Raw genomic sequence first — 115,343 nt, forward strand, 5'->3', positions numbered from 1 at the left:
GGTCACCAGCCGGTCACCGGTCCAGATGTGGTCCACGCGCGCCATGCCACGGCATTCGAGCGTTCGGTAGATGGCCACGGAGCGCTGCTGAACCAGGCGCGTCGCATCATCGGGCAGCGGCGCGGGGATGAGCTCCTGCGTGTCGGCGCTGTGGTACTTGGCCTCGTAGTCGAAGAACTCGCGCGCCGTGCGGATCTCGCAGACCGGCATGGGCAGGGGGCCCTGACCCAGGTCGATCACCCCGCAGGTGAGCTCGCGCCCGGCCACGGCGCCCTCCACCATCACCGTGGTGCATTCCGCGAACGCCCTGTCGAGGGCGGCAGGGAGCTCATGGGCCTGCTTCACCTTGCTGATGCCGAGGCTGCTCCCGCTGCGGTCGGGCTTCACGAAGCAAGGGTAGCCCAGCGCATCCACCCGGGCCTGCGCATCCGGATCGGCTTGGAAGAGGAGTACCGAGGGGGCGACATCGATGCCCGCCTGGCGCAGCAGGGCGGTGGTGCTGTGCTTGCTGAAGGTGAGTGCCATGGAGAGCACGCCGCCGGTCTGATAGGGTACCCCGAGCATGTCCAGGTAGCCCTGCAGCAGCCCGTCCTCGCCCGGTGTGCCATGGATGGCGATGAGCGCGCCTGAGAATGGCTCAAGGCCCGCTCCGCGGTCGATGGAGAAGGTGCCGCGATCGAAAGCCATTGGCTGCTCATCGGCCGTGGAGCAGGTCCACGCATCGCGCGTGATGGTGACATAGAGCGGTGCGTACAGGCTGCGGTCGATGGCCGCCATCATGCGCGCAGCGCTCTGCATGCTGATGACGGATTCACCGGAGTAGCCGCCACGTACGATGGCGATGAGCGGTAGGGGCATGGCACGCGATTCTGGGGGCGAAGTTGGCGTAGCCCCTGCAAGGGAGCGAGCGCCGCCCCGGCCATGAACGCACCATGGCCTGTGGATGGTGCGGGCCGCCCCCGGCTATCTTCGCCCGCCTCCCATGAAGCGCCTGCTCCCTATTCTGGCCCCAATCGCGGTGGCGGCGCTGCTGCTCGGTGCCGGCTGGGCCTGGCTCAGAGCATACACACGGCACAGCGATGGCATGCGGGTGCCCGACGTGGGCGGCGTCAGCTTCGAGGAGGCCCAGGCCATGCTCGCCAAGCGCGATCTGACGGCGGTGGTCATAGACTCGGTCTTCACCGACGACCGGCCGAAGGGCAGCGTGGTGGACCAGGACCCCGAGGCCGGCCGGGAGGTTAAGCCGGGCCGCAAGGTCTACCTCGTGCTCAACGCCAACCAGCCCAAGATGATCGACATGCCCAAGCTGGTTGACCTCAGCAAGCGGCAGGCGCTCTCGGTCGTCGAGATCCTCGGCCTGAAGGTGAAGGAGCTGCAGTACAAGCCCGACCCCTGTGTGGATTGCGTGATCGCCCAGCTCTACAAGGGCCAGCCCATCGCACCGGACGAGCGTATCCGTCGCGGCGAGGCCATCACCTTGGTGCTGGGTAGCGGCGAGAACGGGGAGCGTGTACCGGTGCCCGACCTCACCGGGCTATCCCTGGCCGACGTGCAACTCGTCCTCAACATGGCCTCGCTGAACCTGGGGGTGCTGGTTGAATGCGTGTCCTGCAATACGAAGGCCGATTCATCGTTTGCACGGGTGCGCCGCCAATCGCCCTCCTCAGGCTCCAATAACCGCATTGCCCTGGGCAGCACCATCGACCTCTGGCTTACCGCCGATACCGCCGGCTTGCGCCCCGCCACCGGCTGGAACGATCCCGCTCGGTATGCCCAACCCGACAGCATCGATGAACCCTGACCGTCTCCTGCTCGCCATTGCCCTGGCTGGCTTTACCGGGCACCTCCTCGCCCAAGGGGAGGTGCTGGTGCCCCTCGACGCAAGGCCCGTCCCCGAGGCCCTCGATTCCCAGCGCAAGTCGGACGGGCTCAACACGCATTTCATCTATCAGAATGCCCCGCAGACGGTGCTGCCGATCATCGATGACTTCTCCGTCAACCGGACCCGCCGGCGGTGGGCGCAGCCTGGTGATGTCGGCGTGTCGCTCACGGAGACCAGCTATCGGCTCGAGGTGGCCGGCGTGTCCACGCCGGACATGGTCTTCAGCGATGACACCACCTTCCTCTACACCACGGACACGGCGCTGGATACGACCGTTCGGAGCGCCCTGCCCTCGGTGTCGCTCACGGTCCGCGACGTAACGGCCTACCCCGTGACCGGGCAGACGGTGACCGCCTGGCCGGCCTACAGCGTCTTCGACACCGTTCAGTCGCCCTCGCCCGATACGCTCGACCTGCTCTCTCCGGAGTACATCCAGGACTCGCTGCTCGTCTATACCGTCACGGCCGATGCGGCCACCTACACCAATGCCGACGGCAGCGTGGTGCCCTTGGTGCTGTGGGAGGACGATGACGTCTACATCAACGGGAATTACCCCATCGAACCGCCCAGCATCGGCGTGGCCACCTTCGACGGCCTTTCGCGCACGGGCTATCCCTACAACTACCCGCAGTACTCCTCCTATGGCATCGCCGACCGGCTCACCTCCGTGCCGATCGACCTCGCCGGGTACGACCCTTCCGATTCGCTCTACCTCAGCTTCTTCTTTCAGCCCCAAGGCCTCAGCGGCGATGGCAACGTGCAGCCGCAGGACAGCCTGGTCCTGGAGTTCTACGCCCCCGATGAGCAGTTCTGGTACCGTGTATGGAGCACGCCGTACCGCCCGCTCCAGCTCTTTGAGCAGGTGCTGGTGCCCATCAAGCTCACCAAGTTCCTCAAGTCCGATTTCCAGTTCCGCTTCCTGAACTACGCCACGCTCAGCGGCTCCTTCGACCACTGGCACCTCGACTATGTGCGATTGGGCGCGCAGCGCACCTTCGACGATACGCGCCTGATCGACGTGGCCTACATGTATCCGGAGACGAGCCTCCTGGAGACCTACACCAGCGTCACCTTCAGCAAGTTCGCCCAAGCGCCCCAGTCCTATATGGCGCAATCCATCCAGGCCCAGCAGCGCAACCTCGACAGCCAGGACCGCTTCATCACCTACGGCATGCTGGCCCGCGAGGAGAACGCCGGGCCCTTGAGCGCTTTCACCAATGGGCTCAATCCGAGCAACAATGCCGGCCAGATCTTCAGCAGCAATCATCCTGTGGCCGGTGCGCCCAACAACTTCACCTACGACCCCGCGCTGAGCACCGATGCGGCCTTCTGGCGCGTGAAGCTCTGGACCAACGCCACGCCCGACATCAACCGCTACAACGACACGGTCACCTTCGTGCAGGAGATCAGCAACTACATGGCCTACGATGATGGCAGCGCGGAGATGGGCTATGGACTGAACGCCTCGGGCGCCCGCCTGGCCTACCGCTTCGACCTTGTGGGGGGCGATTCGCTGCGCGCCGTCCGCATGTACTTCAATCCGCAGGCCAATCCGCCGCCGCAGCAGAATCCGCTCAATGGCTCCTTCCTCATCACCGTGTGGAGCAGCCTCACGCCGCCCACCGTCCTGCACCAGAATTTCACCTTCAGCACGCCGGAGTACCGGCTCGACGGAATCGACAGGTTCGTGGAGTATCCGCTGGACAGCACCATCTGGGTGGAGAACACCTTCTACATCGGCTGGACGCAGACCAATGCGGTGCCCATGAACATCGGGTTCGACCGCAACCGCAACAACAGGAACAAGATCTTCTACAGCACCTCGGGGAGCTTCGCCAACACCTCCTTCGAAGGCTCGTTGATGATGCGTCCGGTCTTCGTCGCCGGCTATGACCCCTTCGCCGGCCTGGAGGAGCACAGCCCACGCGCGGTCACCATCTATCCGAACCCGGCCGGGGAGGCCTTCACCGTGGAATGCCCGTCTGCCGATGGCACGGCCGAGTTGCGCGTCTTTGACGCAATGGGCCGGTCGGTGCTCCAGGAGCCTTACCGCGCCGGGGGGGCGCTGAGTGCCACGGCGCTGACCCCGGGCATCTACATCGTGCGCGTCGAAGGCGGCGATGGCGCCCTCATCGCCCAGGAGCGGCTGCTGATCCAACGCTGATGGCCCAGGATACCGATGAGCTCCGCGAGGAGCAGGAGCTGTACGAGCATCACCGCATCGTCTGTGACCCGAAGCAGACGCTGATCCGTCTGGACCGATTCCTCTTCGACCGGCTGGCCAACACTTCGCGCAACCGCATACAGGTGGCCGCCAGGGCGGGCAACGTGCTGGTGAACGACAAGCCGGCCAAGCCGAGCCAGAAGGTGAAGCCGGGCGATGTCATCAGCATCGTGCTGCCTTACCCGCAGCGCGAGGTGGAGCTGCTGCCCGAGGACATCCCGCTGCGGATCCTGTTCGAGGATGAGCATGTGGTGGTGATCGACAAGCCCGCGGGCCTGGTGGTCCATCCCGGCCACGGCAACTGGACGGGCACGCTGGTGAACGCGTTGCTGTTCCACTTCGGCAAGCTCCCTGCCGTGCCCGGCGCAGAGATCCCCCGTCCCGGCCTGGTGCACCGCCTGGACAAGGATACCAGCGGCGTGATGGTGGTGGGCAAGACCGAAGAGGCGCTCACCCACCTGGCCCGCCAGTTCTTCGACCGGACGAGCGACCGGCGGTACAACGCCCTGGTGTGGGGCGATTTCGCCGAGGACGAGGGCGTCGTGGAGGGCCACATCGGGCGCAGTCTCAGGGACCGGACGGTGATGCAGGTCTTCCCGGACGGCGAGCAGGGCAAGCCGGCGGTGACCCGCTGGCGCGTGGTGGAGCGATTCCGATACGTGACGCTGGTGGAATGCAAGCTCGAGACCGGCCGCACCCACCAGATCCGCGTCCACATGCAGTGGACGGGCCATCCGCTCTTCAACGACGCCGCCTATGGAGGCGACCGCATCCTGAAGGGGACCACCTTCACCAAGTACCGGCAGTTCGTGGAGAACTGCTTCGAGCTGCTGCCGCGGCAGGCGCTCCATGCCCGCACGCTCGACTTCGATCATCCTGCCACGGGCCGCCGCATGCGCTTCGAGAGCCCCTTGCCGGCCGACATGGAAGCCGTGCTGGCCAAGTGGCGCACCTACACCGGGGTCAGGCCGCTCGATGATGACGATGAGGAGCCCTTGGACAAGGAGGCCGTGAACAACATGCGCTGAGGCGCCTGCTCAACCCCGGATCATCTTGCCGCTGGGGGTCCGGCTGATGCGGCGCAGCGCCTGCACGCGCCGGGGCCATTCGTGCGGATGCAGCACGGCCGTGAGCTTCTCCATCACCTCGGGCAGCACCTGCTCCCGCGGCAGCTCGGTCTCCAGGACCAGCATCACCGCCTGGCCCAGCACCGGGTCTGGCACGCGGGTGAAGTAGTGCGGATAGGGGATTGCCCCGGCGGTCCTTGCCTCGAGCTGCTCGGGGAAGATCTTCTTGCCGCCGCTGAGGATCACATTGTCGATACGGCCGAGCCAGCGGAACCGTGTGTCGTCGACCAGTTCCACGAGGTCGTTGGTCACGTGCTGCTTCGTGCCGAGGTGCGGCGTGTATGCCACCAGGCATCCGCGCGGGTCGCGGGCGAAGTGGCATGCGCCGATCGCGGTGAAATGGTCCTCGGGCGCTGGGCCATTGATGCGGCGGAGGGCCACATGCGTCACGGTCTCCGTGCTGCCGTAGCTCTGGAGGACATTCGTCCCGAGGGTGCTGAGGACCTCCATCAGCGCATCGCTCACCGGGCCGCCGCCGAGCAGTATCGTGTCGAACTGCCGCTCCACGCGGCCGCGGTCCTCCTGGATGGCGCGGTGCAGCTGCAGCGGCACCATGGCGGTGAAGCGGAAGCGTTCTTGCGCCTGCAGGTTGTCCAGCACGCTCCCGCGCGGGTTGATCAGGTGGATATCCAGCCCCAGGGCGAAGGCGCGCATGAGCATCATCTTGCCGGCGATGAACTGCGCGGGAAGGCAGTGCAGCACGCGGTCCCCTGGCATCAGTTGGAAGGCGGCGCCCGTCAGGCGCGCGCTCATCACGAGATCGCGCTTGGGGATGGTGAAGCGCTTGGGCGGACCGGTGGTGCCGCTGGTGATCGCCGGCAGATGGCCATGGGCGATCAGTTGGGACATGGTCATGCGCAGCTCGCGGATCCAATCCTCATCGCGTTTGCGGCCTCGATCCTCCAGCCGCTGGAGGAACGCGAACGCGGAAAGCGATTCACCATCAAGGGTGATGCGCTCGAAGGCCTTGGCGATGGACGGATAGGGCGATCGCTCGGCCATCAGTCGAGCAGCGAGAGGTCCCACTCCGCCTCGGGGCGGTAGCGCAGGTAGCCGCGCTCAGCCAGCAGGGGCGATGGGATGTTGTTCGCGTAGACCTTGCCGGTGCCGAGGCCCTGCGCCGCGGTCACGTTCAGCGTGGCGGTGAATTGCGCGATGGCATTGAGGCCGATGCTGCTCTCCAGTGCGGAGGTGATCCACCAGCCGATGCCGCGCGCCTCGGCGAGCCCGATCCACTCATGCGCGGCGTTCCAGCCGCCCACGAGGCTCGGCTTGATCACGATGTGCTGCGGCTTCACATGGTCGAGCAGGTCCGCCTTGGCGTCGTGGGTGTTCAGGCCGATGAGGTCCTCGTCCAAGGCGATGGGGATGGGCGTGCTCGCGCACAGCTCCTCCATCACCTCGAAGAGCCCTGGCGCCACGGGCTGCTCGATGCTGTGCACCTGCAATTCGGCGAGGCGCTTGAGCACTTCGGGCGCCTGGTGCGCGCTGAAGGCGCCATTCGCATCCACGCGCAAGGTGATGTCGTCCGCGCTGAACTCCTTGCGCACGGCGCGAAGCAGCTCCAGCTCATCATCGATTCCGATGGCGCCGATCTTCATCTTCACCGTGGTGTAGCCGCCTTCGATCTGCTCACGGATGCGCTGCTTCATGGTGGGCTTGTCGCCCATCCAGACCAGGCCATTGATGGGGATGCCCTGCTTGCCCAGCGTGAAGTCCGAGGGGAAGAGCGTCTTGGTGCCGCCGGCCTCGAGGTCGCGCAGGCATTGCTCCACGGCGAAGCGCACGCTGGGCACATCGGCCAGGTCGGTCATGGCGCGTGCGGCCCAGTTGTCGGTGCGCTCGCAGAGCTCCGTCAGCTTCAGCTTCACATCGGCGGGGAATTCCTTGCTGTGACCGGGGAAGAGCGCGACCTCGCCGATGCCCTTCAGTTGCGGCTGGTCCTCATTCCAGGCGATCATGTACCAGACAGTGCGCGCATGGATCGGGCCCTTCGATGTGCCGAGCTCGAAGCGTGGTTGCAGCGTGCGTTCGATCCAGCGCGCTTTGATCATGCCGCAAGGATAAGCCCGGCGCTGAAGGCGAGCGCCGTGAAGAAGGTGATGAGCGCGAGCTTCTTCAACTGCGGATCGAGCGAGGCGGGATCATGCGCGCGGAGCACCGTGCGCAAGTGTGTGCCTAGCGCGGGCAAAGTGATCAACCAGCCCCATTGCGGCATGCCCCGGAAGGCGACCGCGGTGAAGGCGATGAGGCACAGGAGGCCGCCCATGAGGAGGATGCCGTGGTAGCCCTTGGCCGCATCGAAGCCGAGCCGAACGGCCATGGTGATCTTGCCGCTTACCTTGTCGTTCCTGATGTCGCGCAGGTTGTTGACGTTGAGCACGCCGGTACTGAGCAGGCCGAAGCCGAATGCGGGCAACTGGATGATCGTGTCGATATACCCGGTGTGCAGGTAGTAGGTGCCGCAGACGCCGACGATACCGAAGAAGAGCAGCACGCTCAGGTCGCCGAGCCCCGCATAGCCGTACGGGTTCCTGCCGAAGGTGTACTTCACCGCCGCACCGATGGCGAGCAGCCCGAGCAGAAGGAACGCGAGCGTGACCGGCGAGAGCCCGAGCGCGGTGATGATGAGCGCGATGCCGCTGGCGAAAGCCAGCGCTCCGCAGATGATCATGGCGCGCCTCATTGCGGCCGGCGAGATGGCTCCGCTCTGCACCGCGCGCTGCGGCCCCACGCGCTCCTGGTTGTCGGTGCCGTGCTGGTGGTCACCGAGGTCGTTTGCCAGGTTGCTGAGGATCTGCAGCAGGATAGCGGTGATGAGCGCCAGCACCAGGACAGGTGCCTGGAACGCGCCATGGAACCACGCGAGCGCGCTTCCCGCGATGATGCTGCTCACGGCCAGAGGCAGTGTGCGGAGGCGGAAGGCGGCGAGCCAGTGCTTCAACATGCTTAAATCTTGTATTCCAAGCGACAGGACAACTTGATTCGGGGCGTGATCAGACTCTTGTCCGGCCGTGGTTCCTTCGACTCGATTACGCCGTCGAACTCATAGATGGCCCCGTTGGCGGAGCCGCGGTCCTTCGAGATGATCCGGAATGTTCCTGGCAATGCCCAGAATCTGAACCAGATCGGCCCGTCCGGAGCGCCATGCATGAACGAAATGGTGAACACGCCGTTCTCGGGGTCCCAGACCACATCCCCAGTGTCGCAGTTGCCCGCTTCAGGAAACGAAATCGACTCGCCATCGATGGTCAACGTGCCTCCCTCGAAGATGCCGGTGATATCCTGCAAGAATGCGGAGAAGGTCGTCTTGCCTGAAGCCGATGTGCACGTGAGCCTGGCCGTGCCGGAACCAGCGACGGCCGAATGGCTGATCGCTGCTCCGAACAACACGATGAGGATGACGGCGAATCTGTTCGGTGGAATCATGACCTCAGGGATTTGAAATACTCCCGCAGCGCCTTCGGGCTCAGCTCCGCATCCGTTCGCACCACGAGCGCGGCTGGTTTCGTGTGGTCGCCGTAGAGCCAATCCAAACCCTCACGCATCGTATCGCCATCCTTCGCCTCGCGCCACGGCAGGTCGAACGACTTCACCAGTGCCAGCGGATCGCGCCCATGCGGCGCCTCGAACCACTTGAGCAATGCAGGGTCCTTGTCCGGTCCTTCGATGTAGCGGAAGATGTTGCCGCCGCCGTTGTCGATGACGATGATGCGCAGGGCAGGGGAGAGGTGCTTGTTCCAGAAGGCGTTGCTGTCGTAGAGGAAGGCCGTGTCGCCGGTGATGAGCGTGGTGGGCCGCTGCGAGGCGAAGGCGCTGCCCACGGCGGTGCTAGTGCAGCCGTCGATGCCGCTGGTGCCGCGGTTGCTGAACCAGCGCAGCCCCATGCGGCGGTCGAAGAGCTGTGCATAGCGCGCGGGGGTGCTGTTGGCCAGGTGTACATCGCTGCCTTCCGGGATGCGCTGGAGGATGATCTCGCTCGCCTTCAGGTCGCACCACGGCGTTTCGTTCAGGATCGCGGCGTGCCGGTCCCGGGTGCGCGCATCCACCATGCGCCAGGCCTCGCCGTAGATGCTCTCGCTCGGCTTCACGCCGGCGGCGATCTGCGCGAAGAAGACCTCGGGGCTCACGGCGATGTCGTGCGTGAGGCTCTGGTAGGTGTCGTAGTGGCGCTGCCCGGCATCGATGTTCCAGTGCTGCGCGGGCTTCCACTTCCGCAACAGGCCCTTGATGCGCTTGCTCACCACGGCGCCGCCGAAGGTGATGAGCAGGTCGGGCTTCAGGTCGGCCTCATTCACCGTGTCCACGCCTTCGATCGCGCGGTCGATGCAGGTGATGAACGCCTCATCGTCGAGGTTGCTGGTGGCCTCCACCATCACGATGGCCTGCGGCAGCGCGGCGAGCTGCTTGAGCTGCTTCTTCAAGCCATCGCTCCAAACGCCTTGGCCGCCGAGCACCATCACCCTGCGGCTTGCGCTCAGGTTGGCGATGAGCCAGCGCGCATGCTCGGGAAGGATGAAGCGCTCCGTCAGCACCTGGGCGATTGCGCGTGATGGCTGGCCCGAGGCGTCGATGGAGCCATAGAGCGGCTCCGCGAAGGGCGCATTCACATGCACCGGTCCGGGTACCGGCAGCAAGGTGGCGTCGATGGCCTCGTTGATCAGCCGCCCGCCGTGCCAGCGCGAGAGGTCGTCGGTCATGAGGCGCGGGAGCTGGACGCTCTTCTTCATGTGCAGCGCGAGCACGCCTTGCTGGCGGATGGCCTGCCCTTCGCCCTGGTCCACCCATTCCTCCGGGCGGTCGGCGGTGATCACCAGCAGCGGGATGCGCTGGTAGAACGCTTCCGCGATGGCCGGGCCGTAGTTGAGCACCGCGCTGCCGCTGGTGCAGATGAGGGCCACAGGGGCATGCAGCTGCTGCGCCATGCCCATGGCGAAGAAGGCGGCGCTGCGCTCATCGATGACCTGAAGGCACTGCATGCCATCCAGCCGGTTGAAGGCGATCACCAGGGGGGCGCTGCGCGATCCGGGGCTGATCACCGCGTGGCGGACGCCTTTGGCCAGGCAGAGGCGTGCGAGTTCGGCGGCGGAGAGGTGGTCGGATGTGGGCATCGGCCCGGCAAAGCTATCCGCCCCTCTGCACCCGGGCGATGAGGTCGGTCCAGGTGCGGGCCTTCAGCTCAACTTCGTCGCACTCGCCGTCAGGGTCGGACGCAGCGGTGATGCCCGCGCCAACGTGGAGAAGGGCATCCGTCGGGCTCAGTTCCATGCACCGGATATTCACGAAGAGCCGCGCACCGCCGCCGTCCATAGGGCCCCAGTAGCCCGCATACAGGGAGCGCTTCCGGGGCTCCAGGGCCGCGATCAGGCGCTGGGCTTCCGTCCGGGGGATCCCTCCGACCGCAGGCGTGGGGTGGAGTTCGCCGGCGAGGGCGAGCACAGCTGCCGTGTTCAGGCAGCCTGTGATCCGCGTATGCAGATGGGCCAATGGGCCGGCGGTCCGTACTTCAGGTCCGTGGATGGAAAGCCCCGTCGCACCGGCATGCCGCAACCGGTGCATGATCTCCTCAGTGACCACAGCCTGCTCTTCGCGCTCCTTCGCACCCCAGGAGGCTGCGGAGCGGGGAGCTGACCCGATGGATAAGGTGCCGGCCAGGGAGTCCACTTCCAAGTGGCCTCCTTGAGCCACCAGCAGCCTTTCAGGCGTGGCGCCCAGCCAGGTCCCGAACCGCTCCGTGGCCACCAGTGCCACCAGGGCCCGGGGATGAGCTGCGCAGGCCGCCTCGAACAACCGGCCGGCCGTGGCGGGTCCCAGCGGCGCCCGCACCGTGCGCGCGAGCACCACCTTCCGCAGGGTGCCCGGCTGCAGGAGCGCCAGTGCTGCGGCCACCGCCCGCCGATAGCCGGACCTGTCCAACCCGTCCCGCAATCGGGCGTCGGTCCAGGCGGTGGCGCGGGCGGTGCCATCCGGGGCCGGATGCGCTTCACCGAGGGCCAGGAGCACGTCGGGCCGGATGGACAGTGCCTTTTCTCCTTCCGTCTCGAATGGAGCCAGCACGAAGCAAGGTTCACCCTCCTGGGCTAGGTCCAGCGCCGCTGAATGCTGCACATAGGCCTGCGCCGCTCCGCCCGGCTCCCGGAAGGCCGCGAAGGTGGCGCCGCTGCGGAGGAGTTCATCCAGGACATCAGCGCCGCTCACCGCTGCTCGATGATGAGGATGGTGAGTCGGCATACCGCGCAGAGCTCCATCGCTTGGTTCCGCACCCGGATGTCCCAGACGTGCGTGGTGCGCCCGGCATGCAGCAGTTCGCCGGTGGCCACCACCTCGCCGGAGCGGACGCCCTTGAGGTGGTTGACGTTAAGCTCGATGCCCACGGCCCCGCGGCCCTCCGGAACGACCAGCAGAGCCGACCCCACGCTCCCCAAGGTCTCTGCCAAGGCCGCTGTGGCGCCGCCGTGCAGCAGGCCCATGGGCTGTTGCGTCCGGCCATCCACGGGCATGGAGGCGCACAGCCGCCCCTCCTCATCGGTGTGGAATGTGATGCCTAGGTGGGAGACCAGCGTTCCGGGCGCAAGGTCCCCGGCATGTGCGGCATGTTCCGCGGTGAAGCGCATGCGTCAAAAGTAGAGCCGGATATTTGCCGCATGGCCGAAGAACGGATCCTGCTTGTGGAGGACGAGGCCTCCTTGCGGACTACCCTCAAGCTCAACCTGGAGCTGGAGGGCTATGGCGTAACCACCGCATCATCGGGCCCTGATGCCCTGGATCGGCTGCGCGGCGCCCATTTCGATTTGGTCATCATGGATGTGATGCTGCCAGGCATTGACGGGTTCACCGTGGTGGAGACGATCCGTTTGGAGGGGAATCAGGTGCCCGTCCTGTTCCTTACGGCCCGGAATGAAGCGGCGGACCGGGTCAGGGGCCTGCGGGCAGGTGATGACCACTTGGGCAAGCCTTTCGACCTTACGGAGCTGCTGCTGCGCGTGGGCAAGCTCATTGCGCGCTCCGCCAAGCAGCAGGACAGCCCGCCTCCCCAGCGCTTCGCGTTCACCGGCGGTTCCATCGATTTCGACCGGTTCGAGGCCATCGGGGTGGACGGAGTGCACCACCAACTCACCCAGCGCGAGACCCTGCTGCTGCGGCTGTTGGTCGATAAGGCAGGGGAGGTGGTATCGCGCGAAGAGATCCTGAAGAAGGTCTGGGGCTATAATGTGTTCCCGACCACACGGACGGTGGACAACTTCATCGTCGCATTCCGCAAGTACTTCGAGGCCGATCCGCGGCAGCCTAAGCACTTCCATTCCATACGGGGAGTGGGCTACAAGTTCACGCCCTGATATTTTTTTTCACGGTTGCGGCAACCCGTCCCAACCCCTGCCGTCTTCCTATCAACCAAGGTCCTTCTTCCTGGCCTTGGGCTGGTTCCAATCATTCCTTGCAGGTTTACCGCGCAGGGGCCCTTTTCAGGGCCCCTGTTCGGTTTTCATGGCTTTCCAAGAACATGGCCACAAGCTCACGGAAGGCCTTGCGTTTGGAGAGCCGCCCTGCTATCTTGCCGCGGCTTCGCGCCACCCTGAATCATCCCCACCAATCCCACCGGAACCCATGAAGGTCCTTCACTCCGCAGCCGTGCTTGCACTGGCTTGCTTCATCGCAGGGACGACCAGCGCCCAGAACGTTGATATCGGCCTGCATCGCAATGGCGATCGCTTGGAGGTGCATCTGCGCCCCACGGCTGACTTCGATGGTATCGTTTCCAGCCTGGTCTTCACCATCCGGTGGGACCGCTCCACGGGTGCCACGCTCGGCACGCTCCAGCAGGAGGGCGCTGCGGCGCAATACATGCCGGTCCGCCGCAGCGGAGGTGCCCATGAGCATGGAACGTTCAATTACCAGGTCTTCGCCGGATTCGGCATGACGCCGATGGCATCCCTCGAGGAGGATTGGAAGGCGGGTGAGGAGATTGTCGTGGCATCCATTCCTGTCAGCGGCAAGGGCGAATTCGAGCTCATCAACGATGCTTGGACGCGTGAGGTGGCGCACAACGCCAACTACTACATCTCCCTCGGGGGGCAGGATCGCACCGGTGCCATCTATAAGGGGCTTGCGACGGCCGAGGAGAGCGGCGGTGTCACCATCCAGCCGAATCCGAACAATGGCCGTTTCACCGTGTCAATCACCTCGGCCGCGCCGGCGGATGTGACCGTTGAGCTCCATAATGCGCTTGGCCAATCGGTATACAACGAGACCCTACGCGCTTTCGAGGGCCGCTACACCAAGGAGATGGACCTCACGAGCATGAGCAATGGCGCGTACTACCTGAAGGTGAAGCGCAACGGCGAGACCTCCACCCACAAGGTGGTCTACCGCTGAGCCCCGGCCTCATCGCCGATCAGGAGAGGGCCCCGAGGGCCCTCTCTTCATTTCAGCCCCGCAGGCAGCTTAGGCAATGCCGGCTATCCGGGTTGTGCACGAAGGGCCGATGCGGGTCGAGCAATTCCTGCACCAGCATTGTGATCAGGTCGCGCATGGCGGGCAATTGCTCGCGTCTGATATCCGGGTCGCGGCCAATGGTGAGCCAGATGCCGCCGGACTGCGATGGGGTGCGCAGCGGGATGATTCCGGCACGTACCGCGGGCAGGGCCGGGTCGGCTTCCAGCGCCATCGTCGCGTACATGAGCAGCTGAAGTGCGAATTGGCTGCGTGGATGCAGCGCTTCACGGCTAAGGTCCTTAATACGGAGCTGTTCCTCGCGCACGCCTCCCGTCTTGAGGTCCAATATGTGCAGCACACCATCCCGGAGCTCCAGTCGATCGCAGGTGCCTCGCATGCGCAGGCCGCCGGGCAGTGCTGCAGCCATCGGTTGCTCCACCGCAAGGGGGATGGTGACGGACCTCGCCACGCGGTGCGCCTCGGCGGCCAAATGCCTGGCCAGGGAATCGGCGGCCATGGACCGCTGCAAGAGGAAGCTCCCCGACTCGAGCATGGCACGGTCGAAGCGGCCGGAGAGCTCGCGAAATAGGAGCGCCTCCACCGAGCCGGCAGCCTCCCTCACCCGATCCGCATCCAGCGGGCTCCCGAGCCATTTGCGGTAGAGGGCCTCCAGGGCCTTGTGGACGGCGGTGCCGAGCGCATCGCTCCCAAGCTCGGTGCCGGGTGCTTCGAGCTCCTTCACGCCCAGGACGTAACGGGCATGGAAGTCCAAGGGGCACCGGAGCCAAACGCCCAGCGCCGATGGTGAAAGGCCTTTGGCAGTAAGGTCGTGCAGGCGCTCCAGGACCCACGGGGCCTTTTCCGCATGCGGCCTCGCTTTCGGCCGCGGGTGGCAGGTCGCAGCCAGTTCGGTCCGCTGCAGTATGGTTGCGCTGCGCGGTACAAGCTCGTGCGCCCAAAGGTCAAGGAATCGGGCTGGCGCGGAGCCGTCGCTGCCTGTAGCGTGCAGCAGAACAACCTCCTCGGCCTGGTGGAGCAGCCGGTGGATGTGATAACTACCTATGGCCTCGGCATCGGCCCTCAACGGAAGCCGGTAGTGCCGTCGCAGGTCGAAGGGGATCCAGCTCATCGGCTCATCCCTGCCGATGAGGGTTCCCTCCGTGGCGCCCACGATCAGCACCCGCTTGAAGTCGATGGCCCGCGTCTCAAGCAACCCCATGATCTGCAGCCCTTCCAAGGGCTCACCGAAAAGCGCCAGCTCCGCATGCCCCAGCAGGCGCTTGCGCACGGCCAGGAATTCGGGGATGCGCTCCGATGGTCCGTCGGCCTGCGCCAGGGCGATGGCCAGCTCGCGCTCGAGGCGGGCAACGACGAACAGCTGTTCCTGAGCCAGCGCATCGGTGGGCCGGGCCTGCCTGCCCCACCCGATGAGAGCCTGGACAGCTGCTGAAGGAGTGAGTGGTCCGGCGCAAAGTGCGACCGTCGCCGCCGAGGCCACGCCTGCCCGCTTCAATTCGGTGTTGATCCTATCGGGGCTCAGGCGAATCTGCTGCGTGGCGCGCAAGGCTGCCGTCAGAGCCAGCGTTGCCGGGCCTTGATGGAGCAGCGGATGCGTGACAAGATCGATGAGGCCCGCCGTGGGAATACGGCCGGATCCATCGAAGAGCCCCAGGTACTTCTCCACCAGCCCGTGGACCGGCAACGAGTCCAGCGGCACACCCATGGAGATGTTCACCGGTCCCATATCGGCGGGCATCGCCTCCAGCAGGGGGAGCAGCAATCCCTCGTCGGCGAGCACGATGACCGTGTCGGTACGGTCGGCTTGGGGCAAGCGGTGCACCCAGGCGGCCGCGTCGGCCACCATGGTCATTCGATCGGGGCTGGTGCGCAGGGAGATCCGCCGTTGCCGTTCGCTGATCAGATTGCCCAAGGCGAGGCTGCCGGTTCCAAAGGCCTCCATGGACCGGCGCAGGAAGCGGCCGGCCTCATGGTCGGGCGATTCCACATAATGGCGGTCCCCATCCCATGCCAGTTGCAGCACACCCAGCCGTTGCAGGTGCTTCAATACGGCAGTGGTGGCCGGGTCGAGTGCATTCAGGCCGGCAACCCAGACGGAGGCCCATGGCGAGGACCATGTGCCGCCTCCCGTGATCGATGCAGCCCGCCGCGCAATGGCGCCCGAAGTGCCCACACCGCGCTCGTGCATCCGTTCGGTGAACAACCTATGCAGCCGGCCCGTGCCCTCCCAGCTGGCCACGGTGCGCTGTTGCGAGGCGGTCAGGAATTCCGACCCCTTCAGGCTCCAGGTCTCGATCTCATGGTATGCCCGCAGGTCCTTGTACACCTGGTCGAGGTCCAGGAGATGCGCATCCACCTCGCTCAGGTCCCGCAAGGTGGTCGGTCCCCACTGTAGGAATTCATGCAAGGGCTCTGCCTGCGCGCCGGAGACGGCCCTGTGGCACTGATGGAGCATCAGCAGGAGCTCAGTGGAAGTGCCTTGCCGCCAGCCGGCGATCCGGGCCAGGAAGGCCCCGGGGTCCAGCACCTCGGGACTCCAGAGCGCGCGGCCATGGCGTCGGGCAAGGTACTTTCGCAGGTGCAGGCCCGCTCTTCGGCTCGGCAGCACCACCGCCACGCGATCGAGCGCCTGGCCATGCGTGCTCAGCAAGGCCTCGGCAAGGCGGTCAAGGAATGGTCCCATGGCAGCGCGGGAAGATAGCCGTACCGAACCGGAGGGGTCCGATGGGTTTCCCGTGTACCGCCAGCTGGCCGGCGGCGGGCATTACTACCGGATCGATTCCTCGCACGCGTTTCATGAGCTGCAGCGCATCGGCAGCCGGCTTGTGCATCATGCGGTGCATGCGGAGGCCTATCCGGAAAAGCTCCGCATCGCCGAGATGATCGCTTGCGCAGAGGGACGGTATGCACCCTTTGACGGCGCTGAATGGGAGGCGCTGTTTCGGACGATTCGGTAACTTCACCATCCCCAGCCGAGGCGCAGGCAACCCCAAGGCCAATTACCGGGTCGAATGAGCATGAAGCGGAATCTCGTCGCCTTGGCCCTGGCCTTGGCCATGGCGCAGGAGGTGCGTGCCACGCACATCATCGGCGGGGAGCTCTACTACGACGCGGTTGGAAACGGCCTCTACCAGGTTACGCTTAAGCTGTACCGAGACTGCTCGGGCATCGCGTTCGACCCCACGGCAGCCATCGGTGTCTTCGATGGGGCGGGTGGTGGGTTGCTTTCGGTGCAGACGCTGACCTTCCCGGGTGGCTCCTTTGTCCCGATCACCCTCGATTCCCCATGCTTGACGCTGCCGCCGGATGTCTGCGTGGAGACCACTTCGTACACGGGTCTGTTCAATCTTCCTGCCAGCCCCAACGGCTATATCCTGTCCTATCAGCGCTGCTGCCGCACCGCCATCATCGGCAACCTCGTCGACCCCGGTGACCTGGGCCTTACGGTGATGACGAGGATCCCGGCCCAGCCCATTGAGTCCAATAGCGCGCCGCGATTCAATGAGCTGCCCCCGGTTGCCCTGTGCCTCGATGCGCCGCTCAGCTTCGACCATAGCGCTGCCGATCCGGATGGCGATTCGTTGGTCTATTCGCTGTGTACGCCCTACAACGGTGGCACGGCGCTCGCCCCGCAGCCCAATCCGCCAGCCCCGCCGCCCTACGCCCCTTTGCCATGGGGCGTCGGCTATTCCGAGGGGTACCCGATCGACTCCGACCCGTCCATTGCCATCGACCCCGCAACTGGCCTCCTGACGCTCACGCCCACGCTGCAGGGCAACTACACCGTGGGCGTCATGGTCCAGGAGTACCGGAACGGCGCCCTCATCAATGAGACACGGCGCGACTTCCTCTTCAAGGTGGTGGCCTGCGACGCGGTCGTTACGGGCGGCATACAGCCCCAATCGGAGTTCTGCACCAGCCTGACGGTGCCCTTTGCCAGCGCCACTGCTGGCGCGCAGGCAGTGCATTGGGACTTCGGCGTGCCGGAGCAGACGAGCGATACGAGCAATGCATGGAACCCGGCCTGGACCTATGCCGAGCCCGGTACCTATACCGTGACCTTGATCGCCAACCCCGGGACGACCTGTGCCGATACCGCGCAGTCCACCTTCAATGTCTACCTCGCCCCTCAGCCCATGGTTCGGGTTCCGCCACCATTTTGCGGCAACCAGCCGGTGATGCTCGTTGCCGACGGGGCATTCGGACCGAATGCGGCGCTGAACTGGCAGTTGGGTGCCGGTAGTACGCCCCAGACCAGTTCCGATAGCATCGTTCAGGTGCAGTTCGCCGGTCCGGGGGTGCACGAGGTCTCTTTGCTCGTTGCTGAGAACGGCTGCACGGCATTCGTCACCGAAACGGTCATGAATTACGCACTCCCCGAAGCCTCCTTCGAGGCCGATCCGGACCCGCCTCAGCTCGTGGGCACGCCTGTGGTCTTCACGGATACCAGTGACCCGAATGGCGGTGTCATCGCCCAATGGGACTGGCTGCGCGATGGCTCGGTCTTCGCCCCGTCAGCGCCCACGGCGGTCTGGAGCGCAGGGTGGCCGGCGACCTACATCATCGAACTGGTCATCACCACGGAGGAGGGATGCTCGGACACGGCCTCCTTGGCCTATGCGGTGGAAGGAGGACCGGTGGTAGTGCCCAATGTGTTCAGCCCGAATGGGGATGGGGTGAATGAGGCCTTCGTCATCCCGAACATCGAATACTACCCGAATGAGCTGTCCGTGTATGGCCGATGGGGCAACAAGGTCTACGAGGCCCGCAATTACAGGAGCCAATGGACGGGTGAAGACGTCCCGGAGGGCACCTATTACTATGTCCTGGTGTTGGAGGATCGCCGCGAATACACCGGGCACGTCACCATACTGCGGTAGGCACGCGCCAATGATCTGAGCCCATGCGCCTCCTCCGACGACTTGCGGTCCTGGTCCTCGCCCTTCTGGGCGCGATGGGCGCCCAAGCGACGCACATCATCGGGGGGGACATGTACTATGACCATTTGGGGGGGAGCCAGTACCGTGTGACGTTGAGGCTCTATCGGGATTGCGGCCCCGACAATGCGAATGGCACCGGGTTCGATGCCTCGGCCCAGATTGCGGTGTATTCCGCTTCAGGCGTGCTCTTCACCAGCGTTTCCGTGGATGACCCCGGCGAGGAACCGGTTCCGGTCGACCTGAATGACCCCTGCCTCTCCGCGCCGCCAGAGGTTTGCGTGACCACGACCGAATACGTGCACATCTTCAACCTGCCCCCTTCCGTCGGAGGCTACACCATCAGTTACCAGCGCTGCTGCCGGACGCCTGCCATGGTCAATCTGGAGGGGCAGCAGGGGCTTACCTGCACGGTGACGATTCCCGGCAACCCGAACGCCGCGAACGGCTCCCCGCGCTTCAACGACTACCCGCCCATCGCGCTCTGCCTGGGACAGGACATGAGTTTCGACCACAGCGCCACCGATCCGGATGGGGACCAATTGGTATACGAGCTATGTGCCCCATTCCAAGGTGCGGATGCCTTCAATCCGGCACCGCTCGCCGGGGCCCCGCCCTACGACCCCGTGAATTGGGCCCTCGGCTATTCGGCCACCGACCCGATCAACAGCGTACCGCCGATCGCCATCGACCCGGCCTCCGGGCAGCTCACCGTGCACCCCACGCTGCAAGGGACCTTCACCGTGGGGGTCTGCGTGTCCGAGTACCGGAACGGCGTCCTCCTGGGTACCTCGCGGCGCGATTTCATGTTCAGGGTGGTCGCTTGCAACGCGGCGGTGGATGCCGTGATCGCCGCGCAGGGCATCGGCCAGGCATGCTCGCTCACACAAGCGTTCGAGAATCAGAGCACCGGTGCGCAGACCTGGCAATGGGACTTCGGCGATCCGGCCACCGCGGCGGACGTCTCCACCGCGCAATCGCCATCCTACACCTATCCGGCACCGGGCAGCTACACCGTGACCCTCATCGCCAATCCGGGTGCCAGCTGTGCCGATACCAGCACGGCCGTTTACGTGGTGGCACCTTCGCTTGAGCCCACCTTCTCGGTGCCGGGGCCATTCTGCGGCGGACCGCAGGAGGTCACGCTCACGGTGGAGGGGGATATCGGCACCGCCCCATCCATCGCATGGAATCTAGGCCCGGGTGCTGTGCCGGCGACGGCCCAAGGCCCAACGGTGACAGCGCTCTTCGACAACAGCGGCGACCACACCTTGACGGTGACCGTTGAGGAGTTCGGTTGCAGCGGCACCTTCACCAGCACCCTCTCCGTTCACCCGCAGCCAGTCGCAGATGTCGCTGAGCAGACCGTTTTCTGCGCCTCCTTGGAACAGCAGTTCGTGAACGAGAGCAGCGAGGCCACCAGTTTCGTTTGGGACTTCGGCGACCCCGCGGTCGGCAATGATAGCAGCACGGATGAGTCGCCGGCGTGGACCTATGGCGCTCAGGGCTACCACACGGTGATGCTCATCGCCCGCAACGGTCCGTATTGCGCGGATACGGCGCTCCGTGTGTTCGATGTGCATCTGCCCCCTCCGGCGTTTTTCTTCAGGCCGCCGGTGCGCTGCCCCGGTGAGCCAGCGCTGCTTTCAGCCATAGGAGCCGCCTCGGATTCGCCCTCAGTGCTGTGGGACCTTGGCGATGCGGGCATCCCGGGGGTCTCCACGGCGCTTGAGTTCCAAGCGGTCTTCCCGGGCCTGGGGGCGCACCCCGTCTCGCTCACCATCTCGGAGTTCGGCTGCACAGCCACCTACACGGATTCGGTGATCGTCTTCCCCGTGCCCGAGGTGGATTTCACCAACGGCACCCGGGCATGCGTCGGGGAAGCCTTCCCTTTCTCCGCCCAGGTCGTGGCGGCCACGCCGTTCACGCTCCGTTGGGACCTGGGCGATGGTACGGAGGCGACGGACGCGGAGCTGGTGCATGCCTACGGTGACCCCGGCGTATACACGGTGTCCCTGACCGCTTCAACGAATACAGGCTGCATCGCCACCGTGACGCGCACCAAGCCCGGAGCGGTGGAGGTCTTCCCCAAGCCCGTGGCGGCATTCACGGCGCTGCCGGGCGAGGTTGACCTGATGCAGCCGCTTGTCCGCATCACCGATTACGCGTCTCTCGCAGCGGAATGGTCCTATGCGATCGAGGGCGGAGAGGTTGACGAGCCCTCATTCGACCATGTGTTCCAGGATGCCGGCCAGTATACCATCACGCAGATCGTCACCACGGAGGACGGATGCTCGGATACCACGTCCCGCGTGGTGGTGGTGAGCGGCCACTTCTTTTACGCGCCCACGGCATTCACGCCGGATGGCGATGGCCTGAACGATGCCTGGCAGCCCTCGGTGATGGGTGCCCGCGCCTATGAGCTGGTCGTTCTCGATCGGTGGGGCCGGGAGGTTTTCCGCACCGAGGACCCGGAGCAGGGCTGGTCCGGTGACGGGTACGCTCAGAGCCTCTACGTGTACCGGGCCCGGATCAAGGAATGGGGTTCCTTCTCCAAGGAGTACATCGGGCATTTCAGCCTGCTGCGGTAGCGCGTCAATCCTCGGTACGGCGCATGTCCACATGGGGTATGCCATCCCAGAGGTATTCCTCGCCGATAGCCTCGAAACCGTATTCGGCATAGAAACGCTGGAGATGGGCTTGTGCCGCAAGCGCGGCGCGGCGGGAGCCCCGTTCGGCAAGGAGGGTCCGCAGCGCCAGGTCCATCAGTTCTTGTGCGAGGCCTCGTCCGCGATGTTCCGCCCGGACCGCCACGCGACCGATGTGCGGCAGTCCGTCATCGCCGGGCGGCACGATACGGGCGACTGCCACCAGCAGGCCGGCATCATGGCCGAGCAGGTGAAGACAATCCGGGTCGCGCCCGTCGATCTCGTGATAGACGCAGCGTTGCTCCACCACGAAGATGTCCTCGCGCAGCCGCAGAACATCGTGGAGCTCAATCAGGGTGAGCGCTTGGAACGGCTTCGCCTGCCAACGGATGCTCATGCGGCTTCAACAGGAATGACGGATCCATCGCGGACGTAGAACAGGGCCCCTTCCACGCGGTCATGCCCAAGCTCGCGCAGGAGCCGCATGTAGCCGCGCACCTGGTCATGGTGCCGGTCGGATGGTGCGCCTGTCTTGATGTCCAGCACGCGCATCACCCCGCCATCCGACACGATGCGGTCCGGGCGTTGCGCATGTCCATCGGCAGTGATGATGCTCGCCTCTGTCCGCACGTGCAGTCCAGGGCCGAACCATGGCCGAAGCCCATCCGAGCGGATCGCCGGACCGAGCCAGGCCTCCAGGGTGCGGGCCTCGGAGCCGTTCACCAGGCCTTCGCGCAGCAGGGCGGCCACGGCCTGCGGCAATGCCTCGGCATGCTCCACGCGCCCGAGCAAGTCGTGCACCAGGTTCCCGAAGCGGCGCAGCGGGTCCGGGTCATCCGGGACCCAATCGGCCGGGGCTTCCAGCCTCAACGGCAATGCGGGTTCATTCGGACGTTCGGGGGCGCGGAGTGCCTCTGGCGGTTCGGCGGTCTCCTTGGGCCAAGGCTTGAGCCGCTCGCCCAGCGTCACCGCAGCTCCTTCCTGCATCGGCTGCAGATGCTCCAGCAGCCGTGCCGTGAGCTCATCCGGCTTACGGGTCGGCACGAGGGCGTAAAGCCGCTGCTCCGGGCGGGTGAAGGCGACATAGAGCAGGTCCAGGTCATCCAGCAGGCGCAAGGCGGCCTCAGCCTCCAGTTCAGGCAACCCGCACTCCTTCACGCTCTTGTCCGGGCGGATCAGGGCCGATGCGAGCTCCGGAACGACACCGGCCGGATTCACCCAGAGCCGCTCCGCGTTGGAGTTCCCGGAGCCCATGCGTGCTGTAGGAACCACCACGACCGGGAACTGAAGGCCCTTCGCCTTGTGAATGGTCATCACCTGTATGGCGCCCAGCACAGTCCCACCTGACGCGCTGCGCTCTCCCCCCGTCCGTTCCCAATGTGCAAGGAAGCCGCCCACATCCTGGCCGTGTTCAAGCCCGAAGGCGTGCGCCTCGTCGCGCAGGGTGAGCAGGCACGCATCATCCGTGGCCGGCAGCCCCAGGGCGTGTGCCAGGTCAGCGATCAATGCCGTCAGGGTGGTGCGCACGGAAGGGTTGCCCTGCGCTGCCAGCCAAGTCCTCACGCGAGCGAGGGGGGAGGCTCCGTCGAGCGAAGCGAAGGGATCGGTCCATTCCGTGTCGGCTGTGGCCGATAGCTTCGCTTGAAGCTGAAGGAATCGGGCGGCAGCGGCCTCATCGCCCGTGTGCAGCACCCGCAGCAGGTCCACGATGGCTTCCGTGGCGGGGTCGCCCGCCAGCTTGGCGCCGTCGGGCGAGGAGACGGCATGCCCCAAGGCCAGCAGGTGGTCCGCGACACGCTTCCCGACCGCCTTCGACCGCACCAGGACAGCGATGGACTCGGGGGCGAAGCCATCGGCCAGGGCCTCCTTCACGCTGCGTTCGGCGAATTCCACAAGCGGGTCATCTGGCCCGTCGGCCTCCCCCTCGGTTTCCTGGATGGTGATGCGGATGTATCCGGCCTCCTGCCGCTTGGACTCCTGCGCTTGATCAGCATAGACACTGCGGAGCGATTCGGGCAGCACACCGGCCAGGTCCTCGAAGAGACGGTTATTGAACGCCACGATGGTGCCAGCCGATCGGTAGTTGGCCACGAGCGGCTCGCCCTCCCGATGGTACCGCTTCAGCGTGGCTTCGCGCTCACGATCGGTTGGCCCCTCGGCGCCGAACAGCCCGGGCAGGTGGGTGAACAGCCTGACCTCGCCATTCCGCCACCGGTAGATCGCCTGCTTGGCGTCGCCCACGAGCAAAGCGCTGCCACCGGTGGATAGCGCATTGTCGATCAGGGGGAGCAGGCAGCGCCACTGGAGCAGTGAAGTGTCCTGGAATTCATCGATGAGGAAATGCCGGTAGCGCTCGCCGATGCGTTCGTGTATGTAGGGCACGGGCTCCTCCTGCACCACCCCCGCAACGCGTCGCGTCAGGTCGCTGAAGAAGACCACGCCGTCCGCGGCTTTCTGCTCCTCCAGGCAGCGCTGGAGCTCGCGCAGCGCAAAGGCCGCCGGCAGTTCGCGGAGCACCGCCCTTCGGATGAAGTAGTCGCGCTGCCCATCCGTGCACAGCGAGCGGCTCCGCTCGAAGAGCTCCGCCAGCCGGCCGCTTACGGTTCCGACCCGCGCAATGGTGGCTGCATCGGCCTTGCTGCCGTGCCATTTGCCGGATTCAACCGTCTTCAGTGCATTGCTGCCAGGGATCAGCCACTCGGGGCCGAAATCGGCGAGCTTGCGGAACCAGCTGAGGATGCCCTTGCTGGCGTAGGCCAGGTCCTCCGCTTCCAAGCCGGCCTCCGCAAGGATGCGCAGCGCATCGCGCCCCGCCGCACGCACCTCCTCCTTGAATGCGGCGTTGCGGCGGCGCAGCCGGTCGCTCAGGGCGGAGACGCTCGCCGAATCCTGGCCGTGCAGGGCATCCAGGGGCTTCATCGAGGACTCCTTGTCGAGTTCGGAGGCCAATGCCCGCAGGGGGTGTGCCGCGTCCCATCGGGCCTCCTCCTCCAGCAGCTGGCGGCAGGCCTCCGTAAGCAGGTGCGTCACTTCCTGGTTCTGGCCGGCCTGGGCGATCAGCGCATCCACCGCACGGTCGCGGTACCACGATTGCTCGGTGGACATGCGCAGGGCCTGGTCCAGCTGCAGGTCGCGCGCAAAGGGCCGGACGACGCGCCGGGTGAAGGCATCGATGGTGCTGATGGCGACCTCTGCCCAGTGGTGGAGCATATGGTGGAGCGCGGCCTCGGCAGCTTGGGCCACCTGGTCCTCGCTACCGCCGGTCTTCCTCTTCAGGTGCTCCATCACATCCTGAAGCGCGGAGCTCCGCAGGTCCTTGACTGCCAGCTTCCCCAGGTAGGCGGTCACGCGCTCCTTCATCTCACTCGCGGCCTTGTTGGTGAAGGTGAGCGCGAGGACATGACGGTAGGCGCCCGGCTGCCCCAGGCGCAGGGCATGCTCAAGGTAGTGCTTCACCAGGGCGTGGGTCTTGCCCGCCCCGGCACTGCTGCGAAGCACGGTGAACATCGGCGGCAAGATAGCGGGGCCGGCAAAGGGGCATCCGGATACTGGGAACGGCTTCTCCGCCGTTACGGCTACATTCGTCGCCTATTCCAATCCACCATGCGCTCCCTCTTCCGCACCCTCGGTCTCTTGGTCATGTTGAGTTCGTCGTTCCTGGCATCCGCCCAGAAGGACGGCCAGAAGCTCACCAAGGAGCAGCTCCAGAAGATGTACATGGACTACCTCGACGCGGAGGGCTACCGTCCTGAGCTGGATAGCGATGGTGATGTCCAGTTCAAGGCCGAGGGCAAGACCTACTTCATCAATGTGCTGGAGGACGACCCCACCTATTTCCGGCTGGTGCTAGCCAACATCTGGCCCATCGAGAGCGAGGAGGAGCGGACCCAATGCCTGGTCGCGGTCGATTACAGCAACGCCAAGAGCAAAGTGGCCAAGAGCTACCTGGTGAAGGATAACATCTGGGTGGGCATTGAGGTCTTCATGCCCAAGCCTGAGGATTTCGAGCACATCTTCAAGCGCAGCCTCAGCGCGCTCTCCAATGGCGTAGCGCATTACGTCACCAAGATGCGCGAACAGCAGGGCAACTGACGGGCCAACCGGGATTCCCTGCATCTGGCGACGCTGCCGCCTGCCCGACGGCGGATTCCGGCGAGGGGGGGCGTGCCCCCTTCCCGCGTCCCGGTAAGGCCGGAAGTGACGTCCATCACAGCGAGAGCTTGATCCTTGCGCTAACTTTGAAAGATGGTGAGCAATCGGGCTTGCCAATCGTTATAGCGCTATGAGGAAGCTGCTTCACATCCTGGGAATCACGGTGGCTTTGGCAGGTTGCCGTACGGATGTGCCGGTGGATCCGGCTCCGGGACCGGTGGATGGTTCCGGAACGCTGCGTGTCACTGTCGTTCCCGAATGGGAAGGGCAGCCCTTGCAGCTCTTCTCCGAGTACAGGGCTCCGGGGAACTACAGGTTCCAGGTGGAAATGCTCAAGTTCTACCTGAGCGACCTCAGGTTGGTGAATGCAACCACGGAGCAGCCGCTGGAACAAGTGCGCCTGCTCGACCTCGGAGCAGGGCCGTTCAGCTTCGATTTCAGCGTTCCCGAGGGCACTTGGTACGGGATCCGGGGGGGGCTGGGGTTGCCCCATGACCTCAATTACACGAATGCCGCGCTCTATCCCGACGGTCACCCTATGAGCGTGAACACCGGCATGTATTGGACATGGGCCACCGGGTACAAGTTCGTGCTCTTCGACGGGCGCTACAACCCTGATCCTGCTGGCACGGGTCCGCTGCTGATGCCATTTTCCGTGCACACGGGCATGGATACCTGCTACACCACGGTGGAGCTCATGCCCGCACTCCCATTCACCACCGCCAAGGGTTCCGTTACGGAACTCACCCTACGGGTGGCTGCTGATGGATTCCTGCTATCGTCCGGGGATACCATCGATGTGGCGACCGAGGACCAGTCGCACGGGGGCAATTATCCACTGGCACTGAAGCTCACCCGCAACGTGAAGCGCAGCCTTCGCCTCGAATGAGCATGCTACGCCGGCGCATCTGGGTCCTCGTCCTGTTGCTAGCCGCGTGCCGTCATTCGGGCGAGGAGTCCCCTTTGCCGCTTGATGGTCCTTTCCCCTTGAGGCTGCCGGCGGGTTTTCCCGCCTTCGATACGCCCGCCGACAACCCCCTCACCGAGGCCTCCGTGGCCTTGGGGAAGGCCCTGTTCTTCGAGAAGCGGCTTTCCCGGGATGGCAGCATCTCCTGCGCTTCGTGCCACCTGCCCGCACGTGCCTTCAGCGATACGGTGCCGCTCAGCGCTGGCGTTGATGGACGCACCGGCATGCGCAATTCGGCACCCTTGACCAACCTGGCCTACCATGATGCGTTCTTCAGGGATGGAGGAGTTCCAACCTTGGAGCAGCAAGTGATTGCGCCGATTCATGATCCAGTGGAGATGGATTTCAGCATCACGGCTGCCGCAGCCCTACTGCGGTATGAGGAGCCGTACCGAAGCCTGTCGCAGCGGGCCTATGGCGTGGAGCTGGACGCTTGGGCGCTCTCCCGGGCCTTGGCCAGTTATGAGCGGACCTTGGTCAGCGGCTGGTCAAGATGGGACAGGTGGATGGCCGGAGAGGCCGGTGCGCTGTCCGAGTCCGAGGTGCGGGGTTGGCAGCTCTTCAACAGCGCCGCAGTGGGATGCGGGTCCTGCCATTCCGGCTTCGACCTCAGCGACCATGCCTACCACAATGTGGGCCAGTACCTCGATTACGCGGACCCCGGCCGGGGCCGGATAACGCTCGATCCCGGTGATGAGGGCAAGTTCAAGACGCCCACGCTGCGCAACATCGCCCGGACGGCCCCGTACATGCACGATGGAAGCATGGCCACCTTGGAGCAGGTGGTCGATTTCTTCGCCGCTGGAGGACTGCCGCACGCGAACCGCGACCCATTGATGCAGAGCTTTGCGTTGAGCCCGGACGATAAGGCCGACCTCATCGCCTTCCTGCGGGCATTGAACGACGAACAGCTGATTGACCAGGTGCCATGAAGCCCTACCACGCATTGATCGCATTCCTCCCGCTGGCGATGCTCGCCTCATGCAAGCCTGATGAGGGTCCGGAGGAGACGGATGGCACGGACGGCGGTGCCGCGCACCAGGCCACTCCGTACACCTTGGCCATCCCTTCGAATTTCCCGCCGATGTCCATCCCTTCGGATAACCCGATGACCGTGGAGGGCGTGGAACTCGGCCGGTACCTGTTCTATGAGGAGCGCCTGAGCGGCGATAACACCATGAGCTGCGCCAGCTGCCATGGGCAGTCCTTCGCCTTCAGCGACCACGGCAACCAGTTCAGCACCGGGATCGATGGCGTGCAGGGGAATAGGACGAGCATGGTGCTCCAGAACCTCGGTTGGGAGACGCGCTTCTTCTGGGATGGCCGTGCCATGACGCTCGAGGAGCAGATCCTGGAGCCGGTGGAGAATCCCATCGAGATGCATGAGACATGGCCCAATGCCGTGGCCAAGCTGCAGGCGGATCCGGCCTACGTGGCCCTGTTCCAGGAGGCGTTCGGCAGCACCACGATCGACCGGTTCAAGGCCGCAAAGGCGATGGCCCAGTTCCTGCGCACGCTGATCAGCGGCAATTCCCGGTTCGACCGCTTCATGCGCGGCGAGATCCAGCTCACGCCGGAGGAGCAGCTCGGTTTCCTTCTCACGCAGCAGGAGGGAGGCGACCCTGCGCTCGGCCTGGGCGGCCAATGGGGAGCGGATTGCTTCCATTGCCACCCCCACGGCGGCGCGCGCTTCACGGATGGGTTGTTCAGGAACAACGGATTGGACAGCCAATTCACCGACTTGGGCCTGGGCGGCGTCACCGGCCTTCCTCAGGACATGGGCCTCTTCAAGACGCCCACCCTACGGAATGTAGCCGTGAGCGGGCCTTATATGCACGACGGCCGGTTCAGCACCCTGGAGGAGGTGATCGAGCATTACAACGGTGGGGGGCACCCTTCGCCCACGATCAGCCCCTTCATGAAGTTCACGCAGGGAGGGCTCTCGCTCACGCCGGAGAAGAAGGCCCAGTTGCTGGCCTTCCTCCATACCCTCACCGATGACGAGTTCCTGACCAATCCTGAATTCGCCGATCCGGGAACCCCCTGATCGACGCGCCCCGCGCTCGCCTTACGCCGCAGCGCTCGACGAATCAGCAGGTCGCCATCGGCAGTGCTGCATCCTGTCGGCGAAGACCTCCGGCTTGAAGATGCTCTTCCCGAGGAGGAGCCGCGCGCATTCCTGCACGCCTTCCGTGATGCTCGGATGCGGGTGCACCAGGTCGGCCAGTTCGCGCACCGGGGTCCCGAGCCGGATCATCAGGCTCACGGCCTCGATTGCGCTGGACGCATGCTCGCCCACGGCGCGCATGCCCAGCACGTGCATCTCTTCGTCGTCGGTGACCAGCACCTTGAAGAAGCCGCGCGTCCTGCGCATGGCGATGGCCCTGGGGATGCAGCTGTAGTCGATGCGGGCGAGGCGATAGGCCATGCCCCGCTTGCGGCATTCCTGTTCGTTGAGCCCCACGCCGGCCACCTCGGGGTCGAGGAACATGATGGTGCTGATGTTGTCGTAGCTCAGCGGGGTGGATGCCGATCCACAGAGCTGCTCGGCGGCATGGCGCCCCTCCATCTCGCCCAGGTTCACGAGCATGTTCGACCCTGTGGCATCACCCACGGCATGGATGTGGGCCGCGCTCGTCGCCGTGCCGTTCAGCATGATGGCGCCTGTACGCGTGTCGGTGATGACGCCGGCGGCGGCCAGGCCGAGTCCTTCCACATTGGGCTGCCGGCCCACGGAGAGCAGCGCCTTCTCCACCTGGACGGTTTCCGCACGGCCATCGGGGTAGGACAGGCGGTATTCGACGCCGGAGTCCGTGGCCGTGATCCGCTCCAGCTTCGCCTGCCGATGGATGATGACGCCCTGCCGCTCGAGGTTGCGCGCAACGAGCTCGCTCACGTCGGCATCCTCGAAGGGCAGGATCCGATCGGCCCGGTCGATCAGGTGCACGCGCGTGCGGCCGAGCAGGGAGAAGATGGTGGCGAATTCGCAGCCGATGACCCCTGCGCCGATGATGACGATGCTCTCCGGGTATTCCTCGAGCGCGAAGATGCCGTCGCTGGTGAGGATGCGGCGCTCGTCCACTTCGATTCCGGGCAGGTGGCGGGGGCGGCTACCCGTGGCGATGATGACACGGTCAGCCTCCACGTCGACGACGCGGTCGGGGCGTTCGATGCGGATGGTGCGCGGGTCGATGAAGGAGGCCTGTCCGCGTTCATGGACGAATGCCCGGCGGCCCGATGGCCCCACAACGGAAGCGAGGAGCTGCAGGTGGCACGCATAGAGGTACTTGCGCTCGAAGGCGGCCTCGTTCACCGCTTTGGAGACCTCCGTCCAATCCAGGCGGAACGGTTCGCGGCCACGGGTCCGCATCAGCTCATTGGTGCTCGATACGCGCTGTGCGATCTCCCAGAGGGTCTTCGAGGTGAGCGCACCGTTGAAGATGCCGGTCCCACCCACGCGGTCGCGCTCGATCAGCACCACTCGTTGCCCAAGGTCGATGCCGCGCATGGCGGCTGCGTAGCCGGCGGGTCCACCACCAATCACGCACAGGTCAAAGTGTTCCATGGCATGCCATCGCCGCAGCGACGGCCATTGATACGGCGGGAAGGAGCGATGGTTCCTGCCGAGGGGGCGATCGTCGTCGTCCGCCGCGGTTTGGTCGGAGAATGCGGTCGGCGGGTATCCTGCGGGGCCGGATCCGCGTAGACCGGTGCGCATCATCATGCACCGCCACCGTGTCCCTTGAACGCACTTCGCTGGCCGCGCTGGCCGCCGGGCTCCTGGCACTGCAGGCTTCCGCGCAGTGCCCTCAGCTCTACGACTACTACGGTGCGCCATCCGCTTCGCCGCAGTGGTTCAGCTGCTCCGGCACCAGCTTCACGCTGGTCATCGCCACGCCGCAATCCGTGGGTGCCTATTCCATCGACTGGGGCGATGGCAGCCCGCTGCAGACCGGTGCGGCCCTGGCCCCCCCCATGACGGTGCCGCACGTGTATGCCGCTGCGGTGGCCACGTACACGGTGACGTTCACGGAACTCGCCACGGGATGCACCGTGGTCGGCACCTTGACCATGGAGCAGAGCACGAGCGCTTCGATCCAGATCCCGGTCGGGGGGCTTACCCAGGTGTGCGCGCCGCACCCCGTGGAGTTCATCAACAGCAGCACCAATGTTTCACCGAACACGGTGTTCCAGTGGGATTTCGGCGACGGCTCGCCCATTCTCACGTTCGATCACACGAACTGGGGCCAGACCATCACCCATACCTACCAGCAGGGTACCGTGGATTGCGAGACCACGGTGAGCCTCACCGCCCAGAACTCCTGCAACACGCTGCAGGGCGGGTCGAGCCTGGCCACCTTCAATCCCATCCGCATCTGGGACATCGACGATGCGAGCATCGCCGCGAGCGCGACGCTGCTGTGCTGGCCTGACCGCACGGTGACCTTCGCGAATACCACGGACCGCAACTGCTTCCAGCAGGGCAACATCTTCCAGCGCTACGAGTACTGGAACTTCGGCGATTACTGGGGCCAGGGCCAGGACTCCATCATCGACTGGGCCCCTTGGCCGCCAACCTTCCCGCGGGTCATCCAGTATCCGGGCATCGGCACCTATGAGGTGATGCTCCTGGACAGCAACTACTGTGGCATCGATACGGCCTTCATCACCATCCAGATCGTTCCGCCGCCCGATGTATCGCTCACCGTGTCCCCCGATACCATCTGCATGGGAGAGACGGCGTTCTTCGATCAGACCACCAGCGGGGGAGCCAACTACTTCCAATGGGACTTCGGCGCGGGAGCCGGCTTCCAATGGACCGGTGCGGGCGATCAGGCCCATACTTACGCGGCGCCCGGCACCTACACGGCCTCCTACACCGCCAGCATCCAGGGTGCCACGGCCGGATGCGCCGATACCGCCTCCGTGACGGTGGTGGTGCTGCCGCGGCCGACGGCCGATTTCACGATCGATCAGGATGCGGCGTGCGATTCGCTTACGGTGACCGCGGTGAATGCCTCGGTGAGCGCTGTTTCGCACCTCTGGGACTTTGGCGACGGCACGACCAGCACGCTCGCCGACCCGCCGCCGCACCATTATGGCGCCGTGGGGGATTACACCATCACGCTCACGGTGACCAATGCCCTTGGCTGCACCCACTCCTTCTCGCGCGAGGTGCATGTCTTCGCCCCGCCGACGGTGGCGATCCAGGCGGCCAATCTCTGCTTCGGTGATACCGCGCAGTTCATCCCGGTGATCGGTACCGCGCCGGGGAATCCGGTCACGAGCTGGTCGTGGTCCTTCGGTGATGGGAGCGGCTCCTCCGATGAGCAGCCGTTCCATGCATACGCAGCCCCCGGACCTTACACGGTTCTCCTCGACGTGGCCACGCCCTATTGCGGCGGTTCCGGTTCGCAGGCCTTGAATGTGCAGGCGAGGCCTGTCGCCTCCTTCACGCCGAGCGCCGCCTTGGGCTGCTCACCGATGCCCGTGGACTTCGTGAATGCCAGCACGGGTGCGACAGCCTACCAGTGGCTCTTCGGTGACGGCAATGCATCCACGGCCAGCGCACCCTCGCACACCTACGTGAATGCCGGTGCAGCGGACACCGTCTTCACCGTCACGCTCATCGCCAGTACACCGTTCGGCTGTGCGGATACAGCGGTGGTTCCGATCACCGTAGCGCCCGGCGTGGTGGCTGGGTTCACGCACAATGCCGTACCGGGCTGTGCGCCGATGGATGTCTCCTTCGTGAACACGAGCACCGGAGCGGCCAGCTACCTGTGGGACTTCGGGGATGGGGTCACGAGCTCCGCCCAGCATCCTGGTCACACCTTCACCAACACGAGCTTCTTCCTCGATATCCGCACGGTCACGCTCACCGCCTTCTCCCCGGCGGGCTGCCAGGCCAGCGTCACCCAGCAGGTGATGGTCTATCCCGCGCCGGACTTCAGCTTCGTGGCGGCCCCGGACAGCGGCTGCAGCCCGCTCACCGTCACCTTTCCGAGCGTGGTGGGCGCTGTATCCTACGCCTGGGATTTCGGGGATGGGAGCACGGGCAGCGGCCCTTCGCCGACCCACACCTACATCAACGGAACCACGAATGAACAGGTCTTCGGCATCACGCTGGTGGGCAGCAATGCCTTTGGCTGCATGGATACAGCTGAAGCGATCGTCACCGTGTACCCCAATCCAGTGGCGCAGTTCACGGCATCACCGCTGATGGGCTGCCATCCGCTCACAGCCCAGCTCACGAACCTGAGCACCGGGGCCATGGCCTTCCAGTGGAACTATGGCGATGGCCAATGGAGCGATACCGCCATGGCGGTGCATGGGCACACCTGGTTCAACTTCCCGGGGCCCGGCGCTGTCACCTACCCCGTCTCGCTCACCGCCATCACGGACCATGGATGCACGAGCACCGCCACGGCTCAGGTGCAGGTGTTCCCCCAGGTGGTCGCCGGGTTCGTGCAGCCATCGGATGGATGCGCGCCGCTCGCCACGGATTTCGTCAACACCTCCACGGGCGCCAGCTCCTTCCTGTGGAGCTTCGGCGATCAGCAGGGCAGCAGCGCGGCGTCCCCGAGCCATACCTACTTCAATTCGGGATTGAGCGATGCGGAATTCAATCCGACCCTCATCGCCACATCGTCGTTCGGGTGCAGCGATACCGCGACGACGGCCTTGACGGTTCATCCGCAGCCCATCGCACAATTCATCCCGGGGGCGCCGGCCGGGTGCCAGCCTCTCCACGTGCCATTCCAGGACCTCACCATCGGCGCGGTGTCGGTTCAATGGCAGTTCGGTGATGGTGCCGTGCTGGACACCCTTCCGGGCAACACCGCTCATACCTATGCGCATGGAGCTGCGGTGCCCCAGGGCTTCGAGCCGCTGCTGCTGGCCGCCAATGCCTGGGGCTGCAGCGACACGGCTTCCGCGGCCATCACCGTCTATCCGGCGATCCAGGCGGCATTCGAAGTCTCGGCGACGGGGTGCTCGCCCTTGACCATCCAGCCGCTGAATGGCAGCACAGGTGCCAGCAGCTACCTGTGGGACATGGGCGATGGCACTGTGCTGGTGGGCGCCAGCCCGACGCACACCTATGTCAATCAGGGCACGGTGGACCAGGTCAGGGTGATCACGCTCACGGCCACCTCGCCATGGGGCTGCGTCAGCGTCCATTCGGAAACAGTGGTGGTGTCGCCCGTGCCGCAAGCAGCGTTCCTGGCCACGCCTTTCTCGCAGCAGTTCCCCGATGCCACTGTCACCCTCAGCAACACGAGCGGTCCGGGCACATGGAACCATGCTTGGTCCTTCGGCGATGGCGCATCATCCACCCTGGAGCAGCCAGGCGCGCACACCTACTCTTCCTGGGGCCAGTTCCAGATCACCTTGGTCGTGAGCGGCACGGCATGCTCCGATACCGCCACGCAACTGGTCACCATCACGCCACCCCTGCCCACTGCGGGCTTCCTGGGCCAGGGCGAAGGCTGCGCACCGCTGGCCGTTGAATTCACGAACACCAGCCTGCAGGCCCTGAGCTACCAATGGAGCTTCGGCGACGGAGGCACGAGCACGGCCGATAACCCGACATACATCTTCAACGTACCAGGGACATATACCGTGACCCTCACCGCATTCGGCATAGGAGGCACCGTGAACACCGCCGTGAAGGTGGACTCGGTCGTGGTGCATCCCCGCGCCAATGCCTTCTTCGTGCTGCAGCCGACCGCCGTCGTGGTCCCCACGCAGCCCGTCTTCACCTACAACCTGAGCGCGAACGCGGACCAGTTCCACTGGGATTTCGGCGATGGCACCACCAGCAACGCCTTCAATCCGGAGCACTACTACCAAGCGCCCGGGGTCTACGATGTGAGCCTCGTTGCGAACAACCAGTGGAACTGCCCCGATACGTTCACCGTGATCGGGGCCACCACGGCCGAGGCGAGCGGCGACCTTGCCTTCCCCAATGCATTCACGCCCGGGAGCGGCCCCACGGATGGGACCTATGACCCGATGGGCTTCAGTAACGACCATTTCTTCCCGCAGCACAAGGGCGTGGAGCGCTACCGGCTGGAGGTCTTCAACCGGTGGGGCGAGCTCGTCTTCGTCAGCGAGGATGTGAACAAGGGCTGGGACGGCTGGTACAAGGGCGCCCCGGCCAAGCAGGATGTCTATGTCTGGAAATGCACCGCCGCCTTCAGCGATGGCCGTGAGACCGTGCTGAAGGGGGATGTCACCCTATTGCGATGAAGCACATGCAACACATGATCACCGCGCTGGCCCTCGTGCTGGCAGCTGGCGCAGCGACTGCCCAGACGCGCTACAAGCGTCCGCACAATCAGCTGCTCGACCAGGCCAAGGCCAGCCTCGCCGCCGGGGATTTCGAGGCCGCAGCACGCATCTACAAGCGCCTGCTGCCGGTCGATACGGCCTTCGTGGAGGTCTACTACGAATACGGCGTTTGCCTGGCCAATCTGCCCGGTCAGCGCGAGAAGGCCGTGCCCCACCTCGAGCGTGCCGTTCGCGGGGGCCACACCGAGGCGCACTACGAGCTGGCGCTGCAGCGGCACCGCCAGCAGCGTTTCGATGAGGCCGCCGACCTCCTCCATCGGTACAAGGCACTCAGCTACCGGGTGGTCCGTGACGCCGAGGTGGACCGACTGATCGCGATGGCAGCGACGGCCAGGGAGCTTGTGAAGCACCCCGTGGACCTGGCGATCCGCAACATGGGGGCGATGGTCAATTCGCCGCATCACGACTATTGCCCGCTGATCACCGCGGACGGCAACACGCTCTACTTCACCTCGCGCCGGCAGGGCACCACGGGCGGGGTGAAGGACAGCGAGGGCCAATGGCTCGAGGATATCTACATGGCCCGCCGTGTGGATGAGGTGTGGACCAACGCGGTGAATGCCGGCGCCCCCCTGAACACGAATACGCATGATGCCACCGTGGGCCTGAGCCCGGACGGCAGCAGCATGATCGTATACCATACCAGCCAGGACCTGGTGGCGGGCGATCTCTTCGAGACCAGGCTGCACGCCGGCAAGTGGCAAACCCCGCAGCTGATGACCGCCCGCATCAATTCGAAGCATCACGAGCCCAGCGCAAGCATAGCTCCGGGCGGTGAGGAGGTGTACTTCACCAGCGACCGGCCGGGCGGGTACGGTGGGCGAGACCTGTACAGGATCCGCCGACTGCCCAATGGCGAGTGGAGCCTTCCGCTGAACCTCGGGCCCACGATCAACACCCCGTACGATGAGGATGCACCGTTCATGCATAGCGATGGCATCACCCTCTTCTTCAGCAGCAAGGGCCATGGCACCATGGGGGGCTATGACATCTTCAAATCCACCCTCGTGGACCCCGATATGAACGGATGGAGCCTCCCGGAGAACATGGGATACCCGCTGAACACCGTCAACGACGACATCTACTTCTGCCTGAGCGAGGACGGCCGTACGGGTTACTTCAGCAGCGAGCGGACCGGTGGGCTGGGGATGCAGGATATCTACCAGGTCACCTTCCCCGGGAGCCAGATCGACTACATGGTGGTGCGGGGCGTGGTGGCGGATGCCGCGGATGAGCCCGTGAAGGCCAGGATCCTCCTGACGGATGCGACCGGGGAGGAGGTGGTAGGGGTCTACAATACCAACGAGCGGACCGGCAGGTACCTGATGGTGGTAACCCCCGGCCAACAGTACCAGATGACCGTGGAGGCACCCGGCTTCGCGCTGCACCGCGCCATGCTCGTCGCCAAGGCCACGGATCACGATGGCCGGGAACTGGCCATGGATGTCCTCTTGTCGCGCGATGCCTCAGCCCAGCGGCTCGTGAAGCATGAATGAGCTCTCCCGTGCGCTGGTGATAACGTCCATCTGCGCGGCGGGCGCTGCCTGCGCGCAGGATGCCCAGTTCACGCAGTTCTACGCGGTGCCGACCTACGTGAGCCCCGCTTTCGCCGGCACGGGGCTCCAGACCCGCTTCGGGCTTGCGGTCAGGGACCAATGGCCCGCCTTCCCGGGGGCATTCGTCAGCAGCAACTTCGCGGTGGACCATTACATGCCGGGGGCCAACAGCGGCATCGGCCTGCTCGTGAGCCACGACAAGGCCGGGAGCGGCGCGCTCCGCTACACCTCGGTCGCCGGGCAGTACGCGTACGAGATCGAGCTGAAGCGGAAAGTCTTCCTGCGTCCCGCACTCCAGCTGGGGTGGGTGAATCATGCGGTGGATTTCTCGCGGCTCGTGTTCAGCGATCAGCTGGCCCGCGGCGGGGGCACAGGCACCTACGAGCACCTCCATGGATCCAGCACCAGCTATGCCGACATGGGGGGCGGGCTCCTGTACTTCACTCCGAAGTACTGGACAGGGATCTCGTTCCACCACCTGAACCGGCCGAACCAGTCACTGCTCGGCAACGAGGCCAGGATGCCCGTCAAGTTCAGCGCCCATGGCGGATGGCGCACCAGCATCCGTACACCGGTCATCCGTGAGCATCCGCAGAGCATCGTACTGGCCTTCAACTACAGGGCCCAGGAGAAGTACGACCAGCTCGATGTGGGCGGGTACTTCGAGCGCTTCCCTTTCCAGGCGGGGCTGTGGTACCGCGGCATTCCGCTCCTGAAGCGCTACGCACCCGGGTATTCGAACCGCGATGCGATCGCGGTGCTCGTCGGCGCCACCGTGGGCGATGTGCGCATCGGGTACAGCTACGACATCACCGTATCGCGCCTGGCCGGTCAATCCGCTGGCGCGCACGAGATCACCCTCGGATACGACCTCGTGCAGCAGCGCAGGAAGCGCTCCATGTCCAGGCGGCGGGTGGTGCCGTGCGCCAAATTCTGAACGCCGCGCACCATGGAGCCCGGTTGCGTTCGCGGCTGACGCCGCAAGCGCTCACCTCGGGCGATCCGTAGGGCGGCAGGCGTGCTTCCGGCGTCCGATGCGGCATTCGTGGGCGGTTCGGTCCTGAGACGCATCCTCCATCAGCCGCAAGCCTCACGGGCAGGCCGACGGCCCGCTGAGCGCAGCCGTGGAGCATGCCTTTCAAAGCAGCGGCCCCCACCGAAAGGTGGGGGCCGCGCTACAGGTTCGTACCAGCCGAAGCCTACTTCTGGATCACCAGGCGCTCGGTATAGGTCTCCGCGCCGGCGGTGATGTTCACCATGTACAGGCCGTTGGCGAGTGCGCCGTTCAGGTCGAACAGAGTGTTCATGTAGCCGTCCTGCACCGCGATGGTGCGCGCCACCACCCGCTTGCCGAAGGCATCGAAGATGTCGACGCTCACGGTGGTGACCTCCTCCGCCACGTGGTCAAGCGAGATCATCACCTGGTCGCCGCGGTTGGGGTTCGGGAACATGCGCAGTGCCGCGCCGTCGGGGCTGCTGCCGCCCTGCAGCGCCATGCTCTGGATCGCGCAGGTGGTGGTGAGCAGGCAGACATCTCCCCAGGCCGGGTCCTCCACGTTGTTCGGGTCGGGGGTCACCGTGCACCAGGTGGCGCCGTTGTTGAAGCTCGCGCGCACATCCACCTCGTAGGTCTTGTCGCACGCCAGCCCATTGGTGTTCACCCAGTACTGGCCGGTCTGGCTCGTCTTCACCACCACGATGTTCTCGGCGGGGATGCGGAACCGGAACTGGTAGCGGTTGGCGCTCACCCAGTTGCAGTTGTTGTTCATCCGGCGCACCGGACGGGCATGCACCAGGCTGGCCTGGCCGGTGCCCACAGGGCGGAACTGGCCGCAGCTCAGGAACTGGTTGTCCGGGATGTCCATGAGCTTGGTGCGCGGGCACTGGGCGGCCACGTTGTCCACCATGAGGCGGCAGGCCGGGCCCCACTCGTTGTACACGCCGTTGATGCGGCCGCGCACGCGCACATTGTACATCACGCCCTGCTGCAGCTGGTTGCCGCTCCAGCTGTTGATCTGGAAGTGGCAGGCGCGGGTGGCGCTCGCGGGCAGTCCGTTGGCGGTGTTATGGCTCTGGAAGCGGCGGAAGCTGAAGCCGCCGTTCGGGTCGAACCACCACATCTGGTAGCCGCTGTTCGCGTTGTTCACGCCGTACTGGGCGCTCACGGCTGAATTGTCGTTGGCCACCACGAACTCACCGCCGCAGGGACTGGTCTTCCAGTCGAGCTTATCGCAGCTGGTGAAGACGAGGCGATCGTCGCCCATCGGCACGCAGAAGCTCGAGGCATCGTTGATCTGGCTGATGCTGCCGGTGGTGAAGTTGCCGCGGTTGTCGATGATCCGGCGCTGGTTGCCGCCGGCCTCGCGCAGTACGTAGCCGCCGCCCACGATGCCGTCACCGGCGCTGTCGAATACGCGCAGCACATAGCATGCAGCGGGCAGGCAGCAATCGGTGGTGATGGTGGCGTCGTTGATGCCCGTGTAGGGCCCGCCGCTGCACACCAGGAGCGAGGTGGTCGCTTCGCGGATCTCCCAGCTCGTGTGCGAGCCGTTCGCATCCGTCTTCACCTCCAGGCGCACATCCTCTGTGCAGGCCACGCCGATGCAGTTGCAGTCGCCATCGATCTGGCCCAGGATGAAGCCCGGACCCGCATCGCAGGGGTCGCCGATCTCGCCGAAGAGCGTCGGGCACTCATCCGCGCAATCGGGGATGTTGTCGCCGTCCGTGTCCGCGCTGAGCACCGTGATGGTCACCTGGCAGGTGGCCACGCAGCCAGCGCCATAGGTGTAGCTGTAGGTCAGCGTCTGGGTGCCCACAGCCGGGTTGAAGCTGCTGCCGGTCACGCCCGTACCGCTCCAGGTGCCGCCCGCCGGGGAGCCCGTGAGCGCGATGGGGGCATCGGCCGCGCAGAGCGTCGGGTAGGTGCCGCAATCCAGCGTAGGTACCGGATACATGCCCACCGTGACGTTGCCGGTGCTGGAGCACCCAGTGGACGTGTTGGTGACCAGCACGCTGTAAGGCGTCTCGCTTGTCACACCGCTGGCCACCGGGTTGCTGATGGCGGTGCCGCTCAGGAAGGTGGCCGGGCTCCAAGCGTAGGTGAAGGAACCTTCGCAAACCAAGCCGCCCTGGCTGAACGTCTGTCCGCCGAAAACGGTGCCGGTCAGGATGGTGGATCCGCCGCAGGTCAGGGTGTAGGTCGACTGGTTGTCGTTGAAGGTGCCTTGGGTCTCCACGGAGAAGGTGAATGGACCGTTGGTCAGCGCACCGAGCGGCACGGTGATGATCTGGTTGTTGCCGTAACCGCCGCCGGAGCCCACGATGGCGTTCAGCGAGTTGGTCAGGGTCCAGCTGAGCTCATCCATCCAGAAGCCGGTGCCATTCAGCACCAGCTGGAGCGCAGGCGGGGCCGCAGCAACATCAAGCTGCGAGGTGCCGCCCGTGCAGACCGTGGCCGGTACCGCCGTGGTGGAGGTGATGGACGGGTTCGGGTTCACTGCGAGCACGTAGCTGGCCGGAGCCGTAGTGCAGCCTTCATTGCTGGCCGTCACCGTGTAGGTGCCGTTGTTGGCGCCAGAGAGACCGGAGATGGTCACATCGGCCGTGGTGGAGCCGCCCACAGGGGCTGCACCGCCCCAGAGCACGTTGGTCGCGTTCGTGGCATTGGCCGAGAGCGTCACGCTGCCGCCTGCGCAGATCGGCGCCGTGGCGGTGATGTTGACCGTGGGTGGAGCCACTGCGGTGATGGTGGCCGAGGCCAGGAACGAGCCATTGCACGCATCCGTCACCAGGCAAGTCCAGGTGCCGCCGAGGTTGGCGTCCACCGTCTGGCTGGTGCCGGCCGGCTGGTTGTTCGGGTCGGTCCAGGCGTAGGTGAAAGGCGGAACGCCATCACCTGCGTTGGCTGTCAGGGTAACCGCGTTGGTGCCCGTGCAGATGGTGCCGCTCGACGGGGTGATGGATGCCGAGGTGAGGGCGGGCTCTACCGTAACGTCCACCGTCACGTCCGTGGGGCATCCACCGAAGAACACGGAAGCCGTGTAGGTGGTGGTCTCCGTGATGTTGCTGGCAATCGGCGTGGCGCTGTTGGGATCGTCCAGGTCATCGGCCGGGCTCCAGGTGTAGGTGACACCGGGGGGCTGGGGAGCCAGGAACCGGTAGAGCCGCGTGCCGCCGGGCCAGGCCGTCAGGGCGTCGTACAGGATGGTCGGGCTCGCCGTGTGGTCTACGGAATTCACGGCCACGCGACTGGAGGTGTTCCCGCCGGTGATGGCGATGGAGGCACCGTCCACATAGGCTGCACCCGTTGGGCTGTAGCGGAATTCAATCGCGCCGCTGGCCTGGTAAAGCGCCACCTGGAACCGCATCGTGGCTGCAGTGCCGGCCCCGAACGGCCGCACGAACCACTCCACGATCCGCACGTAGCTGCCCGCCGTGCCTTCCAAGGAAGTGCGCACGTATCCATCCGAACCCGTGTGCAGGTCGTCCCACCAGGGGGCGAGCAGGGGCAGGTCCGTCGCGCTGGTGAGCGGGCTGTTGAAGCGCGAGCCGGAGATCGCCGTGTTGCCGAGGCGCATCAGGCCATTCGAGTTCGTGCTGAACTGCGTGTAGGAGTTCGTCCCGTAGGTCATGGGGAAGCCGATGGCGGTGAGCGGTCCGCCCGTATCATCCAGGTTGGTGCCTTGGATCGTCACCGGGCTGGTCATCGGGAGCAGGCCGCCGTTCGTGTTCGTCTCGAAGGCGTAGCTGCCGATCGGTCCGGGGGCGCTGGCATACACGCTCAGCTGGCTGGTGCCGCCCACGCACACCGTGGATGGCGTGGCCGAGATGCTGATGGCCGGCGGGGTGGGCACGGGCAGGATGGTGAAGGTGCCGAGGTTGCGGTTGCACAGCGCATCAGGGGGGAAGCCCTCATGCAGCAGCAGCACCTGCACCTGGTCGCCCGGCGTGAAGGGCCCGATCGTCACCTGGTCGAAGTCCACGAAGCCGCCCTGGTCCACAGGCGTCCCGCCATTCACGATGTAGCGCACGCCGCAGGTGGGCGCATCGCCCGTGAAGTTGATCTGCACGTCGATGGTGCTCGCGCACACATCGAAGGTGGCCGTGCCATCGGGGTCCACGCAGAAGGGCGTGCACTCCACCTCGAACACCCAGGTGTCCTGGTTGCCGTCAGCGCAACTGTTGCTGCCGTCGCTGTCGATCTCGATGAAGATGGAGTTGTAGCCGAAATCAGAGGAGCCCGATACGCCGAAGAGGTTGGCGAAGCTGCCCGTCAGCTGCGGGATGGGCGGCCCCTGGTTGTCCGTGCCGCTGTAGGCCCGGATCACATCGTTCGGGTCCATCGTGCCCTCCACGAAGGTCACCGTCACCGTCTCCAGCGGGTTGTCGCTCGTGAAGGTGAAGGTGCGCGGGTCGTTGTTGCTGTAGCAATGCGATACGGTGAGCGTGGAGCCGCAGACGATCTCCACCGGGCAGCCGCTGAAGTAGTTGCCGAGTTCGAGGTCGCAAACCGTGCCGTTGTCCACCGTCACGCTCACGGCGTCGGTGGTGGCGAAGGGTCCGATGATGTTGGAGCCCAAGCCTGCCGCCTGGCCGATGGGCGAGCCGCCATTCACGCTGTATTCAATCGTGGCCGATCCGCCCGAGCCGAGGCTCGTGAGGTTCACATCCACGCTGAACTGGTTGCTGGGGCAGTTGTCCACCACGCTGGCGGTGGCCGTGGCGGCCTGCTGGCAGCCGGTCACTTCCAGGGTGTACGCACCGCTGGCCGTGCCCGTGCCGGTGACGTAGATGTAGTACGTCTGGTCGGCGGAGGCGGTGAAGTTCACCGTCGATTGCAGGCCGCAGCCGTTGTCGTTGCTGGCGATGCAGGTCAGCGTGCCGCAGGCCCCGGACAAGACGGCCAGGCGGCTGTCGAAGGCGGTGCCGGTGCACAGGCTGGCGGTGAGGTTGCCGCACTGGCCGGAGATGGAGTACCACACACCGGGTGCGGTTCCCACGGCATCCACGCAACCGGCAGGTGCGCCCTGGTTGGTGGCACCCGCCGTGGTGCCGGATACCGGCGTGCCGCAGCTCACCGGGATGGCTCCGGCGCACAGGTCGTTGGCCGGCGGGCCGGTGAGGCAGAGGTTGAAGGTGCCTGCGGTGCCAGCGAAGGTGAGCACGCGGAACAGGTAGTTCGTGTTCGGTGTCACGGCGAACTGGCCGGCGTCCACGTCACCCACGCAGTACACCTCGGAACCACCGCAGGCGGTAAGCACCTGCACGGCGCGCACCGTCATGGTGCCCAGGGTGTATTGCCAGTTGATCACCGAGTTCGAGCCCGAGTTGAAGCTGTACCACACATCCACCAGGCCTGTTACCAGGCAGCTGGGGTAGGGCGAATCCCCGGCGGTGGCACCAACCGTGGTGCCGGCGATGCCCACACATGCACCGAACGGATCCACCGTGATGGGGGTGGGGCTGGCGCAGTTGTCATTGGCGATGATCGTGAAGGTGAAGGGACCCACCCAGGCGCTGGGGCCGTTGACGCCGCAATCAGCGCGCACCCAGAATTCCCAGTTGCCTACGCTCAGGTCGTTGCGCGTGAGCGTGGGGGTGCCGGTGATGCCGGGGTTGGAAGGGGTGACGGGCGTGCCGCCGCCCGCCAGTTGCACGTGGGCATCCCACACGGTCTCCGTGCAGCCGGCGTTCCACGTGAAGGTGGCGCTGGTGCCACTGGTCACGTTCACAGCGAGCGTGTTGGGCTGCGGGCAGGGCGGTGGCGGGTCGATGGTGATCACATAATCCTCCACCTCGCCATAGTCGCCAGGCGCACCGCAGGGGGTGATGCTCGGTCCTGGAACGGTGACGTCCCAAGCGCTGCGCACGCGCATGCGGTGGGCGCCCACAGGGGGAGAGCAGCTCAGGCTGATGGGGAATGAAGCCGAGCTGTTGGCCGGCACCGGCGTTGCGGTGAAGCCCACGCGCTCGCCGGGGTTGTCGAAGATGCCGTCATCATTGTAGTCGATCCAAACGGCGTAGGCCTGGGAATAGGCCCCGGAGGAGATGATGCAGTTGTAACTGGTGCCCGCCTGCAGGTTGGTGGTGAGCAGCGGATTGCCCGTGTAGTCGTTGTAGAAGCTCACGCATGCGGTGCCGCTGTTGTTGTCCAGCGTGTTCAGCTGCACCCGGGCGATGAGGTCGCCGAACGAGCAGCCGCTGGTGGACGTCGGGGTGCAATAGGTGCCGCAGATGGCCACCGGCGTGGTGCTGGTGGTCACGCTCACCGGAGTGGAGGCCACGCCCGGGTTGCCGCTGCAGGAGACCACGCAACGGTACTCCCAGGTGGCGCCGAAGGCCTGGCTGGCGCTCTGCGTGAGGCCCGTGCCCAGCACCGTGAAGGTGCTGAAGCCGTCATCGGAGCGCTGCCACTCATAGGTGAGCCCCGTGCCCAGGGGCGGGGTGGACATGGAGAGCGTGAAGCTGCTGTTGCCGCAGGGCGATGCGTTGCTGGTGAGGGTTACGCCTGGCGAGGGCGGGTCGGTGCAGGGAGGCAGGGGCAGGATGGTGACGCAGAAATCCTCTGTCTCACCGTAGGCATAGGTGCCCGTGGCGGCCGGTGGCGCTCCGGCTTCGGCAACGATGGCCCTGAAACGGACGGCGCCCAGGCTGGCCGTGGGCGGCACGCTGATGTTCATGTCCGTGATGCCGTTCAATTGGGATGTGGGCCCGCCTTGGGCGAGGGTCTCGCCTGCATCGGCGAAGTCGCCGTCGCCGTTGAAGTCAGCGAAGAGCGAGTAGTAGGCAGTATAGTGGAAACCGCTGCATGAGCCGTTGCGGATGCGCACGGTGGCCGTGGTGCCCTGCTGCAGGGACAGCCCCGTGCCGCTGGTGAAGGTGTAGGTTTCGCAGGTGGTGGCCAGCGATCCGAAGCCTACGCCGTTCACCTTCACGCTGTCGATCTTGGTGTCGGCTGTGTTCGTGGCATTCGAGGCCGGGTAGGTGACGCAATCACAGGCACTGGTGTTCAGCGTCACGGTCACCGGGGCGCTGGTGGCGCTCTGCCCGCCGTTGGTGCAGGTCACCAGGCAGCGGTACTGGGTGGTCTGGGTCAAAGAGATGCTCTGGGTGCCGGCATTGGTGCCGAAGGGGTTCCAGGAACCGCCGCCGTCGGTGCTGCGCTGCCAAGCGTAGGTGATGCCGGTGCCCAGGCTCGAGTTCTGCAGGCTGAGGTTGAATGCCGCGCCGGCACATGCGGTGCTTACGCTCGCCAGCGTGTTGCCCGGGGCTGGGATGCCGTTGCAGGCCACGCTGGATTGCCAGCCGAAGCGCATGTTCGGGCGCGTGGTGGCGCTGGTGCTGGTTGATAGCGTGCTCGCGCAAACGCCCGATGCATCAGCCCGGTACCACCGGCTGTAGGTGGCGCCGGCCAGCGTGTTGGTCCACTGGGTAGAGGCGTTGTTCGAGAATCCCGCGTTGTTGAAGCAGGTCTCGATCACGAGGTTATCCGTGCCATTCCAGACGAATGGGGCCACGAAGGAGAACTGATTCCAGCCGACCACGGGCGTGTAGGTGGTGGCAACCGTGTTGGCGATCTGCCCGGTGGTCACGTAACCCGCGCTGATGGGGTTGGCGTTGGCACCCACGTTGAACACTCGGATCTGCCAACCGGTATGGGCGGCCGTGCCATTCAGGGCGGTCACATTGAAGCCAATGGACTGCACCTGCGAGCCCGCCGCGATGCCGGCCGCGGCCATCTGGGCAGCCGGCACGAAGAACTGGTGCCGTGCACCCCAATAATACTGGCCGAACGGCGCTGGATAGCCCGTGGCGGTGTTGGCTGCGGTGCCGGTGCCCACAATCGAGAAGGTCTGGGCCTGGGAGCTTAGCGCCAACAGGCCCATGGCCAGCAGCAAGGCGCCGCGACAGGCGCTGCGCCATGCGGAACGCCAAGGCGTTCGACTGGAGTTTTCACAATTCATGATCACGTGGTTTTGGATTGGGTTCGGAGCTGAAAAGGCCGCATTCGGGCGGCCGCCGAGGGCGGTGCCGGCAGGCACGATCACAGGAGGCAAGACAGCGCGCTCGGACCATCGTCCTGCGCGGCCTGCATCAGGTGGCGGTAAGAGGTCGGGAGCGTAGGGGTTGGGGCATCTCTGGTTTTGGGGTGAGCCAATATTATCCGAGTGTTGCCCTGGATGCAAGGACTTTTTTTTTGTCCACAGCAGGCAACCACCGCATGCGCGTGCGATCGCCGGGAATGCGAAGGGCCCCGGCATGCGCCGGGGCCCTTCATTCCTGCCGGTGAAGCTCAGGGCTGGATGACGAGGCGCTCGCTGAACGCCGCGCTGCCCGCCGTGATGTTCACCACGTAGAGGCCGGATGCCAGCTCGCCGTTGAGGTCGAGCACGGTGTTCACGTAGCCGTCCTGCACCGCGATGGTGCGTGCGGCCACGCGCTTGCCGAAGGCGTCGAAGATGTCGACGCTCACGGTCTGCACTTCGGGCTGCACGCGATCAAGCCCGATCATCAGCTGGTCGCCGCGGTTGGGGTTGGGGTGCATGCGGAGGGCGGGCGCTTCATGCGGGGTGGTGGGCGCCAAGGCCAGGCTGCCCGGGCAGGCCACCGTGCTCAGCTCGCACACATCGCCCCACGCCGGATCGCTCACCGAGTTGGGGTTGGGCGTCACCACGCACCAGGTGCTTCCGCCATTGAAGCTGGCGCGCACGTCCACCTCGTAGGTCTTGCCGCACTGCAGGCCGTTGGTGTTCACGAAGTAGTTGCCGGCGCCCACGGCGGTGGTCTTCACCAGCACGAAGTTCTCCGAAGCGAGGCGGAAGCGGAACTGGTAGCGGTTGGCGCTCACCCATTGGCAGTTGTTGTTCATCCGTCGCACGGGCTTGGCATGCACCAGGCTGGCCTGGCTGGTGCCGATGGGGCGCACCTGACCACAGCTCAGGAACTGGTTGTCGGGGATGTCCATGAGCTTGGTGCGGGGGCATTGCGCCAGGGCGTTGTTCACCATCAGGCGGCAGGCGGGGCCCCAGGGCAGGTAGTCGCCAGCCACGCGGCCGCGCACCTTCACGTTGTAGAGCACGCCCTCCTGCAGCTGGTTGCCGCTCCAGCTGTTGAGCTGGAAGTGGCAGGCGCGTACTGCATTGTTGGGCAGGCCATTGCTGGTGCTGTGGCTCTGGAAGCGCTTGAAGCTGTACCCGCCATTGGGGTCGTACCACCACATCTGATAGCCGCTGTTCGCGTTGCTAACGCCGAACTGGGCGCTCACCGCCGGGTTCGCATTGGCCACCACGAACTCACCGCCGCAGGGGCTGGTCTTCCAGTCGATCCGGTCGCAGCTGGTGTAGATCAGGCGGTCGCTTCCCAGCGGCAGGCAGAAGCCCTCGCCATTGGCGATCTGGCTGGTGAGGCCGCTGGCAAAGCCGCCGTTGCCGTACTGGTCGCGCAGGTTGTCCACGAGGCGTGCGCCGCTGTTGATCTTCAGCTGGTAGCCGCCGCCACCGGCGATGCCGTCTCCGGCGTCATCGGTCACCACCAGGTAGAAGCAGCCGTCGGGCAGGCAGGTGGCCTCGCTGTAGGCGGGGCTGGGCGGGTAGATGCCGCCGCCGGCCTGCACCAGGATGTCGGTGCCCTGCTCGCGGAGCTCCCAGCCCAGGTCGCTGGCCCCGTCAGGCTGCCAGATCAGGTCCAGGTCGGTGGTGCAGGGCACGCCGGAGCAGTTGCAGTTCGTGTCGTACACATCCAGCACCGTGGCCGGGTTGCTGTCGTCGCACGCGGTGCCCGGGAGCGCCGGTCCGTCGTACACGCCCTGGCAGTCGGGTGCCTGCACGCAGATGGTGAACTCACCGGTGGCGCCGGCCCAGCCGTAGACGCGCACCAAGTAGGTCTCGCCTGCGGTGAGGCCCGTGACGCTGAGCACCTCGGCCTGGCCGTTGATGGTGGCATCCACGCAGGCCACGCTGGTGCCATTGCAAGCGCCGCTGCGCACCTCCACGATGGGGTCGTAGGCGCCGAGGCCCTGCACCGTCACGCGGTGCGCGGTGCCCGAGGCCACGAAGCTGTACCAGACATCGTTGGCCGCGGAGCTGGTGAAGGAGCTGCAGGTGCTGGGGGCCACGGATTGGGTGGAACCGACCGAGGTTCCTGCCGTGGGCGCGCAGGCGTAGCCCACCGTCAGCGGCACAGCGTTCGCACAAGCGTCGTTCGCCGGGGCCGGGACGGCCACGGAGATCTGCAGCGTGTAGTTGCCGAACTCAGCGGTGTTCCAGCCGTCCACCACGAAGTAATAGGTGTTGCCGGCGGTCACGCTAAGGCCGGTGATCTGCGAGTTGAAGGGGCCGCCGCCATAGAGGGGCGCCTGGCAGCCATCGTCCTGGCAGGCATAGGTGGTTCCCGCGCAGGAGTTCTCGTACACCATCAGCTTGCTGTCGTAGCTCGTGGTGCCCACGCAGAGCGTGAGGTCGAGCGTCTGGTTCACCGCCGGCGTGTAGCTGTACACCACATCACGGCCACCTGTGGCGTTCTGATCGCACGTGGTGGTGTTGTAGTTGTTCAGGAAGCCCGCGGTGCTGCCGGCAACGGTGGCCGGCACGGTGGGGATGACGATGGCCGTGCCGCAGATCTCACCGGCGATGGGCGGCGAGGCCAGCGTGGTGAACAGCGTGGCGAAGGTGTTGATGCTGAAGCCGGCTGGGCTGCCGCAATCGCTGCGCACGAAGAAGCGGTACTGCGTGTTGGGCAGCAGGCCCGTGAGGGTCACCGGCGAAGCCGCAGCGGTGACGATGGTGCCGTTCGGGCCGGGCGTGGCGCCGGTGCCGGGCGTGGTGAAGGTGGCGGCCGGGCCGTACTCCACGATGTAGCTGCCTGCCGGTCCCACCCAGCCGATGGCGGCCGTGTTGTTGGTGATCTCCGAGGCGGTCGGCGTGGCCGGAGCCGGGCAATCCGATCCGCTGATGCAGAGGTTGAACGTGCCGGGGAGCCCAGACCCCGTGTTGGTGAACACGCGCAGGTAGTAGTCGGTATTCGCTGTGGCGCCGGTGAAGTTGATGAGCGTGGGCGAGTTGGCCAGGCAGCCGATGAGCGCGCCGCCGCAACCCGGACCGTCGTACAGGGCGATGGCGTAGTTCGTGGCCGTGCCGGCGCTCATGTTGATGCGGATGGGCGGAGCGGTGGTGCCCGAATTGAAGCGGTACCAAACATCCTGAACGGTTCCTGCCACGTTGTTGCAGGTCGGGGCAGGGCCGTCATTGGTGGCATTCACCGTGGTGCCCACCACGCCGCCAGCCGGGCAGCCATCGATGCTGTTGATCGGGAGCAGGGTGGCATTCGTGCAGTCGTCGTTGGGCGGCGGGCAGCCGAGCCCGGGCTGGAAGCTGCCCAGGTTCACGTCGCAGCCGCCGTCGCTCTCATGCGCCAGGGTCACGGCCACGGTGGTGCCGATGGCATAGGGTCCGAGCGTCTCAACGGCGGATTCGCCCAGCCCGGTGATGGGCGTCTGCGGTGCGCCGTTCACCGTGTACTCCAGGTCAACGGTCGACCCATCGCCGGTGAAGCTTACGGCCACATCCAGGGTGAAGGTGCCGGTGAGGCAGTCCACATTGGGCGAAACGGAGCCATCGGGGTCCACGCAGCCGGGCGTGCATTCCACCTCGAAGACCCAGTTGGCGGCCCCGGACAATCCATCCTGGCAGCTGCCGCTGGCATCGCTGTCGATCTCGATGAAGAGCGCGCTTCCCGTGGAGGTCCCATTCACCCCATCGAGGTCGGCGAACGAGCCGGTGAGCTGCTGGATGGGGTCGCCGTTGCTGTCGGTGCCGCTGTATGCGCGGATGACGTCATTGGGGTCCATTCCGCCTGATACGAAGGTCACCGTCACGGTCTCGTTGGGATTGCCGGCGAGGAAGGTGAAGGTGCGTGGGTCGCCGTTGCGGTAGCAGTGCTCCACGGTGATGGTGCTGCCGCAGGTGAGGGTGACCGGGCAGTTGCTGTAGTGGTCGCCGAGGGCCAGGTCACAGAGGGTGCTGTTGCTCACGCTGAGGCTCACCTTGGTGCCGACCGGGAAGGCGGGCAGCACGTTGCTGCCGAGGCTGGCGGCCTGGCTGCCGGGGCCGCCGGGGGTTGCCACCCAGTTGATGGTCATGGCGCCGCCGGGGTTGCTGGCGATGTTCACATCGATGCTGAAGGTGCCGCCGGAGCAATCATCGGTGATGGAGGTCGTCGCTGCCACGGGGCCGCAGACGTTCAGGGTGAAGTCCAGGACTTGGCCGAAGGTGCTGTTGCCGCAGGGCGTGTTGTTGGGCAGGAAGCCGCCGGCCACATCCACATACTGCCGGCGGATGCGAAGCCGCTTGGCGCCTGGCGCGGTGCCTGGAGGGCAGTTGATGAGGCCATTGAGCGGTCCCACCGGAATTCCGATGGCGGAGTTGACCACGTTCTCGCCCGCGTCATCCCAGTCGAGGTCGCCGTTCCAATCCACCCAGGCGATGAACTGATCCAGCGGATAGTTGAGGCTGCGCGTGAAGACGAAGGGATAGCTGCCGCCCGGCGCCATGCTGCCGGTTACGGCGCTGAAGTCCACGTAGCCTGCAATGCTCGCATTCGCCTGGTTGATGCCGGCTACGCTCACATTGCTCACGGTGCCGATGTTGGCGGGGTTCGTGTTCGCGGCGCCCGCCGTGCAGTAGTTCACGGTGAAGACGTACGGCGACGACCAATGGCTGAAGCCGTCGATGCCGCAGTCGCCGCGCACATAGGCGGCATAGGTCTGTCCGAAGGTGAGCGGGGTGGCGTTGAAGGGCGGGGCGGCCACCGTACCGGAGAGCGCCAGGCCGCTCGGGCCGCTGCCGGGTGCGCCGCTGGTGCGCACTTCCACCTCGTAGCCGGTGGCGCTCGTGGTGGTCCAGGAGACCAGGCCCAGCGTGGGGCTCGAGAGGGAGACGACGGGATTCAACGGCGTGGCGCAGGCCAGCACGTCGCGGATGTCGATGTTGTCGAGGTAAACGGCATTGGCGAAGCCGCTCGTGCCCTCGAATCGGATGGCATTGGCACCCGCCGGCACGGAGAAGGCGAGCCTCCTCCATTGCGTGCTCGTGGGGACGAAAAGCGCAGCCTGCTCACCGCCGGTGTTCAGGTCGCCGCCCACCGCATTCGTCATGGTGACGATGTCGGTCCAAGGTCCGGCATTGCCCGTGGTGGAGTACTGCAGCTTGATCTGGTCGGTCGCCGTGTCGGTGAACTTGGCGCCGGCCACGTCGAAGACCACCTCCTTCGAACCGGTTAGCGCCGGGAAGGTGGGGCTGGTGAGGATGAGGGTGCCGGATGCGGCATTGAAGAAGTTGAAGCGGGCGGATCCCGAGCCGGGCATGCCCTGGCCATTCACGGCATCACGGGTGAGAAAGGCGGATGAGGTGCCCGACCGCGACCAGCAATTGGAGGGGAAGTCGGTCTGGCTGAAGGCGACGGGCAGGTCGGTCGCCATGGGGATGGTGATCGGTGTGCTGGTCTCGCTTCCGCCGCCGGGCTCGGTGCAGGTGACGGTGCACCGGTAGGAGGTTGATGCCGACTGCGTCACGGTCTGCGTTGCGGCGTTGGTGCCGAAGCCGGTCCAGCCGCCGCCGTTATCCAGCTCCCAAGCGTAGGTCACGCCGGTGCCGGTCGTGGAATTCTGGAGGCCGAGCGTGATGTTCTGTCCGATGCAGGCGCCAAGCACATTGCTGGTGGTCGCTCCCGGCGCCGGCACGCCCGCGCATGGAACAACCGGGACGAATGTGATGAAACCGTTGTAGTCGTACGGATTGAAGGTGAAGCTGGGCAACGTGCTGGCAGCGAATCCGACATTGAATCCGCCGATGACATAGTTGCCACGACGCAGGTTCACCCCGTCTGCTGAATACGTGTTCACTCCCGGGTTGCCAATGACCAGATTGGTGGTGGCGGTGATTCCGAACCGCACCGCACTGGTGGGAGGAATCGTATAGGTGAGACTGTTGAAGATCGGCAGTACGCCAAGTCCTGCGGAGACGATTGGTGCCGATGCCACCGTGGTCCATGCGGCACTTGGAATCGTGGTGGTTCCGCTCAGCGAGGTGGTCGAGGCGTACAAGGTCGCTGTGCCGCCATTGCTGGTTGCCTGCACATGAAGGCCCATTGCTGTTATCTGGACCGGGTAGGGATTGGTATTCTCCACCACGAAGGTGATCCCAGCCACGCCGAAGTTCGCCGTGGTCGATGTCGTGATCGTGGTCTGCGCCGATGCGCGCCAATGCACGCCAAGAAGCAGCGCTGCTGCCGCGCATAGGCGCGTGAGTGCCTTTAGGGCGTTCTTCTCTTTCATGGTCCTTGGGTTTTGGTAAGGGTTAGGTTCATGCGCATGCCGCCACCACGATGCGAGGCACTGCTTTTATGCAGCACGGGCATCTCAATTACTCAGTAGGAAGGAATCGATGTGGGGCGGGGAGGCGGGTTCGGTAGGGTTACGGGGATGCCGAAAATATCAGGTCGTTCCTTACTGCGCAAGCGTTGTGGAAATCTCGTGGCTCATAGGCATGCCACGCCTGTGCCGCGTGGTGCCGCTCGGGTACTTTGGCGGCATGAGAGACCACCGCCTGAAGGCTCCATCGCTCCTGCAAGCGTTGATCCCGCTGCTGGCGCTCGTTGGATTGCTCGCCCTGAACGTGGTCGTCTTCGGTGACGGCGGGCTATCAGGTCCCAACCAGATCGCGCTCCTCCTCGCGGCTTCCGTGGCCATCGGCATCGGCTGGCGCAACGGGCATGGATTCAGCCACCTGCTCGAGCATATCGTCCGCGGCATCTCCACGGCCATGGGCGCCATCCTCATCCTGTTCCTCATCGGCGCGCTCGCTGCCACCTGGCTCATCAGCGGGATCGTGCCGGCCATGATCGACCACGGCCTCATGCTGTTATCGCCCAAGGTCTTCCTCTTCGCGGCCTGCGCCGTCTGCTGCGTGGTGTCGTTGGCAACGGGGTCGTCCTGGAACACGGCTGCCACCGTGGGCATCGCGCTCATGGGCATCGGCAAGGCGCTGGGCATGCATGAGGGCATGGTGGCGGGCGCCATCATCAGCGGGGCGTATTTCGGGGATAAGCTCAGCCCGCTCAGCGATACCACGAACCTGGCGCCGGCCGTGGCGGGCACCGACCTGTTCACGCACATCAGGTACCTCCTCAACACGACCATTCCCTCCATCGCGCTGGCGCTGCTCGCATTCCTGGCCCTCGGTGTGCTCGCCGCGCCCGAAGCCGATGCCGCCGGTGTGGAGGACATGCGCGCTGCGATCGAGTCGCGCTTCAGCATCGGATGGTGGCTCTATCTGGTCCCCCTCGCCGTGGTGGTGATGATCATCAGGCGCGTGCCTGCTTTGCCGGCACTATTGGCCGGCACGCTCCTGGGGGCCCTCTTCGCCGTGGTCTTCCAGTGGCCATTGGTGATGGAGCTGGCCGGGGGGGCGGATTGGAAGTCCGTGTACAAGGTGGTGCTGGGCACCATGGGCAGCGGAGCAGCGGTGGAGACCGGCAATGCCACGGTTGATGAGTTGTTGAAGGCAAAGGGCATGGGCGGCATGCTCAATACCATCTGGTTGATCCTCTGCGCGATGGTGTTCGGCGGGGCCATGGAAGGGGCCGGACTGCTGCAGCGCATGGCGGCGGCGATCCTGTCACGGGTGCGCGGCGATGGCGGCCTCATCGCGGCCACGGCGGGCAGCTGCGTGGTGGTGAACGCGACCGCCTCGGATCAGTACCTCAGCATCGTGGTTCCTGGCCGGATGTTCGCGCCGGTGTACGAGGAGCGCGGCCTGCATCCGAAGGTGCTCAGCCGCACATTGGAGGACAGCGGCACCGTCACCAGCGTCCTGGTGCCTTGGAACACCTGCGGGGCTTATATGGCCGGCGTGCTCGGCGTGGCCACGATGGCCTACCTGCCCTTCGCCTTCTTCAATCTCCTGAGCCCTCTCATGACCGTGCTGCAGGGTGCCCTGGGCTGGCGGATCGCACGGCTGTCGAGGTAACCGACCCGGTATCCGCTGCGTAAGAGCGACCGATGAACCTCATTCGAGCGCTCATCCCTTTGGGGGGGCTTGCGATTTTCGCTCCGTGCCAGGCGCAGCCGGACACGCTCATGCTGGCGCATGATGAGCACTATGTCATGGGCGATGCCGGGGCGGACCCGGCGCCGGACCTGAACGTGTACGATCGCTTCAACAGCGCCATGGGCGGCGACTCGCTGCGCGATTGCGGCGGATTCCCCTGCATCGGATGGGTGGAGGACCGTTACCCCAACGGCCAGCTCAAGCACCGCGGCTACTATGATGCGGGCCGGCTCGTGGTCTACAAGAACTACCACGGCAACGGGAGCATCGAGCGCGAGTTCAAGCGCAGCGACGACGTGCGGTCCGTGCAGCGGAGCTGGCATGCCAACGGCCAGCCGCGCAGCGAGGCCCGTTACGCCGATGGTACCGTGGTCTTCTACCAGGACCATTACGTGAATGGCGCCGTGCGCTACGTGGAGGAGCGGCATCGGGCCACCGGTTGCTTCACACGGCTCGAGCTCTATGCGGCCGACGGCCACCCCATCAGCCTCCTCAAGTTGGTGGACAAGGGCAGATTGCTGCTGGAGATGACTGAATTCCACCCGGGTGGCGCCCTCCGGAGCAAGGGCCGCGCACAGTTCGACCGCCGGCGGATGGACGCCCACCGCATCGGCACGTGGATTTACTACGATGCGGCAGGCGCCGTCGTGAAGGAAGAGGACTACATCGACGGCAAGGTGCACGCCGTGCGCTGATGCCCGATCGGCTGAAATGAACGAGCCCCGCTGAAGCGGGGCTCGTTCATTCTCAACTCGTCGGTGTCGCGGGGCGTACTGGCCCGGCAAGCGGGGCCGGGTATGACCGACCCCTACTTGCCGTCCTTCACTTCCTCGAAGTCCACGTCGGTCACCTCGGCATCGCCGGTGCTTCCGGCGCTGCCTTGCGCCCCGCCGTTGGACTGGGCCTGCTGCGCGGCCTCGTACATCTCCTGGCTGGCGGCCTGGAAGGCGGTGTTCAGTTCGCCCATCAGCTTCTCGCAGGCGTCCACGTCCTGGGCCTTGTGCGCGTCCTTCAGGCGTGTGAGGGCGTCCTCGATGGGCTTCTTCTTCTCCTCCGGGATCTTGTCGCCATAGTCCTTCAGGCTCTTCTCGGTCTGGAAGATGAGGCTGTCCGCGGCGTTCAGTTTGTCCACCTTCTCGCGCGCGGCCTTGTCAGCGTCGGCGTTGGCCTCGGCCTCCTTCTTCATCTTCTCGATCTCCTCCTTGCTCAGGCCGCTGCTGGCCTCGATGCGGATGCTCTGCTCCTTGCCGGTGGCCTTGTCCTTGGCGCCCACGTGCAGGATGCCGTTGGCGTCGATGTCGAAGGTCACCTCGATCTGCGGGATGCCGCGCGGTGCGGGCGGGATGCCATCGAGGTGGAAGCGGCCGATGGTGCGGTTGCCGCTGGCCATGGGGCGCTCGCCCTGCAGCACGTGGATCTCCACGCTGGGCTGGTTGTCGCTGGCCGTGCTGAAGGTCTCGCTCTTCTTGGTGGGGATGGTGGTGTTGGCCTCGATCAACTTGGTCATCACGCCGCCCATGGTCTCGATGCCGAGGCTCAGCGGGGTCACGTCGAGCAGGAGCACGTCCTTCACGTCGCCGGTGAGCACACCGCCTTGGATGGCGGCGCCCACGGCCACCACCTCGTCGGGGTTCACGCCCTTGCTGGGCTCCTTCCCGAAGAACTTCTTCACGGCTTCCTGGATGGCCGGGATGCGGGTGCTGCCGCCGACGAGGATCACCTCATCGATGTCGCTGGTCTTGAGGCCGGCGTTCTTCAGCGCGCTCTCGCAGGGGGCGATGGTGCGCTTGATGAGGCTGTCGGCGAGCTGCTCGAACTTGGCGCGGGTAAGGGTGCGTACCAGGTGCTGCGGGATGCCGTCCACCGGCATGATGTAGGGGAGGTTGATCTCGCTGCTCGTGGTGGAGCTGAGCTCGATCTTGGCCTTCTCCGCCGCGTCCTTCAGGCGCTGCAGGGCCATGGGGTCCTTGCGCAGGTCGATGTTGAACTGGCCCTTGAACTCCTCGGCCAGCCAATCGATGATCACCTGGTCGAAATCGTCGCCGCCCAAGTGGGTGTCGCCATCGGTGCTCTTCACCTCGAACACGCCGTCGCCCAGTTCCAGCACGCTCACGTCGTGGGTGCCGCCGCCGCAGTCGAACACCACGATCTTCTGGTCCTTGTTCTTCTTGTCGAGGCCGTAGGCCAGGGCGGCCGCGGTGGGCTCGTTGATGATGCGGCGCACCTTCAGCCCCGCGATCTCACCGGCCTCCTTGGTGGCCTGGCGCTGGGCGTCGTTGAAGTAGGCGGGCACGGTGATCACGGCCTCGCTCACGGTGGTACCGAGGTAGTCCTCGGCGGTCTTCTTCATCTTCTGCAGGATCATGGCACTGATCTCCTGCGGGGTGTAGAGGCGGTCGCCGATCTTCACCCGTGGCGTGCTGTTATCGCCCTTGGTCACTTCGTAGGGCACGCGGCCGATCTCCTTCTCGCACTCCCCGTAGGAGTTGCCCATGAAGCGCTTGATGGAGAAGATGGTGTTCCGGGGGTTGGTGATGGCCTGGCGCTTGGCGGGGTCGCCCACCTTGCGCTCGCCGCCCTCCACGAAGGCCACGATGCTGGGAGTGGTGCGCTTGCCCTCGCTGTTGGCGATGACGACGGGTTCGTTGCCCTCCATCACCGCTACGCAGCTGTTGGTGGTGCCCAGGTCGATGCCGATGATCTTGCTCATGATGGTTGGTTGATGGTTCTCGAACGGGCCGCCAGGATCAAGGTCCATGCCACTGCCCTTCAGCCGGGGAAAGCTGACAGGAAATGAGCAGGCCCGCCATGGCGGCGGGCCTGCGGCGCTGCCAGGTTGACAGGCTCAGTCGCAGCTGTACGCACCACCGGGGTCCAGCGCGGAGCAGAAGAGCAGATCGGCGGTGTACGGGCCGTTCTTCAGTTCCGCCAGCGTCTGGGTGGAGAGGCGCTTGCCGATCACAGCCTTGGTGTAGCGGCTCCCCCACACCCCGTAGGCACCGTCGATGTTGGAGTAGACCGGGCGCTCGTTCACGATGCCGGTGACGGGCTCGGACAGGGTGAGGTAGATGTGGTAATCGTCATTGGCCACGGTGGTGAGGAAGTCGAGGCCTTGGAAGATGCGGCGCGTGGCGTTCTGCCACCCGGGCTCCGATTTGATCTGGGAATTGATGGCGCTGAAGAAGGACTCGCCCGAAAGGAAGATGGCCATGTCCTCGTTCTGGAAGGAGGAGACCTTGCTGCCGATGCGCCGTGTGATGCTCTTGGGGATGGTGTCGCCGCCCACCACCTCGTCGTACCGGAAGCGGTAGCTGACCTCGTAGCGCTTGCAATCGGCGCGCGATTTCCAGTTGAACTCGTAGTTCACGTAGCCGGTGCCCTGGTCGTTCCGGAGGCGGACGCGGTTCGAATTCTGGTTCGGCTCGGTGTTGAAGTCCACCGCGTCGATGGGGTAATCGTTGGTGATGGGCGCGATGGCCGTGATGGTGCGGCCATTCACGACCAGGCTCAGCCGGTAGGTGTCGTCCTGCCACAGGTACATGGGGGTGCCGTTGGTTCCGGGCGGCAGCTCCTGGGCGAAGGGGGTGCGGAAGTAGTAGAGCTTCTGCTCGGGGGCGTAGAAGGTGCCGGGCTCGCGGTTGCTCACCAGGGTATCGCGCAGGATGTAGGTCTCCACCACGGCGCCGGCGGCGTTCACGCGCTCCACCACGGCGGATTGGATGGCCTCGTCCCTGTACTCGCTCGAATCGGCGATCAGCGCCATCTGGAAGGCATCACCCTCGCCGAGGAAGGCCTTGTTGATCTTCACGAAGTGCAGGGAGTCGCGCTGGTTGAGCAGGCCGTAGACGATGGTGACATCCTTGTACTCATCGTTGATGTCGAGCTCGGTGCTGCAGCCGAGCAGGAGGGCGGCCGATGCCAGGCCGAGGAAGGTGGGGCGGAGGAGGCGCATGCACATGTGGGCCAAAGATAGCCGGGCGCCCGAAGGAGCGGCTTTTCCTTCACCAACGGCGCCGAAGGGCCAGCGAGCGGCTGTGGGACTAGCTTTGGCCCGCGCCCGCCCCGGTCTGGCGCCACCAATTCCGCCGGCCATGAGCACCGCCCCCAGCGAAGTGAAGCGCGTCACCACCCACACCTTGCTGGAGATGAAGGAGGAGGGGGTGCCCATCGCCATGCTCACGGCCTACGACTTCTCGCTGGCCCGGCTGGTGGATGCCGCCGGCATCGATGTGATCCTGGTGGGCGACAGCGCCAGCAACGTGATGGCCGGCCACGAGACCACCCTGCCCATCACCCTGGACCAGATGATCTACCACGCCAGCGCCGTCGTGCGCGGCTGCCAGCGGGCGCTGATCGTGGTGGACCTGCCCTTCGGCACCTATCAGGGCAACAGCAAAGGCGCGCTCAACAGCGCCATCCGCATCATGAAGGAGAGCGGCGCGCATGCCGTGAAGCTTGAAGGCGGCCGTGAGGTCATCGGCTCCATCGAGCGGATCCTTACCGCGGGCATCCCGGTCATGGGCCACCTCGGCCTCACGCCCCAGAGCATCTACAAGTTCGGCACTTACGTGGTGCGGGCGAAGGAGGAGGCTGAGGCGCAGCGGTTGCGCGAGGATGCCAAGCTGCTCGAGCAAGCGGGCTGTTTCGCGCTCGTGCTGGAGAAGATACCCGCCAAGCTGGCCGAGGAGGTGGCCAGGAGCGTGAGCATCCCCGTGATCGGCATCGGTGCGGGCGCGGGTGTGGATGGCCAGGTGCTGGTGCTGCACGACATGCTCGGGATCAACAAGGAGTTCAATCCCCGCTTCCTGCGGCGCTACGCCGACCTGCACACGGTGATCTCCGATGCCGTGGCCGGCTACGTGCGCGATGTGCGTGCGAAGGATTTCCCCAGCGCGAAGGAGCAGTATTGATGGCCGCGCCGGTCGTGCTGCTGGAGGATGCGCACCTGCTCGCGGTGAGCAAGCCCGCCGGGCTGCCCGTACAGGGCGATCCCACCGGCGATGCGGACCTGCTCACGCTATTGCGACGTGAGCGCAAAGAGCCAGCGCTGGAGCTCGCGCACCGCATCGACCGGCCCGTGAGCGGCGTGGTGCTGCTGGCACGGACGCCGGAAGCGAACGCCGCCGTGCACGCGCTCTTCCGCGAGCGGCGCATGGAGAAGCGGTACTGGGCCATCGTGGAAGGAAGGATTGATGCGTCCTCCGTTCTTCTGGAGCACCACTTGATGCATGATGAGCGGAATCGCAGAACGCGGATCGCGAACCAAGGCGATGGCGAGCCTGCCCGCACGCACGTGAAGCTGCTCGCCCAAGGCGATCGCTACGCGCTGGTGGAGTGCATGCCCGAGGGCGGCGCCTTCCACCAGATCCGCGCGCAGCTGGCCGCCTGGGGCCATCCGATCATGGGCGATGTGAAGTACGGCGCGCGCCGTGCATTGAAGGACCGGAGCATCGGCCTGCACGCGCGATCGCTGCGCTTCGAGCATCCGTTCACGGGCGCCGAGGTGCGCGTGGAGGCCACTGCGCCCGAGGCGATGCCCTGGCCGGCACTGGTGGCGCTGGCCGGCGCGGCGCCTGCGGATCGGCGTTCCTGATACCTTGAGCGGCCCAACCCGCCGCCGATGCTTCGACCCGTACTCAGCCTCATCGCCTTTCCTGTCGCGCTCACGCTCCCTGCGCAATACCTCATCAGCGATTCGCTGCTGATCGCCTATACGCCCGAGGAGCTCGCCGGGCAGGGCATCCAGGGCGCCGACCACACCATCGAGGCGCATCGGCTCATCTATCGCACCGTCGATCCCTTCGGGCAGCCCACCATCGCCAGCGGCGCGGTGGTGGTGCCGGTGGGCTCCACCTGCCTGCATGCGCTGGCGGCCTATCACCACGGCACGGTGCTCCACCGGCAGGATGTGCCTTCGCGCATCAGCGGCGAGATGGTGGTGGGCTATTACCTCGCCGCCGACGATTACGTGGCCGTGCTGCCCGACTACCTGGGCCTCGGCGACGGCCCCGGTCCGCATCCGTACGTGCACGCCGCTTCGGAGGCCACCGCCAGCCGCGACATGCTGCGCGCCGCGCGCGAGTTCTGCGCCCAGCGCAACGTGCAGCTGAACGGGCAGGTCTTCCTCACGGGCTATTCGCAGGGCGGCCACGCCTGCGCGGCCACCCACCGCCTGCTGCAGCAGGAGTATGCCGACGAGTTCGCCGTGGCCGCCTCAGCGCCGTGCAGCGGCCCGTACGACGTGAGCGGGGTGCAGGCCCAGGTGATGGTCTCGCCCGATCCCTACCCCGCGCCATACTATCTGCCTTACGTGATCCTCTCGTACCGCTACGTCTATCCCTGGCTCTTCGGCGAGGTCAGCGAGATCATCGAGGAGCCGTGGGCCACCCTGCTGCCGCCGCTCTTCCAGGGCAACAACGGCTCCGGTCCGGTGGATGCGATCATGCCGACCGCGCCCAGCGAGATCTTGATCGACTCGGTGCTGCAGGCCTTCATCGATGATCCCGACCATCCGTTCCGCCAGGCGCTGCGCGACAATGACCTCTACGACTGGGCACCGCTCTGCCCCACGCGCATCATCTACTGCGAGGCCGACGACCATGTCTTCTATCCGAACAGCACCGTGGCCATCGCCGCCATGCAGGCCAATGGCGCTCCTGCGGTATCGGGCCTGAGCGCCGGCGCGGCCCTCAACCACAACACTTGCGCCTTCCCCGCGCTGCTCAATGCGAAGCAGTTCATCGATAGCCACCGCACGCCCTGCTCGGGCATCGGCATGGCTGAAGCGAGCGAACCGCGATGGAGCGTGGCGCCGAATCCTTCGAGCGATCGGGTGAGCATCACGCGGGCCAACGCTGCGCACGACGTGCGGTGGAGGCTGCTCGCGGCGGACGGGCGCGCGGTGATGCAGGGCCTGCTGCGCTCGGGAGTCGCAACTGAATCGCTGCAGGTGGCGCATCTGGCGCCGGGGCTTTACGCGCTGGAGGTGCGCGATGCTGCCGACCGCTGCCTCATCCGCATCGCCGTGGAGCGCTGAGCGCACACCGGATCCGCATTCACCACCAGCTGCACGGCCCTGTGCTCGGGCTGCGCGAACACGCGGTCGATGGCCTCGCGCACGAAGTCCTATTCCTCGCGGTCCATAGATCTATTCGTAGATGCCTACCTCCTTCACCTTCGGCCTCACGCCCGCATGCATCACGTACCACCAGCCCTGTGGCAGCTCGCAGGGATCGAAGCGGTCCTCCTCGTAGATCACCACCTGCATGTCCTGCCTATTGGCGGGGTTCTCGATCACCTTGGTCCATTGCTCTGCGGTGAGCACAGCTGGTCTCTCCATCATCAGCAGCGCGCGGATGGTGGGCGTGAGGTCGCTGGAACGATCGGGGCATTGTGCTGCGGTTTGCTGCGCGATGGCCACCAGCACCACCGCGCCGAACAGCTTGATCAGGAATGTGCTTCTCATGGGCTTGTTATTCGGTGATCACCGCGCGCACGGTGGCGGCCTTGGCGCCCCAGGTAAGGCGACAGTGATAGAGGCCCGGCGCCACGGGCGGCAGCTCCACACGGTGCAGGGTGCTCCACGCGCTCAGGCGGTGGTGGTAAACAATGCGGCCTGCTGCATCCAGCACGGTAAGCTCCCCGGAGGCGGGCTGCCCGCTGTAGGCTATGCCGAAGCTGCCCTGACTGGGGTTGGGATGCACGCGCGCCGCACCCACCGGGTAAGGCTCCAGGCCACCGGTGCTCAGGCCCAAACTATCGCATTCGCTGCCCGGCACCGGCCCCAGCAGGTAGTTGGGGCGGTAGGGGATGGAGTTGAACGTCCACGTGATGCGGTGGTGCCCATGCTGTTGTACATCGCAGACGGTGCCCGGCAGATCCGGATCGTTCACCACATGCATGTAGCGGGTGCTGTTACCAGTGGAGATGTAGATGCGGCCATCGCGGGCCAGCATGGGATAAGCGAAGTAGGTGGCGAACAGGGGGTGGTCATCATAGAAGCCATCATAGAAGGCCACGGTGTCCATGCTGATCACGTCGCCATTGTCTTCGAGCAGGAGCTGGTAGAGGTAGATGCCGCCTGGCACATAGAGCTTGGCGCCATCGGGTGAGAATTGCGCCATGCGGTAGAAGGCCCCATCGGAGAAGGCGGTGTTGCGCGCGTTGGAGAGCAGGCCGGTGCAGCGGTCGAAGTCCAGGATGTCCAAGCCCGATGCGTATTGACCATAAGCCAGCCGGTCGCCCTGCATGGAGAAGGTGGCCCCCGGCCCTGAGCCATTGATGTGGCTGCCGATCGCTTGGTACCAAGGTCCTTGGAAGCCCTCCGGGGTGAGCAGGAAGAACACGAATTCGTTGCTCTCCATGCGGTGGGTGAGCACCCACCAGTCGCGGCCGTTGGCATGCTTCACCGCGCCCAGGCCACCGGCGATCAGGGGCTCCTGCAGCAGCACGTTGTTCTTGGAGCTCACCCCGGCCAAGGTGCCGCCATCCAAGCCGCGAACCACCACGGAGTAGTACAGCTGCGCAGCGTGGAAGGCATTGGTGCCGGGCCATACGGCATCGGGCACGTTATGGACCAGCACGATGGAGTCCGGATGCCCGGGCCAGGGCAGGAAGAGGTTGCAGAATGATCGCGCCAGGCCAGTTGAGCTGTTCAGCAGCGAGGACGGATTGAGCCCGTCGCCGTTGAGCATGGGCAGATGGGCGGCGTTGTTCAGCTGCCAGCCGTTGGTGTAAGCCAGGATGCTGTCCTGCTCATCGGTGATCACGGCCATGCCGCCACCCAAGTACATGGTGTGCGGCTCGGACACCGAGTACGTGCTATTACCCGGTTGGAAGAGGGTCTTGTTGCCCCCGTAGTCGGGGTTTCCGGATGACCCTGCGTATCCTCCGATCCAGCGGGCATCGTAGCTCTGCGCGAAAGCGCCGCGCGCCAGGAGCATGGCCAACCCCAAGAGCAGGAGACCAGCGGCGGGCCATGCCCGCCGCTGGTTCTTGCTTCTATTCATTTCGCGCCGTGGGCCCATCGCGCTTATCGTTCCACGGCGAGCTTGCCGGTGCCAATGGTTCCTTGCAACCCGCGCAGGGTGTAGTGGTAGATGCCGGGTGCGAGGCCTGCGAGCTTCAGTACCATGCGCAGCTGCTCGGCAGGCATGCGCACGCTCAGGGCCACCGCGCCCAGCGCGTTGGTGAGCAGCAGCGTGGCGGGCTCGCTCAGGGGCGCATCCAGCACGAGGGTGGCCTGGTCCTTCGCCGGGTTGGGCAGCAGCAGGCAGGTGGGCGGCGCATCGGCGGGCTTGTTCTTGGTGATCAGGCCCTGCTGCAGGCAGAGGGCGGCATCGTCGTATTCCTGGTCATCGTCGATCAGGCTGTAGATGGCCCTGGCGCGGAACACGGCGTTGCCGCCGGTGAGCGGGCATTGGTTGGCCACATCGAAGAGGCCGGCGGTCTGCGCCGGGGTGAACTCGGTGATGTCCTTGGCCAGGGTGCTCAGATACACCTCGTTCACCGCCTTGTGGTTGGCCTCGATCAGCGCGCCGGTGGCGATGGCCGCGTTGGTGGCCTTCACGCCTTCGGCGGTGAGGGCGCGGCTGTTGGCGGCCAGCTCCAGGGCGTTGCCATGGTAGGCCAACAGGCTGGCCATGGCGGCCTGCAGCCCTTCAATGGCCTGCACATGCGCGTGCTGCTGGGCGGGGGTGAGGTTCTCATCGGCCAGCGCGGCCAGTTCGCTCTGCAATTGCCCGCGCAGGGCCTCCAGTTGCGCGGCGCCCTGCACCAGCGCGGCGCTCACGCTCGGGGCCAGTTCGTAGAGCGCCAGCTGATCGGCCTCCAGCTGCTTGACCTGTGCGATCACCTGCGCCTCCACATCGGTGTAGAAATCCGCCAGCAGCGGGTTGCCGTCCATGCGCTCGGGCTCCTCGGTGAGCAACTTGTACAGGTCGCCCCTCATGGTCCAGCGCGTCTCGGGGGTGTAGTCCTCGTTCTCCAAGCTGCCGTCGGCGATACGCTCGATCAACTCCGGGGAGCAGCCCTTGCAGCGCTCGCCCAGGCCGTCGCAGGCGAACTCCTCTTCGCAGGAGTAGTTCGACTCCATTGGATCCGAGACAAACCAACCGGTTGTCGGCCAGATCGACCCCGGCATATAGCTACCACCGTTGGGCGGGGTGATCGACGAGTTCACCCAGAACTGGAATAGGTCTGCATTCCCCGCATTCTCATAAATCGCCTCGAAGCCGCCCGTGGCGGCAGGCGCGTGCCAGATGTTGCCCTTGAAGAGCTGCTGGCCGATGATGGCATCGTTCTCCAGGTGCAGTCCCCAGCGGTGGTTGTGGAACTCGTTGCCGCGCAGGTCCGTATCGGCGGCCCAACCGCTGAAGAGGATCCCGTTGGTGGTCTTGTCCACCGTGTTGCAGCTGATCAGGGGCTGGCTGCCCATCCAGTTGCGGATGCCCGCCTGGCCGTCGATGGGGTAGAGGGCGAACAAGGGATCGGAGCTGTCCACGGTATTGCAGCTCACCGTGGTGCGGTTGCAGCCGTTGAGGGCGATGCCGGTACGGCTGAACACACGGTGGGCCATCATCACCTGGTTGCCCAGCACGGCCCAGTCGTTGGCGTCGCGCAGCATGATGCCGAAGCTGGAGCTGGATTGGGGCGCGTGCCTGATGATGTTGTTCTGGATCGCCGAGCTGATGTTGGCCGTAGCGGCCTCGTCCACCCGGATGCCGCAGAAGCCGCGCAAGGCCCCTGGCTGATCGCCGAAGGTGATGTGGTTGGCATCGAGCAGGATGTGCGCCGCACCATCATTGAATCGCAGGTCCATGCCATCGCGCTTGCACTGCACGCGGTTGCTGAACACGTCCACATCGCGGTAGCCGCTGTAGTCGATGCGGTAGGCGGTGCCCATGTCCACCATGCGGTTGCCCCAGGACTTCACGTTCATGGTCTCGGCGTACACGCCCCAGCGGCAGTTGTTGAAGGAGGGCATGGAGAGCTCGCCGTTGCCGTGGCCAGCATGCTTCAGGGTGGCCCAGCTCTTGGCGCCGTTGGCGTAGATGCCGCTGCCGTTGGCATTACCCAAGGCGGTGTAGGCGGCATCGGGGCCGATGTCATGGAAGGTGGCGTCATATACGGTGAGGTCCGTCCGGAAGGCCACGATGCCGTTGCTCAGGTGGTGGAAGAAGTTCCAACCGGCGGTGAGGTTAAGGGTGGTGCGGTGCAGCTCGAAGGCGGCGAAGCCCTGATTCCCGATCGCGCTCTGCTGGCCGGGATAGGGCTGTGGCATGGGCCCTTGGCTGTAGAAGGTGTTGTAAGCGGATAGGATGGTCACGTTGCTGTACGCGCCACCCGTTTGCGGGGGCACCAACACGGCCACGCGGTTGTTGTGGAACTGGTTGTTGCGCAACCAGAGATTGCTTCCGTCGTGGGCCGTGATCAGTCGCTCCGCATCGTCGAGGAAGGAATTCCGCGCGCGCACCGTGGTGCCGGTGATGGCAGTGATGCCCTTCCACATGACGCCGCTGCAGCTGGTCACCGACGAGCCGTCGAACTCCAGCATGGCGTCGTTGCTCACGAAGATCTCCGCGCCGGGGCCCATGTACACGGTGGCGTTCTGGAAGATCAGATCGTCCTGCACGGAGAACCACCCGGCTATGTAAACCGTGCCGCCCACCACATCGGGCAGCGAGAGGCTCGAGCTGCCCGGTGGCAGCACCAGGTCGGCAGGGCAGCACGATGCGCCGGGCACCTCGTAGCTGAAGTTGAAGTAGCATCCATTGGCGTCGAAGACGGTGAGGTTGTATGTGCCTGCCGCAAGGCCAGAGATGCTGGCCTGCGTGGAGAAGAAGCCTCCCGGGCCCGCCCAGCTCAAGAGGTATGGAGGCGCCCCGCCGGAGATGGCGGCGGCGATAGCGCCCGAGCCGTACTCGGTGCATGAAGGGGTCAGCGTGGCATCGACGGTCACTTCGGGGAAGGCGGGCACGCTATAGCTCTGCGCGTAGATGCAGCCTAGGGCGTCGGACATGATGAGGTTGTACTGGCCTGGGAGCAGGTTGCCAATGCCAGGTGTGGCAGTGGTGGCCGTGAAGCCGCCAGGGCCGGTCCATGCAAAGGAGTACGGCGGGGTTCCGCCATAAGCAGAGAGGTTAATCAAGCCATTGCCCCAGTCGTTGCAACTTGGATGAATAATGTTCGTGTTTGCCCCGGGAGTTCCCACGGAGGAGACCGTCCATGTGCCGGTAGCTTGGCATCCTTGGCTGTCAATGACAACCACACTATAGGCACCAGCTACAAGCCCTGATGGGTCTTCCACCGTTGCACCGTTGGACCAAGAGAACAAGTAAGGAGGGAGCCCACCAGTAATGGATAGGTTGATGCTGCCAGTTGGTGAGTTCGCGCAGGTTGGATTCACGGAACTAAAGCTGAGGCTGATGCCAGAAGCGCTTTTGCTGCTATGAGACATGGTGGCAGTACATCCTGACGCATCGGTTACGGTCACCGTATAGATGCCCAGGGGCACGCCAATCAGATCTTCTGTGGTTGCCCCATTAGACCATAGGAATGAGTACGGCGCGTTTTGTCCTGAAACGGTCAGGTCAATATTGCCAACATTCGGAGGGCATCCACTTGATTGCGCAGAGAGCTCAAATGGGACCACTCCGAGAATTGTGAACGACTCAAATGCGGTGCAACTATTAGCATCCTGCACGAGCAAGGTATAAGTGCCAGGGGCCAATCCGGAGATATCTTCTGTTGATGCGAAAAAGCCACCTGGGCCATTCCACGAGAAGTTATATGGCGCCACTCCACCGGTCATGGTGATGTTAATCATGCCACTATTGAACCCTGGACAGGTGTGTTCAATAGACGAGACGAGGTCAACGGTCTTCGGTGAGCCTGGCACAACAAAGGTCCCCCAGACCCTACACCCAATCTCATCAGTGACCTGCACATGATATGTTCCAGAGTACAGGTCCTCAATATCTTCTGTTGAGGCGGATCCCCCTGGCTGCCATCCCCACTGATAGTCATAGGGTACCTGCCCTCCGATGACCGTGAGGTCAATCGCTCCCCCCTGCCCACAGGAAGCGGTGTTCGTTACGGTCGCGCTCAACTCCATATAGTCCTCATCAAGCGGGACATAGAATGAATACTGCGCAGAGCAACCGTTCGCGTCTGTAATGTCAAGAATGTAACCGTTGCTGCTCAGTCCGGAAAGATCTTCAGCGGTGGATGTGAATCCGGCGCCTGACCACCAATCAAAGGTGTAAGGCGGGCTACCACCGCTCACATCAATATCGATCGAGCCCGTACCAACCCCGAAACAAGAAGGAGTGACCTGCCCGACAACCTCAGGGACCTGGCCCCAAGGAACGAGTATCCAATTGGAGATAGTGCTGCAGCCATTCGCATCAGTCACCCTCAGCCAGAACAGATTTGGCCAAAGGTTGGATATATCCTCGGTCGTAGAGCCATTGCTCCATTCATAAGTATAGGGCGTCGTGCCACCGCTGATCGTGGCATCAATGGACCCTTGGAACGGAGAGCACCAAAGCGAATTAGGCGTAACCGTAGTCTGAATCTCGACAGGTGTGCCTTGCACATTGTAAACCGCAGCTCGAGTGCAGCCATTTGACCCGAGAACCTGGACCCAATACCTGCCCGGAACTAGGCCAGACAAATCTTCGGTTTGTGCGTTGAATCCATTGGGTCCATTCCAGAAATACTGCAGCGGTGGCGGTAAGTCCGGGGGGGGGGTGAGATCAATCCCACCGTCGCCGTCACAACTGCTGTGCGTAACAACGGCGTCCAGTCCAACAATAATTGATAACGTCGTGTAATCAGCATAGGCTGACGTGAGGTTTCCGAAATCCTGTATGAGAACCAGGTACTCGCCACCAATGTTGAAATCTACAGAAGCACCTTGGCTCGAGCCCGAGTTATTCCCCAATGCGCAAGACCAATACACATCGTAGGGTCCTATACCTCCAGAAATGCTCAAATCGACGTGAATTTGGCCGGTACAACCTGTATAGTACCACGTTGGCGTGGCAACAATAGATTGAGATTGAGCCGTCGCAGCACCTAGACAGGCGAGGAGGCTGAAGAGGGCGGGGATATTCTTGAACATGGTGGCTGGTGTAGTAACAACGAATCTATTTGGAGAAATTCGTCACTCGCTGTAACTGTTGATAAGTTGCAGAGCAGGCTATGCCCAAGGCTCCTCACACTGGATCCACATCCGCCACCAGCTGCACGGCCCTGTGCGCCGGTTCCGCGAATATCCGGTCGATGGTGTCGCGGACGAAGAGCTTCTCCTCGTGGTGCGCGCTGCGGCGCAGCTTCACCAGCAGGTTGCGGATATGCCGGTCGCGCACCCAGGCCACGGCCGGGATGTCGGGCCCCAGCACACGTTCGCCCAAGCGCTCGCGCAGCGCAAGGGCAAGGGCGCCTGCTGCAGCCGCCACGCGCTCCTCATCGCGGTGGCGCAGGTTCAGCGAGAGCACACGCGTGAAGGGCGGATAGCCATGCGCGCGCCGGTGATCGAGTTCGCGGTGGTAGAAGCCCTCCACATCGTGCCGGGTCACCAGCTCCAGCACCGGGCTGTGCGCATCGTAGGCCTGTATGATGACATTGCCGGGCTTGTCGCGCCGGCCTGCGCGGCCTGCCACCTGGGCCATGAGCTGGAAGGCGCGTTCATGGGCACGGAAGTCGGGGAAGCGCATGAGCGCATCGGCATTGAGGATGCCCACGGTGCTCACATGGTCGAAGTCCAGTCCCTTCGTGACCATCTGCGTGCCCACAAGGATGTCGATGGCGCCTTGCGCGAAGCCGGTGAGGATGCGGTCGAGCGCCTGCCGTCCGCGCACGGTGTCCTGATCCATGCGGGCGATGCGCGCCTCTGGAAAGATCTCCGCGAGTTCCTCTTCGATCTTCTCCGTACCGAAGCCGATCATGCGCAGGCGGTTGCTGCCGCACTGGCCGCATTGCACCGGCGGCGGATAATTCCTTCCGCAGTAATGGCAGCGCAGCTGATGCAGCTTCTTGTGGTAGGTGAGGCTCACATCGCAGTGGTCGCAGCCGGGCACCCAGGCGCAGCTCTCGCACTGCCACACGGGCACATAGCCGCGCCGGTTCTGGAAGAGGATGGCCTGCTCGCGCCTCTTCAGCGCCGCATCGATGGCATCGATGAGCGGTTGGCTGAAGTGCCCGCGCATCTGCTTGCGCCGGGCGGCATCGCGCAGGTCCACCACGGTGATGGCGGGCATGGCCACATCGCCGAAGCGTGCCAGCAGCTCGGCATAGGCGTACTTGCCGCTCTGCGTGTTGTAGCGGCTCTCGATGCTGGGCGTGGCGCTGCCGAGCAGGGTCTTGGCGCCGTGCAGCCCCGCGAGCACGATGGCCATGTCGCGCGCATGGTAGCGCGGTGCGGGCTCGTGCTGCTTGTAGCTGGGGTCGTGCTCCTCGTCCACCACCACCAGGCGCAGGTCGCGGAAGGGGAGGAAGAGCGCCGAGCGCGCGCCCACGATGATCGGCGGCGGTTCGCTGCCCTGCACCATGCGCATCCACAGCTGCGCGCGCTCATGCGGCGCCATGCGGCTATGGTAGACGGCGATGCGCTCGCCGAAGCGCGCGCGCAGCCGTTCGATGATCTGCGCGGTGAGGGCGATCTCGGGCAGCAGGTAGAGCACCTGGCCGCCGTCGCGCACGGCTTCATCGATCAAGGTGGTGTAGAGCTCCGTCTTGCCCGACGAGGTGACGCCGCGCAGCAGGGCCACATCCTTGTGGGCGAAGCCATCGCGCACCGCCCGCAGCGCTTCATCCTGCGCCGGCGAGAGCTGCGGGGCCTTGGCTTGAAGCGCTTCCAGCGCGGGCATCCCGGCCTCGCGCTCGTAGGTCTCGAAGAGGCCTTTATCGATGAGCGGCTTCAGCGTGGCGGGCGTGGCGCCGCTGAGGTGCAGCAGCTTGTTCTTCTCCACCTCCAACGGATGGTCGCTCATGCAGCGGCTCAGCTCCACGTAGCGCATCAGCAGGTGCAGCTGCTTGGGCGCCTTCTTCTCCAGCTTGTCGAACCAGGCGTGCAGCGCCTCCTCGTTGTGCGATGCCTCGGTGAGCTTCACATAAGTGACGGTGCGCGGTTTCCACGCCTCGCGCAATTCCTCCTCCACCACCACCACGCCCTCGTCCAGCAGGCGCTTGATGGCGGGCATGGGGTCCTTGAGGCCGAGGAGCTCGCCGGCCTCGCGCATGCTGAGGGCCTCGCGCTCCAGCAGCGCATCGATGAGCACGGCGGAGCGGTCGGTGCGGCGGGGCTCGTCGCGGATGAAGGGGTTGACGAGGATGCGCGTCTCGCTGCTGAGCGCGAACTGGCCGGGCAGCGCGGCGATCATCACCTCGCCGAGCGTGCAGAGGTAATGGTCGGCGATCCGATCCCAGAGGCGCAGCTGGTGCTCGGTGACGATGGGAGCCTGGTCGATCACCGAGATGATCTCGCGCGGGGCCACGCCGGGCGGCGCTTCCGCGTCCAGGGAGCGCACGATGCCGCCATAGAGCTTGCCGCCCCGCCCGAAGGGCACCGCCACGCGCATGCCGGGCTTCAGCCCGTCGGCACCCTCCGGTATGCGGAAGGTGAATCGGCCCGGCACGGCGAGGGGCAGGATGACGTCCGCGAGCATGGCGTACCGGCAAAGGTGCGCACGGCGGCGCGTCATGGAAGTGCAAGCGAGCGAGGGCCGAGCCGGTGGCGGACAACAATCTGGGCCGCTCGATTGTCTCAAGATCATGGCACGCAAGAAGATGGACCACGACCGGAAGCCGACCCGTGCGGAAGGCGATGCCTATGATCTCTCCACGCCGCTGTGGAGCCGCTACTACCAGGCCATGCGCAAGCGGATCAAGTTCCCGCGCTATTACAAGAAGGCGCTGAACTGGTAGGCCCATGCACAACAGGCTGTTGGTGCCCGCGATGCGCCGCATGGGTTGAGGTACGGGGAGGCCTCTAGCTTCACCGCCCCATGAGCGGAAGCAGAGGCACCAGCATGGCCATCCTCATCCTCGGGGGGCTGTTCTTCCTGTTCGGATTCGTCACATGGCTGAATGGCCCGCTGATTCCGTTCATGCGGATCGCCTGCGAGCTCACCGATTTCGAGGCCTCGATTGTCGTGCCCTTCGCATTCTATGCCTCCTACTTCGTGATGGCGCTGCCCGCGTCGATGGTCCTTCGCCGCACGGGCATGAAGAACGGCATGGCCTTGGGCCTGGCCGTGATGGCGCTCGGCGCATTCCTGTTCATACCGGCGGCGCGCATGCGTTCGGCGGGCGTCTTCCTCACCGGTTTCTTCACCATCGGGGCGGGCCTGGCCCTGCTGCAGACCGCGAGCAATCCCTACGTCACGGTGGTGGGGCCCATCGCCAGCGCGGCCCGGCGCATCAGCATCATGGGCATCTGCAACAAGCTGGGCGGCATCATCGCACCGTTCATCCTCGGCAGCCTCATCCTGGTGGATGCGGACCGGCTCAAGTCCGACCTCGCCTCGCTGGAGGGCCCGGCCCGCGACGCCCTGCTCGATGAGCGGGCCGGCCTGGTGGTCATGCCGTATTCCGTCCTCGGCATCGGCCTGCTCCTTGCCGCGGCGCTCATCCGGGTCTCCCCGCTGCCGCCGCTGGAGGAGGAGAAGGGGGGAGCAGGCGGGTCGGTCCTGCGGCACCCGCAGCTGTTGCTGGGGGTATTGGCGCTGTTCCTCTACGTCTGGGCCGAGGTACTGGCCGGCGACAGCATCGCGGTCTACGCCGAGCGCCTCGGCACCCCGCTCGACGTGGCCAAGACGCTCACGAGCGCCACGCTCACGGCCATGCTCATCGGCTACGTGATCGGCATCGCGCTCATGCCGCGCATCATCGGGCAGCGCACCGCCCTGGCGGCATCGGCGGTGGTCGCCCTGGCCTGCGTGGCGGGCGTTCTGGCGGTGGACCCGGCGCGGATGGCCCTGTTCCCGCTGGTCGACCTGGGAGCGTTGGAGGTGCGCATGGCGGAGCTGCCCGTCTCGGTGATCATGGTGGCGCTGCTGGGGCTCGGGAACGCCTTGATGTGGCCCGCCATCTGGCCCTTGGCCGTCGATGGGGTGGGGGCCTCCCTCAAGGTGGGTTCCGCGCTGCTCATCATGGCGATCCTGGGTGGGGCGCTCGCCCTTCCGGTGTGGACCGCCATGGCGGGTGACGCATCGGTGGATGGAGCGCAATCCGCGTATTGGCCCCTGATCATCTTCTACCTCTACATCCTCTGGTACGCCTTGCACGGTTCGCGATGGCGCACATGGGGCGCCCGCTAGCCCATCCGTGTTGAAAACTGGGCCGGAGCCGGGCGGGGGGGGCGGGGCCCTCCGTCTACCTTCGATGCCGCAACTCTCACGACCCCAGTCCAGCATGGCACGTCAACGCACTGTTCTCCTCGCCCCGGGACTGGCCTTCATGATGCTGCTTGCCGCATGCGGCGGCGGTGGCACGGAGGCCGATACCCAGGGCACTGATTCCCTTGGCACGCAACAGGCCCCGAAGGAGGCGGAGGTCATCGGCATCGGCGGCCGCTACTTCAGCGTGCCATCGCCCGTGCAGACCGCCCTCGCCATCCGCCAGGCCGGCCTGAAGTACCAGAAGCAGCTGGCGGCCCCGCTGGAGAAGGCGGATGCCGTGACGGCCCGCATGGCGCAGGCCACGCTCCTGGGCGTTTACGGCGCGGACCTCTCCTACGCCACTATCCACCGCGATGGGCAGCGCTCGCTGGCCACGTTGCAGGCCATCGAGAAGCTGGGCGGCAAGCTGGAACTCGGCAATGCCTTCGACAAGGCCCTCGTGGAGCGCTTCAAGGCCAACATGGGCAGTGAGGACAGCCTGCTGCGCTTCAGCGGCGTGGCGTTCCGGGCAGCAGACCAATACCTCAAGGCGAACGAGGCGCACGATGTGAGCGCCTGGGTGCTCACCGGCGGATGGATCGAATCCATGCACCTGACGCTCTCGGACCCGGCAGCCATCGGCAACCAGGTGCTGATGACCCGCATGGCCGAGCAGAAGGGCACCCTTGAAGGGATCGTGGCCCTGGTGGAGAGCACGAACACGGAAGGCCAGGCCGACGCGCTGTTGGCCGCATTGAAGGACCTGCGCGGCGCCATGGAGGGCGTCAAGGTGGAGTACATCTTCGAGCCGCCCGTGACGGACGCATCGAACAAGACCACCTTCATCAACAGCAAGACCGCCGTTGAGGTGACCGCGGAGCAGGCCGCTGCCATCGCCGCCAAGGTCACCGCCATCCGCAACATGATCCTCGCCTGACCATGAACAGGACATTGATCGCCCTCTCGTTCCTGGCCTTCGGCGCCGCTGCGCAGGCCCAGACCCTCTGCCAGCCCATCGCCTCGCGCTGCGAGGCGCACATCACGACGAACTACATCCCCGATGGCCAGTTCTATCGGGCACTCCTCCAAGGCGATGAAGTGGCCGAGTTCCAGCTCACGCTCTTCGGCGGCACCACCTACCGGGTGGCGGCCTGCAGCGGCGAGTCAGATGGCATCCTGCTCTTCAGCGTGTACGACCAGAAGCGCAACCTGCTGTTCACCAACAAGGACCACTTCAACGCGCCGTTCTGGGACCTGTCCATCGCCAGCACCCTGGATGTGATCGTGGAGGCCCACCTCGACCCCAGCAAGGCTGCCAGCGGCTGTGCAGTGATGCTGATCGGCTTCAAGAAGTAGCGCGTTCCGGAACCTTTGGGCGCCCCTCCCGTTAAGAGGGGCGCTCTTTTTCAGGCCCCATCAGCGGGGCCGAGGGGGCGGTGCGCATGAGTGAGAAGATCCTGAAGGCCCTGTTGCAGCTGTTCGCCATCATCGCCAAGGGCGAAGCGGTGGCGCTGGGCGCGCGGCCTGAGAATGCCGCCATCCTGGAGCGCTTCCTGCGCAAGCAGTTCAGCCCGGAGACGGCGGCGGCGCACATGGCCCGGTACCAGGCTTTCGTGGAGTCGTTCCACGGCGCGGCCCAGGGCCGCACGGGCCGCAAGCGGACCTCCTTGAACTCGGTGAAGGTCCTCAAGATCTGCACGCAGGTGAACGAGGAACTCACACAGCGCCAGAAGTTCGTCGTGCTGCTCCATCTGCTCGAGTTCATCCATGCCGATGGGGAGGTGACGCCGCAGGAGTCGGAGTTCGTTGCCACCGTCGCAGAGACCTTCAACATCGCCCGGCCCGATTTCGCACGGTGCCGCGCCTTCGTCTGCCAGGAATCACAGGAGCGCCTGGATGAGGAGCACCTGCTCTACATCGATGCAGCGGCCACCACCACCCTCAGCGCGGCCAGGCACCTGCACGCCCATGGCCTCGACGGGGAGGTGCGCGTGCTGCACGTGCCGAGCGTGAACCTGTATGTGATGCGCTATCAGGGCCGGGACGAGGTGCTGCTCAACGGGCAGCGCATCGGGCGCGACAGCCATTATGTGCTCGGCAACGGCAGCAGCGTGCGGCCGCCCAGCGGGGTACCCATCTACTACAGCGACATCCTCCAGGCCTTCATGGCCAAGCAGGGCCGGCCGCGCATCGTCTTCCGGGCCGACGCCATCGAGTACACCTTCCCCAACGGGCGTGTAGGCCTGCACGAGCTGCATCTGGCCGAGGCCTCGGGCAAGCTCATCGGGATCATGGGCGGCAGCGGCAGCGGCAAGAGCACGCTGCTGAACGTGCTCAATGGAAATCTGGCGCCCAGCCGGGGGCGTGTCACCATCAACGGCATCGATGTGCACGCCGAGCGCGACCGCATCCGCGGGGTGATCGGCCACGTGAGCCAGGACGACCTGCTCATCGAGGAGCTGACCGTCTACCAGAACCTGTTCTTCAATGCCAAGCTCTCCTTCGGCGACCTCACGGACCAGCAGGTGGCCGAGCGCACGCTGCGCATGCTGCACACCCTGGGGCTCTACGAGACCAAGGACCTGAAGGTGGGCAGCCCCCTGGAGAAGACCATCAGCGGAGGGCAGCGCAAGCGGCTCAACATCGCCCTGGAGCTGATCCGCGAGCCCAGCGTGCTCTTCGTGGACGAGCCCACCAGCGGTCTGAGCTCGCGCGACTCCGAGAACATCATGGACCTGCTCAAGGAGCTGGCCCTCAAGGGTCGGCTCGTCTTCGTGGTCATCCACCAGCCCAGCTCGGACATCTTCAAGCTGTTCGATCGGCTCCTGCTCATGGACCAGGAGGGGCACCCGGTGTACTACGGCGATCCGGTGGATGCCGTGGTCTACTTCAAGAAGGTGACCGGGCAGGTGGACAGTGAGCAGGGCCAGTGCCGTGCGTGCGGCAACGTGAACCCGGAGCAGATCTTCAATATCCTGGAGGCGCGCCTCGTGGACGAGTACGGCAAGGAGACCGACCAGCGCCGCATCAGCCCTGATGCATGGAATGAGGTGTTCCGGGCACAGATGGAGGTGCGCGTGGCCCAGGTGCCCGATGAGCGCAGCGTGCCGCACAGCACCTTCGCCATCCCCGACCGCCTCAGGCAGCTCAAGGTCTATTTCCAGCGCGACCTGCTGAGCAAGCTCGCCAACCGGCAGTATGTGCTCATCAATCTGCTGGAGGCCCCGGCGCTTGCGTTCTTCATGTCCTTCTTCCTCAAGTACCACGGGGCGGCGGAGACCGGCTCCTACGTCTTCAGGACGAACGAGAACCTCCCGCAGTACCTGTTCATCGCCGTCATTGTGGCCCTCTTCCTGGGCCTCACGGTGAGCGCCGAGGAGATCATCCGCGACCGCAAGATCCTAGCCCGGGAGAAATTCCTCGACCTCAGCTGGCTGAGCTACCTCGCCAGCAAGCTGGGCATCCTCTTCATCATCTCCGCCATCCAGACCGGGCTGTTCGTGCTGGTGGCCAACCGGGTGCTCGGAATCGAAGCGCTCGGCGCTGCGCATTGGCTCGTGCTCTTCTCCACCAGCTGCTTCGCCAATGCCCTCGGGCTGAATGTGAGCGCGAGCTTCAACAGCGCCAAGGTCATCTACATCCTGATCCCCGTCCTGATCATCCCCCAGCTGCTCTTCAGCGGCATCATCGTCAAGTTCGACCGGCTGCACCCGTGGTTCGGGTCGGAGCGGGGCGTGCCCCTCATCGGCAACGTGATGGCCTCGCGGTGGGCCTACGAGGCACTGGCCGTCACGCAGTTCATGGAGAATCCCTATGAGCGGAACTTCTACGCCTTCGATCAGCGCATGAAGACGGCCAATTGGAAGAAGGACCTCTGGGTGGCCGAACTCCAGAACCGCTCAGCCGAGGCCCGGCGGCTGCTTTCCGCCCCCCCCGAGGAGCGGGTCGGGTTGGAGGAGGCGCTGGAACTTCTGCGCCATGAGCTGCGGCGGGAGGAGCGCCGCCTGGCAGGCTTCGTCGTGAAGGGGTTGGAGCGGCTGACGCCTGAATCCTGCGATGCTTCCGTGCTGGATGAGGTGGATGCGGCGCTCGGGCGGCTCACGCACCACTACCGGTCGGCGTACAAGGAGGCCGAGCGGGGGAAGGAGCGGTTGATCGCCGAGATGACCGCCACGGAGCAGTCGCGCGCCGCCTACTTCGACCTGCTCGACCGCTATCGGAACGACGGCCTGGCCGATGTGGTGACGAACAAGAACGACCTCCGCGTGATCGTGGAGGATGATGGCGCACTCATCCGGAAGAGCGACCCGGTGTACGAGGTGCCCGAGGGGGGCTTCCTGAGCGCCCACTTCTATGCGCCCGTGAAGCCGGCATTCGGCTTCCGCCTCAGCGCATTGGCGGGCAACGTCCTGGTCATCTGGACCATGGTGCTGGCCCTGTGCGCTGCGCTGTATTGGGAGCTGTTCCCTCGCCTGATGCGGATGCTCCCGCAGCGCTTCGGCCGCTAATCGCCGTTCACCTCGGCGATCTGGATCATCTTGAAGGGGATGTTGATGATCCCCGAATAGTCCTCCCCGGCTTCGAGCATGTCCTCGTCATCCGCCTCGTAGTGCCAGAGCACGGTGACCTCGTTGCCCGCGGCGCGGATGGGCTCGAGCCGCTTGAACACATCCAGGATGCACTTGCTGGAGCTCGTGTTGAAGTACTCGAGCTGCACGTGCAGCGCGGTCCGCTCGCTGGGCTGTCGGCTGTACCGGTCGATCCAGTCGATGAGCGGCTTGTAGAAGTCGATGCTGTTCTCCGGGATGGAGCGGCCCTTCAGCTCCAGCAGGCCCGATGCGGGGTCGAAATGCACGTACGGGGTCTTGGGCGATCCTTCGAGGTGGAGCGGTTCCATGGCGTTCCTGTCTAAGTGTTCACGTTCACGTTGAGGCTGAAGAAGGCGCTATCCTTGTCATAGGGGACGAAGGCGTACTCGAGCTTGCCGCCGCTGCGGCGCGCGATATCGATCATGCCAAGGCCTCCGCCGCCGGCGCTAGAGTACGTGCCGTCAGCGAGCTTCGCCCTGTACCATTCGCGGAGGTCGTCGGGATTGAGTGAGTTGATGCGGTCGAGGTGACCCTTGAGCTGCTCCACCTCCGAGCCGGCCATGAAGTTGCCCGTTAGCACGGAATAGCCACTCTCTGTTCGGGCGATCATCACCACGCCATGGGGCTCCTTCGTAGTGTGCACAGCGCCGTCATCGAGCCGCAGGTGCCCGTTGTGGTGGTAGAGGTTCTGAAGGCACTCAACCACCACATTGAAGACGCGCTTGCGCGACTTATGGTCGGGCTCCATGCCGTCCAGCTTGCGCTCCACCAGTGCCAGCAGCACCGTGATGAGCTCGGGGGTGAGCCCTCCCTTGAAGGAGAGCATCACCCGGCGGCGCTCCAGTTCATCGTAGAGGTCATGGATGCGGTCGAGCAGTCCGGGCATGGGAAACCCTTAGCGGGGCATACACAAAGCAAGTTCCGTTGCGATTCCCGGATTTCCGCAGCTGGCCGGAGTTTTCCACGCGTGCGTGTGAGCCGGGCACGGGCCGGTTACTTTCGCCGCCCATCATCCCCCATGGGCTGGTTCAAGCACTGGTTCGGCACCCCGTACTACAAGCTGCTCTATGGGCATCGCGATGACGCCGATGCCCAGGCCTGGGTGGAAGCCATCCTGGGGCGGTGGCGGCTGCCCGAGGGAGCCGGCCTATTGGACCTTGCGTGCGGGCGGGGCAGGCATGCCCGTCATTTCGCCGCCCATGGCATCAAGGTCACCGGTTGCGACCTCTCCGAAGAGAGCATCGCCGAGGCCCGTGCGGCAGTGCCTCAGGCGGAATTCCTCGTGCACGATATGCGGGAGCCCATCGCCGGAAGGCGTTTCGAGGCCATCTGCTGCCTGTTCACCAGCCTGGGCTACTTCGAGCGGCTCGAGGACGACCAGCGCGTGCTCGATGCCGTGGCGGCCATGCTCGTGCCCGGAGGGGGCTTCGTCCTCGATTTCATGAACACGGATGTCGTCCTGCGCGACCTCGTGCCCCACGAGGAGGTTGAGCGGGGCGGCGTCCGGTTCCGCATCACCAGGTGCCTTCAGGCCGATGTCCTCGTGAAGCGCATCGAGGTGCTGGATGGCGAGGCGGTGCATCGGTTCGAGGAGCGCGTGCAGACCCTGCGCCCTGCCGTACTCGAGGGCATGGCCACCGGTGCGGGCCTGCGCATCGAGGACCGCACCGATGGGCCGCTGCTCACCCCCTTCGACCCCGACCGGTCGCCGCGTTTCGTTCTTTGGTGCCGAAAGCCACCCGCATGAGCCTCCTCGTCGCCCTGCTCTTCTTCGCCATGCCCATGATCGCCGGTGCCGCCGTGCGCGCAGGCAGCCCTGACCAGAAATGGCTTCGTCTGCTCCTGGGCTTCAGCGGCGCCTTCCTGGTGAGCGTGGTGTTCCTGCACATGCTGCCGGAGCTCTACGAGGAAGAGGGCGCGATGATCGGTGCATGGGTGCTGGGGGGCTTCCTCCTCCAGGTGGTCCTGGAGTTCTTCAGCCAAGGCATCGAGCACGGCCACATCCATGTGCATGCGCACCATGGCGCACGCGCGGTGCTGCCCTGGCTCACCATGGCGAGCCTGTTCCTGCATTCCTTCGCCGAAGGCATGCCCTTCGCCGATGCCGCCGTGGCCGGTAACGTGCCCTTCCTGGCTGGGGTGCTGCTCCATAAAGTGCCCATGGCCATCGCGCTGGCCACGGTGCTGCTCAAGAGCGGCGTACCGGGTTCGGCCAGTTGGCTCATGCTGGTGCTCTTCGCGCTGGGGGCGCCCCTGGGCATCGCGGCGGGCACCTTGGCGGGCGATTGGATGGACGGCCACTTCCTGCACCGCATGCTCGGACTGGCCATCGGCATGCTGCTGCACATCGGCACCACCATCATCTTCGAGAGCGCGCCGGATCATCGCTTCAACGCCGCCCGCTTCGCTGCCGTGGTGGTGGGCGTGGTGCTGGCCGCCCTGGCCGTCCATTGATTTTTCCTCGGGCCTCGCATACGGATCGCGCGCACGCCCCGTTACTTTGCAGCGCAAAGCACTTTGCATATGACTCAGCACGATCCCCTGCAGGAGTTGGCCCGCATCCGAGGCCTCATGGACCGCAGCACCCGATTCCTCAGCCTGAGCGGCCTCAGCGGCGTCATCGCCGGCGCCGCGGCGCTGGTGGGCGCCTTCGTCGCGCGCGAGCACCATCAGGCACTGGTCTGGTCGCACGGCTTCGAAGGCAACGGCGGCGAGGCCTTGGCTGCAGGGGGCCTCAATCGCCAGAGCGCCTGGTGGGGCCATGTGAACTTCCTGATGGCCGATGCCGCCATCGTGCTCGCGGTGGCCCTGCTGGGCGCGCTATGGTTCACCTGGCGCCGCAGCAAGCGCACGGGGCAGGGGCTGTGGGGTGCCAGCGCCCGCCGCATGGCCCTCAACCTTTTCCTGCCCCTGGTGGCCGGAGGCCTGTTCTCGCTGGCGCTCATCGTCCATGGCGCGGTGGGGATGGTGCCCGCGGCCACCCTCGTCTTCTACGGCCTCGCGCTGATCAACGCGAGCAAGTACACGCTCGACGAGATTCGGTGGCTCGGCCTCAGCGAATCGGTGCTCGGCGTGGTGGCCGCCTTCTGGGCCGATGCGGGACTGCTCTTCTGGGCGCTCGGCTTCGGCGTGCTGCACATCTTCTATGGGGGGCTCATGTACCTGCGCCACGAGCGCGGCAATGCTGAAGCATGATCGATCGGCTCAATAAGTCCTTCGAGAGCCGGGTGCGCCTGGGCATCATGGCCGTGCTCGTCGTGAACGAGTGGGTCGATCATACGCAATTGAAGGAGCTGCTCGGCGTTACTGACGGCAACCTCGCGAGCCACCTCGCCGCCCTGGAGGATCTGAAGTACGTGCAGGTGCGCAAGCGCTTCATCGGCAAGCGGCCGAACACGAGCTACAAGGCCACCGTCAGTGGCGCCCGTGCCTTCCGCGACCACCTCGATGCCATCGAACGCCTCATCCCCAAACCCTGAACGCATGAACGCCATCGCCAATTGGATCCAAGCCCGCGCGGCGATCATCATCGCGCTGCTGTCGGCACTCGTCTTCGACCGGCTGTTCTTCCGGATGGGCCTCGGTCTGAACGTGCTGCTGTTCACGCTGCTGGTGGTCATGCTCATCGTGCATCGTATCGGATGGGGAGGGCTGTCGAAGCCGGCGCGCTGGGCCATGGCCGGGGCATTGGTCGCCGCGGCGATGGCGGTGGTGCACGGAAGCGTTATCGCACCGGTCATGGCGGTGCTGGCGGTGCTGTGGTTCAGCGCCCTCGCGCATGAGCCTGTGCTGCGGAGCTTGCCGTTCGCTTCGGTGCAGGCCATCTCGAATCACCTGGCGCTGCCCATGGCCGTGCTCGATGGAGCCAACGAGCTCATGCCCAAGCGCGGCGTTGCGCGCACGGGATGGCGCTGGGCGCGGTTGAGCGTGGTGCCCATGCTCGTGCTCGCGCTCTTCTTCCAGCTCTATCGCGTGGGCAATCCGAAGTTCGACCACCTCACCGCAGGCTTCCTCGATGGCATCTGGCAGGCGATCGCCGAGCTCCTCGAATTCGTGGTCACCGCGCACGCGCTCTTCTTCCTCTTCGGCCTCTTCTTGTGCGCGGGGCTGCTGTTCCGCTTCGCGCCCAGGCTGGTGGCGCAATGGGAGCAGCGGCTGGGCGATGGCATGCGGCGCGTGCGCCTGAAGCGTCCGCACTGGCGGGCGCCGCTGGACATGAACCCGCTGGAGCGGGAGCGTCGCCGCGGGGTGGTGCTGCTGGCGCTCGTGAACGCCCTTCTCCTGGTGGTCAACATCATCGATGTCGATTGGGTCTGGTTCGGCTTCGAGGTGCCTGAGGGCTTCAGCCTGAAGCAGTTCGTGCATGAAGGCACCTATGCGCTCATCTTCAGCATCCTGCTCAGCATCGCGGTGGTGCTCTGGTTCTTCCGTGGCAACCAGAACTTCTACTGGCGCAGTGCCTGGCTGAAGCGCCTGGCCTTGCTCTGGGTGGTCCAGAACGGCGTCCTCGCGGTGTCGGTGTTCCTGCGGAACTGGCACTACATCAGCTTCCACGGTCTCGCCTACAAGCGCATCGGCGTCATCGTGTTCCTCGCGCTCGTGCTCGTGGGGCTGGTCACCTTGTTCGTCAAGGTGAAGCAGCGCCGTTCGCTGTACTACCTGGTGCGTGTGAATGCGTGGGCGGCCTTCGCGCTGCTCGTGGGCCTCACCACGGTCGATTGGGATGGCTTCATCGTACGCGTGAACCTGGGCCATGGCAATCCCGGCGAGATCGACATCGACAACTACCTCGCAATGAGCGACAAGGTGCTGCCGCTGCTCTACGCCAACATCGACCTGGTGGAGCAGCAGATGGAGCGGCATCGCCACAACCGCGTGCGCTGGGTAGACCACCTCGATCCGCTGGCCTTCCGTGCCCTGCTTGATGGCAAGCGCGATGCCTTCCTTGCGCGCCAGGCCGGTCAACGCTGGCAGGAGTGGACCTGGGCCGATGCGCGCACCAGGGCCGGGCTGGAACGCATCGGTCAAGCCGCGATGCAATGAGCGACCTCCGTTGCATCCGCGGCTGGCTGGCCTTCTTCATGGCGTCCCTGGTGCTGAGCGGCATCACCGCCGTGCCGCTGGCGATGCTCACGGCATGGCTCGTTGAGCTCACGGAACCGGCGGGGGGCGCATGGCATCAATGGGCATCGCATGCCGCAGGTGCCGTGGCCCATGTGGATGCCGCATACCCGATCCTCTTCTACGGCACCGACTGGCTGGCCTTCGCGCATGTGGCGATCGCACTCGCCTTCATCGGCCCGTGGCGCGATCCGGTGCGCAACCGCTGGGTGGTGGAGTGGGGCCTATGGTGCTGCGCGCTGGTGATCGTGCTGGCCTTCGCATGGGCGCCGGTTCGCGGCATTCCCTTTTTCTGGCGCTGCGTGGATGCCTCGTTCGGGGCGATCGGAGCGGTGCCGCTCTGGCTCGCCCTGCGGCGAATCCGTCGCATGGCCGCGCGTCCGGCCACCGGCGCACCTTCCATGGAGCCATCATGAGCGGGGTGCATCAGCTGAAGCTCGTCACGCTCACGCTCGCGGCGGGGTGCGGTCTCGCCTTTGCGCCGGATTCCTTCCCCGCCATGCTGGCACGGGCTTTCCTGCCGTGGTGGGCGGTGCTCTTCCTTGGGCTTGCGGCGTTGGCCATGGCGCGCGGTCGATGGTGGTGGAGCGCATCCGGCTTCATCGCAGCGGCGCTGGTGGCTGCACCGTTGCGTGTGCCTGTCCCGGATCCGGTGGGCAAGGATGGCGGCTCGGGCCTTCGGGTGGCCACGATGAACCTGTGGCAGGTGAACGGCCGGCGCTCGGATGCGGTGCGTTCGGCCGTTGCGACGGACGCTGATGTCATCGCCTTCCAGGAGGTGAACGCGATCTGGGCCGCTGCGCTGGAGGAGGGGCTGGCGGTGCGCTACCCGTACCGCAGGGCCGTACCCCGCGAGGACTGCTATGGCATCGCGCTGTTCAGCAGGTTTCCGATCGGCGCCATCCGCGTGGCGGAGGTGGAAGGGACACCCTTCATCCTTGCCGATGCGGAGACCGACGGCGGAACGGTGCGCATCTGCGCGGCGCATGCCGCCTCGCCCACCAGCCTTATGGATTTTCGCCGGCGGAACGCGCAGCTGAGGTGGCTGGCCCGGGAGATGGGCGCCAGCGACCATCCCATGCTCGTGATCGGTGATCTGAATACCGTGCACTGGGACGATGCCTACCGAAGGCTGTGCAGGGCCTCCGGTGGGCGACCCGCCAGCACGCCGCTGGATATCACCTGGCCGTCGTTTGGTCCGCTGGCCCTGATCCCCATCGACCACGTGCTGCTTCGGGGCCCCGTCGAACCGGCAGCGCTGAGCACCTTCGAGGTGGCCGGCAGCGATCACCGGGGCATCGTCGCCGATATCATACTGACCCATGAGAGCTGACATCCGCCGCGCGTTCGCCTGGATGAGCGCCTTCTTCATCGCGATGGCCTATTTGGAGAGCGCCGTCGTGGTTTACCTGCGCGCGCTGCACTACCCGCAGGGCTTCGCCTTCCCCTTGGTCCCCATGGCCCCTCCGCTGATCGCCACCGAGGTGTGGCGCGAGGCGGCCACCCTGCTCATGCTGCTGGCGCCGGCTGCGCTGATCGCACGGTCAGCGCTGGAGCGCTTCGCCTGGTTCTGCTACGGTTTCGGCCTCTGGGACCTCTTCTACTACGCATGGCTGAAGGTCCTGCTGGATTGGCCATCGAGCCTGTCGACCCCCGACCTGCTCTTCCTGATACCGGTGCCCTGGGTGGGGCCGGTGTGGGCTCCCTGTGTCATCTCCTTGGGCCTGATCCTGCTGGCGCTGGTGATCCTCAGGGGACGCTCAAGGGCGGCGGACTACCGCATCGATGGGCGTTCCTGGGCGCTTCTGATAGCGGGCGCGGTGCTGATGGTGATCTCCTTCACAATCGATCCGCTGATGCGCACGGATGGCGTGGACGCCTTGACGAGCGCATCCTCCATCGGGGCGGATGGTGCGCGTGCGCTGCTCGATGACGGGACATACATACCCGGTCCCTATCCCTGGCCATGGCTGGCTGGCGGGCTAGTCCTTGCGATGGCCGGACTCTATCGCAGCGGACGCCCTTGGCGCTGAGCGGCACTGTTCGTAATTCTGAAACCCGCAGGGACGCAACCCCGTTTCAGGCTTGCGTCTCTATCCATGGATAACAAAGAGAGAATGGTAGCAGAAGCGCGCCTCTTCATCCGGCTGGGCGTCCTGTCCACGCTGGGCTTCATCTTCTACTATGCCCACCTATTCTTCGGGCTGATGGATAATGTGGTGCTCTTCAAGACTCTGGCCATCACCTTCCTGCTGGCGACGATCCCCCTGCCCATCATCGCCATGAACAACAAGAAGCTCTTCCCGGAGCTCTCCCGTGGCGGCAAGCAGATCCTCACGCTGGTGACGGCGATGCTGCTGTTCCATCACTTCCTCATGACGTTCATCTTCGTCATGTTCCTGCGGGGCGAAGCCGTGATGTGAAGCGGGGAGGGGGCGCGGTAGCTTTGCGGCATGTGCCTGATCGCGCTGGCATACAAGGTCCATGCGCGCTTTCCCCTGATCGTGGCGGCCAACCGGGATGAGTTCCTTTCCCGAGAGGCTGATCCCGCGCACTTCTGGCCCGATCTTCCCCTGGTGCTCGCCGGCCGTGATCGGCGGGCGCTCGGCACTTGGATGGGAATCACCCTGTCCGGGCGGTTCGCTGCCCTGACGAACCACCGGGACCTCCGGAGGCCGCCGATTGCGGGCCCCTCGCGCGGCCTGCTGGTGCGCGATGCGCTCCTGGCGGAGCCTGAAGCGGATCCGGTGGCGAGGGAGGGCTATAACCTGTTGCACGGGCCGATCGAGGCCCTGCGGTACCGGTCGAACATCACCGGCGAGGACCGCGTGCTGCAGCCCGGGATCCATGGGCTCAGCAACGCGCTGCTGAATACACCCTGGCCGAAGGTGGTGCGTGCCAAGCAGTCCATGGAGCGCATGGTCCTTTCCGACAGGCCTGACCCCGAGGCCATGTTCAGGCTTCTTCAGGATGCACGGCCCGCAGCGGACCATCAGCTCCCCGAAACCGGCCTCGGCATTGATCGTGAACGGGCCCTCAGCTCCATACGTATCGACCTGCCGGGCTACGGCACCCGCTGTTCCACGGTGATGCTGGTGTCCGTCACGGGACTGGTCCGCTTCGAGGAGCGCACGCTGAAGGATGGCGGCAGGGTGCTGCAGGAGTTCCAGTTGTGATGACCATGCAACATTCGGCACGGGATCGGCGTTACACAGTCAGGTCCGGTAAGGGACCGAAGGAATAGCCGGTCACAAGGAGCGAGGCCCATCGGCGTTAGAAGCTCCCTTCCAAGCCCGTAAGCAGGGAGACCGGAATCGTACAGGAACCCGCCCCGTAAGGCGGGTTCCGCCGTTTCACCGCACCACCTTCCAAGCGCGTCCACCGGCACGCACGAGCAGGAGGCCCTGTGCATTGCAGGGCAGGCGGAGCTCACTCGAAGGCGTGCTGGCCGCGGCGACAGTCCGGCCCATGGCATCGAGCACCTCCACTGCACCAACGGGTCGGCCTTCAGGATTGCGGACCAGGATCTCCCCATCCAGTTCGATGACCGTCCAGTGGCGGAGGGGGGCATCCGGCATCCCCGTGCCGCCTTCCACGCAGGGAGCATAGAAGCTGAACAGCATGATCACGGGCGGCCCCCAACTCACGGTTTGCGAGGGTCCTGCAACGCCGCCCTGACCCGCAACGCCATAGACCAGGTTGCCTCCGGGTAGGGGCGGCCCCAAGGGCGTGACCGACAAGCCGTACTGCCCGGGGGATAGGCACTGAGCGACCTCCGTGTATTGGTTGTTGAGGTCCAGCGTGAACGTGCCAGTGGCGATGGGCGCGGAGATCGAGGCGTCCGTCAAGGTCCATGCGAAGTCGCCGGTGACCAGCATGCCCCCGAAGTTGCCCAAGGTGAGCGTGATGGACGCACAGGGAGGCGGAAGGCAGAGTGGGACATCCTCCAGGTTCCAACTGCACGCCAGGTTGGTGGTGAACTCCGTCCAGAGCTCCAAGGTGCCATTCAAAATGGGCTCGTCGAAGGAGACTCCATCCTGCAGCCTCAGCACGTGCCAGCTCTCACCGGACAGGCCGAAGGCGCTCACGGTTTCCTTCGCCAGGGTATCGCCCGTAGTGCCCAGGAGGATGAAGTTCGGGTAATCGAAGAGCGTTGTGGAATTGTTCACCACGTTCACGACCAGGGCAGTGTCCGAGAAGGGCGCCCAATGGACGGAAAGGACATCCAGTTGGTCGCAGGGGCTGCCACTTTCCGCCACAGTGAAGGCGTGCTGCTGTGCAGGCGCAGAATCCAGGATGCCGGAGGAGCCGGACGTGAATTCGATGCTGTAGGTGCCGGCGGGCAGCTGCCCCAGGCTGATCGCCTCCGTATGCGGCACCAGGACGGTGAGCCCTCCGGTGCTGGCAGCCACCAGGGTGATCGAGATGAGTGAGGCCGTTACGCTGGCCTGGGCGAACACGATGTAGGAGCCCGTGCTGCTCAGGTTCCCGATGAGCTGCAGCTCCACCTCATCCGCCGTGGTCGCCGGGTCGGGTGCCACCGCGATCTGGTCGATGTAGAAGTAGGTCTGCCCTTGGGCGAGTCCGATGAGCAGGGCTGCGACGGCGGATAGTACTGAGCGCTTCATCTGTGAAGGGGTTATACCCATGACGCGCATCGGGCATCGCGCGCTGCCCGGGCTCAGCTTTTCATGTTCTCGAACTGCAGCGGGATCTCGAAGTCCTGCTGCCGGCAGAGGGACATTACGGCCTGCAGGTCATCGATCTTCTTGCCCGTCACGCGGACCATGTCATCCATGATCTGCGGCTGCACCTTGAGCCCGCTGTCCTTGATGGCCTTGGTGATCTTCTTGGCGGTCTCGCGCTCGATGCCCTGCTTCACCTTGATGATGCGGTAGAGCGTCTTGCCGCTCGGCACGGGCTCTTCCTTCAGGTCATAGCTGCGCACGTCCACCTTCTGCTTGCCGCTGCGCTCCAGCAGGATGTCGACGATGGCATCGAGCTTCATATGGTCTTCGGTGCTCACCTTGATGGTGAGCGCCTTCTTGTCGAGTTCCACCGTGCTGCTGGTGCCGCGCAGGTCGTACCGGGTGTCGATCTCGCGCTTCACCACGTTCACGGCGTTGTCGAGCATCTGGATGTCCACCTTGCTGAGGATGTCGAAGCTGGGCATGGTCGGGGATTGTGCGCTCAAAGATGGGGCAGGGGGCGGAAGCAGGAACGGCCGCCCCGATCGGGCGGCCGTTCCATGCATGCCGGTGGCTTCTGGTCGCCTACTTGTTCACCTGCACGCGGAATTCGCTCATACGGCCGCCTTCCGTGTCGAGGCGGAAGAGGTAGGTGCCGCTGGCGAGGCCGGCCATATCCAGCGTGAGCACGCTGTCGCCGCCGACATTCGCGGTGCGCTCCAGCACCCGGGCGCCCTTGGCATCGAAGGCACGCACGCTCACCATTCCGGTGACACCCTTCAGCGGGATGCGGAGCCAGTTGGCCGTGGGGTTGGGATAGGGCGTCACCTCCAGGGGCTTGGCGGCCTCATCCATGCCGATGGTGCTCGCCTCCACGGCGTGGATGGCGTGCGAGGGCGCGCCGGCCAGGCCGGTGAAGCCATTGTACCAGGTGGCGGCATCGCGGATCATCGATACAGGCTCGTTGGTGATCTCCGACACACGGTCGTAGTTCAGGCTGCTGTTCCACCCGTGCCAGACGATGCCGCTGTAGGAGTCCAGGCAGAGCAGGTAGCGCACGTTGTCCTGCAGGGTCACCACATCGGAGAAGGGCACATAGATGGGCGTGTTGCGCAGGTCGCTGGTGAAGGTGTAGGTGCCGGCGGCGAGCGACAGGATGTCGGCGTTGGTGGGCAGCGTGATGGGGCTGGTCACCGTGCCGGTCCACTCGTACAGGGTTCCGTCCACGATCTCGTCGGTGAGCACCTGGTCGGCTGCCGCGGAAGCCGTGAACCAGAAGCCGGCAGCGGCCAGACGCGAGCCGTTCGGGTCGCTGAAGTGGATGCAGGAACGCCAGCCGTCGACGTTGTTGGCGGGCACGACATGCGTATTGCTCACGATGTCGAGCGTCGCAGGGTTGATGGGCGCGTAGGTGAACTTGTCACCGGCGGTGCCGAGCGTGAGCGCGAGGCTGTTGTTCTGCGGGAAGTCATCGGCCACATCGCCCTCCAGGGAGTAAGTGATGGTGTAGGAACCGCTGTAGCTGGCCTGGCTGAAGTCCGGCAGGGTCACGTAGAGCGAGTCGCCGCTGTTGATCGTGGCGCCGGGGGAGACCTGGTTGTAGACCTCCGTGCCGCCAGGCTCCTGGGTGATCACGCAGCGCACGCGTGCGCCATCCATGGGCTGGGCGCCGTAGTTGTGGATGTTGGCGCCGAGGCTCACGAAGTACTCGCTGGCGCTGCTGTGGATCACCGGGTGGATGGCCCCGGTGCGCGGCACCAGGATGTCATCCCCGTCGAAGCCCAGGTTGTACTGGTAGTAGTTCTGCTGGCTGCCGATGAAGACCTCCAGGTCATTGCAGGTGAGGATGGCATCGCGCAGCTGCGCGCCCGCCTCTTGGCTGATCATCACCACCGGGATGGTGACATCGGCACCCACGGCTCCTGCGCCCATGGCCACAGGCGCCCCGGGCTGGTTGTTGATGATCATCACCGCGATGGCACCGGCCGTCTGGGCATTCAGACTCTTGGCGCCGAACTCGCAGGCGCCGCGGTAGATCACCGCGATCTTGCCGTTGATGTCCGTGCCATTGACCAAGGCATTGCAGCCCAAGGAGTCGGCCTCCGTGCCATCATCCACAAAGCAGGCGGTGCCCACGATGTTGTTCATCGGGTCGTTGAGGTCCGGGGTCTGACCCCATTGCGCCCAAGTGAATTCCAGCGGGCCTTCCAAGGAGGCCGGCTGCTGCACGTAAACGGTCACCTGGGCATGCAGGGCGAGTCCTGCCACGCAGGCGGCGATGGAGGGGAGTAAGCGTTTCATCATTCGGTTATGGGGTTAGCGGATTCTGGTAGCTCCGGGTCGGATAGCGCACCGGTACGGCAAGGTTAGTAACGTCCGCGTAAAATCCAACCGGTCGTCACGTACAGAGCACGGCTGCCATGGGATTCCTTTATGGAGGGGATTATGACCGCATTCCGCATCTTCGGCTGGGATGAGCCTCCGGATCGAGCCCGTTCGCACAGCCGCTGACCTGCGCCGCTACCTGCGGGTTCCGCTGGCCGTGAATGACCGCCCCAACTGCGTGCCGGCGCTCCGGAGCGATGAGGCGGCCTTCCATGACGAAGCCCGCAACCCGTCGCTGTCCGCCTGCCGCGCCGTGCGCTTTCTGGCCTGGGAGGGCGACCGCCCGGTTGGGCGCGTGATGGGAATCATCCGCCCGGACTACAATGATCGGGAGGGTGTCCGTGAAGGCCGCTTCTACCAGCTGGATTGCCGGCGGGACCCCGATGCGGTGCGCTTGCTGCTGCGGGCCGTGGAGGGCTGGGCCGCCGCCGAGGGCATGACCCACGTCCTGGGACCTTTCGGGCTGAGCGACAAGGACCCCCAAGGCCTTCAGGTGGAGGGCTTCGAGCACCTGCCGGTGCTCGCAACGGCGTCCAATCCGGCCTGGCTGCCTCCCTTGGTGGAGGGCAACGGGTACGCCAAGCACCTGGATGCGGTGTCCTACCGGCTTGATATCCCCGCAGCCTTGCCTGAAGCGTATCGGCGCATCGCGGACCGGGTGCTGGCACAGGGGCGCTACCGCCTGGTGCGCTTCGAGCGGCGCAGCCAGATCAAGCCCTTCATCCTTCCTGTGCTCCGGCTGGTGAATGCGGCATACGAGGGGCTGCTTGGCTTCATGCCCATGACGGAGGCCGAGATGCGGAAGCTGGCGGCGCAGTACATGCCGGTGCTCGATCCGGCCTTCGTGCACGTGGTGGTGGATGAGCAGGGCGATCCCGCAGCCTTCGTCGTGGCCATGCCCGACTTCAGCGAGGGCATCCGGCGCAGCGGTGGGCGGCTCTTCCCGTTCGGGTGGTGGCATATGCTCAGGGCCATGCGCACCTCCCGGCAGCTCGACCTCTTCCTCGGCGCCGTGCGCCCCGAACTGCAAGGCCGCGGCCTTACCAGCGTCCTGGCCATCGCACTCATGGAAGAGGCGCGGAAGCGGGGCCTCCGCTGGATCGACAGCCACCTGGTGCTGGAGACGAACCACCGGATGCGCGGCGAGCTGGAGCGGCTCGGCGCCACCGTCTGGAAGCGCTACCGCATCTACCGCAAGGCGCTATGAGCCAGCGGCCACGTGCGGGCCGTGGCGTAACCTTGCGCCGTGGACATCTCCATCGTCGTTCCGCTGCTGAATGAGCGCGAGTCGCTGCCCGTGCTGATCGAGCGGCTGCATCAGGTGCTGCGGTCCATGGGGGTCGCCTATGAGGTGGTCCTGGTCGATGACGGCAGCACGGATGGGTCCTGGTCGGAGATCGTGAAGGCCTCTGCGGCCGATGGGCGCGTGAAGGGCATCCGCTTCGGCCGCAACTTCGGCAAGAGCCCGGCCCTGAACGAAGGGTTCATCGCGGCGCAGGGCGATGTGGTGATTACCATGGATGCCGACCTCCAGGACGACCCGGATGAGGTGCCCGAACTCTACCGCATGGTGCGGCAGGAGGGCTTCGACCTGGTGAGCGGGTGGAAGAAGAAGCGCTACGATCCGCTGACGAAGACCCTGCCCACCAAGCTCTTCAACTGGACCACCCGGCGGGTGAGCGGGGTGATGCTCCACGATTTCAACTGCGGGCTGAAGGCCTACCGGAAGGAGGTCGTCAAGAGCATCGAGGTCTACGGCGAGATGCATCGCTACATTCCCTTCATCGCCAAGAAGGAGGGGTTCCGGCGCATCGGAGAGAAGGTGGTGAAGCACCATCCCCGGCGCTTCGGCCGGACCAAGTTCGGCTTCGACCGCTTCATCAACGGGTTCCTCGATCTGCTCACGATCACCTTCGTGTTCCGCTTCGGCCGCAAGCCCATGCACTTCTTCGGGTCGGTGGGCACCTTCATGTTCGTGGTGGGCTTCCTGAGCGCGGCCTGGGTGGTGGGAGAGAAGCTCTGGCACCTTTACGTGCTCAAGCAGCTGGCGCCCCGGGTATCCGATCAAGGGCTCTTCTATGTGGCCCTCACGGCCATGGTCATCGGCGTTCAGCTCTTCACCATGGGCTTCGTGGCGGAGCTGGTTCACCGTTACAGCCCCGAGCGCAACCAGTACCGCGTGTCTGAGCGCGTGGGCCTATAGACGGCATCCGCATCTTTGAGGGATGAGGCCCGCAGCCCGCATCGCCCTCGCCGTACTGCTCCTCGCCGCACTGTCGCGCTACGTGGCCCTCAGCGCCTGGGTCCATCCCTTCGCCGATGACTTCAGTTACGCGGCCGTGGGCATGCGGACGGAGCTCCTGCCCAGGCTCTTGGACGAGTACCGGCATTGGAACGGGCGGTGGTTCTCCAACATCCTGGTGCTGCGCAGCCCGCTGGTGCTCGGCATCGATCCCGGCCTCGCCCTGTACCGCGGGGTGCCGCTCGTGCTGCTCGGCCTCACCTATGGCGGCCTCTGGGCATTGGTCGCTGCGTGCGGCACCGCCCTGCGCAGGGGCGACCAGGCGCTGCTCGCCGGGGGGCTGCTGCTGCTCTACCTCCACCTCATGCCCGACCTCTCCGAGGGCCTGTACTGGTACACTGGGGCGGTCAGCTACCTGCTGCCCGGAGCGCTGTCGTTGCTCGTGGCGGCGGCATGGATCCGCAGCGCGCGCCGTCATTGGCGGCTCGGCTGGGCAGCCACGGCTGCGGTTGGCCTGCTGGCGGTGGTCGCATCAGGATGCAGTGAGCTGCACATGATGGTCATGGCCGCGGGCCACGCTGCCCTGCTCGGCCTTGCCTGGCGGCGCCAGCGCGCGGTTCCGCTTCCGCTGGCCGCCGTGCTGCTCGCCGTGCTCGCTGCGGCCTTCCTCATGGCTGCGGCGCCGGGCAATGCGGTGCGCGGCGCCAACTTCCCGCTGCGGCATGATGCGTTGCGCACCGTGGGGTGGGCAGCGGTCCAGTCCATGCGGTTCGCGTTCACCTGGTTGTCGTCTCCGGCCCTGCTTGCCGCCTCTTTCATCTACCTGGCCGGCGGCGAGACCTTCCATGCCCGCATCGCCGGGGCATTCGGCCCGATCGGTATGAAGCCCTGGCGGCTGGCGGCCATCCTGGGATTGACGCTGTTCGCTGCCATGGCCCTTCCATACTGGGCCACCGGGCTGCTCGGCCAGCACCGCACGGTGAATGCGGTGCTGCTCGTGCTGCTGCCCGGCTGGTTCCTCCTGCTCTCTGCGGTACGGGTCTCCCTGGTCGAACAGGGCAGGTGGCGGTGGGCGCCCTGGCCCTCACTCATGAAGCCCTTTGCCTTCGCCGTGCTGCTGTCGGCGGTGCTGTTCACCGGAAGCGGCGGGCGCGTGACCGGTGACCTGCTCTCGGGCCGGATGGCGCGGTTCGATGCCGCGCTGGTGGATCGCTATGCGCGGATCATCGGTGCGCAGAAGGCCGGCGCACGGTCGATGACCCTGCCGGCCCTGGCCGATCAGCCGCGCTCGCTGCGCTACCTCGACGCGGGCAGTGATGCGGAGGGCTGGATCAACCGGTCGCTGACGGGATGGCTGGGGGCCGGATCGCTGCGCATCATCGTGCCGGGTGACTGAAGGACCATGGGCGGCGTGCCGAACAGCTCCTCGGAAAGCCGGGCATCATGCCCATACACATCATCCCTGAAATGCGGGCGTCCGGCCCGGTCCACCCAGGCGGTGAAGTAACCGATGCTCACCGGGCGCTTCCTCTTGAGGCGCACGAACTGTTCCTTGCCGCTGTGCATGGCTTCCTTGATGCGCTTGGCGGTCCACGCCGTGTCATCCCGGAGCAGGTATTCGGCCAGTCGCTGCGGCTCGCTGAGGCGGATGCAGCCATGGCTGAACGCGCGGCTCTCGCGGGCGAAGAAGCTCTTGCTCGGCGTGTCGTGCAGGTAGATGCTGTAGCTGTTCGGGAACAGGAATTTCACGCGCCCCAAGGCATTGGACGCCCCCGGGCGCTGACGGATGATGGGGTTCGATGCCGACCCGCCGATGATCTCCATCCCTTTCTTCCGGAGGTAGTTCGGGTCCTTGGCCATGGCCGGCAGGATCTCGCCGCGCACGATGCTCGCGGGCGGCGTCCATGTGGGACTGAAGACGATGGTCGAGAGGGAGTCGCTGAAGATGACCGTGCGGGTCGCTGCCGTGCCAACCACCACAGCCATGCTCCAGGCGATGGTGTCCGCCTCATGCACATGCAGGCGGAACTCAGGGATGTTCACCAGCAACTGGTCAGGGGCGGTGCGCTCCGGCACCCAGCGCAGGCGCTCCATGTTCACCAGCAGCGTGCGCACGCGGTCGGCGGGCGCCACGTTGACCTGGGCGATGACGCCCTTGCCGATGACCCCGTCCGGATGAAGGCCATGCCGCTCCTGGAAACGCTTCACGGCCTCCACCAGCAGGCTGTCGTAATCGGTGCTGAAGAGCAGCATGCTGTCGCCGGTTGAGCGGAAATCACCGAGCAGCATCAAGCGCAGCCGCAGTTCGGGCATCCAGTCCACCGCTTCGCCCGGCTCGATCTTCCGGCGGTCGCCGAGGCTGAGCTGCGGCCAGGGCAGGTCCTCAAGGTCGTGGTAGCGCTTGAGCTGCGCCTTGAGCAGCTTGTACTGGGGGTGCAGCGGCTCAACGGGGGAGAGGTCCATGCGGCCGGCCACGAGGGAGTCCAGCAGCCGGTCATAGTTCTTCTTCCGCCTCGGGATGAACCAATCGAGCTCGCGCGGGTCCTTGTCCACGGCGCCTCCGTACTTCTTCTCCGCGTACCGGAAGAACTCAGCGGTGAAGGCCAGCTCGAGCCGCAGCATGCAGCTGTCGCAGAGCCCGGCCTCGCGCCCCCGGCCCTGGTTCATGAGGTCGTCCAGCTTCGCCCGGATGTAGGCCAGCTCCCTGTAGGCGGTGTCGGGCTCGGTGACCAGGTAGCGGAAGGCCGCAGCGCCCTGCGAGAGGGTGTCGTTCACGAACCAGGCGAACTGGTGGCCGCGGCGCGCATAGAAGGCGGTGATGCCCGATGAGTCACGCTGGTACTCCGGGTGGTCGGCGAGGAAACGCACGATGAACAGCGGATCGAGCGTGCGTACGGAGTAGACGGCCCGTGTCTCGAACACGGAGTCGACGGCCTGCCCGGGGCCGTTGACCGCGGCATCGTCAACCGGATGCACGCAGGATGCCAAGAGGGCCAGGGTGCCCGCCATCAATGGGAAACGCATGCGGACTGCGATGGAGGCAACGAAGGAAGGGATGGCCGGCCGGTGGCTCAACGTCCGTGGACGTAGAGATATCCACCATCCGCGAGCAGCTCGATCACGCGGGGCATGTCGTCACGGCTGACAGCCGGGCACCCCCAGCTGCGGCCAAGGCGTCCATGCCTGGCGATGAAGTCATCGCTGACGTAATCCGCGCCATGGATGATCACCTCACGGCTCTGCGCCTGGCAGTTCGAGCCCTTGTCCAGCCCATGGAGGAGTAGCGCTGCGCCATGCTTCGGGCTCACGATCTCGGCCCCCACGCGGTAGAGCCCCTTGCTGGTGGCATGGGAGCCCTCGCGATTGCTGAAGGTTGTGCACATCAGGTCGCCTGAACCCTGCCCGTGTGCCACATAAGTGCGCAGCACAAGTTCTTTCCGGTCCATGTCGATCACGACCAGCCGCTTCGCGGTGCTGGGCTGGGTCATGTCAGCGATGGCCAGCATGCGCGGCCTCACGCCCCGTGCCGAAGCGCTGGCATAGCCTTTGGCGAAGGCCAGCTCATGCAGGCAGCCGTCAAGGCCGATTTCCGTGTAGAGGGCCCGCACCTCGTCCACGGTGGGGGATTCCAAGGTGGCGGCGGGTGCGGGTGCGGCAGCGGGCAGCAGCCATAACAAAGGCAAAAGCAAAGCCACCGGAGCTCTCATCCTTCTTCCTTGCAGGTTCGCCCTTCGTTGCTTCAACCGGCGAGGTTCCAGGTCACCGGTCGGGAAGGGTTCCGCGAATCTAACGGACAGGGCCATCCCCTGCTTGTACGTTGGGGATCTTTAAGGGTTCAGCCTTGGAAAGCCGGTCAGCCGTTAAGCACCGCCTTGGCGTAGTTCGCCCAGCTCATGGTCTTCGTGGCCTCCACCACGTTCTCACGGGGGATGGGCTTGTCGATGCTCGCGTTCATCACGCGCACCATGTCGGCGATGTCCTTTGGGGTGGCCAGGTAGCCGTTGAAGCCATTGGTGATGGTCTCTGGGAAGTGTCCCACACGGGTGGCCACCGCGGGCAGCTTGAAGTTGTAGCTGAGGCTTTCCACGCCGCTGGGGGTGGCCGTCTCGTAGAAGAGCACGATGGTATCGGCCGCTTGGAAGTAGGGGGGCACTTCCTCGTTCGGGATGAAGCGGTCCACCACCAGCGTGCGGTCGCGGATACCGAGGCTGTCAACTAGTGCCAGCGGATCGTAGTCGCGCTCGTCGTCCGCCTTCTTCAGGAAGAGCTTCTTCAGCGTGCCGAACACCGCGTTCTTCAATTTGGTGCTGAGCTTGGTCTGGTCCACCGTCTGCCAGAAGCGCTCGCCCACGATCATCAGGCTTACATCATCGCGCTGCTTCGCCAGTTCCGCGAAGGCCTCGATGCAGTAGTGCAGCCCCTTGTACTTGCGGATGAAGCCGAAGAAGAGGAACACATGCTTCCGCAGGCCGTGCTGCGCCTTCCACGCCTCCTTGTCGAACGCCGGGTCGGGTTTGAAAAGGGAGTAGATGGGGTGGTAGAGCTTGAGGATGGGGTGAATGGTCGTTGGTGATTGGTGAATGGGTCGGTCAACATGTCCAAGAGGTGTTTCACCATTCGCCATTGACCATTCGCCATTCGCCCTCTTCCCGTCCAACGTCACCTTGAACTCCTTCTCCGGCATCAACGCCTTCAGCTCCTGCGCCGTCTTGTACGCATGCACGATGAAGCTGTGCCCGTGCTGCAGGGCCATGCGCGTGAGCCGCGCGTCCAGGCTGCTCTGCTCCTTGGCGGCCACGAAGTGCAGGTCGAAGAGGATCTCCGCGCTCGTATGCTTCCGCAGGTAGCTGGCGATGGTGTTGAGCGGGATGCCCTGTGTGGGGTTGTACCACTGCAGGATCACTTTGTCCGGCTTCAATTCAGCGATGGCCTTCGCGGTGCTCCACCAGGTGCGCGGATCGTTCCAGTTGGTGAGGTAGTGGACGGGGATGTCGTAGCCCTCCAGGAAGGTGCTGCGGCTGGCCTTGTCCACGAACTCACGCGGGATGATCGCGGGATACTGCTGCGTCCAGCTGACGATGGTGACCTGCGCGCCCTCATCCTTCAGCGCCCGCGCCAACGCCGTGTTGTACTGCACGATACCGCCCTTGAACTTGGGGCCTGGGCCGAAGCAGACGATCATCGATCAGAAAATGAGATGATCAGATGATCAGAAAATGGAATGCGCACCCATTGACAGCTCCGTGCGCTGACCTCGCCGATCGCACTACGCTCAATTATCTGATCATCTGATCGTCCGATCATCTGATCCGCATTTTCGCCGCTTCATACACCCTCCGCATCCCTTCCTCGATGCTGATCTTGGCCTTCCAGCCTAGGTTCTGCTCCACCCAGGTCATGTCGCAGTAGCGGCTGTGCACGCCCACGGGCTTGTCCAGCAGCGGCTTGATGGTCGGCTTGTAGCCCGCGAAACCGGTGAAGACCTCGATGAGCTCCAGGAAGCTGGTAAGACGGCCCATGCCGATGTTGATGGCCCGGCCGTCGCTGATCTTGTCCATGGCCAGCAGGGTGAGGTCGAGCACGTCGTCGATGTGCACGAAGTCGCGGCCCTGTTTGCCGGTGCCCCACACCTCGAAGGGGTTCTCCTTCTTCGCCGCACGCGCCGCGATGGCCGGCACGGGGTAGGAGAGGTCCTGGTCCTCGCCGTAGCCGCTGAAGGGGCGGATGCAGGTGACGTGCACGCCGTAGTGGTTGGCCGCGATCTTGGCCAGGAACTCGCCTGTGAGCTTGCTCCAGCCGTAGGTCATGTCGGGCTCGCCCATCTTCTTGAAGTCAATGTCGGTCTCCTTCAGGCGCAGAGCGTGGGCCTCGGTCTGCAGGTCGATGGGGTAGGCGGCGCTGCTGCTGGGATAGAGGAAGCGGCGCGGCTTGTTGCGGCACACGTAGAGGAACATCTCCGCATCGATGCTCAGGTCCTGGGCCACCAGCATGGGGTCGCCGTCGATCTTGCTGCGACCGCCCACGATGGCTGCGAAATGGAAGATGTCATCGAACAGGGCAATGCTGAGGCCGTATTGCTTGGCGAGCCACTGAGGGTCGGTGTTGAGGCCGCGCAGCACGTCGCGCAGGTCGGCATGGAGGAAGAGGAGCCGCTCGTCCTGCCCGTAGATCCTGAGGTTCTTGTGCTCGAAGCTCACGGGCAGCCCCAGCCACGCATCCGGGTGGATGCCCACGCTGAGGTCATCGATGAAGAGGACGCGGGCACCTTGGGCGTGGAGCCGTTTGACCATGTTGCGGCCCACGAAGCCGCAGCCGCCGGTGACGAGATGGGTTGCCATGCGCGGCAAAGATGCGGCGGAGGCGCCGAGCCGGGCCATGAGGCGGGGGGCAGCACCGCGGGCTATCTTGCCGGCATGCGCCGAAGCCCGCTCCGAGAGGCCCTGGAGGCCATCGCCGCGCATGATGGCGGTGAGTCGGAGCCGTTGGGCCATCTGGTGCGGGCATTGCGCCCCATCCGGTCGGAGCGGCTGGAGTCTGGCGTGCCCCGCTTCAAGGCGCTGCTGCAGCTGCTGGAGCACGATGGGCAGCTGCGCAACGGGCTCGCCGCATACCTCATGCGGGTGCTCGGGCAGAAGGGCGTGGGGCGCACCCTCACGGATGCCGGTATGCCCAGCGGGGCCTTCTGGCACGAGCTGCGCCAGCGCCTCACCTACAAGCTGCTGCCGTACCAGCCCGAGCGGGAGTCGCTGGACCATGTACTGATCAACGTCTTCTTCCAAGAAGAGGATGCGCGCTGGGTCGCAGCCATACCGGACGAGGACATGATCAGGCTGCTGGATCTGCTCGGGGTGCCGGGCATCGATGCCCGCGACCGCCATGGCCTGCTCATGCAGGAGCTGCTCTTCGCCGCCAAGGTGCTTGGCCTGCGCATCGCAGGCCGTGCCTTCGACAGCGAGGTGCTCCGGATGGTGCCTGAGCACGCCAACTTCGAGAGCCCCTTCGTGCGGCTGGAGGATGAGCTGGACCGGTATCTGGATGCGGTGCGGGCGGGGCATGCATCCCGCACCCGCTCCGACCCCGGCTTCCTGCCCGTGCGCGCGCTCATCGGCGAGTGCCACGGCGCCATCGCGCAGGCCTACGCGAACAGCGCCACGCTCGGCATCACCTTCCGCGTGAACCAGCACCTGCTCACCATGGAGCGCATGCTGCAGCGGCTGCAGGAGATCCTCGACGCCATCGCGCTGCCCGATGGCATCGACGGCCGTGCGGCCTTCGCACGGCTGGTGAAGGCGCTGGTGCGGTACAACAGCGGGCGCACCCAGGTAGGCGCATTCATCGCGGAGAGCACGCAGGCCGTGGCCCGCGAGGTGACTCAGCACACCGGCCGGAAAGGGGAGCATTACATCACCTCCACGCGCAGCGAGTACGCGGCCATGCTCCGGTCGGCCCTGGGCGGTGGCGCCATCGTGGCGGTGGCCTGCATGCTCAAGGCATGGTACGGCTCCCTGGAGGGCAGCCTGTTCTTCCACGCCTTCCTCTACAGCCTCAACTATGCGATGGCCTTCACCGCCATCTACCTGCTGCACCTCACGCTGGCCACCAAGCAGCCGGCCATGACCGCGGCCACCATCGCGCAAGCGCTGGACGAGGGTCGGCGGGATGGGCAGGTGACCTACGATGCGCTCGCGGGCCTGGTGGAGCGGGTGTCACGCTCGCAGCTTATCGCCTTCGTCGGCAATGTCGCCATGGCCTTCCCGGTGGGCATGGCGCTCGCCTACGGCTGGAACGCCCTCTTCGGGCCGGAGCTGCTGGCCGGCAAGGCAGGCAAGATGCTGCAGGAGCTCGATCCCCTTGCATCGTTGGCCTTGCCCCATGCGGCAATCGCCGGCGTCTTCCTGTTCGTCAGCGGCCTCATCGCGGGTAGCGTCACCAATGCCAGCATCCACCGCAACGTTCCGCTCCGGATCCAGGAGCACCCCGTGCTCCGGCTCTTCCTGGGGGCGGAGTGGCGCAACCGCCTGGCCCGTGCCTACGAGCGGCATGCTGGCGGGGTGGTCAGCAACATCTGGTTCGGCATCTTCATGGGCTCCGTCGGCGCGGTGGGTGCCTTCCTGGGCCTGCCGCTCGACATCCGCCACATCACGTTCGCAGCGGGCAACATGGGGCTGGGCCTGGTCGGCATGGACTGGTCCGCGGGGGCGTACGCCGTGATCATGGGCGCCCTCGGCATCGTGCTCATCGGACTCTTCAATTTCCTGGTGAGCTTCAGCCTGTCGATCCTGCTGGCGCTCCGCTCACGGGGCATCCCCCTGGGTGAGCTGGTGCCCATCGCGCGTTCCGTCCGCGACCGGTTGAAGCGCCGCCCGCGGGCCTTCTTCTTTCCCCCTTCGGCAGGAGCGGCGGATCGTCCCGATGCCTGAACGCGCCAGGTGCTACTGCACCACCAGCCGCTCGGTGAGCCGGCGCTGTCCATCGTGCAACCCGATCAGGTAGAGGCCTGCCGGGAGGTCGGTCGCCAGGGTCGAGGTGCCTGCGGAAAGCCGCTCCGCATGCACCGTGCGGCCGAGTTCATCCGAAACGGTGACCAAGCCCGAGCGGCTGCTGCGGACCTGAATGGTGCCCCGGCCCGGATTGGGGAAGACAATGAGGCGCGGTGCAGGCATCTGCACCTCCCCGGTGGACACAGCTAGGAGCAGTGCCCGGTAGGCGTTGATGCGGCCATGGCCGTGGTAGGGGTCCCAGCCGGCGACATCCTCCAGCGGGTCGCCCACCTGATCCTCGGCCGTGGCCTCGATGATCGATCGGATCTCGGCGGCGCTGCGGGCCGGGACCTGCGCCTTCAGCAGGGCGGCCAGTGCGCTCACGTGCGGGGTGGCCTGCGAGGTGCCGGACCAGTAGGTGCTGTACCCTGTGTTCGACAGGTGGCTGAATCCGTAGATGTAGTCGCCCGGGGCGCATACGCTGATGTGGCCTCCGTAATTGCTGCCGCTCGTGCTGCCCCAGTAGAAGGGGGCGGCCCGCCGGTCATTGGGCTTGGTGGCGCCCACGGCCATCACGCCGTTGAGCGCTGCTGGATAGAATGGCGTGGCGGAATTCGTGTTCATCATGCAGGCCACCACCAGCACGTCGTTGGCCGCGGCGTAGTCCGCGGCGGCCTGCAGCTCGAACGATGGATCCGTGCCGCCCATGGACATGCTGATGATGTCCGCGCCGTTGTCCACGGCATAGTACATGGCGGCGATCCACCAGCTGTACCAGCCTTGGTTGGCGGAGTTCAGCGCCTTCAGCACCATGGCCCTGCAGTTGAGGTCCACACCCGCGAAGCCCGTGGCGTTGTTGCCCTCGGCCGCCACGATGCTCGTCACATTGCTGCCGTGGCCCTGGTCGTCGGCCGGGTCGTTATCGTCGTTGGCGAAATCCCAGCCCCGCCAATCATCGATCAGGCCGTTGCCATCATCGTCCATCCCGTTGCCGGGCACCTCCTCGCCGTTCTGCCAGAGGCGGTCGCCCCAGTCGGGATGCTGCAGGCGCACGCCGGAATCGATGATCGCCACGGTGACATCGGCACTGCCCTGCTCCAGCTCCCACGCGCTCTCCATGTCGATGTCCGCGCCCGCGGTGGCCGTTGAGAGGCTGAAGGATCCGTCGTTCTTCAGGCCCCACTGGCGGAAGTAGTAGGTGTCGTCCGGCACGAAGCTCCTGTCACCTCCGCCCTGGCCCAGGCGATCGGGCTCGGCGCACACCACGCCCGGCACGGCCCCGAAGGCCGCCGCCGCGCTTTCGGGATCGGCCGGCCCGGCGAGTTCGATCGCATAGAGCCGCGGTACGCCCGTCCGGGCCGGCGTCAGGCGCTTGGCGCTCACGGCGCCGAAGCCCCGGCTGAGCCGGTCGAGGGGCTCCAGGCCCACTGCTGCGCGTGCGGCGATGGGCACGGCCTTCAATTCCGCGGCATCGGATACGCGCACGATGATGCGCCCGGTGGTCTGCGCGAGCAGCACGGTCGGCAGGATGGCCGCAACGAGTGAGGAAATGCGCTTCATGGTTCGCACGGTTGGAGCATGGGCAAGTTAAGCCGCGCGGGCGCGCTCCGCCTCAGGGCTGCCCGTCCCGGCCTTCGAGCAGGTCGCGGAGTGCGGCGCCCTGATGCCCGCTCTTGGGCGGCACCAGGCTCATGGCGTACTCCGCCAGGGCCGTGATGGTGAGGCTGGGGTTCACGCCCAGGTTGGCGGGGATGACGGATCCGTCGATGATGCGCAGATCCGGGTACCCGAAGGCCTCGAAGCGCTCGTTCACGACGCCCTCGCCCGCATCGGCGCCCATGGGGCAGCCGCCCAGGATGTGCGCCGTGCTGCTCATGTCGAGCAGCACCTCGGGCAGCGCGTTCATGGCGGTGCCGCCGGCTTTCGCGGCGTAGCGGTGCATCACTTCCTGGCCGATGCCGATGTAGGCCGGCACGCGCTTGCCGCCGTCGCTCGCCACGCTCAGCCGGCCACCGAAGAGGCCGCGCTTCCACTGCACGCGCACGGCGTTGTCCAGGCTCTGCATCACCAGCAGGATGATGCTGTGCCGGCCGAAATCGCGGCGAAGCACCCTCAATGCCTTGCGCGGCTGCGTCACCGTGTTCCAGATGGACTTCGCCATGCGCAGCAACGGTGGTCCCTCGCCGGCGGCCATCACCGCCAGCAGGCCCATGGCGCCGGATCCGTCGCCGTACTTCACCAGCTCGATGTGGGTGTGCGGATCGGGCTCGAACACGCGGCTGATGGCAACGCCATGGTTCACCTTCACCGGTATGCCGCTGATGCCGCAGAGCGATTCGCTGTTGGTGCGCAGGCTGGCCCCCAGCTGGTCGGAGAGCGCCGGCAGCGTGCCCACCTCGTGCTTCTGGCGCATCAGGAGCTTCAGCGTGCCCATCACGCCGGCGCTCACCACCAGCCCCTTGGCGCGGAACACGCGGGGACGGCCCGTCCCCCAAGCCGTGGAGCGGCGTGTGTGCACGTGATAGAGGCCGTCGGCGTGCTCGATGCGCGTCACCTCCGTCTCCGCCTCGATGCGCGCGCCGAAGCGCTCGGCGAACCAGAGGTAGTTCTTGTCGAGCGTGTTCTTGGCATTGAACCGGCAGCCGACCATGCAATTGGCGCAGGCGGTGCAGCCGGTGCGTTCCGGGCCGAGCCCCTTGAAGTACGGGTCGGTGGGCGCCAGCGTGTCCCCGAGGTAGATGCCGACATGGTCCACGGGCTTATAGGTGCCGGCCTTGCCCATGTCACGCGCCACTTCGGCGAGGATGCGGTCTTCGGGCCCTTCCGGCACGTACCGCGTGCTGCCCAGCATGAAGCGCGCAGTGACGTAATGCGGCGCCAGGCGCGCCTTCCAGTCGCCGAACCGCGACCAGGCCGGATGGCGGAAGAACCCGTCGCCCGGCATCATGTGCGTGTTGGCGTAGATGAGGCTTCCGCCTCCCACGCCCGCGCCGCTCAGCACCATGATGCGGTTGAGCAGCTGGATCCGCTGCGGCCCGAAGCAGCGGAGCATCGGCGCCCAGAGGAAGCGCCGCAGGTTCCAGTTGGTGCGCGGGAAATCCTTCGCCGCCCACCGCTTCCCCTGCTCCAGCACCAGCACATCGTAGCCCTTCTCGGCCAGGCGCATGGCGCTCACGCTGCCGCCGAAGCCCGAGCCGATGACGATGTGGTCGTGGATGCGGTCCTCACCCATGTGCGTCCCAAATCTACCGGCCGGACGGCGCGGCGCCGGCTCAGAACTGGAAGTAGATGAAGGGCACCATGTCCGCCGTCACGGTCTGGTAGATGAGCACCACCGCGGCGGCGCAGGCCAATGCCATGGCCCAGAGCGGGAGCGCGGCGAAGCGCTCGCGGTAGCGCTGCTTGAGCGACTCGGGCAGCCAGTGGATGACGAGCCCGGCCAGGGTGACGCCCAGCACGCTGCGGAAGGCCCAGAGCACATCGCCGGCCAGGTGTAGGCCGAAGTCGCTGGTCACCTGGTGGAGGAAGGCATTGGCGGTCTCCAGGTCGGGGCTGCGGAACCAGATGCGCGTGAAGCTGATGAAGGTGAAGGTGAGGAGCACCGACCAGGCGTGCGCGGCCCAGTGCGTGCTGCGGCCCCAGGGGCTGATGCGCTTCCAGGCCTTGTGCACCACCAGCCCCAGGCCGTTGAGGCCGCCCCAGATCACGAACATCCAGCTGGCGCCGTGCCACAGGCCGCCGATGAGCATGGTGATCATGAGGTTGAGGTTGGTGGTGATGGCATTGTGCACCGCCGGGGAGAGGCGAACGAGCACAGCGGCGAGGGCCACGACGGACAGGTACACCACCGGCAGCCACCACCATCCCGTGAGCAGGATGAGCGCTGCGCCGATGATGCCGAGCATGATCCAGGAGAAGCGCGATCCGCCCCGGTTGCCGCCCATGGGGATGTAGAGGTAGTCGCGCAGCCAGGTGCTCAGGCTCATGTGCCAGCGGCGCCAGAAGTCGCCCACGTCGGCGGCCTTGTAGGGGCTGTTGAAGTTCTTGGTGAGGCGGAAGCCCATGAGCAGGGCGATGCCGATGGCGATGTCGGTGTAGCCGCTGAAGTCGGCGTACACCTGCAGGGAGTAGCCGTAGAGCGCCAGCAGGTTCTCGAAGCCGGTGTAGCGCAGCGGGTCGGCGAACACGCGGTCGATGAAGTTCACCGCGATGTAGTCGCCCACCACCATCTTCTTCAGCAGCCCGTTGAGGACCCAGAACACAGCCATGCCGAACTCCGCGCGCGAGAGCCGGAAGGGCTGGGCGATCTGGGGGATGAACTCCGAGGCGCGCACGATGGGGCCGGCCACCAGCTGCGGGAAGAAGCTCACGTAGAAGCCGAAGTCGAGCAGGTTGCGCACCGGCTTCAGGTGGCCGCGGTACACGTCGATCGCGTAGCTCATGCACTGGAACGTGTAGAAGCTGATGCCCACGGGCAGGAGCACCTTGTTCTCCACGAAATGCGCATCCCAGGCGGCGTTGGCCCAGCGGGCGAAGTAGTTCACCGGTTCGAAGGCGGTGCCCAGCAGGGCGTTGACGTTCTCCACCACGAAGTGCGCGTACTTGAAGTAGCCCAGCACGAGCAGGTTGAGCGTTACGCTGAGCGCGAGCAGCAGCCGCTTGCGGAGCCGGTCCGGCGCTGCGGCGCTGGCCCTGCCGATGAAGAAGTCCATGACGATGCTGAAGCCCAGCAGCCCCACGAACAGACCGCTCGTCTTGTAATAGAAGAAGAGGCTCACGGCGAAGAGCCAGCCGCTGCGCCAGAGGGGGCGCCGGTGCACGATGCTGAAGCCGGCCAGGGCCACCAGGAAGAAGCCCCAGAAATAGAGCCGCGTGAAGATGACGGGCGCATGCTCATCGTAGCGGAGGAGCGCGGCCCAGTCGATCGTCGCGGTGCTCATGCGGTCAATGGCGGATGGCGCTCAGGTGCCGGCCGTAGCGCTCCATCAGCGCCGCGAAGAGCAGGTCGCCGAGCAGCGCATAGCCCGGCCGTTTCAGGTGGATGCGGTCAGGCTGCGCCAGGCCGGCCTTCTCCCAGGCGCGGATGCTGCCCTCGCCGCCCATCACGCCGAAGGCGTCCCACACGGCCACCCCCTCCGCGGCGCTGAGGCGCAGCATCGCCTCCCGCACCGCGCCTGCGTTCCGGTTCACGTGGCGGCGCTTCACGTAGCTGTCCGTGTTCGTGGTGAGCAGGATGGCGGCACCGGGGCTGGCCTGGCGGATGCGCCGGATCAGCTCGCGGTAGTTGGCCTCGTAGCGCGCCGCGCTGAAGTCGGGGTCGTGCGCGTCGTTGATGCCGATGGAGAGGATGACCAGGTCGGGCTTCAGCAGGGCGAGCTCCTCGGCGAAGCGCTGGCAGCGCAGCCAGCTGGCCGTGCTGGCGCCGTTGACCCCGAGGGCGTGGAGGACGAATCCCGGGTCGCTGTTCTCCAGCACGATGCCCCTCAGGGTGAACCGCCGCTGCGCGGTGTCCGTGCGCTGGATGCGCAGGCGCAGCGTATCGCGCAGGCGGTCGTAGGTGAATTCGGTGTAGCCGCCCGCCGTGTCCACCCGGCGCTCGATCCGTACCGTGGTGTCCGTGCACCAGGCCTGCACCTCGTAGCTGCTGTCCATGCGGTGCAGCACGCGCACGCGGTCGAAGGCGTAGCCGGGGTAGGCCTCGCCGCGGAAGCTCACCTTGATGCCGGTGAGCGTGTCGGTGGTGGTGACGCTGATGCCCGCCGCGCCGAGCACCGAGCTGTCCGTGCGCATCACGTTGCGCACTGCCGTCCAGCTGCCCGTGTACTCCGGGTGGTACCAGTAGGGATTGTTGCTCTTCGCCATGTTGTAGGGGAAGATGAATCCGCGTCCAGCGCGCACGCCGGGCGCCATCGTCTGCAGCCGGTGCCGCAGCTCCATGCTCCACAGATCGGCCTGCACGTGCGACCCGCCGATGTGCGCCACGCTCACCTGCCCGGTGCCGTCGAACAGCAGCCGGTCGAGCTTCGCGTGGTAGGCCTCCCAGGCCGCGCTGTCGCCAAGGGTAGTGACGCGGTTCACCGCGGGGTTCAGGAAGGCGCGCTCCTGCACGCGCAGGGGATTGCCCTGGCCAACGGCCGTGGCCGCTGCGAGGAGCAGCGCCAGCAGCGCGGCGGCCCTCATTTCAGGGAAGGTCCTTGTGGTATGCGGCGAATTCATTGATCAGCGCGGTGTAGAAGAGCTCGCCCACCTTGCGCGCACCCTGGGGGCTGAAGTGCGTGTAGTCCTCGGCGGCCAGCGGCGGGTCGGCCTGCACCCAGCTCACCATGCTGTTGCGCCCGCCCATGGCCTCGTACATGTCCCAGAAGGCCGCGCCCTGCGCCAGTGCATGGGCCTTCATGGCGTCGCGCACCTCCTCGAGCCAGGGCCGCGTCACGTAGTCCGCGCCGTCCTTCACGCTCATGTCGCTGGGGCCGATGACGATGACGCACACGCCGGGGATCATGCGCTTGAAGCGCGCGATCTGCGCGCCGAAGAAGCGCCCGTACTGCTCGGCCTCCTCCTTGCTCTTCAGGTTTGGCAGCACATTGCCGCCGTACTGCAGGATCAGCAGCCGGGGGGCCAGCTCGGCGTACATGGCCGTGAGCAGGCCCTGGTCCGTGCGCCGGAATTCGTAGCCTGCGGCCCCGCGCGCCGCGATATTGTCCATGGCCACGCCGTTGCGGCCCTCCAGCGAGATGCCGAAGACATCGGGGCTGTCGGCGCCCGTCATGGTGATGGTGACCTCCTTCGGGGCGCTCTCGAACCGCCACTCGCGCACCAGCAGCCCGGCCTCCGGCTCCACCGTCTCGCTGCTCAGCGCGGCGCCATCGGCGGCCATGGCAAGGGTGAGGGGCGCGCGGTGCCAGCCGTAGAAGAGCCGGCATACGGACCAGGCCTGCGCCTTGCCATAGCTACGCCGCTCGGGGCGCAGGGTGATGGTGGCGGTGCGCTCCGTGGAATCGGGTGCCACCGAGTCGGGGAGGATCGGCGTGAAGCGCGCGAAGGCGGAGAGCGCGCCGAAGCGGTCGTGGCCCTGCTCCTTGGGCTTCTTCGACATCACGCTGTAGCGCGTCCAGCCCGCGCTGAGCTCACGCGCCACGCTGAAGTGCGGAACGATGTCGGCCACGGCCACCAGCCCGGGGCCCTGGCCGCCGAACTGCACCTGCAGCTTGTTGCGCACATAGGCCGTGATGCGGTCGCCCTCCAGCTGCGAATCGCCGTAGTGCAGGATGCGGACGGGGCGCTTGGCCGAAGCGGCGCCTTGCAGCGCGGCGAAGAAGGGGTGCAGGATGGCGGGCCCCTCGGGCGGGAAGTGCAGCCGGATGCGCTCCTCGAGCGGCGCCAGCTTGGAGGCGTCGAAGGCGAACGGGGGCGCCACGGTGTCCGCCGGCTCCGCCTCGAGCGCCGCCACGGCGATCGTGTCCACGGCCGCGGTGTCGGCTTCCAGGGCGATGATGTCGCTGATGTCCACCCGCTCCTCGCGCGCCGGGAAGAGCGCCTCGCGCGGGCCGGGCAGCCGGATGTTCAGGCCGGCCAGCTGCAGCCCCCCGGCGGGCAGCAGCGCCCCGATGGCCGCCAGCAGCAGCAGCACGGCCACGAGGAAGGCGAGGATGCGCGTGGGGGTCATGGCTTCAGCGGCACCTTGAGCCGTTGTCCGGGGCGTATGTCAGCGCCGATGCCGTTGATCCGCATCAGGCTGTCGGCATCCACGCCGGGGTATCGCTTGGCGATGCCGTAGAGTGAATCGCCGCGCTTCACCGTGTACCAGGTGAAGCCCTGTGCCGGGGCGACGCCCGCGGGCGGTGCAGGACGCGGCTCCGCCGGCGGGTCGTCGGCCACCGGCTGCTCCTGCTGGCGCTCGTAGCGCGCGCGCTGGGCCGGCGTCACGTAGATCACCAGGTCCTCGCCCACATCGATGTGGTCGCCGCGCAGCCGGTTCCAGGTGCGCAGCTGAGACACCTTCACGCCGAACCGCTGGGCGATGCGCCCGAGGTAATCGCCGCTGCGCACGCGGTAGTAGATGGCTTCGCGCCCGTCGGGCGCCCGGGCCACCAGGTCCTCGCCGGGCTCGCTCGCCTTGCGCACGGCCTCGTTCAACGCCTCCTGGGCGCGCCGCACCGAGTCGCCCAGCGCCGTGAACCGTGCGCCTTCGCCCTTGGGCAGCAGCAACGCGTGGAAAGCGGGCACGCGGTCGTTGCACAGGGTGCTGTTCAGTGCCTGCAGGCGCTCCTTGGGCAGCTGCAGGATGGCGCTGACGGTGCTGATCCGCAGCTCGGTGGCGGCGCGGATGGTGTCGGCAGGCTCGAAGGGCACGGCGTGGATGGGCGCGATGCCGAGCTTGCCGGCGTGCTCGGCCAGGTAGGTGAAGGCCATCCACAGCGGCAGCGCATCGCGGCAGCCGGCGGTGAAGTGGGGGTAGAGCGCTTCCATGGCGGTGCTGCCGGTGCTGCGTCCTTGCGCCCGGGTGATGTTCGCCGGGCCGCAGGCGAAGGCCATGATGGCCATGCCCCAGTCGCCGTAGCGCGCATGCAGGTCCTTCAGATGGCGCGCCGCTGCGGCGGTGCTCAGGCGCGGGTCGCGGCGCTCATCGATGTCCGCTGTCACGCGCAGCCCGTATCGCAGCGCCACCGGGTAGGTGAGCATCCAGAGCCCGGCGCCGCCCTCGGGCGATTCGGCCAGGGTGTTCATGGCCGAGAGGCCCAGCGGCAGGTAGCGGAGCTGGCGGGGCAGCCCGTGCCGCACCAGTTCGCCCTCGATCAGCGGCGCGTACTCCTCGCACAGGCCCAGTGCCGCGCGCAGCTCATCGCGCCGCGGCTCGCCGAGCAGGTCCACGTAGCGCGCCACCAGCGTATCGGCGAACACGGGCAGCTCCGGCGATGCGGCGCGCAGCCGCGGCAGCAGGTCGCGCGTGTCCATGGCGCGCACCACGCCGGGAGCGCTCTGGCGGTGGCTCGCCTCCAGCGCCGCGCGCACGGGCCAGGTGGCCGCCAGGCTGTCGAGCCGCCAGAGCGACTGGGCGCCGGCCGACAGGGGGATGGAGCAGAGGAGGAGGAGGGCTCTGGCGCGCATTCGGGCCCGGTAAAGCAAGGCCCTTGCCGGCCCGCCGGCGCGTGCGCTCCACCGTGTTTTCTGCACGGGCTGGTGTGGAGCGCTCCGCGGTGCAGTACCCGTGTCCTGCGGTGGCCACTTCGTCGCACTCCGTGCGCAGCGGTATGATGGCCGCAATCAAATGCGGTCCCGATGGCTTCGACCGCGATTCGTTATCTACCCATGGTCGGCTATTTTCAGCCCATAAGTGCCATGGAGAGCAAAGGCATATTCCAATCCGTTCCCAACGCACAGCTCGCATCGAACGGGCAGCTCTGTGCGTGTGGCGTGCTCTCTCTCTCTCTCTCTCTCTCTCTCTACAATGACACGGCCTGCAAAGGCCATCACAGAGAAGCCCCCGGCGCTTGCGACGCCAGGGGCCGGTAACTCATGTCCCACCAACTCTGGTAAGAAGATGAACACGAGCTAGGCAAAGGTACCGACCCCGCCCGGAACAAGCCGCGAGCCGGGCGGTGCGGTGAGCACCCGGTATCTTCGAGATCGAAGCCGGAAGCAGAGGCAGCGCGCACGCTTGTGCCGCGGTCCTACATGTGCCGAAGACGTGGCGAAAGGAGTTTGAACTTGATTGAGGAACATGCGCTCAGCGCTGCTACCATTTGGACTTATGCTGCTCGTGCTGCCCATGCGCGCCCAGAACCTCGTGCCCAACTGGAGCTTCGAGGAGATCAGCAGTTGCCCGCAATACGAAGGCGATATCGAGAAGGCCATCGGATGGTTTGCCTTCAGAGGCGAGTATTCCTGCGACCTCTATCATGTGTGCGGACATCCCGATTCGTGCGGAGTGCCGATCAATTTTGTGGGTGAGCAGCTGCCTGCCAGTGGCCAGGCGTACGCTGGCATCATCACATTCAGTGAGGATGACGGCTGGCCTTGGTACTTGAGAGAGTGGATAGGTACGCAGTTGACGAGCCCATTAGAGGTTGGGACCACGTACTATGCTTCGCTCAAGGTCAATCTCACCCTGGGTTGGGGCACAGGATGGCCAGCACTAGATAGAGTCCTCTTCGCTAACGATCACATCGGTTTGCTCTTCACCATGAACCAATGGCTTCAGGATGACTTTGATGCCGTGCCGGGTTATGCCCAAGTGTATGGTACTGAAGTGGTTGAGGACACGGTAGGCTGGACGGTAATCAGCGGCAGTTTCGTGGCCGACAGCGCCTACCGGTACGTGGTGGTGGGCAACTTCTTCAGCGACGAAGAGACCAACTGGTCGCTGATGGACCCCAATGGCACGAATAACCTGACCTATTACTTCATCGACGATGTGTGCGTCTCACCGGATTCGCAGTATTGCGCCATTGCTTCTGGTTTGGCGATCAGGCCGCAGCAAGGGTTCAGGATTTGGAGTGACCCCTCCAGTGGCTCCTTGCACGCGGCCGGGCTTCAGGTGCTCGATGTACGGCACATTTCGGTGGTGGATGCGCTAGGAAGAACAGTTGCAGTGCCACCGGCAGTGACAGGCTCGGATACTTGGAGCGTCTCGGTGAGCACATGGGCGAGTGGTGCATACATCGTGGTGGCTGAACGCGATGATGGCAGTCGAATAGCTGAGCGCGTGTTCCTCGGTCGGTAAACCGAGAAAAATGAGACAGACACATCGAGCGTGGACCCTGGCACTGGGTTTCTGCGCGATGACGACGTGGGCAACCGCGCAGTTGTTCACCAATGTCACTGCAGGATGGTGGCGCACCAACCCGGCCAATCCCAACATTGGACGGGGCTTGGCAATCGGGAATCTGACGACCACCCCGTATCCAGCAGCCTTCCAGGTTCATGGGGATTTGACCGCCACGCAAACGGGCGAGGTATTCCGCACCAATGCGTCCCAGGCCATTCTTGGTGTGCCGAACCCCACGTTCTGGCGGATGTTCCATGGCGGTAGCACACCCGATTTCGAGCGAGGGCAGTTCTTCGCGGAGCCGGCTGCGCAGAACGGGTTGTTCCAATTCAACATCAATGCGCCGACCGGGCACTTGCAGCTGCATACCCAGAACGTGCAAAGAGCGCGGCTGAATGGGAATGTGACCAGCGACATGGGGCCGAGCACCGCGCCGCCCTTCACCAATGTGAATCGCGATGGCTTCTTCGCGCTCAGCGGCACTGCCGATGCCGTCGCCAACCCGACGAGCCGCGCGCCTTTCACGCGGCTGCATCTGGTGGATAATGCCGTGAGCGCCAATGACCCCACGGTGTATGCGCAGCAGCATGGCTTCCGGCCCTGGCAGCGCAATGGTGTCACCTTCACCGGCAACAGCGACCAGAGTTACATCGGGCACCGCTACGCGGGGAATGACAACACCGATTTCGTGATCCAATGGAGCGATAACCCGAACGGGAGCCCATGGGGCACGGATCGGATGCGCTTCGTGTTCACCACTCAGTTCAACCCAGCCAATACCCGCGGCGCCACCTCGGTGGAGGGCTTGGAAGCCATCCGCCTCTGGCCGCGAGACAATTTCCGCGTGAACGTGGGCATCGGTGATTTCTTCGCCGGGAATCAGTTGACCCCCGCGACGGTCACGGACCCCACGGAGCGCCTGGACATCCTCAATGGCCGTATGCGCATCAGGCAGCTGCCGGATGATTCAGCAGCGGTCGATTCCTTCTACGTGATGGTGGTGGACCGCACCGTGCTAACGGAGGACAATCAGGAGCGCGGCGTGGTGAAGTGGGTGGATCCATCAGCGCTCGGCGGCGGTGGAGCTGATTGCGATTGGACCGTGGAGAATGACGGCACCTCCGGGCCTGGGGTATCGCACAACGTCTATACGGCTGTAGGCGTCAGCGACGATTGCCCGGATGGTGAGGATCGCGTTGGCATCGGCACGGCGACGCCTGGAGCGAAGCTGCATGTGAGAAAGGGTGTACTCATAGACCCGGGCACGGACCATGCGGCCTTGCTGCACAACACGACAGGAGCCATCATGTCAATCGGTGCCGAGGGGTGGGCCGATGGCGGGGTGCATAACATCGGTGTGCATGGCCTGGCGGAGAATAGCTCCAGGCTGTACGGCGTATGGGGCGTTGCGCGCAATGGGGGCGGTGGTGCCTACGGAGTCAGGGCTGAAGCATACGCATCCCCGACACCGATTGGCGTCTCGGCCTTGGCTCTAGGCGGTGGCACCACAACCGGCATGCAATCTCAGGCGAGCGGAGGCACCAACTTCAATCGAGGTGTTTTGGCTTCAGCAACTGGCGGTCAGGAAGCCATGGGCCTTTACGGATTCGCTTCGCTGGGCACTTCCTCGAACTACGGGGTCTTTGGACAAGCAACGGGCACCAACGCTTGGGCAGGCTGGTTTGACGGCGACGTGAAGATCACGAGCACCTTGACCGTCAATACGACCGTTTACACCTCCGACGGATCGCTCAAGACCGGGATCGAACCGGCCCCATCGTGCCTGCCGATCATCGATGCCTTGCAGCCCAAGACCTACCGGTTCACTCAAGCAGCAACCGACGCGCTGAACCTTGATTCGGACCAGCATGTGGGCCTGATTGCCCAGGAGCTGGAAGGGGTGCTCCCGACCCTGGTGCACGAGGTCAGAATGCCAGCGAGGTTCGACTCGTTGGGCAACATGGTTTCGAATCAATGGAGCTATAAGGGTGTGGACTACGTCTCGTTGATCCCTTACTTGATCGGTGCTGTGAAGGAGTTGTCGGCTCAGCATGCAAGCATGCAGCAGCAGCTCGCAGCCTGCTGCACCGCCCCGCCCACGGATAGCGACCAGCGGAGCGGCGCCATCGGAACCGGTGCTACGGAGGAGCAACTCACCCTGGCCCAGGAGCGCCTGCTGCGCATCGCGCCCAACCCCTTCGCCGACCGCACCACGCTCTATTGCACCCTGGAGCGCGCGGGCCGCATGCAGCTGCTGGCCAACAGCGCCGATGGCCGCGACCTGCGGGTGCTGGCGGAAGGCCAGCGTGAAGCCGGTGAATTCCAGCTGGAGTGGAGCACCGCCCACCTGGCGCCCGGCATGTACTATGTGACCCTGCTCCTCGATGGGGAGCCTGTGGTGAAGCGGGCCGTGAAGGTGCGGGAATGATCCCGGCCTGCATGGCCTGGGAAGGGGTCCGGCTTCGGCCGGGCCCCTTTCAATTCCCCAGCACGCCGCACAGGTGCCACAGCACGCGCGCACCCACGTTGGCGTCCCACTCGTCGGTGCCCGGGCTCACCTCCACCAGGTCGAAGCCGATGACGGTGCGCTTGGCGGCGAGGCGCGAGAGCAGGTAGGTGGCCTCCTCGAATTGCAGGCCGCCGGGCACGGGCGTTCCGGTGTTGGGGCACAGCGTGGGGTCGAGCCCATCGATGTCGAAGCTGATGTGCACCTTCTCGGGCAGGGCGGCGATGATGGCCTCGCACTGGTCCTTCCAGGTGGCGCCGGCGTATTGCAGGGCGCGCAGGTCGGCGCTGCGCACGATGCGCACGCGGTCCTTGGCGGCGAGGAAGACCTCGTTCTCCTGCTGGCAGAAGTCGCGGATGCCCACGCTCACGATGCGCTCCAGCTGCGGGATGGCCAGCGCGTTGTGCATGATGCTGGCGTGGCTGTAGGCGAAGCCCTCGTAGGCGATGCGCAGGTCGAGGTGGGCATCGATGTGCAGGATGCCGAACTTCTTATGGCGCTTGGCCTGGGCGCGGAAGAGGCCCAGCGGCGTGCTGTGGTCGCCGCCCACGAGGCCCACGCGCTTGCCCTGGTCCATCCAGTGGCCGCAGCGCTCCTCCACCCATTCGTTCATCACGGCGCACTCCTCGTTGATCAGCTGCAGGGCCTTTTGCGCCCGCGCCTTCCGCTTGGCGCCGGGCCGGCCCACCAGGGCGTCCATCACCTCGGCGGCGCGCTTCTTCAGCGCATCGCTCTGCTGCAGGAGTGCCCCGGGCGCCTCGTCCATGGCGATGCCGCGCTTCCACAGCTCAGGGAACTCGGGGTGGAAGAGGTCCACCTGGAGGCTGGCCTGCCGGATGGCCTCGGGGCCCCGCGAGGTGCCGCCGCCGTAGCTGGTGGTCACCTCCCAGGGCACGGGCACCAGCACGATGTCGGCCTCCGCGCAGGTGAAGGGCAGTCCGTAGAGCTGGGCATCGGGATCGCCCGGGCTGTTGGGGTCGAACGACTTGATCTTGCTCGCTTTGCTCATGCCGCCAAGGTAGGCACCCCGCCCGGCTGGGCCTGAAACCCTTACCTTCGCGGGCCTTTTTCAAGCGCTTCCCCCATGCTGGACCTCCGCAACATCGCCATCATCGCCCACGTCGACCACGGTAAGACCACCTTGGTGGACAAGATCCTCCATCAGTGCCAGCTCTTCCGGGTGAACGAGGAGGTGAAGGAACTCCTCCTGGACAACAACGACCTGGAGCGTGAGCGGGGCATCACCATCCTCAGCAAGAACGTGAGCGTCCGCTACAAGGGCGTGAAGATCAACATCATCGACACCCCGGGCCACAGCGACTTCGGCGGCGAGGTGGAGCGCGTGCTGAACATGGCCGATGGCGTGATCCTGCTGGTGGATGCCTTCGAGGGCCCCATGCCGCAGACGCGCTTCGTGCTGGGCAAGGCCATCGAACTCGGCCTGAAGCCGGTGGTGGTGATCAACAAGGTGGACAAGCCGAACTGCACGCCCGAGGAGGTGCACGAGGCCGTGTTCGACCTGATGTTCGCCCTCGATGCCAGCGAGGACCAGCTGAATTTCCCGGTGGTCTATGGCTCGGGCAAGGGCGGCTGGATGGGCCCCGACTACAAGAATCCCACGGAGGATGTGAGCTACCTGCTGGATGTGATCGTGGACCAGGTGCCCGCCCCGCGGCAGGTGGAGGGCACCCTGCAGATGCGCATCACCAGCCTCGACTACAGCAGCTTCCAGGGAAGGATCGCCGTGGGCCGCATCACGCGCGGCAGCATCAAGCCGGGCCAGCACGTGACCCTGGTGAAGAACGACGGCACCCAGCAGAAGGGCCAGGTGAAGGAACTGATGGTCTTCGAGGGCCTCGGCAAGGAGAAGGTGAAGCACGAAGTGGGCTGCGGCGAGATCGTGGCCGTGATGGGGCTGGAGAACTTCGACATCGGCGACACCGTGGCGGATGCGGAGAATCCCGAGGGCCTGCCCAAGTTCAAGGTGGATGAGCCCACCATGAGCATGCTCTTCACCGTGAACAACTCGCCCTTCTTCGGGCGCGAAGGCCAGTTCGTCACCAGCCGCCACGTGCGCGACCGCCTCTTCAAGGAGATCGAGAAGAACCTGGCCATGCGCATCCAGGAGACCGACAGCCCCGACCGCCTCCTGGTGTTCGGCCGCGGCATCCTGCACCTGAGCATCCTGGTGGAGACCATGCGCCGCGAGGGCTATGAATTCCAGCTGGGCCAGCCCCAGGTGCTGTACAAGGAGGTGGATGGCGAGCGTCACGAGCCTATCGAGATGCTCACCGTGCAGGTGCCCGAGCAGTTCAGCAGCCGGGTGATCGACAACGTGACGCGCCGCAAGGGCGAGATCCTCAACATCGAGCAGAAGAGCGACCGCACGGTGCTCGAGTTCAGCATCCCCGCGCGCGGCATCATCGGCCTGCGCAACGTGCTGCTCACCGCCACCGAGGGCGAGGCCATCATCGCGCACCGCTTCAAGGGCTACGAGCCTTTCAAGGGCCAGATCGCCACGCCGCGCCCCGGCTGCATCGTGAGCGCCGAGACCGGCACGGCCATCGCCTACGCCATCGACAAGCTGCAGGACCGCGGCAAGTTCTTCATCGAGCCCGGCGAGGAGGTGTACGCCGGCCAGGTGATCGGCGAGAGCCCCAAGCCCGGTGAGGAGCTCGGCGTGAACGTGATCCGGGTGAAGAAGCTCACCAACATGCGCGCCAGCGGCAGCGACGACAAGGTGAGCATCGCTCCCGCCGTGAAGTTCAGCCTGGAGGAGT

General features: G+C 65.5%; 78 protein-coding genes (2 of these 78 cut by a window edge). 42 read left to right on the forward strand and 36 right to left on the reverse strand.

Going from position 1 to position 115,343, the window contains the following annotated elements; genetic code table 11:
• Nucleotides 1–858, reverse strand: partial view of a D-alanine--D-alanine ligase family protein gene (locus tag QY325_00235; GenBank protein WKZ66366.1) — the 5' portion only. It extends 129 nt beyond the left edge of the window; only the first 858 of its 987 coding nucleotides appear in the window; it begins with the start codon at nt 856–858; the stop codon falls past the left edge of the window.
• A gap of 124 nt (nt 859–982) precedes the next feature.
• Here QY325_00235 and QY325_00240 point away from each other — a divergent pair, with 124 nt between their 5' ends.
• From QY325_00240 to QY325_00250, 3 genes are read left to right on the forward strand one after another with little or no spacing between them, the layout of a single operon-like run.
• Nucleotides 983–1,801 carry a PASTA domain-containing protein gene (locus tag QY325_00240; protein ID WKZ66367.1) on the forward strand — a complete coding sequence of 273 codons (819 nt, stop codon included), beginning with the start codon at nt 983–985 and terminating at the stop codon, nt 1,799–1,801.
• The gene (locus QY325_00245; protein ID WKZ66368.1) at nt 1,791–4,046 is read left to right on the forward strand and encodes a T9SS type A sorting domain-containing protein; all 2,256 of its coding nucleotides are present in this window, start codon (nt 1,791–1,793) and stop codon (nt 4,044–4,046) included. Before QY325_00240 ends, QY325_00245 begins: the two co-directional genes overlap by 11 nt.
• Nucleotides 4,046–5,134 carry an RluA family pseudouridine synthase gene (locus QY325_00250; GenBank protein ID WKZ66369.1) on the forward strand — a complete coding sequence of 363 codons (1,089 nt, stop codon included), beginning with the start codon at nt 4,046–4,048 and terminating at the stop codon, nt 5,132–5,134. Before QY325_00245 ends, QY325_00250 begins: the two co-directional genes overlap by 1 nt.
• 9 nt (nt 5,135–5,143) lie before the next feature.
• Here the strand turns inward: QY325_00250 and QY325_00255 are convergent, their stop codons facing one another.
• Genes QY325_00255 through QY325_00285 form a run of 7 tightly spaced genes read right to left on the reverse strand, consistent with a single transcriptional unit; the run spans nt 5,144 to nt 11,847 of the window.
• Entirely contained in the window at nt 5,144–6,235 is a 1,092-nt protein-coding gene (locus QY325_00255) for an AMP-binding protein (protein WKZ66370.1), read from the reverse strand.
• Nucleotides 6,235–7,287, reverse strand: a complete 1,053-nt coding sequence (locus tag QY325_00260) for an o-succinylbenzoate synthase (GenBank protein WKZ66371.1) — start codon at nt 7,285–7,287, stop codon at nt 6,235–6,237. Before QY325_00260 ends, QY325_00255 begins: the two co-directional genes overlap by 1 nt.
• A complete protein-coding gene (locus QY325_00265) occupies nt 7,284–8,180 on the reverse strand; it encodes a 1,4-dihydroxy-2-naphthoate polyprenyltransferase (protein ID WKZ66372.1) in 897 nt (298 codons plus the stop codon). The genes QY325_00260 and QY325_00265 overlap by 4 nt, the downstream gene beginning before the upstream one ends.
• A gap of 2 nt (nt 8,181–8,182) precedes the next feature.
• Nucleotides 8,183–8,662, reverse strand: a complete 480-nt coding sequence (locus QY325_00270; protein ID WKZ66373.1) for a hypothetical protein — start codon at nt 8,660–8,662, stop codon at nt 8,183–8,185.
• Nucleotides 8,659–10,344 carry a 2-succinyl-5-enolpyruvyl-6-hydroxy-3-cyclohexene-1-carboxylic-acid synthase gene (gene menD, locus QY325_00275; GenBank protein ID WKZ66374.1) on the reverse strand — a complete coding sequence of 562 codons (1,686 nt, stop codon included), beginning with the start codon at nt 10,342–10,344 and terminating at the stop codon, nt 8,659–8,661. Before menD ends, QY325_00270 begins: the two co-directional genes overlap by 4 nt.
• A 13-nt stretch (nt 10,345–10,357) precedes the next feature.
• Complete coding sequence (locus QY325_00280) at nt 10,358–11,431, reverse strand: chorismate-binding protein (GenBank protein ID WKZ66375.1); 1,074 nt, start codon at nt 11,429–11,431, stop codon at nt 10,358–10,360.
• A complete protein-coding gene (locus QY325_00285; GenBank protein WKZ66376.1) occupies nt 11,428–11,847 on the reverse strand; it encodes a hotdog fold thioesterase in 420 nt (139 codons plus the stop codon). Before QY325_00285 ends, QY325_00280 begins: the two co-directional genes overlap by 4 nt.
• Before the next feature lie 30 nt (nt 11,848–11,877).
• Here QY325_00285 and QY325_00290 point away from each other — a divergent pair, with 30 nt between their 5' ends.
• A complete protein-coding gene (locus QY325_00290; GenBank protein ID WKZ66377.1) occupies nt 11,878–12,570 on the forward strand; it encodes a response regulator transcription factor in 693 nt (230 codons plus the stop codon).
• Nucleotides 12,571–12,838: 268 nt separating this feature from the next.
• Nucleotides 12,839–13,606: a T9SS type A sorting domain-containing protein gene (locus QY325_00295; protein ID WKZ66378.1), complete on the forward strand. Its 768-nt coding sequence runs from the start codon at nt 12,839–12,841 to the stop codon at nt 13,604–13,606.
• Between the two features lie 52 nt (nt 13,607–13,658).
• On the opposite strand, the gene QY325_00300 is transcribed toward QY325_00295, so the two are convergent.
• The gene (locus QY325_00300) at nt 13,659–16,367 is read right to left on the reverse strand and encodes a PD-(D/E)XK nuclease family protein (protein WKZ66379.1); all 2,709 of its coding nucleotides are present in this window, start codon (nt 16,365–16,367) and stop codon (nt 13,659–13,661) included.
• On the opposite strand from QY325_00300, the gene QY325_00305 reads away from it, so the two are divergent.
• Genes QY325_00305 through QY325_00315 form a run of 3 tightly spaced genes read left to right on the forward strand, consistent with a single transcriptional unit; the run spans nt 16,366 to nt 21,212 of the window.
• Nucleotides 16,366–16,641, forward strand: a complete 276-nt coding sequence (locus QY325_00305; GenBank protein WKZ66380.1) for a hypothetical protein — start codon at nt 16,366–16,368, stop codon at nt 16,639–16,641. The genes QY325_00300 and QY325_00305 overlap by 2 nt on opposite strands.
• Before the next feature lie 60 nt (nt 16,642–16,701).
• Entirely contained in the window at nt 16,702–18,564 is a 1,863-nt protein-coding gene (locus tag QY325_00310; protein ID WKZ66381.1) for a gliding motility-associated C-terminal domain-containing protein, read from the forward strand.
• 23 nt (nt 18,565–18,587) lie between these two features.
• Nucleotides 18,588–21,212 (forward strand): PKD domain-containing protein, encoded by a 2,625-nt coding sequence (locus QY325_00315; protein ID WKZ66382.1) that lies wholly within the window; start codon nt 18,588–18,590, stop codon nt 21,210–21,212.
• A 4-nt stretch (nt 21,213–21,216) separates the two neighbouring features.
• On the opposite strand, the gene QY325_00320 is transcribed toward QY325_00315, so the two are convergent.
• Nucleotides 21,217–21,666, reverse strand: a complete 450-nt coding sequence (locus QY325_00320; GenBank protein WKZ66383.1) for a GNAT family N-acetyltransferase — start codon at nt 21,664–21,666, stop codon at nt 21,217–21,219.
• Nucleotides 21,663–24,776 carry a UvrD-helicase domain-containing protein gene (locus QY325_00325; GenBank protein ID WKZ66384.1) on the reverse strand — a complete coding sequence of 1,038 codons (3,114 nt, stop codon included), beginning with the start codon at nt 24,774–24,776 and terminating at the stop codon, nt 21,663–21,665. The genes QY325_00320 and QY325_00325 overlap by 4 nt, the downstream gene beginning before the upstream one ends.
• A 96-nt stretch (nt 24,777–24,872) precedes the next feature.
• Here QY325_00325 and QY325_00330 point away from each other — a divergent pair, with 96 nt between their 5' ends.
• The 4 genes from QY325_00330 to QY325_00345 all read left to right on the forward strand — a co-directional run bounded on the left by QY325_00330 (nt 24,873) and on the right by QY325_00345 (nt 28,435).
• On the forward strand, nt 24,873–25,361 hold the full coding sequence (locus QY325_00330) for a hypothetical protein (GenBank protein ID WKZ66385.1): 489 nt from the start codon (nt 24,873–24,875) through the stop codon (nt 25,359–25,361).
• 190 nt (nt 25,362–25,551) lie between these two features.
• Nucleotides 25,552–26,310, forward strand: coding sequence for a hypothetical protein (locus QY325_00335; GenBank protein ID WKZ66386.1), 759 nt, complete (start codon nt 25,552–25,554; stop codon nt 26,308–26,310).
• On the forward strand, nt 26,307–27,320 hold the full coding sequence (locus tag QY325_00340; GenBank protein ID WKZ66387.1) for a cytochrome c peroxidase: 1,014 nt from the start codon (nt 26,307–26,309) through the stop codon (nt 27,318–27,320). Before QY325_00335 ends, QY325_00340 begins: the two co-directional genes overlap by 4 nt.
• Complete coding sequence (locus tag QY325_00345) at nt 27,317–28,435, forward strand: cytochrome c peroxidase (protein WKZ66388.1); 1,119 nt, start codon at nt 27,317–27,319, stop codon at nt 28,433–28,435. Before QY325_00340 ends, QY325_00345 begins: the two co-directional genes overlap by 4 nt.
• Nucleotides 28,436–28,456: 21 nt before the next feature.
• On the opposite strand, the gene QY325_00350 is transcribed toward QY325_00345, so the two are convergent.
• Entirely contained in the window at nt 28,457–29,953 is a 1,497-nt protein-coding gene (locus QY325_00350; protein ID WKZ66389.1) for an NAD(P)/FAD-dependent oxidoreductase, read from the reverse strand.
• Nucleotides 29,954–30,123: 170 nt separating this feature from the next.
• Between QY325_00350 and QY325_00355 the strand changes: the two genes are divergently transcribed.
• From QY325_00355 to QY325_00365, 3 genes are read left to right on the forward strand one after another with little or no spacing between them, the layout of a single operon-like run.
• Nucleotides 30,124–34,641, forward strand: coding sequence for a PKD domain-containing protein (locus QY325_00355; GenBank protein WKZ66390.1), 4,518 nt, complete (start codon nt 30,124–30,126; stop codon nt 34,639–34,641).
• A complete protein-coding gene (locus tag QY325_00360; protein ID WKZ66391.1) occupies nt 34,638–36,239 on the forward strand; it encodes a hypothetical protein in 1,602 nt (533 codons plus the stop codon). The genes QY325_00355 and QY325_00360 overlap by 4 nt, the downstream gene beginning before the upstream one ends.
• On the forward strand, nt 36,232–37,236 hold the full coding sequence (locus QY325_00365; protein ID WKZ66392.1) for a PorP/SprF family type IX secretion system membrane protein: 1,005 nt from the start codon (nt 36,232–36,234) through the stop codon (nt 37,234–37,236). The genes QY325_00360 and QY325_00365 overlap by 8 nt, the downstream gene beginning before the upstream one ends.
• Before the next feature lie 262 nt (nt 37,237–37,498).
• Here the strand turns inward: QY325_00365 and QY325_00370 are convergent, their stop codons facing one another.
• Both QY325_00370 and QY325_00375 read right to left on the reverse strand, forming a co-directional pair.
• Nucleotides 37,499–45,184: a GEVED domain-containing protein gene (locus QY325_00370; protein WKZ66393.1), complete on the reverse strand. Its 7,686-nt coding sequence runs from the start codon at nt 45,182–45,184 to the stop codon at nt 37,499–37,501.
• 407 nt (nt 45,185–45,591) lie between these two features.
• Complete coding sequence (locus QY325_00375; protein ID WKZ66394.1) at nt 45,592–51,627, reverse strand: GEVED domain-containing protein; 6,036 nt, start codon at nt 51,625–51,627, stop codon at nt 45,592–45,594.
• A gap of 256 nt (nt 51,628–51,883) precedes the next feature.
• Here QY325_00375 and nhaC point away from each other — a divergent pair, with 256 nt between their 5' ends.
• Entirely contained in the window at nt 51,884–53,320 is a 1,437-nt protein-coding gene (gene nhaC / locus QY325_00380; GenBank protein ID WKZ66395.1) for a Na+/H+ antiporter NhaC, read from the forward strand.
• Between the two features lie 32 nt (nt 53,321–53,352).
• Entirely contained in the window at nt 53,353–54,096 is a 744-nt protein-coding gene (locus QY325_00385; protein WKZ66396.1) for a hypothetical protein, read from the forward strand.
• A gap of 113 nt (nt 54,097–54,209) precedes the next feature.
• Here QY325_00385 and dnaK read toward each other — a convergent pair whose 3' ends face one another.
• Both dnaK and QY325_00395 read right to left on the reverse strand, forming a co-directional pair.
• Nucleotides 54,210–56,111 (reverse strand): molecular chaperone DnaK, encoded by a 1,902-nt coding sequence (dnaK, locus tag QY325_00390; protein WKZ66397.1) that lies wholly within the window; start codon nt 56,109–56,111, stop codon nt 54,210–54,212.
• Nucleotides 56,112–56,246: 135 nt separating this feature from the next.
• The gene (locus QY325_00395) at nt 56,247–57,353 is read right to left on the reverse strand and encodes a hypothetical protein (protein ID WKZ66398.1); all 1,107 of its coding nucleotides are present in this window, start codon (nt 57,351–57,353) and stop codon (nt 56,247–56,249) included.
• 139 nt (nt 57,354–57,492) lie between these two features.
• Here QY325_00395 and panB point away from each other — a divergent pair, with 139 nt between their 5' ends.
• Genes panB through QY325_00410 form a run of 3 tightly spaced genes read left to right on the forward strand, consistent with a single transcriptional unit; the run spans nt 57,493 to nt 60,437 of the window.
• Nucleotides 57,493–58,311, forward strand: a complete 819-nt coding sequence (gene panB / locus QY325_00400; protein WKZ66399.1) for a 3-methyl-2-oxobutanoate hydroxymethyltransferase — start codon at nt 57,493–57,495, stop codon at nt 58,309–58,311.
• Nucleotides 58,311–58,994 carry an RluA family pseudouridine synthase gene (locus QY325_00405; GenBank protein ID WKZ66400.1) on the forward strand — a complete coding sequence of 228 codons (684 nt, stop codon included), beginning with the start codon at nt 58,311–58,313 and terminating at the stop codon, nt 58,992–58,994. Before panB ends, QY325_00405 begins: the two co-directional genes overlap by 1 nt.
• Nucleotides 58,995–59,021: 27 nt before the next feature.
• Nucleotides 59,022–60,437 (forward strand): lipase family protein, encoded by a 1,416-nt coding sequence (locus QY325_00410; protein ID WKZ66401.1) that lies wholly within the window; start codon nt 59,022–59,024, stop codon nt 60,435–60,437.
• A gap of 111 nt (nt 60,438–60,548) precedes the next feature.
• Here the strand turns inward: QY325_00410 and QY325_00415 are convergent, their stop codons facing one another.
• The 4 genes from QY325_00415 to priA all read right to left on the reverse strand — a co-directional run bounded on the left by QY325_00415 (nt 60,549) and on the right by priA (nt 70,071).
• On the reverse strand, nt 60,549–60,866 hold the full coding sequence (locus QY325_00415) for a hypothetical protein (protein ID WKZ66402.1): 318 nt from the start codon (nt 60,864–60,866) through the stop codon (nt 60,549–60,551).
• Nucleotides 60,867–60,873: 7 nt separating this feature from the next.
• Nucleotides 60,874–62,343, reverse strand: coding sequence for a T9SS type A sorting domain-containing protein (locus QY325_00420; protein WKZ66403.1), 1,470 nt, complete (start codon nt 62,341–62,343; stop codon nt 60,874–60,876).
• Between the two features lie 89 nt (nt 62,344–62,432).
• Complete coding sequence (locus tag QY325_00425; protein ID WKZ66404.1) at nt 62,433–65,420, reverse strand: right-handed parallel beta-helix repeat-containing protein; 2,988 nt, start codon at nt 65,418–65,420, stop codon at nt 62,433–62,435.
• A 2,200-nt stretch (nt 65,421–67,620) separates the two neighbouring features.
• Nucleotides 67,621–70,071, reverse strand: coding sequence for a primosomal protein N' (gene priA / locus QY325_00430; protein WKZ66405.1), 2,451 nt, complete (start codon nt 70,069–70,071; stop codon nt 67,621–67,623).
• Nucleotides 70,072–70,177: 106 nt separating this feature from the next.
• On the opposite strand from priA, the gene QY325_00435 reads away from it, so the two are divergent.
• The 5 genes from QY325_00435 to QY325_00455 all read left to right on the forward strand — a co-directional run bounded on the left by QY325_00435 (nt 70,178) and on the right by QY325_00455 (nt 76,292).
• Entirely contained in the window at nt 70,178–70,330 is a 153-nt protein-coding gene (locus QY325_00435; GenBank protein WKZ66406.1) for a hypothetical protein, read from the forward strand.
• Between the two features lie 80 nt (nt 70,331–70,410).
• A complete protein-coding gene (locus QY325_00440; GenBank protein ID WKZ66407.1) occupies nt 70,411–71,724 on the forward strand; it encodes a sugar MFS transporter in 1,314 nt (437 codons plus the stop codon).
• A 94-nt stretch (nt 71,725–71,818) separates the two neighbouring features.
• Entirely contained in the window at nt 71,819–72,721 is a 903-nt protein-coding gene (locus QY325_00445) for a hypothetical protein (GenBank protein ID WKZ66408.1), read from the forward strand.
• 2 nt (nt 72,722–72,723) lie between these two features.
• Nucleotides 72,724–73,140 (forward strand): hypothetical protein, encoded by a 417-nt coding sequence (locus QY325_00450; GenBank protein ID WKZ66409.1) that lies wholly within the window; start codon nt 72,724–72,726, stop codon nt 73,138–73,140.
• An 86-nt stretch (nt 73,141–73,226) separates the two neighbouring features.
• A complete protein-coding gene (locus QY325_00455; GenBank protein ID WKZ66410.1) occupies nt 73,227–76,292 on the forward strand; it encodes an ATP-binding cassette domain-containing protein in 3,066 nt (1,021 codons plus the stop codon).
• Here the strand turns inward: QY325_00455 and QY325_00460 are convergent.
• Both QY325_00460 and QY325_00465 read right to left on the reverse strand, forming a co-directional pair.
• Nucleotides 76,289–76,681, reverse strand: a complete 393-nt coding sequence (locus QY325_00460) for a DUF1987 domain-containing protein (GenBank protein ID WKZ66411.1) — start codon at nt 76,679–76,681, stop codon at nt 76,289–76,291. The genes QY325_00455 and QY325_00460 overlap by 4 nt on opposite strands.
• 11 nt (nt 76,682–76,692) lie before the next feature.
• Nucleotides 76,693–77,259 carry a SiaB family protein kinase gene (locus QY325_00465; protein WKZ66412.1) on the reverse strand — a complete coding sequence of 189 codons (567 nt, stop codon included), beginning with the start codon at nt 77,257–77,259 and terminating at the stop codon, nt 76,693–76,695.
• Between the two features lie 132 nt (nt 77,260–77,391).
• Between QY325_00465 and QY325_00470 the strand changes: the two genes are divergently transcribed.
• From QY325_00470 to QY325_00515, 10 genes are all read left to right on the forward strand, one after another.
• Entirely contained in the window at nt 77,392–78,120 is a 729-nt protein-coding gene (locus tag QY325_00470; protein WKZ66413.1) for a methyltransferase domain-containing protein, read from the forward strand.
• A complete protein-coding gene (locus QY325_00475) occupies nt 78,117–78,827 on the forward strand; it encodes a ZIP family metal transporter (protein ID WKZ66414.1) in 711 nt (236 codons plus the stop codon). The genes QY325_00470 and QY325_00475 overlap by 4 nt, the downstream gene beginning before the upstream one ends.
• Before the next feature lie 117 nt (nt 78,828–78,944).
• Nucleotides 78,945–79,568, forward strand: coding sequence for a hypothetical protein (locus QY325_00480; protein WKZ66415.1), 624 nt, complete (start codon nt 78,945–78,947; stop codon nt 79,566–79,568).
• Nucleotides 79,565–79,852, forward strand: a complete 288-nt coding sequence (locus QY325_00485) for a transcriptional regulator (protein WKZ66416.1) — start codon at nt 79,565–79,567, stop codon at nt 79,850–79,852. Before QY325_00480 ends, QY325_00485 begins: the two co-directional genes overlap by 4 nt.
• 4 nt (nt 79,853–79,856) lie before the next feature.
• Entirely contained in the window at nt 79,857–81,416 is a 1,560-nt protein-coding gene (locus QY325_00490) for a DUF4173 domain-containing protein (GenBank protein WKZ66417.1), read from the forward strand.
• Nucleotides 81,413–81,910 carry a hypothetical protein gene (locus QY325_00495; protein WKZ66418.1) on the forward strand — a complete coding sequence of 166 codons (498 nt, stop codon included), beginning with the start codon at nt 81,413–81,415 and terminating at the stop codon, nt 81,908–81,910. Before QY325_00490 ends, QY325_00495 begins: the two co-directional genes overlap by 4 nt.
• Nucleotides 81,907–82,827 carry an endonuclease/exonuclease/phosphatase family protein gene (locus QY325_00500; protein ID WKZ66419.1) on the forward strand — a complete coding sequence of 307 codons (921 nt, stop codon included), beginning with the start codon at nt 81,907–81,909 and terminating at the stop codon, nt 82,825–82,827. Before QY325_00495 ends, QY325_00500 begins: the two co-directional genes overlap by 4 nt.
• The gene (locus QY325_00505) at nt 82,817–83,527 is read left to right on the forward strand and encodes a hypothetical protein (protein WKZ66420.1); all 711 of its coding nucleotides are present in this window, start codon (nt 82,817–82,819) and stop codon (nt 83,525–83,527) included. Before QY325_00500 ends, QY325_00505 begins: the two co-directional genes overlap by 11 nt.
• Before the next feature lie 84 nt (nt 83,528–83,611).
• A complete protein-coding gene (locus QY325_00510) occupies nt 83,612–83,917 on the forward strand; it encodes a hypothetical protein (protein ID WKZ66421.1) in 306 nt (101 codons plus the stop codon).
• A 30-nt stretch (nt 83,918–83,947) separates the two neighbouring features.
• Entirely contained in the window at nt 83,948–84,670 is a 723-nt protein-coding gene (locus QY325_00515; GenBank protein WKZ66422.1) for an NRDE family protein, read from the forward strand.
• Nucleotides 84,671–84,847: 177 nt separating this feature from the next.
• Here the strand turns inward: QY325_00515 and QY325_00520 are convergent, their stop codons facing one another.
• The 3 genes from QY325_00520 to QY325_00530 all read right to left on the reverse strand — a co-directional run bounded on the left by QY325_00520 (nt 84,848) and on the right by QY325_00530 (nt 88,486).
• Complete coding sequence (locus QY325_00520; protein WKZ66423.1) at nt 84,848–86,122, reverse strand: hypothetical protein; 1,275 nt, start codon at nt 86,120–86,122, stop codon at nt 84,848–84,850.
• 53 nt (nt 86,123–86,175) lie between these two features.
• Nucleotides 86,176–86,667, reverse strand: a complete 492-nt coding sequence (locus QY325_00525) for a YajQ family cyclic di-GMP-binding protein (protein ID WKZ66424.1) — start codon at nt 86,665–86,667, stop codon at nt 86,176–86,178.
• 100 nt (nt 86,668–86,767) lie between these two features.
• Nucleotides 86,768–88,486 (reverse strand): T9SS type A sorting domain-containing protein, encoded by a 1,719-nt coding sequence (locus tag QY325_00530; protein ID WKZ66425.1) that lies wholly within the window; start codon nt 88,484–88,486, stop codon nt 86,768–86,770.
• A 169-nt stretch (nt 88,487–88,655) separates the two neighbouring features.
• On the opposite strand from QY325_00530, the gene QY325_00535 reads away from it, so the two are divergent.
• From QY325_00535 to QY325_00545, 3 genes are read left to right on the forward strand one after another with little or no spacing between them, the layout of a single operon-like run.
• Nucleotides 88,656–89,774, forward strand: a complete 1,119-nt coding sequence (locus QY325_00535) for a hypothetical protein (GenBank protein WKZ66426.1) — start codon at nt 88,656–88,658, stop codon at nt 89,772–89,774.
• A 39-nt stretch (nt 89,775–89,813) separates the two neighbouring features.
• A complete protein-coding gene (locus QY325_00540) occupies nt 89,814–90,770 on the forward strand; it encodes a glycosyltransferase family 2 protein (protein ID WKZ66427.1) in 957 nt (318 codons plus the stop codon).
• A gap of 22 nt (nt 90,771–90,792) precedes the next feature.
• Entirely contained in the window at nt 90,793–92,205 is a 1,413-nt protein-coding gene (locus QY325_00545; protein ID WKZ66428.1) for a DUF6056 family protein, read from the forward strand.
• Here QY325_00545 and QY325_00550 read toward each other — a convergent pair.
• The 4 genes from QY325_00550 to QY325_00565 all read right to left on the reverse strand — a co-directional run bounded on the left by QY325_00550 (nt 92,106) and on the right by QY325_00565 (nt 97,147).
• Nucleotides 92,106–93,833 (reverse strand): L,D-transpeptidase family protein, encoded by a 1,728-nt coding sequence (locus QY325_00550; GenBank protein ID WKZ66429.1) that lies wholly within the window; start codon nt 93,831–93,833, stop codon nt 92,106–92,108. The genes QY325_00545 and QY325_00550 overlap by 100 nt on opposite strands.
• A 47-nt stretch (nt 93,834–93,880) precedes the next feature.
• Nucleotides 93,881–94,516, reverse strand: coding sequence for a murein L,D-transpeptidase catalytic domain family protein (locus QY325_00555; protein ID WKZ66430.1), 636 nt, complete (start codon nt 94,514–94,516; stop codon nt 93,881–93,883).
• A gap of 146 nt (nt 94,517–94,662) precedes the next feature.
• Complete coding sequence (locus QY325_00560; GenBank protein WKZ66431.1) at nt 94,663–95,991, reverse strand: glycosyltransferase; 1,329 nt, start codon at nt 95,989–95,991, stop codon at nt 94,663–94,665.
• Nucleotides 95,992–96,109: 118 nt separating this feature from the next.
• Nucleotides 96,110–97,147 carry an NAD-dependent epimerase/dehydratase family protein gene (locus tag QY325_00565; GenBank protein WKZ66432.1) on the reverse strand — a complete coding sequence of 346 codons (1,038 nt, stop codon included), beginning with the start codon at nt 97,145–97,147 and terminating at the stop codon, nt 96,110–96,112.
• A 75-nt stretch (nt 97,148–97,222) separates the two neighbouring features.
• On the opposite strand from QY325_00565, the gene QY325_00570 reads away from it, so the two are divergent.
• Nucleotides 97,223–99,229, forward strand: coding sequence for a recombinase (locus tag QY325_00570; GenBank protein ID WKZ66433.1), 2,007 nt, complete (start codon nt 97,223–97,225; stop codon nt 99,227–99,229).
• 12 nt (nt 99,230–99,241) lie between these two features.
• Here the strand turns inward: QY325_00570 and QY325_00575 are convergent, their stop codons facing one another.
• Genes QY325_00575 through QY325_00600 form a run of 6 tightly spaced genes read right to left on the reverse strand, consistent with a single transcriptional unit; the run spans nt 99,242 to nt 108,397 of the window.
• Nucleotides 99,242–100,849: a S8 family serine peptidase gene (locus QY325_00575; protein WKZ66434.1), complete on the reverse strand. Its 1,608-nt coding sequence runs from the start codon at nt 100,847–100,849 to the stop codon at nt 99,242–99,244.
• A gap of 52 nt (nt 100,850–100,901) precedes the next feature.
• Complete coding sequence (locus QY325_00580) at nt 100,902–102,521, reverse strand: GMC family oxidoreductase (GenBank protein ID WKZ66435.1); 1,620 nt, start codon at nt 102,519–102,521, stop codon at nt 100,902–100,904.
• A gap of 40 nt (nt 102,522–102,561) precedes the next feature.
• Complete coding sequence (locus tag QY325_00585) at nt 102,562–104,229, reverse strand: MBOAT family O-acyltransferase (GenBank protein WKZ66436.1); 1,668 nt, start codon at nt 104,227–104,229, stop codon at nt 102,562–102,564.
• A 4-nt stretch (nt 104,230–104,233) separates the two neighbouring features.
• Entirely contained in the window at nt 104,234–105,469 is a 1,236-nt protein-coding gene (locus tag QY325_00590) for a GDSL-type esterase/lipase family protein (GenBank protein WKZ66437.1), read from the reverse strand.
• 1 nt (nt 105,470) lies between these two features.
• A complete protein-coding gene (locus QY325_00595) occupies nt 105,471–106,955 on the reverse strand; it encodes a GDSL-type esterase/lipase family protein (protein WKZ66438.1) in 1,485 nt (494 codons plus the stop codon).
• Nucleotides 106,952–108,397 carry a LysM peptidoglycan-binding domain-containing protein gene (locus QY325_00600; GenBank protein ID WKZ66439.1) on the reverse strand — a complete coding sequence of 482 codons (1,446 nt, stop codon included), beginning with the start codon at nt 108,395–108,397 and terminating at the stop codon, nt 106,952–106,954. Before QY325_00600 ends, QY325_00595 begins: the two co-directional genes overlap by 4 nt.
• 643 nt (nt 108,398–109,040) lie before the next feature.
• Here QY325_00600 and QY325_00605 point away from each other — a divergent pair.
• Nucleotides 109,041–110,012 (forward strand): hypothetical protein, encoded by a 972-nt coding sequence (locus tag QY325_00605; protein ID WKZ66440.1) that lies wholly within the window; start codon nt 109,041–109,043, stop codon nt 110,010–110,012.
• Between the two features lie 208 nt (nt 110,013–110,220).
• Nucleotides 110,221–112,485: a tail fiber domain-containing protein gene (locus tag QY325_00610; protein ID WKZ66441.1), complete on the forward strand. Its 2,265-nt coding sequence runs from the start codon at nt 110,221–110,223 to the stop codon at nt 112,483–112,485.
• A gap of 49 nt (nt 112,486–112,534) precedes the next feature.
• Here QY325_00610 and QY325_00615 read toward each other — a convergent pair whose 3' ends face one another.
• On the reverse strand, nt 112,535–113,572 hold the full coding sequence (locus QY325_00615) for an agmatinase family protein (GenBank protein ID WKZ66442.1): 1,038 nt from the start codon (nt 113,570–113,572) through the stop codon (nt 112,535–112,537).
• Between the two features lie 75 nt (nt 113,573–113,647).
• Between QY325_00615 and typA the strand changes: the two genes are divergently transcribed.
• On the forward strand, nt 113,648–115,343 hold the 5' portion of the coding sequence (typA, locus tag QY325_00620) for a translational GTPase TypA (protein ID WKZ66443.1). The gene runs 122 nt beyond the window's last position; 1,696 of the gene's 1,818 nt are visible here — the first part of the coding sequence; its start codon is at nt 113,648–113,650; its stop codon lies off the right edge, out of view.

This window comes from Flavobacteriales bacterium (genome assembly GCA_030584065.1).
Lineage (GTDB): Bacteria > Bacteroidota > Bacteroidia > Flavobacteriales_F > PHOS-HE28 > PHOS-HE28.

Excerpts from the sequence above, each read along its gene's own strand:
- priA (WKZ66405.1), bottom strand. The coding sequence starts at position 70,071 with ATGCTCGCGGACGTCATCCTGCCCCTCGCCGTGCCGGGCCGATTCACC.
- QY325_00295 (WKZ66378.1), top strand. The coding sequence starts at position 12,839 with ATGAAGGTCCTTCACTCCGCAGCCGTGCTTGCACTGGCTTGCTTCATC.
- QY325_00310 (WKZ66381.1), top strand. The coding sequence starts at position 16,702 with ATGAAGCGGAATCTCGTCGCCTTGGCCCTGGCCTTGGCCATGGCGCAG.
- QY325_00530 (WKZ66425.1), bottom strand. The coding sequence starts at position 88,486 with ATGATGAAACGCTTACTCCCCTCCATCGCCGCCTGCGTGGCAGGACTC.
- QY325_00565 (WKZ66432.1), bottom strand. The coding sequence starts at position 97,147 with ATGGCAACCCATCTCGTCACCGGCGGCTGCGGCTTCGTGGGCCGCAAC.
- QY325_00285 (WKZ66376.1), bottom strand. The coding sequence starts at position 11,847 with ATGCGCTTCACCGCGGAACATGCCGCACATGCCGGGGACCTTGCGCCC.
- QY325_00350 (WKZ66389.1), bottom strand. The coding sequence starts at position 29,953 with ATGGAACACTTTGACCTGTGCGTGATTGGTGGTGGACCCGCCGGCTAC.
- QY325_00385 (WKZ66396.1), top strand. The coding sequence starts at position 53,353 with ATGAACCTCATTCGAGCGCTCATCCCTTTGGGGGGGCTTGCGATTTTC.
- dnaK (WKZ66397.1), bottom strand. The coding sequence starts at position 56,111 with ATGAGCAAGATCATCGGCATCGACCTGGGCACCACCAACAGCTGCGTA.
- QY325_00265 (WKZ66372.1), bottom strand. The coding sequence starts at position 8,180 with ATGTTGAAGCACTGGCTCGCCGCCTTCCGCCTCCGCACACTGCCTCTG.
- QY325_00570 (WKZ66433.1), top strand. The coding sequence starts at position 97,223 with ATGCGCCGAAGCCCGCTCCGAGAGGCCCTGGAGGCCATCGCCGCGCAT.
- QY325_00505 (WKZ66420.1), top strand. The coding sequence starts at position 82,817 with ATGAGAGCTGACATCCGCCGCGCGTTCGCCTGGATGAGCGCCTTCTTC.
- QY325_00460 (WKZ66411.1), bottom strand. The coding sequence starts at position 76,681 with ATGGAACCGCTCCACCTCGAAGGATCGCCCAAGACCCCGTACGTGCAT.
- nhaC (WKZ66395.1), top strand. The coding sequence starts at position 51,884 with ATGAGAGACCACCGCCTGAAGGCTCCATCGCTCCTGCAAGCGTTGATC.
- QY325_00480 (WKZ66415.1), top strand. The coding sequence starts at position 78,945 with ATGGACCGCAGCACCCGATTCCTCAGCCTGAGCGGCCTCAGCGGCGTC.
- QY325_00420 (WKZ66403.1), bottom strand. The coding sequence starts at position 62,343 with ATGCTCCTGGCGCGCGGCGCTTTCGCGCAGAGCTACGATGCCCGCTGG.
- QY325_00440 (WKZ66407.1), top strand. The coding sequence starts at position 70,411 with ATGAGCGGAAGCAGAGGCACCAGCATGGCCATCCTCATCCTCGGGGGG.
- QY325_00435 (WKZ66406.1), top strand. The coding sequence starts at position 70,178 with ATGGCACGCAAGAAGATGGACCACGACCGGAAGCCGACCCGTGCGGAA.
- QY325_00600 (WKZ66439.1), bottom strand. The coding sequence starts at position 108,397 with ATGCGCGCCAGAGCCCTCCTCCTCCTCTGCTCCATCCCCCTGTCGGCC.
- QY325_00315 (WKZ66382.1), top strand. The coding sequence starts at position 18,588 with ATGCGCCTCCTCCGACGACTTGCGGTCCTGGTCCTCGCCCTTCTGGGC.
- QY325_00405 (WKZ66400.1), top strand. The coding sequence starts at position 58,311 with ATGGCCGCGCCGGTCGTGCTGCTGGAGGATGCGCACCTGCTCGCGGTG.
- QY325_00250 (WKZ66369.1), top strand. The coding sequence starts at position 4,046 with ATGGCCCAGGATACCGATGAGCTCCGCGAGGAGCAGGAGCTGTACGAG.
- QY325_00340 (WKZ66387.1), top strand. The coding sequence starts at position 26,307 with ATGAGCATGCTACGCCGGCGCATCTGGGTCCTCGTCCTGTTGCTAGCC.
- QY325_00335 (WKZ66386.1), top strand. The coding sequence starts at position 25,552 with ATGAGGAAGCTGCTTCACATCCTGGGAATCACGGTGGCTTTGGCAGGT.
- QY325_00520 (WKZ66423.1), bottom strand. The coding sequence starts at position 86,122 with ATGAAGCGCTCAGTACTATCCGCCGTCGCAGCCCTGCTCATCGGACTC.
- QY325_00500 (WKZ66419.1), top strand. The coding sequence starts at position 81,907 with ATGAGCGGGGTGCATCAGCTGAAGCTCGTCACGCTCACGCTCGCGGCG.
- QY325_00615 (WKZ66442.1), bottom strand. The coding sequence starts at position 113,572 with ATGAGCAAAGCGAGCAAGATCAAGTCGTTCGACCCCAACAGCCCGGGC.
- QY325_00395 (WKZ66398.1), bottom strand. The coding sequence starts at position 57,353 with ATGCGCCTCCTCCGCCCCACCTTCCTCGGCCTGGCATCGGCCGCCCTC.
- QY325_00240 (WKZ66367.1), top strand. The coding sequence starts at position 983 with ATGAAGCGCCTGCTCCCTATTCTGGCCCCAATCGCGGTGGCGGCGCTG.
- menD (WKZ66374.1), bottom strand. The coding sequence starts at position 10,344 with ATGCCCACATCCGACCACCTCTCCGCCGCCGAACTCGCACGCCTCTGC.
- QY325_00445 (WKZ66408.1), top strand. The coding sequence starts at position 71,819 with ATGGCACGTCAACGCACTGTTCTCCTCGCCCCGGGACTGGCCTTCATG.
- QY325_00305 (WKZ66380.1), top strand. The coding sequence starts at position 16,366 with ATGGCAGCGCGGGAAGATAGCCGTACCGAACCGGAGGGGTCCGATGGG.
- QY325_00345 (WKZ66388.1), top strand. The coding sequence starts at position 27,317 with ATGAAGCCCTACCACGCATTGATCGCATTCCTCCCGCTGGCGATGCTC.
- QY325_00525 (WKZ66424.1), bottom strand. The coding sequence starts at position 86,667 with ATGCCCAGCTTCGACATCCTCAGCAAGGTGGACATCCAGATGCTCGAC.
- QY325_00330 (WKZ66385.1), top strand. The coding sequence starts at position 24,873 with ATGCGCTCCCTCTTCCGCACCCTCGGTCTCTTGGTCATGTTGAGTTCG.
- QY325_00560 (WKZ66431.1), bottom strand. The coding sequence starts at position 95,991 with ATGATCGTCTGCTTCGGCCCAGGCCCCAAGTTCAAGGGCGGTATCGTG.
- QY325_00550 (WKZ66429.1), bottom strand. The coding sequence starts at position 93,833 with ATGCGTTTCCCATTGATGGCGGGCACCCTGGCCCTCTTGGCATCCTGC.
- QY325_00510 (WKZ66421.1), top strand. The coding sequence starts at position 83,612 with ATGGTAGCAGAAGCGCGCCTCTTCATCCGGCTGGGCGTCCTGTCCACG.
- QY325_00575 (WKZ66434.1), bottom strand. The coding sequence starts at position 100,849 with ATGAAGCGCATTTCCTCACTCGTTGCGGCCATCCTGCCGACCGTGCTG.
- QY325_00495 (WKZ66418.1), top strand. The coding sequence starts at position 81,413 with ATGAGCGACCTCCGTTGCATCCGCGGCTGGCTGGCCTTCTTCATGGCG.
- QY325_00605 (WKZ66440.1), top strand. The coding sequence starts at position 109,041 with ATGCTGCTCGTGCTGCCCATGCGCGCCCAGAACCTCGTGCCCAACTGG.
- QY325_00370 (WKZ66393.1), bottom strand. The coding sequence starts at position 45,184 with ATGGGCCTGTTGGCGCTAAGCTCCCAGGCCCAGACCTTCTCGATTGTG.
- QY325_00555 (WKZ66430.1), bottom strand. The coding sequence starts at position 94,516 with ATGAGAGCTCCGGTGGCTTTGCTTTTGCCTTTGTTATGGCTGCTGCCC.
- QY325_00360 (WKZ66391.1), top strand. The coding sequence starts at position 34,638 with ATGAAGCACATGCAACACATGATCACCGCGCTGGCCCTCGTGCTGGCA.
- QY325_00535 (WKZ66426.1), top strand. The coding sequence starts at position 88,656 with ATGAGCCTCCGGATCGAGCCCGTTCGCACAGCCGCTGACCTGCGCCGC.
- QY325_00300 (WKZ66379.1), bottom strand. The coding sequence starts at position 16,367 with ATGGGACCATTCCTTGACCGCCTTGCCGAGGCCTTGCTGAGCACGCAT.
- panB (WKZ66399.1), top strand. The coding sequence starts at position 57,493 with ATGAGCACCGCCCCCAGCGAAGTGAAGCGCGTCACCACCCACACCTTG.
- QY325_00590 (WKZ66437.1), bottom strand. The coding sequence starts at position 105,469 with ATGAGGGCCGCCGCGCTGCTGGCGCTGCTCCTCGCAGCGGCCACGGCC.
- QY325_00415 (WKZ66402.1), bottom strand. The coding sequence starts at position 60,866 with ATGAGAAGCACATTCCTGATCAAGCTGTTCGGCGCGGTGGTGCTGGTG.
- QY325_00465 (WKZ66412.1), bottom strand. The coding sequence starts at position 77,259 with ATGCCCGGACTGCTCGACCGCATCCATGACCTCTACGATGAACTGGAG.
- QY325_00270 (WKZ66373.1), bottom strand. The coding sequence starts at position 8,662 with ATGATTCCACCGAACAGATTCGCCGTCATCCTCATCGTGTTGTTCGGA.
- QY325_00455 (WKZ66410.1), top strand. The coding sequence starts at position 73,227 with ATGAGTGAGAAGATCCTGAAGGCCCTGTTGCAGCTGTTCGCCATCATC.
- QY325_00515 (WKZ66422.1), top strand. The coding sequence starts at position 83,948 with ATGTGCCTGATCGCGCTGGCATACAAGGTCCATGCGCGCTTTCCCCTG.
- QY325_00450 (WKZ66409.1), top strand. The coding sequence starts at position 72,724 with ATGAACAGGACATTGATCGCCCTCTCGTTCCTGGCCTTCGGCGCCGCT.
- QY325_00485 (WKZ66416.1), top strand. The coding sequence starts at position 79,565 with ATGATCGATCGGCTCAATAAGTCCTTCGAGAGCCGGGTGCGCCTGGGC.
- QY325_00320 (WKZ66383.1), bottom strand. The coding sequence starts at position 21,666 with ATGAGCATCCGTTGGCAGGCGAAGCCGTTCCAAGCGCTCACCCTGATT.
- QY325_00290 (WKZ66377.1), top strand. The coding sequence starts at position 11,878 with ATGGCCGAAGAACGGATCCTGCTTGTGGAGGACGAGGCCTCCTTGCGG.
- QY325_00470 (WKZ66413.1), top strand. The coding sequence starts at position 77,392 with ATGGGCTGGTTCAAGCACTGGTTCGGCACCCCGTACTACAAGCTGCTC.
- QY325_00325 (WKZ66384.1), bottom strand. The coding sequence starts at position 24,776 with ATGTTCACCGTGCTTCGCAGCAGTGCCGGGGCGGGCAAGACCCACGCC.
- QY325_00260 (WKZ66371.1), bottom strand. The coding sequence starts at position 7,287 with ATGATCAAAGCGCGCTGGATCGAACGCACGCTGCAACCACGCTTCGAG.
- QY325_00580 (WKZ66435.1), bottom strand. The coding sequence starts at position 102,521 with ATGGGTGAGGACCGCATCCACGACCACATCGTCATCGGCTCGGGCTTC.
- QY325_00365 (WKZ66392.1), top strand. The coding sequence starts at position 36,232 with ATGAATGAGCTCTCCCGTGCGCTGGTGATAACGTCCATCTGCGCGGCG.
- QY325_00475 (WKZ66414.1), top strand. The coding sequence starts at position 78,117 with ATGAGCCTCCTCGTCGCCCTGCTCTTCTTCGCCATGCCCATGATCGCC.
- QY325_00545 (WKZ66428.1), top strand. The coding sequence starts at position 90,793 with ATGAGGCCCGCAGCCCGCATCGCCCTCGCCGTACTGCTCCTCGCCGCA.
- QY325_00595 (WKZ66438.1), bottom strand. The coding sequence starts at position 106,955 with ATGACCCCCACGCGCATCCTCGCCTTCCTCGTGGCCGTGCTGCTGCTG.
- QY325_00245 (WKZ66368.1), top strand. The coding sequence starts at position 1,791 with ATGAACCCTGACCGTCTCCTGCTCGCCATTGCCCTGGCTGGCTTTACC.
- QY325_00490 (WKZ66417.1), top strand. The coding sequence starts at position 79,857 with ATGAACGCCATCGCCAATTGGATCCAAGCCCGCGCGGCGATCATCATC.
- QY325_00375 (WKZ66394.1), bottom strand. The coding sequence starts at position 51,627 with ATGAAAGAGAAGAACGCCCTAAAGGCACTCACGCGCCTATGCGCGGCA.
- QY325_00410 (WKZ66401.1), top strand. The coding sequence starts at position 59,022 with ATGCTTCGACCCGTACTCAGCCTCATCGCCTTTCCTGTCGCGCTCACG.
- QY325_00255 (WKZ66370.1), bottom strand. The coding sequence starts at position 6,235 with ATGGCCGAGCGATCGCCCTATCCGTCCATCGCCAAGGCCTTCGAGCGC.
- QY325_00425 (WKZ66404.1), bottom strand. The coding sequence starts at position 65,420 with ATGTCCGACGCCCTAGGCTGCATCTACGCGCAGAGCTATAGCGTGCCC.
- QY325_00585 (WKZ66436.1), bottom strand. The coding sequence starts at position 104,229 with ATGAGCACCGCGACGATCGACTGGGCCGCGCTCCTCCGCTACGATGAG.